Origin of the sequence: Nonomuraea sp. NPDC052129, from assembly GCF_040680095.1 — a bacterium.
Classification (GTDB): domain Bacteria; phylum Actinomycetota; class Actinomycetes; order Streptosporangiales; family Streptosporangiaceae; genus Nonomuraea.
Genome location: NZ_JBFAVX010000021.1, coordinates 114,145 through 198,203, shown reverse-complemented (window position 1 = coordinate 198,203; position 84,059 = coordinate 114,145). Strand labels below are relative to the sequence as shown.

The window sequence follows — 84,059 nt, the reverse complement described above, 5'->3', positions numbered from 1 at the left end:
GCTCCTTCAACATCACCACCGCGACCGGCACCCGCCAAGGCATCAACCACAAACACATCCGCCTGCTCCAAAGAGCCGACGGCTACAGCTACACCGCAAGGCAGGAGACCACCAATGAACGGTGAACCTCAGGGCACACTCAAGCCCTCCAGGGCCTTCCCACTCCCGCTTCCTCCCCGGCGCGAACGCCGGAATATCCACGGGAGGTCCTGATGACCGCCATCACGACGACCCTGCCCGGCCGGGTCGGTCCCGGCGCAACTGTCAGGCAGACCATGACGCTGGCCTGGCGGAGCCTGGTGCAGATCAAGCACAACCCGTGGGAGCTGCTCGACCTCAGCATCCAGCCGATCATGTTCCTGCTGCTGTTCACGTACGTGTTCGGCGGTGCCATCTCCGGCTCGACCGGCGACTACCTGCAGTTCGCCCTGCCGGGCCTGCTGGTCCAGAACGCCCTGTTCTACACGCTGTCCACGGCGATCGGGCTCAACACCGACATCACCAAGGGCGTGTTCGACCGGCTGCGCAGCCTGCCGATCGCGCGCACCGCGCCCCTGTCAGGCCGGATCATCGCCGACACGTTCAAGCAGGTGTGGGCGTTCGCGCTGTTAGTCGGGTTCGGGATGGTGCTCGGGTTCCGGGTGACGACCAGCGTGGCGGGGCTGCTCGGGGCGCTGGTGCTGCTGGTGGTCGTGGCGCTGGCGATGTCGTGGATGTCGGTCTTGATCGGGCTCAAAGCGTCGAGTCCGGAGAAGGTGCAGATGATCTCCTTCTCGACGATGATGCCGCTGACGTTCACGAGCAGCGCGCTGGTACCGGCCGACACGTTCCCCGGCTGGCTGAAGGCCTGGTCCGATGTCAACCCGGTGACCTACCTGGCCGACGCGATCCGCGGCCTGCTGATCGGCGGCGAGATCGCCTGGCCGACGCTGGTCTCGCTGCTGTGGTCGGCGGGGTTCGTGGTCGTGTTCGCACCACTGGCGATCAGGGTCTTCCGTAGCCACGTATGAGGAGCGTCTTCCGCAATCACGCGTGAGACCTGGTCCCGTCCGGGTCCGACCGTCTGTCCGTCCGGGTCCGTGTCCGAGTCGGTCCTGGTCCGTCCGGGTCCGAATCCAGGTCCGTCCGGCCGGATCCATCCGTCCGGGTCCGTGTCCGGGCCCGTTTCCCGCAAGGTCCGCGTCTGTCGCCCGTGTCCGTCCCTGTCCGCCTATGGACGGCGTCCCGCAGAGCGGTGTGGTTTCACTCGGTCCTGTTCGTCCCCGGTAGAGCCCATACAGCGGGATCGTGGATCCGTCGCCCAGTGGGACACCACCCACCGGCGGCCGGCCGAGGCCGGGTCCGCGTACCTGGGCACCTGGTTTTAGTGAGCGCGGTGCCCGGCCGAACGGACTGGACGCGCATCGCGTCCCCCCGCACCCGCCGGGCAGGCCGTCCCCCTCGCCCGTTCGATCGGCCGGTCGGGTGCGGCCATCGTCACGGCGACGAGAACCAGCAGGCCGGGACCCGGTTCCCCGGCGATCCCCACGGTTCCCGGCCTCGCCGGGCCGTCTGCGGGCCGAGGGCGGCGAAGGTCATGGATGTGGCGAAGTTCACTCCTATCTTGCCCGCATTGCACCCGCTTTACGGTCCTTTACCGACCACCGACCCTCGCGAAACGGTCGGCGCACGGCGGATAGCCGCGTAGCATCATGCGGCATGGGGCTGTGTAACACGGCAAGACGCGTGAGACACATCGCTGTCTCTGTGACAGCGGTGGCTGTCGTGCTCGCGTCGTCCGGTTGCGACTTCCTCATCGGAAGGTCCCAGGCCAAGGAGATCGCCGAGATCAACGTCTCGAGCCCGGAGTTGCGCGCGGGCGAACCGCTGCCGCGCGAATTCTCCTGCAAGGGCGCTCAGGGCAGTCCGCCTCTGCGTTGGTCCAGCGAGCCTCTGCCCGACGCCAAGTCGATCGCGATCGTGGTCGACTCTCTCTCACCATCAGAATCCGCCGTCCAGTGGGTGCTCTACAACATCCCCGCGACGACGACCGAGCTGGGGCCGAACGCCGCCGCGAGCCCGCCGGAAGGCGCGAGCCAGGCCAAGGTGACCAGCGGCAAGGCGGGCTACCAGCCCCCCTGCGTGGAGAAGGGCAGCTACCGCTTCAGCGTCTACTCGCTGAACGGCAAGGTCGATGTCCAGGAGGGCGCCCCCCTCTCCGAGATCTTGAGAAAGATCGCGGACCAGACCATTGCCCGCGGCCGGCTCACGGTGGTGAACATCCAGTGAGACAACGCTCACTAAACGTAGTAATAGTTACCAATTCTTCACGTAGGGTGTGACAACGCTCATAGTGGTCCGACACAATCAGATCCAATCGCTAGGTGCTGGTGATCAAAGGGGGAAGGTCGCGTCGATGGCCGCGCGATCTCACCGGTGCCGCAGGGAGGCCATGGCTTTGAGGGTGGTGCAATGATCGCGGTCGTAGTCAGCTTGGTCGCTGTCGTGCTCCTCGTGCTCGTCGTCGTGGCACTGGGCATGCGTTCTATGAACCGTCGGGAGAGCTCTCTGCCTCCCGAGCGGCTGAAGCAGATGGCCGAGAAGGATGAGAGGACTCAGACGCGGTCCACTGACGAGTTCTCCAAGAGCGAACCGCGCATGAACAACTTCAGCCCTGACTTCAGTCCTATCGGCGAGGCCAAGGCCAAACCGGTACGCACCGGCCAGCGCGGCAAGCGCGGTGTGGACGAGTGGGGCAACCCCCACACCGACGTCGAGGACGAGGAGTTCTGGGCCAACATCCGCAGCGACGCGGAAGAGGGCGGCTTCGGCTCCGGCGGCACGGTCGCGGCGCGCAAGGGCGCCTCGCGCCCCGTCGAGCGTCCTTCGGAGCGCTCCTCCGAACGGCCCGCGGAAAAGCCCGCCCAGAGGCCCGCCGCGCGTACCCCCTCCGCCCGAGCCGCCGCCGAGCGGGAGCGGGAGCGCGAGAAGCAGCCCAGCGCCCAGCGCGAGCAGCAGCGGCCCGCCGCCAAGCGGGAGCGGCCCGGCAAGCGCGAGCCCGCCAAGCGCGAGCCCGTCACCGCCGTCGACCCCAACGCGGCCACCGTCCAGGCGCCGCTTCCCGGGCGATCCCAGCGTTCGCGTTCCCAGCGGCCCGCCGCCGCGGCCGCCTCGTCCGGCTCGTCCGGTCTGGCAGACCTCGTGGAGTCGGCGCAGCGTCCGGCCCCGACGGCCGCCGAACTGGCCGACCAGCGCACGGTGACGTTCTCCGCGCCGACGCCGCCCGACGTGATGAGCATCCTCGGCGTGGGCGCGCAGCAGGTGACGCCGCCCCAGCCCGGGGCCGGCAGCGGTTCCTTCCCGGCCGTCGGCAGCGGCACCTCGCTGAGCACGAACAGCCCGGCCACCACCAGCGGCTCGTTCCCCGCCACACCGGCCACCAGCGGTTCCTTCCCCGCCGTCGGCGGCAGCGGCTCGTTCCCCGCCACACCGGCGCCCGCCACCAGCGGTTCGTTCCCCGCCGCGCCGGTCTCTCCGATCGGCGGCGCGCAGGCCGGCGTCCCGTTCACGGTCTACGGCGCCAACACCGACCCGCTGGAAACCACCTGGACCAACCCGCCGATCGTGCCGACGGCGTCGGGCTCGTGGCCCGCGCTGCAGCACCACGACATCCTCGACGACCCCGCTCCCGCCGCGCCGTCGAGCGATTCCTGGCCGGCCTTCGAGCCGCAGCAGCCCGCCGCCGCCCCCCGCTCCTCCTATCCGGCCTCCTATGAGGTACGGGCCGGCTGGGCCGTGGCTGACGACTCCGACCCGCTGACCGGCCCCTCCCCCGCCACCGGCACCCCCACGGCGCCCGCGCGAGCGGTCTCGGCCTACGACGACGTGCTGTCGGCCCCGCCCATGCAGCCGGCGCCGCAGCACTTCGCGTACGAGACGGGTGACATCACCAGCCTCCCGCCCGGCCAGATCGCGCAGACCTTCGCGTACGAGACCGGCGACATCACCAGCATTCCGCCCGGCCAGATGCCGGCGGGCTGGGGCGAGCCGCCGGCGAACAACGCCGCCTGGCCCAACTACGGCGGCACGCCCGAGGCGGGTTCCCGGCAGGGCGGCCGCAACGGCGGCGCCCAGGGCAACAGCGGCGGGCACCGTCGCACCACCCCCGAGCAGGAATTCCCCGACTACTACCGCTGATCGGCGACCACCACGCCGACCGCCGAACGGCGGACGAGTGACGGCGGCCACTCATTAATCTGTAAAGCCGCCGATGACCCCTTAAGCCCCCGGCACGCGGGGCAATAGGGTTCGACGTATGATCGGCACTCTGAGTCGCGTGCTGAGCACGCTCAGGTACGACGTACCTGCCTCGCTCGTGGTCTTCCTCATCGCGGTGCCCCTCTCGCTGGGCATCTCGATGGCCTCGGGTGCCCCCCTGGCCGCCGGGTTGATCGCCGCCATGGTGGGCGGCATCGTGGCGGGCGCGCTCGGCGGCTCCGCCGTACAGGTGAGCGGGCCCGCGGCGGGCCTGTCCCTGGTCGTCGCGGATCTCGTGCAGACGTACGGCTGGCGGGCCACCTGCATGATCACTCTGATCGCGGGGGCGGTGCAGCTGGTGCTCGGGGTCTTCCGGGCGGCCAGAGCGGCGCTGGCGGTCTCGCCGGCGGTCATCCACGGCATGCTCGCGGGCGTCGGCGTGGTCATCGCGCTCTCCCAGCTGCACGTCGTGCTGGGCGGCAGACCGCAGCGCTCGGCGCTGGCCAACATCGTGGAGCTGCCGGCGCAGCTGGCCGATATGCACGGCCACACGGTGGCGGTGGGCCTGCTCACGATCGCCGTGCTGGCGCTGTGGACGCGCCTGCCCAAACGGGTCAAGGCCGTGCCGGCGCCGCTGGTCGCGCTGCTGGTGGCCGGCGTGACCGCGTGGGCGTTCGACTGGGACGTCACCCGCATCGACCTGTCCAACGCCGTCACCTCCTGGGCCTTCCCCGTGCTGCCGTCCGGCGACTGGCACCGGATCGTGGCGGCCGTGCTGCTCGTCGCGCTGCTGGCCGGGGTCGAGTCGCTGCTCTGCTCGGTCGCGGTCGACGGCATGCACGACGGCCCCCGTACCGACCTCGACCAGGAGCTGAGCGGTCAGGGCGTGGCCAACATGGTCTCGGGCGCGCTGGGCGGGCTGCCGGTGGCGGGCGTGATCGTCCGCAGCACCGCGAACGTGCAGGCGGGCGGGCGCAGCCGGTTCTCGGCGATCCTGCACGGGGTGTGGGTGGTGGTGTTCGCTCTCGGGTTCGGCTGGACGATCAAGCTGATCCCGATGGAGGCGCTGGCGGCGCTGCTCGTCTTCATCGGCGTGCAGATGGTCAACCTGGGCCATGTCAGGAAGGTGCACGGCCACGGCGAGGTGCCGGTCTACCTGGTGACGATGGGGGCCGTGCTGGTCCTCGGGCTGGCAGAGGGGGTGCTGGCCGGTCTCGCGCTGGCCGCGCTGCTCGCGCTGCGGCGGCTGACCTGGGTCACCGTCAAGACGCGGCCGGAGCAGGACGGGCGCGTCCACGCGACGATCTCCGGCTCGCTCACTTTCCTGGGCGTGCCCAGGCTCACCCGCGAGCTGCGCGCCATCCCGCCCGGCACGGCCGTGGACCTCGACCTGAACATCGACTTCATGGACAACGCCGCCTTTGAGGCAATCCACTCCTGGCGGCTGAACCACGAGCGGCTGGGCGGCAGCGTCGACATCGACGAGCTGCACGACGAGTGGTACGCGATGGCGGCCAGCGGGACCCGCCTGTCCCGGACCAAGACACCGCTGCGGACGCCGGAGCGGTGGTGGCTGCCGTGGTCGCACCGCCACCACCGCCCCACCCGGCACGGCGGGTCGGCTCCGGGAAGTCCCCGTCCGGCCAGCGTGGAGTGCCAGCTGACGGCGGGCGCGCGGGAGTATCACCGGCGTACGGCTCCGCTGGTGCGGCCCATCTTCACCGAGCTGGCCCGCAAGCAGCAGCCCACGCACCTGTTCATCACCTGCGCCGACTCACGGGTCATCCCCAGTCTGATCACCGCGAGCGGCCCCGGCGACCTGTTCACCGTGCGCAACATCGGCAACCTGGTGCCGCGCAGGGGCGCCGAGCCGCACGACGACTCGGTGGTGGCGGCCATCGAGTACGCGACGCAGGTCCTGGGCGTGCACACGATCACGGTCTGCGGGCATTCGGGCTGCGGGGCGATGTGCGGGCTGCTGAGCGGCGGAGTGAAGGCGGGCAGCCTGCCGGGGATGCGACGCTGGCTGCGGCACGGCTACCACAGCCTGGCCACGTTCATCGAGACCGCGGATGAGCCGCTCGACGGCGGGGCGCTGGACCGGCTGTGCAAGGTCAACGTGCAGCAGCAGCTGGAGAACCTGCGGACCTACCGCAAGGTCGACGAGCAGGTGCGGGCCGGACAGCTGGAGCTGGTGGGCCTGTACTTCGACATCAGCTCCGCCAGGGTGCACATGTTGCCGCCCCTCCCGTCTACGCTCTCCGTGAAGATATGACCGGTTTGTTGGTCGTACGCGAAGAATGTCGGCATGAGAGTACTGGTCATCGGCGGGACGAGATTTCTGGGACGAACCATCGTCGAGGAGGCGCTGGCACGGGGGCATCAGGTCACGACGTTCAACAGGGGGCAGAGCGGGGCGGATCTGCCCGGTGTGGCGGCCATCCGGGGTGACCGCGAAGTGACCGCGGACCTCGAACGGCTGGCCGACGGGCACACCTGGGACTTCGTGGTCGACACGTCCGGCTATGTGCCACGGGTCGTCGGCGAGTCGGCGCGGGCGCTGTCGGGACATGTGGGAACATACGCGTTCATCTCCTCGGTCTCCGCCATCGACGGCTTCCCCGGCAAGCCCGCCACCGAGGGCTCGGGGGTGTGGGACTGCGCGCCGGACGCCGGTCCTGACGACGGTGACTACGGGGTGCTTAAGGGCGGCTGCGAGCGGGCCGTGGAGCAGGGGTTCGACGGCAACGCGCTGATCGTGCAGCCGGGCCTGATCCTCGGCCCGTACGAGAACGTCGGCAGGCTGCCGTGGTGGCTGAACCGGATCTCCCAGGGCGGCCAGGTGCTCGCGCCGGGTGATCCGGGCACGCCGATGCAGCTCGTGGACGCGCGGGACATCGCCGTCTTCACCCTGGACCAGGCGGAGCTCGGTACGGCCGACCGGTTCGCGGTGACCGGGCCCGCGGGCAACACCACGTACGGCGAGTGGCTGGAACTGGGCAAGGAGGCGACAGGGTCGGACGCGGAGTTCGTCTGGGTGGACGACCGGTTCCTCGTCGATCAGGGGGTGGGGACGTTCGTGGAGCTGCCGCTGTGGGGCGGGCCGCCGTCGGACGAGGTCGCCAACTTCTGGAGCGTGCCCACGGCCAAGGCCGAGGCGGCCGGGCTGCGCGTACGGCCGGTGGCGGAGACGGTGCGGGACACGTGGGCGTGGCTGCGTGACGTACCCGAGGCGGAGCGGTCGTACGGGGCCAAGGCGCTGCACGGCATCGCGCCCGAGAAGGAGGCGGCGGTGCTGGCCGCTTGGGCCGCCCGCTCTGCGTAATCGTCCATAGGCCGCGGAGCGCCCGTTCTGCGTAATCGTCCACAGACCGCTGGGCGGCGGCGGGTTAGCGTCTACGGTGTCGCGCTTGGCAGTCCTTGGTCCCCCACCCTGGCCCGGCGCGGCGGCCGGTCCTCAATTCCAGGGGCCGGAGGGGCGGAGGTATCCGCTGTCAGTGGTAGCGGGACAGCCGGGTGGTCACCTCCGCCCCTCACCACGCACGGCGGCTCATACTCAAGTCCTGGTTCGGCCAGGAGCCGAGGGGACGTGGGCCAACAGGGCATCGAGAGCGGCGGGCTCGGCCGCGCCGCCCGCCGCCAGGACGACGCCCTGCCGGTCGGTCAGCACGGCGTACGGCGGCCAGGGGATGCCGTGACGGTCGAACACCCCGGGATCGATGACCAACGGCAACCCGACCCCCTGCGCCGCCAGGTAGTCGCGGACCTGCCCCTCCTCCTCGGCGCTCACCAGGACGACGTCCACCTGCTCCGCCGCGACGAAGGCGGGCAGCATGGCGCTGCAGAGGCCACACGTCGGCGCGATCAGCGCGTAAAGAACGCCGGGCCGTTCAGAGGTGAGGGCCACCGCAGGCGGGGTCACGTCCCAGTGGGTGCCGGTGCGGGGACCGACGCGGCCGCGCTCCACGGCTCCGATCAATCGGGCCGGCGCGAAGGTCAACACGAGGTACGCCGCTCCCACCAGCAGGTGGACGGGGGCGAACGGGGAAGGTCCCGCGACGGTGGCCATGACCGCCAGCACCGCGAGTAGGCCGGTACGCGTCATGGTGGCGGCGCCGACGAGGCCGTGGTCGCCGAAGCAGCCGCAACCGACGCTCAGCCCGCGCCACAGCACGGATGCCATCGCGGCGAGGAAGGCGGCGAACAGTGCCGCCGCGAGCAGCGCGCCCCAGCGCTGGGTGGATGGCGCGGTGAGCAGCCCCGCCGCCGCCAGCTCCGCCATCACCACCGCGACGGCGGCGACGACCGTGAGCCGCTGCGGGATCAGCCGGTAACCCGCGATGTCGGCGGCGAATCCTGACAGGTCACGGGCCTTGCTCACGGCCGCGTACAGCAGGACCGCGGTCAGCGCCGTGTAGGCCGACGACAGAACGATCATGTGGCCGCGTCCCGGTATGCCTGGGCCTGGAGGGTGTACATGTCAGCGTAAAGGCCGCCCTCCTCCATCAGCTCGGCATGCGTGCCCTGCTGGGCCACCCGCCCATGGTCGAGGACGTAGATGCGGTCGGCGTACCGGACGCTGGCCAGCCGGTGCGTGATGAGGACGATGGAGCGGCCGTCGGCGTACTTGCGGATGCGCTCGAACAGGGCGTGTTCTGCGCGGGCGTCCAGCGCGGAGGTGGGCTCGTCGAAGATCACCAGGGCGGCGTCGCGGTAGAAGCCGCGGGCCACGGCGATCCGCTGCCACTGCCCGCCCGACAGGTCGTGGCCGCCTCGGAAGCGCTGGTCGAGCAGCGAGTCGTACCCCTGCGACAGTCCGGCCACGACTTCGTCGGCCCCGGCGGCGGCCGCGGCGGCGGCCAAGCGGCCTTCGTCCAGCGGGCGGCCCATGAGGATGTTCTCGCGGAGGGTCAGCGGCCAGCGGGTGTGGTCCTGGGCGATCACCGAGATGAGCCCGCGCGTGTCGAGGTCGGCCAGGTCGGCGCCGTCCCAGCGGATCGTCCCCGAGTCCGGCCGGTACAGTCCGGCCAGCAGTTTGGCCAGCGTGGTCTTGCCGGAGCCGTTCTCCCCGACCAGCGCGATGACCTCGCCGAACCCCACCTCAACGCTGATCCCGTTGAGCGTGGGACCGCTCGCCCCCGGGTAGCTGAAGGTCACCTGGTCGGCGGCCAGCCGCCCGGACGGTTCCGGCGCCGCCGTACCGGATGGCTGTCGCACGCGCGAGGCGGCCAGCTCGCGGAATGACAGGTAGTCGCCGAAGTAGAGGCCCGCCTCGTACAACCGGTTCATCATCTGCACCAGCGCGGCAAGCGACATCTGGCCGGCGCGGATGGCCAGCACGGCCGCGCCCGCCACCGAGAGCGGGATGACGCCGACGGCCAGCAGCCCGGCGAGCGCGGCGTAGACGGCGACGGTCGCGGCGCCGGTCAGCACGTCGCCTGCGGCTTTGGTGACGGCACGGCGGCGCGCGACGTCGAGTTGCACGTCCTGTTCGAGGTCGGCGACGTTCGCGTACTCGCCGAGCAGGAAGTCGCGCAGCGCGAACGCGCGCACCTCGGCGGCGGGCAGCCGCTCGGCCATCAGGTCCGACAGCATGAACTTGCGCCGCCGCGCGGCCGACAGCCGGTAGTACCCCTGGTACTGCAGGCGCGCCGCCCGCACCGCGGCCCAGCCCGCGGGTACGACCGTGACCAGCAGCAGCGGCGTCAGGAGCGGGTGCATGAGGCCGAGTGCCACGGCCGAGGCCAGCACGCCGACGGCGCCGCCGATCACGGCGATCGTCGCCTCGACCACGCCCGCGGCGTCGGGCACGCCGCTGTCGCGGGCTCTGCGCATCGCGTTGTGGAACTCGTCGTCGTCGAACGCGGTCAGCTCCACCTGGGTGGTCAGCTCGAAGAGCCGCGTCTCGGCCAGCCGTTCGACCTCTACCTTGAGCCGCGCCTGGGCCCAGGTGGCGGCGGTCAGCAGCGCCCCGCGCACCGCGGCGGCGGCCGCGACCAGCGCCAGCGAGGGCAGCGCTGCCCGGACGCGCTCGGGCGTGGGCCCGCCGGCGAACAACGAGGCGAGCACGTCGGACGTCGCGACCAGGCCGTAGACGGTGAAGATGCCGGCCGCCAGGTTCCCGGCCAGCGCGATGATCGTGTCGCGGCGGTGCGCCTCCCATGCCATGCGCAGCGCGGACATCACCAGGTACGGCAGGCGACGAGCGATCTTCGCCATGCTCGCCGTCAGGAGTTCGTCGCCATGGCTCTCCCAGTAGGCGAGCGCCAGCCCCGACCTGTCCGCCGCGACGTCCGGGGTGCGCTTCTTCCAGAACGCTTTCATGCGGGAAGCCAGGGGATCACCCAGCCAATCTAAGTGACCGTTGTGTCGCCGTAAAGCCCTCTTGTAAACGATTCCGCCTCCGCACTGCTGGGCAAGGAATCCTGTTCCGTGATGCCTGGACATATTTGATGAGTTGTGAACATAATGCGTCCGTTTGGCCGCGACAGGCGATTCCCATCGCGGTCAAGGCACGGGTAACGGCACTTATCCAGCGCCGTCCCGAGGCTCAAGCCCCACATCGGCCGCCTACCGGTGGCCAAGGAAGGAGCCCTTATGTCCGTTCTTACACTGGAGCCCCGCGACGCAGGCGTTCTGGAGTACGAGGACCTCGCCGTCGACTTCGAAGGCGAGCTCACCGCGCTGCTCCACGGCCCTCAGGCCTGCGTGAACACCTGCAAGCGTACCGTTTGCTCGACGTTCCCCTGCTGCCCTTCGATCGTGTAATCGAGCGGTAACGCGTTCGGCGTTCCGCGGCGGCGCGCTCCTTGCGCCGTACCGCTGTGGAAAGGCCATCGGTGCACTTCCGGTGGCCTTTCTTCAGGCATCCGGCCGCTCGGTGCAGAAGGGTTTTCTCGTTGACGGTAAATGTGATTGTTTCCCTTACCCATTTTGCTGAGTCGAACACTAGGGAAATCTATGAGGGCGACACCTGGGTCAGCGTCCACGACCCGCGTGCCACCACCCCCAACCAGGGCTGGAAGCTGCACGTGTCCGCCCGTCCCGGCACCCTGGGCGACACGCTCGAACGGGTCCTGCCCGTCCTGGCCGACGTGTCCTGCGACTTCAAGGTCGCCTGCTCGCCCGAGAAGCTCGCGGAGCTCAACTCCGGAGACCTCGACCCGGGCGCGGTCGGCAAGGCCATCACCGTCTACCCGCGGCCCGAAGAGGTCGTCCCTCTCGGTCACCGGCTGGCCGAGGCGCTGGCGGGGCTGGCCGCGCCGCGCATCGTCAGCGATCGCCAGGTGCGCCGCGACGCGCCGGTCTATTACCGGTACGCCCCCTTCGCCCCCCAGTACCGCGTGGACGAGAACGGCGACTTCGAGCTGATCATCGTCAGCCCCGACGGCGAGCACCTGCCGGGCGCGGCGGGACCCGAGTTCTCCTGCCCGCCGTGGGCGACCGACCCGTTCCGGCCGCAGAGCGGCGTCCCCGGCTCACCTCAGGACTCGCCAGAGGGCTCGTCTCGGGAGGGCGCCGCCGGGGCGGACGCCGGTGAAGCGCCCGCCAGGCTCATCGGCAACCGGTACCGCGTCACGTCCGGCGTCGCGCGCGGCCCGCGCGGCAACGTCTACCGGGCCGAGGACGCCGACGGCCGGCCGGTCGTGGTCAAGGAGGCCCGCGCCTACGTGGGCGAGAACGCCGAGGGCTGGGACCTGCGCATGTACCTGCGCAACGACCTTCGCATCCTCAAGGCCCTGGACGGCGTCGCGGGCATCCCCACGCCGATCGACCACTTCCGGCACGGCGAGGACGAGTTCCTCGTCATGACCGACGCCGGCAGCCTGGACCTCAACCGGTTCGTCGGCGAGCGAGGCCGCTTCACCGAGAACGGCGGCGACCGGGACCTCACCGCGCTGGCGGGCCGGCTCCTGGAGGTGCTGGACGCCGTGCACGCACGCGGCGTCGTCGTCAGGGACTTCTCCCCCAAGAACGTGGTGCTCGGCGAGGACGGCCGCTGCACGCTGATCGACTTCGGCAACAGCAGGTACGAGGGGCTGCAACTGCCCGGGTGGAGCCGTGGCTACAGCGTGCCCGGCCAGCAGGCGGACCGCCCCTCTGAGCCCGCCGACGACTACTTCTCGCTCGGGGCGACGCTGTTCTTCTCGGCGACCGGGATGAACCCCATCATGATCGATCCCGACCCGGCCAGGAACGTCGAACGGACGCTGATGTGCCTGGCGCGGATGTTCCCCGGCGTCACGACGGGCGTTGTCGGGCTGCTGCCGCGCCTGCTCAGCCTCGACGCCGAGGAGCGAGTGGCGGCCGCGGCCGACATGAGGACCGGCGTCGGCGCCGGGCGGGCGGGCCGTACACTGTCGCGGTCTGACGGGGTGCGGTTCAGCGGTGCGCTGCTGTCGCAGGTCCTGGATCACACCACCCGCGTGTGCGTACGGTTCGCGGAGGGCCTGATGGACGGCCCGGCCGACGCCCGGACGTCGAGCCCGCCGGTGACGAACGTCTACGGCGGGTCGGCCGGGGTCGGCATGGAGCTGCTGCACCACCCCGAGGCCAAGACCGTCGCCGCCGACCTGGCCCGCTGGACGGCGCGCGTCATGCCGTCGACCGCGCTCCCCCCGGCGCTGTACTTCGGCCGCACGGGAACGGCGCTGTTCCTGGCCGCCGCGCGGCTGACCGCCGTCCCCGAGCTGCCGGACCCCGGCCCGATCGTTCTGGAGGGCGAGCAGCGCGCGGACCAGGCGCACGGCGTCGCCGGCATCGGCGCGGGGCACCTCTCGCTGGCCGCGCTGGAACAGGATCCGCGCCACCTGGAAGTGGCCGCCGAATGCGCCAGGTTACTCGTCTCCGGCGAGGTGACGGACTCCAAGGACGCGGTCGCACCGGCCCAGGCCGGTTCGGGCGTCAACGTGGAGATGGCCTTCGCCCACGGCGCCGCCGGGTGCGCGGAGTTCCTGCTCTCCTACCACGAGGCCACCGGCGACCACGACGCCGGGCAGGCGGCCAGGGAACGCTTCGAGTCGCTGGCCACCGCCACCGAGGCCATGCTCGGCGAGCTCACCGGGCCGGACGCCAAGGCCATGGGCGCGTCCTGGTGCCAGGGCGTCTCCGGCATCCTCGGCCCGCTGGCGCACGCGGCCGGCACGTACGGCGAGGACCGCTACCTCGACCTGGCGGAGCGGGGCGCCCGCGCGAGCCTGGCCATCGCGCCGCAGGCCTGGGTCGTGTCCCAGTGCTGCGGCCTGGCGGGCATCGGCGAGGCGCTGATCGACCTGGCGATGGCCACCGGCGACGACGACTACTGGCGCGGCGCCGAACAGATCGTCGAGCTGATGTTGATGCGCGCCGGCGGCGAGCTCACGGCCCCGGTCTTCACCGGCAATGACCTCGACAAGCCCGGCTACACCTGGGCGACCGGCGCGTCCGGCGTCCTGTCGTTCCTCCGCCGCCTCGACCGCCGCGCCGGCTCCCGGCTGTGGACGGCGAACTGGCGGCTGCCCTAGGCACTTCCCCGGGGTGCTTCGTCACACGACCGTCTTGGTCCGTGTGCGGGGCCGTTGTGGCTGGGGACCTTTTGGAGGAATACCCCCTTCGGGGGGAGACGAAGAAAGCGGTCCGTCATGGCGGAGGTCCCCATCGAGGACACCCGGTGAACGGGCATGGTCAACGCTCCGGCTCAGCGCAGGCGGCGGGCGGCGGCCAGGGCGGCCTCCGTCTGGATGGTGACGATCCGGCCGAGCGGGTCGGGAAGCTGGACCAGCTGGCCCTCGGCCTCCGCGCAGAGGCGCCCCATGCGTTCCTCCAGCGCGGCGCGGACGGCTGTCAGGTCGGCCGGGCGGTTGCCCGCCGCCGCCTCGGCCGCCAGCAGCCGCAGGAACATGGCGCAGGCCCGCAGCGGCAGGCGGCGCACCGTGTCGTGGATGCCGCTCGCCTCGGCCCGCGTGACGGTCCTGGCGGCGCCCTCCCCGTCCACCGCGCCTTCGAGCGAGGAGACCAGCAGGTCGCAGACGGCGAGCGTGTCGTCCACCGCCGCGTGGAACGGGGTGTGCGCGACGCACTGCGGCCGGACGTCCGTACGCGCGCGGGCCAGCGGCTCGATCTCCTCGCGCAGCCGTACCGCGGCCGCCTTGACCAGGTGGCCGAAGGAGAGCCCGGCGTCCGAGGGGTCGTCGCACCCCGGAGTGGTCCACAGGGGTACCTCGGCGATCAGCGTGAACGTGCCGTAGCGGTCGGCGTAGTGCCAGCTCGACGCCCCGTACGTACGAGGCGTGCGCGCGTCGCCGCCCGTCTCCACGAAGTCGATGTGCTCGGCCGCCGGCAGCAGCGTGACGCCGGGCCCCGCCACCTGGTAGCCGACGGTGTCGATGGGCCCCAGGTCCAGCGGGACGCCCTGGCTCGCGGCGATCGAGGCCAGCTCGGCGGCCAGGCCGGGCACGTCACGGGTGATCTGGAAGTACGCCCCGCCGAAGTCGGCGTTGTGCAGCGACAGCATGAACACGGGCCGCAGCTCGTCGATGACCCGCATCAACGCCAGGGTCTCCGGCAGCGGCCGGTCGAACTGCTTGCGCCCGGCATGGATGGGAAAGGTCCATTCGGGCTGGTCGCTCATGGACGGCCGGTAGAAGTGGCGGTGGTAGTGGCTGATCGTGTACGGGCCCGCGTACCAGCCCTCGTTCAGCCGGGCGCCGTCGGGATCCACGCACGCGATGAAGTGCCAGGTGAACCCGCTCCGCTCCGCCGCGTTCTCGCACAGCACGGAGGCCAGGCGGAGCACGGTCAGGAAGCCGGCGGGCTCGTTGGCGTGGGGGCCGCCGAACACCAGGGCGTTCTGGGACCCGTCCCCGATCGAGACCAGTTCCAGCGGCTCGCCCCGCCGGGAGGCGCCGACGAGGCGTCTGCGGCAGGTCGCGGGGAACCGGTCGCACAGCTCCCGCAGTAACGCGGCCATGTCGTCGATGGTCGGGATCACGCGCATGGGGGAAGCCTCCCAAGCGCGCGCCGCCACGTCACGTGGCCGATACAGGACGTTTCGCAACCTCGCCCGCCCCCCGTACGATCCCCGCAGAACGTGGCCTCGCCCGTCAGGCGAGATCCCCGCAGACCTGGCAGGTGTCGAGCCGGGTGACGGGCTGTTCCGCCGTCGCCATCGTCAGGAGGTCGAAGTGGACCACCCGGCCGACGAGGGCAGGCGGCACCATGCCAGTGAGGTAGCGGACCGCCTCGGCGGCGACGAACCCGGCCACGATCGCGCAGAGCGGGCCGAACGCCGGAATGCTCCGCCCCTGGTTCAGTATGGCGGGCAGCTCCCACCCACCGTTACGGACCCGCAGCTCCTCCTCCAGGCAGGCCAGGCAGGCCGAGCTCCCCGGCACGACCAGCGGCCCCGCGATGCCCAGGTGCTGGCTGAACCCGCCCGGCAGGAGCGGCACCCCGGCGGCCACGCAGCCGGCGTTCATCCATTGGCGGATCTGCGGCTGCGGGCTGTCGGCCGTGGCGATGACCAGGTCCGCGTCCGCGACCAGGTCCGCGACGTCCCCGGCGCCGGTCAGCGTGCGGTGGTGTGTCTCCACCTTGACCTCCGGGTTGTGCTCGGCGAGCCTGCGGGCGGCCGTGTACACCTTCGGGCTCCCGACGTCCTCCGCCGAATAGAGGTATTGGCGGTGGAGATTGGACTCGTCGACGTCGTCCTGGTCGACGAGCCGCAGCCGCCCCACCCCGGCGGTCGCCAGTTGCAGGGCGACGAAGCCGCCGATCCCGCCGACGCCGAGGACGGCCACCGTACGCCCGGCGAGGTCCCCGGCCATCTCGGCGGCCCGAGACGCGGGCTGGAACATGGAGAAGAACAGGGCCTGCCGCGACGTGGGAACGTGGCGCGTCAGCAGCTCGACGTCCTGCTCCTCGACCAGGATCCGGGCCGCGAGCAGAGCGGTGATGGCCTGGTCCACCTCGGCCGCCGTGACGCCGCCGATCCCCGCCGTGAGGCTGACCAGTTCCTCGCGGGGCAGGGCGGTGGAGGCGCACCGCCGTACCAGCTCGCGTAGGGCCGGAGAGGCGGACTTGAGCACCTTTCCGGTGCCCGGCAGGTCGCCCAGCCGGACTAGTTCGCGGCGGTCCTCAATGAACAGGGGAAACGCCGGGTTGACCAGAACGCGCGACAATTATCCGCTCCACGTCAGAAATAAGGCGCGGGATCGGCGACCCAGGTGGCCACCAATCCCGCGATGAGTATCAGCTGTTGCTGTTACCGCACGTGAGCTCCACTGCCTCTATCTCGGCAATCGTGATCTCCATGCAGTCCCCCCTCCTGATGATGCTGGGACATTTGGGGCTATAGCGAAGAAATGTCCTCGAGCGAGGAAGGTAGTTTCCCCAACCGCCAGTGTCCACCGCTTTGGGGATAAATGACCCACTTGAGCCAGTTTGTTCAGTAGCCCGTCTCCGAAACGGGCTTTACGGGGAAGCCTTATCAGGCCGGTCAAGGCGCCGCCGGGAGGCAGGATAAGGTCAAGATCTTCGACGGGCGGTCCGGTGGGGAGACTGAGCAGGCGCGGGCTGCTGACCGCCTCCGGCGCTGCGGCTAGAGCTCGCCTCTGAGCGACAGAGCGGCTAGAGCTCGCCGGGGCGGATCCAGCCGCCGGGCACCAGCAGGGCGAGCTGTTCGCGCAGCAGGTCGCGCAGCGGCCCGTCTGGCTGCTCGCCGTAGACTTGGAGCAGCCTGCCCGGCCGTTCCAGGATCTCCTCGGGGTCGTCCTGGCGGCCGGTGTACTCGGCGATCAGCTCCGGCAGGCGGGCGGCGACGTGCTCGTCCAGGCCGAGCCGAGCAGCCGAGCACAGCTCGTACTCCCACGCCACCAGGTAGCGCCAGAGCTTGTCCTCGCCCTCGAAGTAGGCGCGCTCCAGCCGGGAGAAGGCGCCGAGCACCGCGCCGTGGTCGCCGTCGCGGTAGGCGAGCACGATGAGGTGGAACAGCGCCCACTGGTGCCCGCGCCGCAGCAGCTCCGCCCGTTCGAAGGCGGCCCGTGCCTCGGCGTGGGCGCCCAGCAGGTACAGGGTGTAGCCCCGCACATAGTGGGCGTCGGCCGAGCCGGGGGTCTCCTTCAGCAGCCGCTCGCTCTCCCGCAGCAGCCGCCCGAACGTCTCGGGAACCTCCGGCCCGTCCTCCACCGCCTCGATCAGGCTGGCGATCGGGGTGTCAGCGGGCACCGCTCACCATCCTCCGGAGTTGCCGGTGGCTCTGCCGACGGAGTTGGCCCACTCCGTCGATGACAGCCAGCCGCAGGGGTCACTCCGGCTCAAATAATGATCAATCCGAGCAAACCATAAGGATCACTACAAACCCCCGTCAATGATCTCGGCCCAAGTTGTACGAAGCCCCGGCCCAGCAGGCTGATCCGGCGGGAAAGCGGCTTCGAAGGCGTGCGCGTGCTCGGCCGCCCACGAGCGGAACGTGCGCGCCGCGGTCGCGGTCACCTCCTCCACAGTGGCGGTGACCGGCGCCGGGCCGAGCGTCATCTCGGCCTGGGCCCGCAGGATGCCGTCCACGGCCGCGGCCGGCCAGCCACGGGCCAGCATCTGCCGCCGCGCGTCCTCTGGGGAAGTCTCCTCCCAGCGCACCGGATGGCCGATCACCTCGCCGATGACGCGTACCTGCTCGGCCTGGGTCAGGGACTGCGGCCCGGTCAGCTCGTACACGGAGCCGGCATGCCCGTCCTGGGTCAGCGCCCGCACCGCGACCGCGGCGATGTCCCGCTCGTGCACGAGGGACATCGCGGCCTGACCGTACGGCTCCCGCACCACTCCCCCGCCGCGGATCTGCTCGGCCCAGCGCAGAGTGTTGGCCGCGAAGGCATGCGGGCGCAGGATCGTCCATTGCGGCACAGACCGTCCGATCAGCCGCTCGGCCTGCCGTTCATGATCACGCACAGCCGCCGACGACAGGTACACCACCCTGCGGGTCTCGGCCATCAGCTTGAGCACCATCTCCAGCCCCTCGGCCGAGGCGAACGGCCAGACCAGGAACACCGCCTCGACCCCGTCGAAAGCGGCATGCAGAGAATCAGGGACCGACAGGTCACCGCGCACGCCCTCGACCGCCGGTGGCAGATCGACCGGTTCCCGGGTCAGCGCGCGCACCTTTACCCCGGTTTCCAGCAGCTGCGCTATCACCTGACGACCGACCGTGCCGGTCGCCCCGGTGACCAAAATCCGATGCGGCATAACGATGTCTCCCATCAGCGGTTCTGCTGATGGTCAACCGTAGGAGTTGCGGATGAGATGATCCATGCTTAATAGTCCGCAATTCATACGCAATCGTCTTCTTATCGAAAGGATCAGACGACGAGTCGGCCCAGGCTGCGGTCGACGACCGTGATCAGCAGGAACAGCGTCGCGGCGCCGATCATCACCCAGGCCAGCACGTGCATGCCGCCGGTGTCGGCGTGCCGGCCGAAGGCGAACGCGGACGCGGCGGACGCGACCATCGACCCCATGTACGAGAAGGTACGGAGCAGCCCGGACGAGGCGCCCATGCGCTCCGGATCGGCCTGCCGGTACACCGAGTTCTGCAGCCCGAGGTTGTTGAGCCCCTGCGGCACGCCGAACACCAAGGCGACGACGAGCAGCATCCAGACCGGGCTGCTCGCGTTCAGGAACAGCATCAGCACGCACGCGACGATCTGTCCGACCGCGCCGACGACGAGCTTGCCCCATACCCCTTCGCGGCGGCCGGTGAGCGTAGAGACGACGATGGCCAGCAGGAACATCGGCAGCTGTACGAGCCCGGCCTGGGAGGCGGACAGGCCGCGGCCCTCCTCCACCCACTGGGTGAAGCCGAAGAGGAAGGCGTAGGCGACGACGTACGCGACCAGGGCACGCGCGTAGGTGGCGAGCAGGGGGCGGTTGCCGCCGAGCACCCGCAGGTCGATGAACGGCTCGGGGGCGCGCAACTCGCGCCACACGAACGCGGCGGCCGCCGCGGCGGCGATGGCGAGCAAGTACAGCGACCCGAGGCTCAAGTTCATCAGGAACAGCAGCAACGCCATGAGCATTACCGTGAACAGCCCGGCACCGGGGAGATCCAGGCGCGCGGCGATGCCGCCGCGGCTGCTGGGCGGAGTTTTCGGCAGCCGCAGCGCGCCGAGGATCAGCGCACCCGCGGCGAGCGGGATGTTCAGGGCGAAGGTCGCCCGCCAGCCGCCAACGCCGATCAGCAGACCACCGAGCGCGGGACCGATGACCGCGACGGTCTGGGTGGCGACGGCGAGCGTGGTGAGCACCCCGCGGGGATTATCGTTCCCGGTACGGTCGGCCTCGCGGCGCAGCAGCGACATCGCGGCCGGGTATCCGGCGCAGGTGCCGAAGCCGAGCACCACCCGGGCCGCGATGAGGACGCCCAGGTTGGGGGCGTACATCCCGACGACGCCCGCGACGCCGACGAGGGCGGCGCCGATCAGGAAGAGGCGGCGCGACCCGAAGAGGTCGATGAGGCGCCCGACGACCGGCTGCCCGAGCGCAGTGGCGAAATAGAGCGCCGAGACGAGCCAGGCTGTCTCCGAGGGCGGGGCCCCGAGGGCGACGCCGATGGGGACGAGCGCGACGGCGATGATCGTCGAGTTGATCGGATTGAGCACCGACCCAAGGATCATCGGCGGTATCAGGCAACGATCGAACCGCCCACCCGGCTCGCCCCTTGCGCCATCGCCCCTGGCGCTGCCGCCTCTTTCGCTGCCGCCCGTGTGCGGCGTCGCGTCGGCGGCTGCCCGGGGCTTGTCATCGCTCATGATTCGATCAGCTTCTCCAGGACGGCCATCGCTTTCACAACCGTCTGCCGCTCACTCTCGGTGCACCGCTCCTCCAGAACGCGGGCCAGCCAGGCCTGGCGGGCCGCGCGGTCGCCCTCGGCGCGTTCGCGGCCGGGATCGGTGAGGGTGACGAGCTGCTTGCGGCCGTCATTGGGATCGGGGTGGCGCTCCACGAGCCCGAGGCGGGAGAGCGCCGCGACCGTGGTGGCCATGGATTGCGGGCGTACGCCTTCCACGGCCGCGAGATCACTCGCCGAGGCGGGCCCGTTCTTGGACAGCCGGGCAAGGACGGACGCCTGGGAGAGGGTGATGTCCGCGGCATCGTTCACATTCAGGATGCGGCGCCGCAGGCGGCCGATGGTCACCTGGATGGCGCGCGCAGTGCGAACGGCAGAGGCGTCCTCGGTCTTGTCGCCCATTCCTCAACCTTAAGTCGTTCAGTCCAAACTGTACAGTTTAGACTGTCTTTCTCACGGGAGTCCATCCAGCGGTTGAGCAGCCAAAACAGACGGCTCGGCCAACCGGAACCAGACCGATCCGCCGATCTCGTCGCGGTGGAACCCCCATTCCTCGGCCAGCAGGGCCACCAGCCACAGGCCCCGGCCTCCGTCGTCCTCTAGATTCGGGGCGCGTACAGCGGGCGCGGTGGTGGCGGAGCCGGCGTCGGTCACCTCCACCCGCACGGTCGTGCCGGTACGGGTGATCTGGACCGTCACCTGGCCGAGGGCGTGGGCGGAGTCGGAGTGGGTGATGGCGTTGGTGACGACCTCGCTCAGCAACAGGAGCACATCGTCGAGCAACGGGGACGGGACGCCGACGGACAGCAGGGAACCCACCCATTCACGGGCCTCGGGAACGGATATCGCCGTCGCCGGGAATTCCCTGCGCCAAGTGGCGTGCGGCACGTTCGTGAATGGCGCCTTCGGCGAGTCGTCGCAATGGCGGAGCGGCCTTCTCATGCGTTCACCTCCGCCGCGATGATGTCGGCGACGTTGGCCGCGTGAGCCACCACCCATTTGTCACGCCACCACAACCGCGCCCACCATGGCCGCCAGGTGAACACCCAGCCGCAGCGACGGCGGATGGCGCTGATGTGGACCTTGGCGCCGCTCTCCGAAACCATCTCCAGAACCGGCCGGCCGGTCAGGGGAACGCCCAGGGAGACGCGGATGCCCAGACCGTGCAGATCCCAGGCCAGCCGGGCCAGATGGTCGAATCTCTCGTACTGTTCGCGCGCCGTCATTTCTCCCCCGGCCATAGAAAGTCATGGGTAACCTTCTTTATCTGCTGCCAGAAAAGAGAGGCTGTGCTTCAGCGTGCCTTCTTGGCGTCGAGTAGGCGATCGAGTCACCAAGCCAGGACAGCACGCATAATGACAGCCGCTGGTAAGGCGTGGTTTAAATGGTGTAGCCACTCACAGAAAGTTTCCGTTTTTCTCTGATTAGAGGGGAAATGTGATGCACGTTATGCCGTCTCTCGACCCGGGGTCCCCTCGCGTGCGATTCGGCGCCGAGATGCGGCGGCTACGGGAGGCCGCCGAGCTGTCGCAGGCCGCCGTGGCGTCCCGGCTCGGGTGCACGCAGACGCAGGTGAGCAGGCTGGAGAAGGCGACCCGTACACCATCGCGGTCCGACGCCGAACGGCTGGACCAGCTCTTCGGCATGGCCGAGGGCGTCTCCTTCACCCACCTCTACCAGAGGATCACTGCCCAGCCCGGCAGCCCCATCTGGTTCCGGAACTGGGCCGAAGAGATCGAGCCGACGCTTGTGGTGTTGCGCTCGTGGGATCCCTTGCTCATTCCGGGCCTTCTCCAGACCGAGGCATATGCCCGCCACATCTTCAGCATGGAACCCCGAGCCACCCCCGACGGGGTGAAGGAGAGAGTCGAGGCCCGGATGCGACGGCAGCGCATCCTCGACCGAGGCAGACCACCCCTCGTCTCCGTGCTGTTCGACGCGGGCGTGTTGCACCGCCGGGTCGGTGGACCGGAAGTGATGCGCGAACAGCTTGACCGCCTGCTGGAGGTCGCGGCGCATCCATCGGTGTTCATCCAGGTTGTCGACCCGGATTGTCTCCCCGGTCTGGCAGGGCCTTTCATGATCGCGGAACTCCCGAACGGGCAACCCGATGTCATCAGCTCGGACGCACCGGCTCAGGCGCAGATCACCGCCGACCTTGACATTGTGACCTCAATTCGGGAGCGCTATGAGGCCATACGAATATGGGCCTATCCTGAGCGCATATCCCTCAAGATGATCGAGGAAGCGAGACACGCATGGACTTGAGCACCGCCGTGTGGCGGAAGTCGTCGCGCTCTTCAGACAACGGCGGCCAGTGCGTTGAAGTCGCCACGAATCTTCCCGGCGTAGTCGCGGTTCGCGACAGCAAGGTCCCGGAAGGCCCCAAGCTGATCTTCACCCCCGCCGAGTGGAGGACGTTCATCTCCGGCCTCAAGTCCGGCGACTTCCCCCTTCTGCCGTAAAACCATCACCCACGTCACACTCTCCCGTCGCTGGATGAGCGACAGGAACTGATGGCCAGGGGCCTTTAAGATCGCGAGGAAGTGAAACGCAAATGGACCTGAGTGCTGCCGTGTGGCGGAAGTCGTCGCGCTCTTCGGGTAACGGCGGCCAGTGTGTGGAGGTCGCCACAAATCTTCCCGGCGTAGTCGCCGTACGCGACAGCAAGGACCCGGAAGGCCCCAAGCTGATCTTCACCCCCGCCGAGTGGAGGACATTCATCGCCCGCCTCAAGTCCGGCGACTTCCCCCTTTTGCCCTAAAATCATCCACATCACGCTCCCCGTCGCTGGATGACGACAGGCGCTGATGGCCGCCCGCCGTCGAAGAACAAGGACCGGGGAGATGAGACTCACCGCCCGACAGCTCAACCGGGCCACGCTCGCCCGGCAACTGCTGTTACGGCGCGAACCGCTGACCGTGGCCGACGCCGTCCGCCGGCTCGTCGCCCTGCAGGCGCAGGAGGCCCCGTCACCGTATGTCGCCCTGTGGAACCGGCTCACCGACTTCGACGCGAAAGAGCTGGACGTCGCGTTCGCCGACCGCGAGGTGGTCAAGGCCACACTGCTGCGTATCACGTTGCACGCGGTGCACGCCGAGGACTACCCGTACTTCCACACCGCGATGCGGCGCACGGTACGGGCAGCGCGCCTGGGCCACTCCCGCTTCACATCGAGCGGACTGACCATCGCCGACGCCGATGCCCTCCTTCCCCATCTCGCGGAGTTCGTGGCCAGTCCGCGTACCAGCGCCGAGATCGAGGGCTTCCTCAAGGACAGGTACGGGGAGCCCAAGCGGGGTGCGTGGTGGGCGCTGCGGACGTTCGCGCCTCTGCACCATGCGCCGACCGGTGGGCCGTGGTCGTTCGGTGCGCGGTCTTCGTTCCTCGACGCAGGCACCACCTCAGGTCCGGAATCTGAGGACAAGTCCGTACAGCGACTGGTCCTGCGTTACCTACAAGCGTTCGGCCCTGCCACGGTGCCGGACATGGCGCAGTTCACCCTGCTCAAGCGGTCGGTGCTGCGGCCGGCTGTGCGGGCTCTGGCCGGCCAGGTCGAGGAGCTGGAAGGGCCGGATGGAGCGGCACTGTTCGACGTGCCCGGCGCGCCGCTCCCCGCTGAGGACACTGCTGCCCCACCCCGCCTGCTGCCCATGTGGGACAGCGTCCTGCTCGCCTACTCCGACCGCAGCCGCGTCATTCCCCCCGAATACCGCCCGATCGTCATCCGGCGCAACGGCGACGTCCTGCCGACCCTGCTCGTCGACGGCTTCGTCGCCGGCGTGTGGCGCCCGGTCCAGGGCGGCATCGAAGCGACGGCATTCCACCGGCTGGACGAGGAGGTGTGGAAGGGGCTCGCAGCGGAGGCCGAGGCATTGGCGGCCTTCCTGGCGGATCGCGGGACCACCGTCTATCGCCGCTACGGTCACTGGTGGGCCAAGCAGCTGCCCAGCGCCGAAGTCCGTTTACTCACGAGCTAGGCAGTGACGGCACCACACAAAGATCGTTAGCGCCTGTCCCGGTCCACGATGTGCAACGGTACGTCCCGCTCGACCCGCTCCAGCACAGCGGCCGCGTTGCCGCCCTTGGCCGCGGCGTACTCCGCCTCGGTCAGCGCAACGACCTGCAGGAACGTGACACGGCCGTGCGGGGTGTCCAGCACAGCCAACTGCGGGTCGACGGCGAACGCGAGCGCCGCGAGTTCGGTTGGATTGTCCGCCTCCTGGTCCGGCCGGTCGTTGAACGTTCCCCGGGCCACGTGGATCGTGTGGCCGGGCGCGAACGGCCGCTCCGCGAAGACGTACCTGGCCAGTTGCTGCAACAGAACGGCCGGCCACTTCGGCGGCGTTTCGTCCTGTGGGCCGCGGGCCACCCGGATACTGAACTCGATCCCCCAGCCCGACTCCTCCGGGTCGTCGGTCACCTTCTCGTAGAGCTCGGACATCCCGAAGCTCACCAGGTGCCAGTGCGGTCGCGGCTCGTCCCGAGCGTAGATCCGGATCGCGTCCAACGGATCGGGACCGCCGGCCGAGTACGGCACGTCGGGCGCGAAGGTGCCCACCGGTTCGGTGTCGCCGTAGAGATCGTGCAACGCCGTCTCGATCGCCGCCCAGCCGACCGCCTCCAGGTCCGTGGAGAGGGAGATCTGGGTCCCTTCCGGTAGGTCCTTAACCTGCCCGTGGATCTGGCCGGCGACGTTGACGCTGACCACGAAGTCGATGGCGTCGATGTTGTCGACCGCGACCCGACCACCGGCGACCGGCGGGTGCTTGAAGTCGTAAACCTGTTTGGCATCGGGGACGATCCCGGCACGTTCGGCTTCCTGGGCCAGCCCGGCCATCAGATACCGCTCCTGGCCCTCCGGCGTGTCCAGCTCCGCTCGCAGCGCCTCGACGCCGTCCCAGCACCGGGTCAGCGTGCCGTGCACGATGCTGAGGAACCAGCAGCCGTCGTCGGAGCGGAGGAAGACGTCCCCGAACGGGGACGCGAAGAGCGGGACCTTGTCTCCGATATCGGCCCACTGCCACGCTTCCAGGACACGCTCGTACTGCTCCGGCGAAAACGCTCGAATCATATTCACGCGGGGATCCAACCACAGTCTTGTTCGGCGAACACATCGGCGCTTCGGCCTTTTCGGCCCTCTCGCCGGGTATGGGCGGAAACGCCGCGGACGGCGAGCGCGGGCTTATCGGGACGGCGCCATGACGCGCCCGCGGGGTGCGACAGTGCGGCGGCGATAGTAGTGCACCGTCAGCAGGGCGAGCAGAGGACTCCAGACGGCCAGCGGCCAGTACATGGCATGGAAGACCACTGTCTGCCAGCCGTGCGTGACCAATCCGGTCGGGTCACCGTTGAACTTCACCCCGAGACTGATGCTGATCATCGCATAGGGGAAGACCAGCAGCGCGAGCGCGCCAAGGCCGGCGGGGATGACCGCGGCCATGACCGGCACCCGGCGGCCACGCAGGACCGGCACCCAACGCGGCCACACCTCACCCCACTCGCTGACCAGCCCGACGGCGAGAAGGGCCGCCCCTTCGCTCACCACGCTGAGCAGAAGGATGTACCACCACCCGTTCAGCTGTTCCTGCCCAGCAGGCGTCGGGCCGGGCTCCAGCAGCGGCACATCCAAGATGAAGGCGGCGATGCGCCACAGGCTGGAGGGCAGCACGGCCAGCGGGATGGCGTAGGCGGCCAGCACGGCCCAGCGGGGGACGCCCGCCGAGGTCCGGCCATGCAGTCTGCTCCACAGGGTGTCAGCGGTCATGAAGATTCTCCTCAAAGGGTGGTGCCTTTGAGGATCACACCTGTCCCGAGCCTGCTCATCCCCCACACGAGGGAGGCCGGGCGGCGGGCCGTCGGCTAACGTCGGTCCCCGTGAAAGGTCGCTTCCCCCGAGCTGTGCGGGCCGGGATTTACCAGCTGCTGGGGGCCGCGCTGCTGACCCCGATGGCCGTGGCGCTCGGCCTGGTCATCCTGGCGGAGCAGACTCCGGTGCGGGTGTTCGCGTTGTGGGCCGCGTGCCTGCCTGCCTCCATGCTGCTGGCCGCGGTGCCGTTGATGCGGCGCCTTGAGAGGGCTGCGCTGTCGGAACTGCTCGGCGTCGATGTGCCCCAAGGGACCGATCGGCTCTATCTGGCCGCCCTGACAAGCCTGCACCTGTACGGCGGCGCCACCCTTGGTGCGGGGGTGTTGCTGCTGTCTCCTGGGTTGGTCCGGCTGGGCGACGTATCGCGGTGGCGCGCGGCTCCAGGTGAGTTGACCCAGGTGTGCATCCTCGCGGCGGTCACACTGGCCGCGATGGCCGCTCAAGCGGCGCTGCAGAAGGCGCGCGTGCCGGAGGTCGGCGACTCGCTCAGCCATCTGACGAACACCGCCCGAAACGCCCAGCAGGACCTCGACGTGCTGCTGCGCGTACTCGACGACGGCGACCCGGCCGAGACGCCCACACTCGGCTCGCTCCGCGAGCTGATCCGCGGCCTCGACGTGCGCGCGAACGTCGGCCGCCTCGACCGGGTTCCGGCCGCCACCTCGCGCGTGGCCTTCGCCATCGCCAGGGAGGCGCTCACCAACGCCCTGCGTCACGGGCAGGGCCCGATAGTGATCGACGTCGCCACCGGCGACAATTTGATCCTCACCGTGGACAACAAAACGACCGACACCTCCCCGCGGCCCGGCCGGGAAGGGCGCGGTCTCACCGGCATGCGCATGCGGGCTCGTTTGGCCGGCGGCACGTTCGTACACAAGAAGATGGAGGGCACGTGGCGCATCCAGGCGACGCTGCCGCTGTGATCCGCGTCGTCCTGGCCGACGACGAGACGCTGATCCGTTCGGGTTGGTCGACGATGCTCTCCTTCCACGACGACATCGAGGTCGCCGGCGAGGCAGCCGACGGTCGTGCGGCCGTCGAGGCCGGCAGTGGCGCGGACGTCGTGCTGATGGACATCCGCATGCCCCGCCTCGACGGCCTGACCGCCACCCAGGAACTCGCCCGCCAGTCCCCGGCGACGCGGGTCATCGTGGTCACGACGTTCGAGAACGACCAGCTGGTCTGGGGTGCGCTGCGCGCCGGCGCGGCCGGTTATGTACTCAAGCGCGCGCCCGCGGAGGAGTTGGTGGATGCCATCCGGCTCGTGCACTCCCGCGACGCGGTGCTCTTCCCCGACGCGCTGCGCCGCATCGCCTCACCACATGCCGGTAGGTCGAAGCCGCGCGTGCCGGTCGAGCTGACCCCACGCGAGCTGGACGTACTGCGACACATCGCGTACGGACAGAACAACGCGGAGATCGCGGCGACCCTGTACGTCTCCGTAGAGACGGTCAAGACGCACGTCCGCCACGTCCTGGAGAAGCTCGGGGCTCGCGACCGCACCCAGGCGGCGGTTCTGGCCTACGAATTCGGCCTCATCTTCGCCGGCGCCGAGGGGCGCCTCATGTGAGCGGACCCTTGTCTTTGAGAACGTAACCGCCCCGTATCACCGGCGCGTTAGATGCGAAACGTCCCCACGCACGGGTGGGGAAGACGGGGCTCTCCGCGGTGAATTCACCATGGGCATCGACCGTGACCTGGACGTCTTTGCCGGGGGCCGGGAAGTACATCCGCGCCCGGCGCCTGGCCAGCCGCCGCTGCCCTCGGGCGGCCAGTGCGCGGGCAACCCCGCGTTCGCCCCAGCGAGCGCGCCACCGCACCACGGCGCATCACGGCCGCTCTCAAGTCGGTGTTCTGCCCGGCGGCATAAAACCGATGGCGTACGGCGGGTCGAGCATTGCGGCCTTGCCGGCGGTCAGGGTGGCACCCACCTTTGCCTGCTCCATGGTGGGCACGCTCCTTGTCATCTCCTCTCGGTTCTTTGCTCCAGGTCTGCCCGTCGCGTCCGCAGGAAGGTTCGTTCGGTGTCGTTGGTGGCCAGGGCGATGGCCTCGTCGTAGGCGGCGATGGCATCGGCGGTACGGCCGAGGCGGGTGAGCAGGTCCGCGCGGGTGGCGGGCAGCAGGTGGTAGCCCGGCAGGTCCAGCTCGTCGACGGTGGCCAGCGCCGCCGCCGGTCCGTGCACCTCGGCGACGGCGACCGCGCGGTTGAGTGCCACGATCGGGGTCGGGGCGTGCCGCAGCAGCTGGTCGTACAGCGCCAGCACCTGCGCCCAGTCGGTCGCCGGCCCGTCGGTGTGCACGGCGTTGATCGCGGCCTGCAGCTGGTACGGCCCCGGCTGGTTACGGCGCAGGCACCGGCGTACCAGCTCATGTCCTTCGGCGATCAGTTCCCGGTTCCACAGCGACCGGTCCTGCTCGGCGAGCACCACCAGCTCACCCGAGGGCCCCACCCGCGCCGGCCGCCGGGCTTCGATGAGCAGGAGCAGCGCCAGCAGCCCGATCGCCTCCGGCTCATCAGGCATCAGCTCGGCGAGCGCCCTGGCCAGGCGGACCGCTTCCAGGCACAGGTCGGTGCGCAGCAGCGGCCCGGAGGTGGAGGTGTATCCCTCGTTGAAGACCAGGTAGAGCACGGTGAGTACCGAGGTCAGCCGGTCGGGGAGTTCGGCGGCGCCGGGCACCCGGTAGGGGATGCCGGCATCGCGGATCTTCTTCTTCGCGCGGACGATCCGCTGGGAGATGGTCGCCTCCGGCACCAGGTAGGCCCGCGCGATCTCCGTCACCTCCAGCCCGCCGAGCAGGCGCAGGGTGAGCGCGCTCTGCGCGAGCGGCGACAGCGCCGGGTGACAGCAGGTGAAGATCATGCGGAGCTGATCGTCACGCACCGGTCCCGCCTCCTCCGGCTCGTCGGGGTGATGCAGCAGCAGCGCCTGGGCGTGGCGGGCCTCGCGGGTGGATTCCCGGCGCAGGCGGTCGATCGCCCGGTTGCGGGCGGTGGTCACGATCCAGGCGCCGGGATTGGGCGGCGGCTCCTCCCATTTCTGGACGGCCACCGCGAAGGCGTCCTGTACGGCCTCCTCGGCGAGCCCGATGTCACCGAGCAGGCGCGTCAGCGTGGCCACGCACCGGCCGTACTCCGCCCGATAGATGCCGTCCAGATCCATCCCGTGCTCATTCCCCCGACCCGTCGTAGAACGGGCGCACCTCGATCGGGCTCCCGCAGGCCAGCGCGCACTTCTCAGCCCAGGACAGCGCCTGGTCCAGATCGTCGCACTGGATCACCCAGAACCCGCCCAGCTGCTCCTTCGTCTCGGCGAACGGGCCGTCGGTCATCGTGATCGTGCCGTTGCCGGGGCGCACGACCGTGGTGGCGTGCGAGGCCAGCAGGCCGCCGACGAACACCCACGAACCAGCGGCCCGCATCTCGTCGGTGACCTTGCCCGTCCGGGCCATCTGCGCCTGCATCTCCTCCTTGGAAGGCGACGGCGCGCTTTCGTCGAACTGGACGGCCAGCAGGTACTGCTTCATGGTGAACTCCTACGAAAGGTCAGGCCGGCAGGCGGCGAGCGATGGCCGGGACCACGATCGCGGCGGCGACCACGTGCGTCAACATCAGCAGTCCCCTCGTGGCCGCGGACGCGTCCGCGAGCACATCCGGCACCAGTGACAACGCGGTGAGCACGATCGTGGTGCGGACGAACACCGCGTGCGGACGGCGAGCCCAGCGGGCCAGGACCAGGGCCAGCACCAGGCCCACCACGGAGAAGATGGCGGTCAGCACGGCGAACCCGGATACCGGGATCGGCGTGCCACCGACAACGAGGCTGATCCCGGCGAACTCACCCGCCGCGGCGACGGCCGAGGTCGCCACGGCGGCGACCGCCGCTGCGGTCAGACCGCCGGTGATCAGCGGCTTCGTGGGAGCGGTGGTGGTGATGACGGACATTTGACCCTCCGGTGAGTGGCGACCGGCCGTTGCCGGTCTCTCACCTTGGCTACGAACGGGCTCGACGCCATTCGACACCAGTACCGAAAAAATCAGCAGACGTACTCGGCCCAACCGTGTCCGAGGCGAGTAATGCCTACTCCTCACGAGCGATCCGGCGACATCAGCCAATTCACGAGGTCCTTGTGAGCTCATCCTGTACGACCGGCGTCCGCGGCCGGCCCGGCAGGAGCGGGATCAGGACCATGACGATCACGATCATGCCCACGGCGAACCAGTAGACCCCGTGGACACCGCCGATCGGGTCGCCCGAGGTCTGGAAGATGAGCGTGACCAGCGCGACGCCGAGTGCCGCGCCGAGCTGGTTGAGCATGTAGAGCACGGAGCTGCCCTGCGCCACCATGTCCGGCGGCAGCGCCCGGTAGAGCGAGCCCATCGCCGGCGCGCTGAAGCAGCCCATGCCCAGCCCGATCCCGAGTGAGGCCAGCACCGGCAAGATCTCGGGGGTGTCCGCGCCGATCCGGGTGAGCGCCAGCCCGCTCAGGGCCGCCAAGAGGGCGCCGCCGGTGGCCAGCCCGCGGGGGCCGAGCCGGTCCGACAGCCGCCCGGCCACCGGCATGGCGATCGAGCCGCCGAGCCCGACGGGGGCCATCAGCAGCCCGGCGGCCAGCACGCCGTGCCCGTGCGCCTGCTGGTAGTACAGGGGCAGCGCGAACAGGGAGGCGAAGACCGCCATCCCGCCGAGGCCCATGATCGTGACACTCGCCGTGAAGCCCCGGTTGGCGAACAACCTCAGGTCGATCAACGGCGCTGTGGTGCGAAGCGCGTGCACGGCGTACCCGATCAGGACGGCCGCGCCCGCGCCCAGCGGGAGTAGCACCTGCCAGGCGGTGAACGCGCCCTGCTCGGCCACCTGCGACAGAGCCAGCACCACCACCGCGAGGCCGGGTCCGAGCAGCGCCAGCCCCAAGACGTCCAGCCGGGCACCGCCGCTCTCCCCGGGCCTGTCAGCGGGGATGACCCGCAGCGCGAGCACGAGGGCGACCACGCCGACGAGCACGCCGATAAGGAACATCCACCGCCACTCGAAGGCGTCGAGTATCGCGCCGCCCGCGATCGGCCCGAGTACGGGCCCGAGGGACAGCACCACCCCCATCAGCCCCATCACCCGCCCGGCGCGGCCCGGCCCGGCGGCGCGGGCCAGCAGGATCAGTACGAGCGGATCGAGCAGGCCCGCCCCGAACCCCTGCAGCACCCGGAACGCGATCAGGCTGCCGACGTTCCAGGACAGCCCGGCGGCGAGCGAGCCGATCAAGAAGATCAGCAGACCGGCCACCCACAGCCGCTTGCCGCCGAACCGGTCCACGGCCCAGGTGGTGAACGGGATGGTGGCCGTCACGGCCAGCAGGAAGCCGGTGGACGCCCAGCCGATCGTGCTGAGCGAGGTGTCGAAGGCCGCGGCCAGGGTGTCCGTGGCGACGGCCGCCATGGTGCTGTTGAGGATCCCCAGCAGCCCGCCGAGCAGGATCACGGCGATCGTGCCCAGCAGTTGTGGGTCCAGCCGGTCATCGGCCGAAGCATTTGAACTCATTGGTTCAAAGTAGTGACCCCATGCGTACGCATGCAACCCATAGGTCCACGAAGTTGAACTGGCGAGTACAATCGACGGCATGAGCACCACGCGCGGGCGGATCGACAAGCGGCAGGCGATCCTGGAGGGCGCGTTCACGGTGTTCGCCCGGCTGGGCTACGCGCAGGCCGGTGTACAGGACATCGCCGCCGAGGCGGGCGTGGCCAAGCCGACGGTGTACAACCACATGACCGACAAGGCCACCCTGTTCAGGCACGCCCTGGAGGCCGCCGCGCAGACCGTGCTGAGCGAGCGACTGGCCGCCCTCGACCCGCTCGCCGTGCCCGGCGACGACCTGCCCGCCACGCTGGAGGGCGTCGCGTACGAGCTGCTCCGGCTGCACACCGACCAGCGATCATGCTCGCTGAAACGGCTGCTCTACTCGGAGATCACCACGTTCCCCGATGCTCTCGACCTCGTCCTGGACAGTGGCCCGCACCGGCTCAACCAGGCCCTGGCCGACCGGCTGGCCAGGCTCGCGCTCTCCGGACGCCTGCGCACCACCGACCCCGATCTGGCGGCCGAGCAGTTCATGGCCCTGCTGACCGGGCCCCTGGAGGCCCGCACCCGGATGGGGACGCAGCAGATCACCGACTCGGAACTACGGACCATGGCCCGCACCGCCATGGAGACGTTCGTCCGGGCCTGGGGAACACCCTGAGCCGTGACGCCCCTTAACGACGGCCGAGGAGCATGCCGGCCACGCCTGACCTGTTATGCGTGTGGTGGTCGAGCCGCCAGGGCCGCATGCGCAGGGCGCGGGCCTGGATGCCGGCCGGGGCACACCGCCACTGCCCGCCGGTGGGGATGGGTTACCAGGTGACCGGCAGTTCGTAGACGCCGTACACCGCCCCATCGTGCTTGAACGGGATCTGCTCCAGGTCGGCCGCCAAGCGCAGCGTGGGGATGCGCTTGTAGAGGGTGCTGTAGGCGACCTGCAGCTCCATCCGGGCCAGCGGCTGGCCCAGGCACTGGTGGACGCCGAAGCCGAAGGCCACGTGGCGGCGGGCGTCGCGGCGGATGTCCAGTTCGTCGGGGTTGGGGAAGATCTCGGGGTCGCGGTTGCCGATGTCGTTCGGCATGATCAGCCCCTCGCCCGCCCGGATGGTCTGGCCGGAGATCTCGATGTCCTCCAGGGCGACCCGGCGGCGTCCGCTGTGGGTGATGTTGAGGTAGCGCAGCAGCTCTTCCACGGCCCCGGCGACCAGCTCCGGGTCGTCGCCGGCGCGCAGCAGCGCGAGCTGGTCGGGGTTCTGCAGCAGGGCGCACGTGCCGAGCGCGATCATGTTCGCGGTGGTCTCGTGCCCGGCGATGAGCAGGAGAACTCCCATCTGCGCGGCTTCCAGCTGCGACAGCTCACCGGTCTTGACTCGCTCGGCCAGCCGGGACAGCAGGTCGCCGGCGGGGTTGGCGAGTTTCTCGCCCACCAGGGCGTTCAGGTATTCGGCCAGCCGGGCGCTGGCGGCGGCGCGGACCTCGGGGGCGGTGCCCCGGTTGATCATGACCTTGCTGTTGTCCTGGAAGAAGTCATGGTCGGCGTACGGGACGCCGAGCAGCTCGCAGATCACCAGCGACGGGACCGGCAGCGCGAACGCCTCCACCAGATCCACCGGCTTCGGCCCGGCCAGCAGATCGTCGATCAGATCGTCCACGATCTTCTGTACGGCCGGCCGCATCCCCTCCACCCGCCTGACGGTGAACGGAGCCTGCACCATGCGGCGCAGCCGGTGGTGCTCGGGGTCGTCCATCATGATGAAACTGGCGAACGAGCCGGTGAAGGGACCCTGCCTCGGGTAGCCGGGGCGGGAGAACTCGGCGCTGACCCTGGGATCGGCCAGCAGTGCCCGCTGCTCGGCATACGTGGTCACCATCCACGGCGTGCTGCCGTCCCACAGCCGTACCTTGGCCAGCGGGCCCTCCTTCTGCAGAGCGTGCAGGTTCGGCGGCGGGTCGAACGGGCAGCGCGCCGCCCTCGTACCGGGGAATTCCGGGACTTCGGGCTGACTCAAGATCTCGGTCATGACTTACGTCCTTCCGCACAGGGCTGGAGCGAGGCCACGCTGGGCTTCGGTTCCGGTATCGGGTCCACGTTGTTCGACTCACGTGTCACGGGCGCCGTCCATATTGCGACGATCGCGTCGATCAGGCCGGTCGCCGCGCCGTGCCAGCCGACCCGGGGCGTGGTGCGGCCCTCGGCCAGTGCCCGTTCGCGGTCGGCACGTGTGCATCATCAGGGTGCTGGTCATGTGCTTGCGCTCGGCTCGTACTGGGAGCGGCAGGTCCGGAAGGCAACGGTTCAGGCCGTCCAGGATCCGTACGAGCGAGGGAGAGATGCGCGCCTCGTCGATCATGATCTCGTGCAGGGCCGGGCCGGTCATCACTTGGGCGCCGAAGCGGGCGAACCAGGTGGGGTTACCCATGGCGGCCAGGTGCTCGGTGACCGGACGCACCAGGCAGGCCACCCAGTCACGCACGTCGCCATCGCGCCTCACCAGGACTCCTCCCGAACCGGCTCCCCTGCATTGTCAGTAAACTCTCGCCGTCGGATTAAGTCAATTGCTTGATTTAACCTGATGGCGTCAACGATGCCTGCTGACCGGTGGTCAGCGGTGGCCAGCGGTGGCCAGCCTCAGCGCCGAATCGACTGCCCACTGCTCGTGCCGCGGGCTGCGGGTTGGCCTACTGACCGCTGACCAACCGCGGTTGGCCTACAGCCCGCTGCGTACACCGAACATCGCGCGAGCGAACGTCGAACATCACACGTGCGATCGGGTTCAGGAATCGGTCGATGGATGAGCGGCGCTCACCAGCCCTGACTCGTAAGCGCTGATCACCAACTGCGCGCGGTCCCGCGCCCCCAGCTTGCTCAGCAGCCGGCCGATGTACGTCTTGACGGTGCCGGTGCTGCGGTGCAGGTATTCGGAGATGTCGGCGTTGGAGAGCCCACGTGCCACGAGCACCAGAATCTCACGCTCGCGCTCCGTGAGGTCGTCCAGCGAGGTGCCCGGTGCCTGGTGTCCATGGGGAAGGCGAGCGAACTCAGCGATCAGGCGTCGGGTCACCGATGGTGCGAGAAGGGCCTCACCGGCGGCGACCGTGCGGATGCCTGCCAGCAGGACATCGGGAGAGGTGTCTTTGAGGAGGAACCCGGCCGCCCCGGCCCGCAGCGCACCGTAGACGTACTCGTCGAGGTCGAAGGTGGTGAGGATGAGAACGCGTGTCCCGGCTGTCTCGGGAGATCCGGCAATGTACCGGGTCGCCTCGATGCCATCCATTCCGGGCATCCTGATATCCATCAGCACCACATCCGGGCAGAGTCGTCGTGCGCTCTCGACGGCTTCGGCACCGTTGCTCGCCTCGCCCACTGCGGTCAGCCCAGGGGCGGTGTCGATAAGAACCCGGAAGCTGCCTCGAAGCAGCGACTGGTCATCAGCGACGAGTACCCGGATCGGTTCGGGCACGGCCCCCTCCACCCGGATCGGTTCGGTCACGCGGCTCCCTCTTTCCGGCTCGTGGCCGTGTTGTGATCGGGTTCGGGCGGGAGACGAGCTGACACGGCGAAGCCGCCGTCGGGTCGCGGGCCGACCGCCAATGTCCCCCCGTACATCATCACGCGTTCGCGCATCCCCACGAGTCCGTGCCCGCCCTTGAGCTCCGCCCCATCGGACACCACCGCGTTGCCGGCTCCGTCGTCGACCACCTCGATATGCGCGTCTCCTCGTGAGTCGACGGTGATCGTCACCAGGCAGTGGGTTCCGGCGCCGGCGTGCTTGACCGCGTTCGTCAATGCCTCCTGCACGATCCGGTAGATGGCCAGCGCCGGGCCCGCGGGGAGGTGGACGGCCAGCTGAGTGCGGAGTTCGGTACGGACTCCCGCCTGTTCGGCGCGTTGGACGAGGGCCGGCAGGTCATCCAGTCCGGGAAGGGGACCCATCTTCGCCGAGCCGGGCTCGCCCGCGCGTTGACCGGCGGTTTCGCCGCGCAGCACCCCCAGGGCGCGCCGCATCTCAGCGAGTGCCTCCCGGCCGGTCTGCTCGATCGCCTGAACGGCGTCGCGCGTCTCTTGGGGGCGTTCCTCGGCCACATGGTTGGCGACCGCTGCCTTGACCACGATCACGCTGAGACTGTGCGAGACGATGTCGTGCAGCTCCCTGGCGATGCGTAAGCGCTCCTCGCTCAGCGCCTCCTCGGCCAGGCGCCGCTCCTGTCGGGCGGCTCGGACTCTCCGTTGGCGCACGACACGGCCGGCGGCCCACGCTGCGCCGATGACCAGCCAGACGAGCGCCGCGGTGCCGACGGCTTCCAGCCACGGACCGGATGGTGTCATGACCGCCTCACCTGTGATGACCGCGGCTGCCGAGACCACCAGGGTCAGGGCCAGCGCCGCCGAAGCCCGGCGTACCGGCTCGACGAGCGCCACCACGTAGGCGGCCAGGGCCGTGGAAACGTAGGGATCGCGGGTGATGTCGAGGAATGTCGCCGCTGCCGAAGCGCCCAGAACCACGGCCAGGGCAGGCAGAGGCCACAGGCGCCGCACAGCCACCGGCGCTCCCACGCAGACGGCCACCAGCCAGCCAAGCCACCACGGACCGGAGAACTGCGGCAAGCCGTCCGAGTCGTGTTGGCCGGCCAGTGACACGTGCACAGCCACCACGGCGGCGGCCACGCAGACGTCGAGCGCCAGCAGGTGCGCACGTGTCCCCAGGTGAACGCGTGTCCCCAGGTGCCAAGGTGTCCCAAGGTGCCAGCGTGTCCGCAGGTGCTCGCGTGCCCGCAGGCGCCACTGGGCTATGTGCATCGCACGACGATATCGATGCCCGCTCATCCGCCCTCCCCGAAGATCCCCGCTCATACGACCTGCCCCAGATGCTCATTCATCGGGCTTGCCCGAAGCCGCCCCATCATCCGGCCCACCCCAAGACGCCCTTTCATCGGGCCTGCCCGAAGCCGCCCAACCATCCGACCCGCCCCAAGACGCCCCATCATCCGGCCTGTCCGAAGAGGAACATGGCGATGCCCACAACGCCTACCAGGAGGAGCCTTCCGGCCACCGTGGCCGTTCGCGGGACCGGCCCGGTGCGCAATGTGGCCACGCCCAGAGGGACGAGCGCGACGCACAGTCCCGCAGCGGCGGCGATCGACCAAGGAGTCGTTCCCTTCAGCACCCCCAGCGGCATCGCCGATGCCAAGCCGAGAGCCAAAGCACGTAGCGGTCCGAACACCCCCGAGCGGTACGCGCCGATGGCCAGCAGAATCCAACCGCCCATGATGGCGGCGTTCAGTGCGCTGAAGATGTGGAACGCGCCGTAGGTCTCGCTCACCGTTCGCGTCGCTGATGCCGCCCCCTGAATGGTCACCAGCTGGAAGTCCAGATGATCGACACCGGCATGAAACGCTCGGGCGAACAGGCCGAGGACCGTTAAGGTGCCGCCCCATACAGCCAGCTCCCGGAAACCTTCGCCGATCCTGACAGCGAGAAGCACGACTCCCGGCCAGAGCAGCACCCACCCGGCGGCGACAAGGCTGTAGGAGGCCGTCATGAGGTCCGGCTCTTGCTCGTACGCGCTCAGTTGCGCAGGGAAGAAGAAGTCGTAGCGCAGGCGAAGCAGGACCCCAGCGAGCAGTAGCAGGGGGCCGACGATGAGGGAGGCGCCGCCCACCCAGCGTCCCGGCAGGACAGGACTCGAAACGGCGATTGAGGGAGTCGGGAAAGTCATGGGCCAACAATGCTGCAGCCGCATGCGCCGCGTCGTCGGAGCACGGGCCATACTTTCAGGTCAGACTGTGGTCGTACGGGCCTGCCTCGTGTCGGCTTCCAGTCCGGCCTTGAGACCGGGCGCCATGCCGCTCGGTGCTCCCGCGCGTACCTCGGGGCGGCGCCCTTGCCCCGAGGCGCACCGTCCGTCCCGGCCCCGCTCCACGGACGGCTAGCCTGGGGCGGGCGCGCGATCGGTGGGTACGACGTGCCCGCGGCGAGTGAGGGAGACGATGTCGGCGACGCGACTGCTGGTCCTCGGCGTGGTACGGCTGCACGGTCAGGCACACGGCTACCTGGTCGGATCCGAGCTGGATTCGTGGGAGGTCGCACAGTGGGCAGGGCTCAGGTCGGGCTCGATCTACCACGCTCTCCGTCAGCTGGCCAAGGACGGCCTGCTGGACGCCACCGAGGTGCACGAGTGGCCGGGCCGCATCGACTACGCCATCAACGACAAGGGCGAGGCGGAGTTCTTCGGGCTGCTGAGAAGTGCCCTGAGCGTGCCGGACCGACGCCCGGAGCTGCTCGGCGCAGCCCTCGCGCTGCTGCCCGCGCTGCCTGAGAAGGAGGCGCTGGGGCTGCTCAAGGAGCGGTTGCGAGCGCTGGAGGTCGAGCAGGCGCGGATCGTGGCCGCGATGCACGAGCAAGAGCGGCCAACGCACCTGAGGGAGCTGTTCGGCCTGCGCGCGGCGCAGGCGGCGAATGACGCGGCGTGGACCCGTGGCCTGATCGGCAGGTTGGAACGGGGCGACGAACCGGTCTGAGCGACCGGGATTCGAGTTGACGGTGGGGAGGCCGATGAGCCATAGTTCGATACCCAAATTTGGTTAACCAAATTTGGGTATCAGAAGGAGTTCCATGCGCATCGCGGCAGCAGCGTTACTGGCGCTGATCTTGATTCCCGTGACCACGACCACGACCACGGCGGCGGCGAACACCGCCACCACTTGCAGGACCGTCACCGCCAAGGTGGCGATGACCGCCGGTGGCGCCGCCGACCAGCGCGTGGCCGGCACCCTGTGCCTGCCGCGCGGCCGCGCCACCAGCGTTCAGCTGCTCATCCCCGGTGGCTTCTATGGCCGGGCCTACTGGCAGATGCGCGGGGACCGGCAGCGGCCCTCGTTCGTCGAGACGATGACCGCCGCCGGGTACGCCACGCTGGCCATCGACCGCCTCGGGACGGGCGCGAGCTCGTACCCGCCCAGCGCCCGCTTCCGGCAGGACACCCACCAGATCGTCATCCGCCAGCTCATCCGGCAACTGCGCGAGGGTCGCCTCGGCGGGCCGCGCTTCGCCAAGGTCGTTCTGGTCGGCCACTCGCTCGGCTCGACCCTTGCCCGTACCCTGGCCGCCGCGCATCCGGCGGAGGTGGACGGCGTCATCCTGACCGGCGAGTCGAGCGTGCCCAACGAGGCCGCGTTCGAGCAGATGGGGGCGGGGATCTACCGGGCCGCCGATGATCCGCGCTTCGCCGAACGCGGGCTCGACGACGGCTACCTCACCACCCGACCGGGCCTTCGGGCCACCTGGTTCTACCACCGGCCCAACGCCGACCCCCAAGTCATCGCGGCCGACGAGGCCGCCAAGACCACCGACGTCTTCCCGCCCGGCGACTCCTACACCCCGCCCTCGATCAACAAGAGCATCCAGGCGCCCGTACTGATCGTCAACGGTGAGCACGACAAGCTGCTGGCCGGAGCCCGCTCCTCCTCCGCCGCGCTCAGAAGTCAGGAGGCCCCCTTCTACGGCCCGCGCGCGAGGCTGGAGACCATCGTGGTCCCCGGCACCGGGCACGTACTGAACGCGCACCGCACCGCGCCCCACTGGTTCGCGCAGGCCCGCGAGTGGGTCGACCGCCGCGTGGGCGGGGCGGCCCAAGGAGCAACGAACGGAGCGGCTCGATGAGCCACGAACAGGGTGACCCGATGAGCCAGGAGCCGACCGACAGTCCGACCAGGTGGGTGGCCAGGCACGTCAACAGCTACGTCGAGTCCGGCGGCGCCCGAGGCCACCTCTTCCACGGCGCGCCCACCCTGCTGATCACCACCACCGGCCGCCGTTCAGGACTACCGCGCCGCACCGCGCTCATCTACGGCCGCGACGGCGACCGTTACCTCGTGGTCGCCTCCAACGGAGGCGCGGCCGACCATCCGCTCTGGTTCCACAACCTGCTCGCCCAGCCGCGGGTCAGGGTGCAGGTGGGCGCCGACGTGTTCGACGCGGTGGCCCGCCCGGCGACCGCGGACGAGCGGCCCCACCTGTGGGAGACGATGACCGCTATATGGCCGCACTACACGGGCTACCAGCGAAAGGCGCCCAGGGAGATCCCGGTGGTCGTCATCGAGCAGGCGGGCGCGGTCTTTAGCTGAAAAGGCCCTTACAGGTCGCGCGCGGAGAGCTTCAGCGTGCAGGTGTGCTCGAAACGGGCACCCATCCGGGCCCACAACTCGGCCGCGCGGGACAGCGCGTCGAGGTCGGCGTACTGCCGACCGGTCGCCCGCAACACGGTGGCCGCGACCCAGTCGTTTTCCCTGGTGTCCGCGGCGGCCGCGGCCAGGTCGGCTTCCGCACGCGGAAGCTCGGCGGCCACCGCGAGCTCGACAGCCGCAGCGCGGGCGAACGGCAGGTATCGGGCCCGCATCCGGTACTGCCAGGCGTGCTCGGCCAGTTCCGCCGCCCGGTCCAGATCACCTAGATGCAGCGCGATCCTGGCGTCGACGAAGGTGGTCAGCGGGGCCAGCCGAGACTGGAAGGAGCCGTTCTGGTGGGGAGCGGCGCTCCGCGCGGCGCGGTTCCGCCACCGTTCCACGTTGTCCCGGTCTTCGCGCAGGCCGTGGGCGAGGATGACGAACGGCATGGTGACCTGCATCCAGAACATCCGCGGCCGTCCGGCGCGCTGCCAGCCCGCCCACATGGCGTCGGCGAGCCGGATGGCCTCGTCGAGGTCGCCGCTGAGGACGACCATCGGAATGGTCTTGCTGGCGGTCAGATACGCGCTGTCGCCGGACAGGCCGTCGGTACCGATCAGCCGGGCGATGGTACGCGCGGCCGGCAGGTCGCCGGCGGCCACGGCGTCCAGGCAGGCGAGCGCCTGGGCGTCGTCGATCTCGGCGACGTACGCGGGACTGTGCGGATCCAGGCCGGCCAGCAACTCCAGGCGCTCGCTGGTGATCTGATGCGCCTCGCGGCCGCGGCCGTCGTTGGTCGCGACGGTACGCGCCGCGTCCAGGGCGGTGCTGATCAGGATCGGATCGCCGGTGACCCGTGCCGCCTTGACGGCGGCCGCGGCCAGGTCGAAATCGGGCTGAAGCACTTCGGGGCCGTCGGTCCAGGCGGCCGCGCAGGCCAGCCGGGCGGCGACGACCGGATCATCGTGATCGCCGGCCGCGGTCGCCTCCTCCAGGAGTTCGCGGCGCCGCTCGTACGGGATCTGACTGCGGAAGGTGACCGGGAACCGGCCGGCCATCTCGACGGCGCGGGCGAGCGTGACGGCGCGCGCGTTGCCGTCGCCTGCCGCGCGGGCCCGTTCGGCGGCGGCCAGCCACAGGTCGTACGCTCGGCTCGAGTCGTTGATCACCTGCGCGCAGTCGGCCGCGTGGCCGAGATCGTCGATCGCCTCCGGCGGCGTCGGCGCGCAGCCGGCCGCGCGCTCGTACCAGTCGGTGGCCGCGCGCAGGTACCCACGCGCGAAGGTGAGCCGGGCCAGCAGCCGGATGAGCCCATGGGAGTCCGGTGCCGTCGCCAGTGCGGCGCGCAGGTCACCCGCCACCCTGTCGAAGGTGGGATGCCAGTTCTCGCCGAGCCGCGCCGCGAGGCCGGTCGCGGTGTCGATGGCCCAGCTCAGGTACCGCCGCCGCACCAGGTCACGCTCTGGGTCGTCGTCGAGTTGCTCGGCGGCGAACGCGCGGATGGTCTCCAGCAGGTGCCAGTTGCCCTGCCGGTGCCGGATCAGGCTCTTGTCGACGAGCCGGCCGAGCATGTCGGCGGCGTCAGGGGCGGACAAGCCGGCGACAGCGGCGGCGGCCGGCAGGTCGAAGTCGCCGACGAACACGCTCAGCCGCCGGAACACGGCGCGCTCGTCCTCGGCGAGCAGGTCGTAACTCCAGCCGATCACCGCTCGAAGCGACCGATGCCGTACTACCGCCCCGCGACCTCCCGTCAGCAACCGCAGGTAGTCGCCCAGTCCGCTCAGCATCCCGGTGGCACCCAGCGAGGCGCTGCGCGCCGCGGCCAGTTCGATCGCCAGCGGCAGACCGTCCAGCCGGGCGCACAGATCCGTCACCGTCGCCGGGTCTAGTTGGTGGCCGGGGTGTGCCAGCTCGGCGCGGTCCCGGAACAGCTCTTCGGCGTCCGAACCGAGCGCGAGCGGCGCGAGGGGGTGTACCCGCTCGCCGGGGAGCCCTAGCCGCTCCCGGCTGGTCGCCAGGATCGTGGTGGGACAGGCGGCCAGGATCCGCTCGGCGAACTCGGCCACCGCGTCGGGCACATGCTCGCAGTTGTCCAGCACCAGCAGCGACGGGCCGCGCCGCAACCGGGCCACCACGGCCTGCTCCACCGGCTGCTCGGCATGCTCGGACACGCCCAGCACGGCGGCGATCGCCTGCCCGACCAGGCCGTCTCGTACGGGCACCAGATCGACGAACGCCGCACCGTAGCGATATCGCGACGCCGCCTCCTCCGCGACCACCCCGGCGAGCCGAGTCTTGCCCACCCCGCCCGGCCCGGCCAGCGTCACCAGCCGGCCGTCCGCCACGGCCGCCAGCACGGCGCCGACCTCGTCCCGCCGCCCGACGAAACTGGTCCGCGGGCGTGGCAGGCCGGCGATGGTCCCGGGCGGCGTGATCGTCTCATCGGTGGTCGCGGCGCGCGCGGCGAGCGCCTGCCGGTCGGTCACCCCGTACTTGCGCAGCAGCGAGGAGACGTGGCCCTCGACCGTACGGACGGAGATGTGCATGCGGCGGGCGATCTGGGCGTTGGACAGTCCGGCGCCGAGCGCCGTCAGCACCTCGGCCTCCCGCGCCGAGATCTCGGGCCCGCTCACGTGGCCGAGCACGTGGCCTCCAGGTGGTGAGCACGTGGCCGGTACGGATGTCCGCCGACCGCCGCGGGCGCATGCTGGAGTCGAGCCGGGAGGTGAGAGTGACCGACGGCGGTTACGAAGCTATGACCCGAATCCACGACTGACCCGCTCACATAGGGCCGCACTGACCCGATCGGCCGCTCACCAGGCAGCATCCAGCCTCCCCTCGCAGACCACCGAACCAGATCCCCTCGCTGACCGAAGGAACAGGCCGGCGATGGCAGCGTAACCGGACCAGGCGGCTGGTGACGTGTCCTGGCGGCTGACGACTGAGCAGGCACGACCAGACAGGAGAAGTACATGAGCAGAGTGATCGTCGGCGCGACGGTATCCGCGGACGGCTTCATCGCCGATCGGAACGACAGCGTTGGGCCGCTGTTCGATTGGTACTTCAACGGCCCGCAGGAATTGACCGTCGCACCCCACCAGTACCGGCCGAAGGGTGGATACCGGCCAGCTCCCGCCAGCGCCGATCTGCTCCGCGACACCTGGCCGGCCATCGGCGCGGCCATCATCGGACGCCGTCTGTTCGACCTCACCGACGGCTGGGGTGGCCGCCCCGCCGTGGGTGATCACGTCTTCGTCCTCACCCACCGTTCCCCCGGTGACTGGCCGAGCCGCTACCCCGAGGCCCCGTTCCATTTCGTCACCGGCGGCCTGGAAGAGGCCGTGGCTCGCGCCAGGCAGGCGGCCGGCGACCGCACGATCTCCCTCGCCGCAGGCGATCTCGCCGGACAGGCGATCTGCGCCGGGCTGGTGGATCAGGTCGACATGTACGTCGCTCCGGTCCTGCTCGGCGACGGGATCCGGTTCTTCGGAGAACACAAGGTCCCCACCACCATGATGGAGAACCCGCGCATCGTGGCCGGCGACAGAGTCACCCATATCAGTTACGACCTACGCGCATAACGATCACCTTCGGTTCCCCCGCCTCCTCCGCGACCCTGTAGGTCGTTGAGTCAGTGAAGCCGGCCGGTTTCGTGCAGGTGGTCGAAGATGATCTGGTCCACAGGAGCTACCCGATCGCGGGCGGCGTACGTCAGCCAGATGACTTCTTCGATCTCGCTGCTGGGAGTGGGTGTTCCGTGGTGATCGGCGGTGTAGCAGGTCATCTGTACGGCAACGCCGTCGGCGTGGCCGTGTGCCTGCGCCTGGTAGGTGCCCACGTGGGTGGCGGTGGCGGGGATGATGGCGACGGACAGTTCCTCGTCGATCTCGCGAACGAGGGTGTCGAGATCGGTTTCGCCGGGTTCGCGTTTGCCGCCAGGGAGGTAGTAGACGTCCTTGCCGCGTGAGCGAGTGCTGAGGATTCTGCCGTCCCGCAGGTGGATCCAGGCGATCTTGTCGATGGTGGTGGCCATCGTGCGTCCCCCTCGCTGGTTGAGAACGGCCGATCGAGCGGCGGGTTCGTCCGGTCGTTCGATGAGTCTGCCACGACTGGAGACGGCAACGGCCAGACGCGATACCCGATAAGCCGCGACAGTTCACTCGGGCACATTCAACCTGTGCGCAAAAACGGGACTGCTTTCACTCTTTTAAGCGGACATATACCTTTATCTGGGAATCCAAGAGCAGCTGAACTGTTCGCCAGTGAGGCCAGGAGAAGGAAACGTCATGTCCGGTCCGCGCCCGCTGGCCGAGGGCGATCCCCGCCGGATCGGGGATTATCGGCTGACCGGCGTACTGGGCGTCGGTGGCCAGGGGGTAGTTTATCTCGGTCAAGCGTCCTCCGGGCAGTCAGTGGCGGTCAAGACGCTGCATGCCCGTATGACCTCTGACGCAGCTCAGAAACGCTTTCTGCGCGAAACCGAGATGACCCGGCACGTAGCGGCGTTCTGTACGGCGCGTGTCATCGACGCGGGAATCGTCAATGGCCGCCCCTATTTGGTCAGTGAGTACGTTCGTGGGCCGTCCCTAGAGGAACTCGTCGCCCAGGACGGACCGCGCACCGGCGGCGGCCTGGACCGGTTGGCGATCACTACCTTGATCGCGCTGGATGCGATCCACCGGGCCGGCATCGTCCACCGGGACTTCAAGCCGAGCAACGTGATCATGGGGCGGGAAGGGCCGGTGGTCATCGATTTCGGGATCGCCCGCATGCTCGAAGGCTCCTCCACGCAATCCGGTCTGACAGGGACCCCGGCTTATCTGTCGCCCGAACAGCTCAATGGAGACCCGGCCGGCGTGGCGTCGGACGTGTTCGCCTGGGCCGCCACCATCGTGTACGCCGCCACCGGGCATCGAGCCTTCCCCGGCGCGGTCTCGGCCGTGGTGCTCAGCGCGATCATGACCCGCGAACCCGACCTGACGGGCGTCCCCGACCACCTCCTCCCCTTGCTGGCCGCCTCCCTGGCCAAAGATCCCGCCTTACGGCCTGGCGTCAGTGACCTGTTCACCGCTCTCACCCATGAGACTCCCCTTGAGGACCCGCACGCGCCCTTGCCCGATGATCCCGGCCGCCCCGTGGCAGCGCCCACAGCGGGGAAGCCGCCTGTTTCCCGGCAGCCGCCACTACCCGCCCGCTCTTCCGTACGGCGCCACGCCCGACGCCGCCTGGTGACGGTGCTCGCGACGGTCGCTGCCGTCATCATGATCCCCGCCGCCTGCTGGCTGCGGCCCGTCGTGACGGATGCCCTCTCTGGCACCGCCCGCCCAACAGCCTCGAAGGTACGGCCGAACCCTTCCCCCTTCGGCACCTTGATCCGCGAGCCACTCGGAGGCCGCCAGAAGTGGATCCTGTCGGTAGCGGTGGCACAGTTGGACGGCCGCCCGGTCATCGTCTCCGGCGGCTACGACGGCACAGTGCAGATATCGGACCTAGCCACCGGCACCCCCATCGGCGAACCCTTCAAGGGCCATCGAGGATCGGTCTGGTCGGTAGCGACAGGAGAGTTGACCGGTCGCCCGGTAGCGGTCTCCGGCAGTCGCGACGGCACGGTGCGAGTCTGGGATCTGAAATCCGGCGTACCGGTCGGCAATCCCTTCAAAGGCCACCAGAGCTGGGCCCTGGGGCTGGCAGCGGGGCCATTGACCGACGGCCGACCGGTGGTGGTCTCCGGCGGCTACAACGATCAGACCGTACGGGTCTGGGACCTGGCCACCGGCGAACCGATCGGCAAACCCTTCAAAGACCATCGTGGCTTGATCGAGTCGGTGGCGCTCGCTCAATCGGCCGGCTACCCGGTAGCGGTCTCCGCCGGCAACGACGGCAAGGTACGGGTGTGGAGCGTCTCTGATCAGCTGAGCGATCCCACGTCGGACATGGTGTCTGGCGGGGGTTGTGCCCACCGTGGAGGGGTGGCGTGGGCGTGGAGGTGGAATCCCGCGCCCAGGGCTGCTCCGCGTGGCCGGTGGCCGGTGGTGGGTGTGCTGATCGTTGTCACGTCCTGGTTCCGGTGGGCTGCGCGGGGCAGCCGGGCCCGGTCCGTGGGTGCGTGTCCCTCCGGACGCTTGCCCGCCGGACCCTGGGGGCTGGTGGGGGAGGGTGCCCTGCGTCGCCTGGGCGCGGGGCGTGTTGGCCTGTGCCGGGTCGGTCCGGTCTTGGACCGGTCGCTGCGGCTGTTGGTGGTGGCCGGGGCGAGCACGGCGTTGGTTTCGAGTTTGTCCACGATGGTGCGGATGGCCATGGTTGCGCTGGCAGGGTCGATGGCGGTGGTGGCCTGATGGCTCAGGCCGCGGGCGGCGATGCGGCGCCAGGCGCCCATGTCGCGGTCGCCCTGCCAGCCGCAGGATGGGTTGGGGCAGATGGCCCATTTCCAGCCCGCGACCGTGGGGCGGTCGGGTGCCTTGCGGTGGCGCAGCGGTGTGAGGCAGTGGGGGCAGTGCTTGGAGGTGTCGCGGGCTGGGACGCTCACCACGGCGATGCCGGTCTCGGCGGCGAGGTGCCGCATGCGGTCGGTGATCTGCCCGCGCACCTGCTGGGACATGCGCGTGTTGTGCGTGCGGCCCATGCCCTTGGCCTCCATCGACCGCAGGTCTTCCAGGTAGATGACGCTGGCGCCGGCGGCGATGGCCTGGTCCACGGCCCAGCGGGCGGCGGCCCAGGACAGGGCGTCGTTGAGGTTGGAGCGGCGGGCGCTGACGCGCTGGATCTCTTGCGACAGGAGCGTGTGGTTGGCTGCCAGAGCCGGATCGGGGGCGCGGCCGTTCATGAGCCGCTGGTAGTGGTCGTTCTTGGCGTGCAGACGCTCTGACAGACGCCGGAGCCGGTGCTGCTTGGCCGCTACCCCAGCTGCCCGGAACTGTCCCCCGGCCCCGAGAGCGGTGATCTTCCCGTCGCTGTGCAGCCGTACCGCACCCGCGCTCAGCAGCGTGTTAAGCCCCCAGTCCACACCGAGCGCAACGGTGTGTCCGGTGCGCTGGGTCTTGGGGACGGCCACGGTGTAAGCGAGATCGGCTCGTGCCCGGCCGCGGTGGATGCGCACGGCGGGCAGGTGCAGCACCGCATTCGGCGGGATCGTCGGGGGCAGGGTGATGGGGCAGGCGACCCACGTCCAGTCCATGTATGCCTGCGGGTCGGGCCGGGTGGGGAGCTGGAGTCGTAGCAGCGCCCGCGTGGAGTCGTCGGCGCGTTCGATGGTGGCCTGCTGGGCGTCGCATGCCGACAGCAGCAGTATCCGCGCCGCCCGGGGCGGGGGCTCCAGTTCGAACACATCGGCCGGAAGGCGCCCGTGCTCGGTGGTGAAGGCAGCCGCTTGGCGGGTGCGGGATTTGATCACGCTGGATGGCAGGAACTGCCCACCGGGTGCCGCCGCACGGACCTGCTCCCACTCCTTCGCGGTGCGCTTGTTCGGATCGGCGGGCCAGGTGGCCAGTACCGCGGCGGTCAGGTCGGCGCGCCATTTCGCCGACCGCAGCGTCCGCCCGGCCGCCTCTTGAGCTATGCGCACGATACGGTCGTTGACCTTGATGCCCTCGGGCGGGGCAGCCGTCCAGCCGAGGCGTCGCAGGGCCATCCAGGCATTCGACGGCAGTCTGCGGCCCCCGGCGTCCACACCACAGGCCAACCGGTCCACATCGGCGCTGTTCCAGTGTTCGGTGGTCAGCGCGCCGACCATGCCGGATACGAGGTCGACAGCCCATCCGACGCGCTCGGCCAGCACATGGGAGGTCAGGAGTTCGCCGCTCTTCTCATCCACTGCGGTGCGCAGCATGCCTGGTGCACATGCGGTGCGGGAGGTTTCGCCCTCGGCAAGCCGAAGTTTCCGACTCACGCGGCACCATCATCGCCGACGCACTGGCCGGTCTCGGCCAGCAGCCGCTTGCGGGCCTCCGTCGAGCGCATGCCGTAGAGGCGAGCGGCGAAGGTGGTGACCAAGGACACGAAGTCTTCGAGGAGTTCATCGCGGCCACCGAACTTGTTCGGGTGCAGGACTTCGAGCGTGACGCCGTACACGGACAACAGGCGCTTGAGCCATCCCACCCCGAACCGGGCCAGCCGGTCCTCATGCGTCACCCGCACCACCGACACCGAGCCATCGCAAACCATCGCCAACACCCGATTCAGACCCGGCCGGTTCTCCCGCAGACCCGATCCACGGTCCTTGACGACCTTCACGACCTCACCGGTAGACGTGGCCCGCAACTCCTCTTCCTGCGCCGCCAGCGAGAACTCCTGCCCGGACGAGCCGGACACGCGCACATACAGAACCTCTCGCCTTGGACGGGAGGCTGTCGAGCCGCTGCCGCGCTTCAAATTTTCCACATCGAGCGAGGAGAACCGGCGCTCACGACCAACCCAGGAAAACGGGATCTTGCCGTCGATAGCCCACTGGCGAAGCGTCATCGGGTGGATACCCAGACGCTTCGCGGCCTTGGACATGCGCAGCAACTCCATACACACAATATACATACACAACACTAGGGATGACTAAAGAAATTGACGAGCCCGTGCCCGCCGTACCCGTCGCCTGGCCCGTGACCGAAGGTTCCGCTGTGCTACCTCGCTTATTTAGGGTGATGATCTTCAACGAGATCGGAGAGTACATGGACACCCAGGCAGGCAAGCACACGATCGAAGTGCGGTCCGATGTCGTGATCAAGCAATACCGGCGGTTGGACCATGGCCAGCCTGAGCGGGAATGGCGAGCATTGGAACTGCTCAACAAGTACTCCCCTGGGCTTGCGCCAGCGCCCGTGAACGCCGACCTGGAGGCCGACCCGCCAACCGTGGTGATGTCCCGACTTGGCGGCGCCGCCGTAGCGGGACCGATCGAGGGGCACCTGGCGGACGCGCTGGCCGAGGCCGTCACGGAAGTCCAGCAGGCGATCCCCCAGCGTGTGTTGGAGCGGGTTCCCGCTCGGGCCGGGCATCCAGTCGAACTGCTCGATCAAGTTCGATCATGGTGGGTGGCGGCGTCTGATGCGGACCCTGTGGTCAGGGACGCGTTTCGCGAGGCTGGGAACTGGGTGAAGCAGCCCATGTTGGAGGCGCTGTTGGCGCAGCCGGGCACTCCGGTGTTCGGCACCGGCGACGGGAACCTGGCCAACTATCTGTGGGATGGAACCAAGGTCGGTGTCGTGGACTTCGAGTTTTCCGGCCGCAGCGATCGTGCCTTCGAACTCGCCGAGGTCGTCGAGCACATATCGGTGTGGCGCAACGACGACGCCGGTATGACTGCGGTGCTGGAGAGGTTCGGGTTGACGGCTGACGAAGCCGCCAGGCTCATGGAGTGCCGCCGCCTTCTCGCGCTGTATTGGCTGTTGCGGACCCGGGGAGAGACCAAGGCGGCTCAGGCGGAACGGATGCTGGCGTTGCTGTAGAGAGGCGCATCCAGGTCGACCCGCAACAAATGGTCGATGAGGTCTTTGTACGGGTCCAGCCGGATCGACCGCCCGGTGACATTACGGTCGGTTATGGTCCGGCTGGTGGCTGCCTGGCGGGCAGAGTGGACTGCACAACACGTCGACCCAGACGCCGGTGACCGGCGCGACGATCTGCTCGACGGCATCGGCTGTGATCGTGTCGTCCGTGACGTCCGCCCAGATCATGCGCATGGCGGAGGCCAGCGTGACGATACAGGTGCCGCACCGCGCGCAGACACGCACGTCACCGGACATCTCCAGGGGCAGCGGGCCACTCACGAAACTTCCCGCTCCCCGCAGACGAACCAGACGGTCTTGCCCTGCGGAGCGGAATCGACACCCCACCGGTCCGCGTAGGCCGCGACGATCGCCAGCCCGCGACCATGCTCCTCATCGAGACCGACCGGCAGCGGAGTCGGCCACCCAGCGCTGCGATCGGCCACCTCGCCCCGAACGCTCCTCCCGTACCGGCGCAGCGAGAGCGTCATCGGCGATCTCGCGTGCACGACCACGTTGGTCGCCACTTCCGAAACGACCATGGCCACGTCTTCGGCCAGAGCGGACAGGCCCCACCCGGCGAGCGCTTCACGTACGAGTTGGCGCGCCACGCCTACCGCCTCGGGGTCGGCGGGCAGGTCCCAGCGCACCTCGCATGAGTTCTTGTCGTCCCACACGGAGGCCGGGGGCACGAGGCTAGGGTTCTTCACAGGTCAGGGGGCTCCGTATTCCTGATCCAGTCCTCGGGCGGGTGGTTGCGTCACCACGCCCGAGGACGCCGGGGTTGTCTCCGCTCACCGAATACGCGTCGAGCAGGTATGTGCGCATCTATCGGCGGAAATGTGCAGTACGCGAAGACCTGATGCTCGCCGTAGCCGCCCACGCACCGGGCAAGCCGGTCTAGAAACGCCCTGGCGCGACCATCATGTCAACTTTCCGTCTCATATCGGCCACTCTCTGCAACCGGAGCAGCTAGCCTCATGATGCCTTTGAATGCGCTCAACTAGCAATACCTAAATTCGGCAACGCCTATAGATGCGCTATGTACTAATTGCCGCGCTATGTAAAGGAGACCCTGCACGTGGCATATAGCCCCACGGTCAGGCGAAGGCGCCTGTCCAATGCTCTACGCCAGTTCCGCGAGGCCGCGGGCCTCGATTCCAAAGAGGCCGCCCGACGACTCGGGTGGCAGCCCAGCAAAGTAACGAGGATCGAACGGGATGAGTGGCGGCGACCGACTGTCAACGACGTGATGGACCTGCTCGACGTCTATGGCGTGACGGATGAGGCCAGACGGCAGGCCATCATCGCCCTGGCACGAGAGAGCCGTCGACGCGGATGGTGGGAGGAGGAGTTCAAGGACATCCTGGGTGGAGCACTCGTTGGGTTGGAATGGGAGGCGTCAGAAATCCAGACCTTCGAGGCGATACTGATCCCCGGCCTGCTCCAAACCGCCGACTACGCCAAGGCGGTTTTCAAAGGCGGACGTGTGATGGAGAGGGGCGACATCGAACGCCTCACCGAGGCGCGCCTGGCCCGTCAACGGATGCTGGATCGCGAAGACCCACCGGTTCTCTGGGCCGTAATCGACGAGGCCGCACTACGCAAGCAGGTCGGTGGCATCGAGGTGATGCGCGACCAACTCCACCACCTGTGTCGGATGGCCGAACACCGGAACATCGGCATCCAGGTGCTCCAAGACGTGGCTGGCGCGCACACCTCGATGACCGGCGGGTTCACCATCCTCGACTACCAAGCATCTGAGGATCCGAGCATCGTCTATGTCGAGGTCGGCGCGGCCGGTGACCTCTTTCTGGAGAAGCCGGAGGACGTAGCCCACTATCGGAAAAGCTACGGCTACCTTCGCGCGTCCGCACTGAGCGCGGACGCGTCGGCGACGTACATTGAAGATCTGGCCAAACACCTTAAGTAAGGGCGGAAGTAATGAATCCCACCCACTCCGGTCTTATCTGGCGCAAAGCCTCCCGCAGCTCGGCAGAGGGGCAGAACTGCGTCGAGGTCGCGACGCTTTCCGACGGAGGCCGGGCCGTACGCGACTCCAAGAACCCCGGCGGACCCATCCTGACCTTCACCCCGGACGAGTGGGACGCCTTCATCGGAGGCGCCAAGGACGGCGAGTTCGGCTGACGGCCGAACCAGGCGGGGGCTCATGAGAAAGGCGAAGTCGAGGGCGAGGTGAGCCGGCAGCCCGCGATCCTAGGGCCCGCGGGGCCCGCGCCCTTACTCCGATTCAGGCACCGGCCTCGAGCACGGCGAGGTCGCGTACCGCATAACGGTGATGCTCGGCCTCTTCCTTGAGCACCACCTTGAGGCAGCGGCGCACGACGTACTCCCGATCTGGATATGGGTCCGCCGGCTTGCGACCACACACCCGATCGAGCCCGGCCTCGGTGAGCCCGTCGACGACACGCCGCATCGTGGCCATGCGGGCGAGCCGCGGCGCGAGTACCTCGTCGAGCGTCGGCGTGGTTTCGAGGGTGAGCCCGAGCTTCGCCGCCGCGTCGGGCGGCATCCCGCCATGAGGAAGGCCCAACGGGTGGTACGGCGCATCCTCCTCGAGCACGGCATTACCAAGCCAGGCATCGCCGGCCATCAGCAGGTGCCGTTGGGTCTCGACGAACGACCACTCGCCGTTGACCTGCTCGTGCAGCTTGGCCTCGGGTAGGAGCCTGGCGCGGTCGAGCGTCGCCTCCCATTGCGTCTCGATGGCATCCCAAGCAGCCCGATAGTCGACGCAGGACGCGGCGTCACGCGCCAGCACCCGCGTGGGATGCTGCCGGTCGAGCTCGGCCTCGACGTAGGCGGTCACGTCGACGTCGTTGACAACGAGACGCTCGAAGTCGCCACCGAGGTAGACGTCGCCCCCATAGCAGTCCACGATCTTCAGGCCGCTGACCTCGCAATCGCGAATCTCAAGGCCGGCAAGATCGCACAGGTGGATGCGGGCACCACGGAACTGGTCACTCTGGGCGTACTCAGCAGCCATCGAGGCAGTTTCCCGCATCCGTCCCGCCTGCGCCAGTGGGTAGCACAGCGTGAGGGTTCTCGTACGTCGGGGTACGGCGCCGGGCTGTGAGAGGACGCACGCGGGCCAACCGGACGATCAGCTCACGGACACATTCGCTCACTCGCGAACATCCCACATTCACCATCTGTTAAACATCCAACGTTGGACGTAGGATGTCCCATCCATGACTGTCTCCTGTCAGGAAGGGCAAGGACATGCACGATGGTCACCCCCCAAAGGTCCGTACCGGGCGCTCCTGGCGCCGCCGGGCGGGCGCCGTAGTGGTGCTTGCCGGTTTACTCGTCAGCGGGTTGGGCGCGCCGGCGACCGCGGCGCCGGCGGAGACCTTCCAGGCCGGCACAACGAGTGACACCGCACCGTTCGTGGACGAGCAGGTGCTCTACAAGCAGGGCGACTTCGGATATGGCTGCTTCCGGATCCCCGCCGTGGTGCGGGCCACGAACGGCATGGTCTTGGCGTTCGCCGAGGGGCGGGTGAAGGACTGCGGCGACGACGAGGACATCGACCTCGTGTTGCGCCGTTCCGCCGACGGCGGTCGAACCTGGGGACCGCTGCAGGTGATCTCGGAGGGCAACGGCACGACCCACGGCAACCCGGTGCCGATCGTTGACGAGCGTACCGGGCGGGTCGTGCTGGTGAGCACCCACAACGGTGGGGAGCCGTGCCCGAACGGCTGTGACCGCGACCCCTGGGTGCAGTTCAGTGACGACCACGGGGCGACCTGGTCGGCTGCCAGGGAGATGACCGAGGGCAAGCGTCCGGAGTGGAACTTCTGGTACGCCACCGGCCCGATGCACGGCATCCAGCTCAAGCTCGGCCCGCACGCCGGGCGGCTGGTCGTCGGGGCGAGTTTCGAAAGCTGGGACCGGGTCGGCAAGCACGTCTACGGCACGCACCTGCTCTACAGCGATGACAGCGGGGTGACCTGGAACATCGGCGCCGAGACGTCCCGCGACGACGGCACGGTCATCGCCCAGGAAGTCACCGTCATCGAGCTGACCGACGGGCGGATCTACGCCTCGGCCCGCGAGCGCGGCACCGACGAGGGCAGCCGGGCGTACGCGACCAGCAGCGACGGTGGCGAGACGTGGGACGCGCCGTTCCGCACCATGCCGGCGCTGGCGACGACCGACATCCAGGCGTCGCTGCTGCGGTTCAGCGACAAGCGCATCCTCTTCTCCGCGCCGATGCACCCGGGCGCCCGGGAGGCGATGGGGATCCGGTCGTCCTACGACGAGGGGCGCCGCTTCGAGACGTGGGACGAGGGCAAGGTCTTCTACTGGGGGCCGTCGGCGTACTCGGACATGGTGCGCCTGGACGGCGACGAGGCGGCCCTGATGTACGAGGCCGGCAACATCACGCCGTACGAGCAGATCCGGTTCACGCGGTTCAACGAGGCGTACCTGGAGACGCCGAACGGCACCCCGCCCGGCATCCCCGGACCCCCGGCACCCGGCCCGACGACGCCGGACAGTTCGCCGTACCGCAACCAGGCGTATGTCCGCGGTGGTGCGCAGACCACCGATGGGCGGTTCGGCGGCGGGCTGGCCCTGGACCGGGTGGACGACCGGGTGGAGGTGCCGTTCGACGACAGCATCGACCTCGGTGCGAAGGACTTCACGCTGAGCTCCTGGATCCGCTATTCAGAGCAGACCGGCGCGCACACGATCCTCTGGTTCCACCGGGTGAACAGGGGCACCAACCCGCCGGCGCTGTGGCTGCGGGCCGAACCGGCCAGCAACCGCATCCGGGCGGTCCTCTCCGTCGACCGGTTCAACGTGACCGTACAGTCGCCGAGCGCGTACAACGACGGGCAGTGGCACTTCGTGGTGCTCCAGCGGGTACGTGGCGAGCTCCGGCTCCTGGTGGACGGCGTGCAGGTCTCGTCGGCGGCGGCGCCGACCGGTTCGGTGACCCTCGGCAAGGAGTTCGGGCTCGAGGGGATCCACGTCGGACAGCGGCTGGACGGTGTGGACCGCTTCCGCGGGACGCTGGACGAGGTACGCGTCTACCGGCGCGCCCTCGCGAGCACCGAACTGGACCTGATCCGACGATTTAACGTCCCGATCGGCGGTCAGCTTGGGCTGCGGCTGCCGTTCGATCACGTCAGCTGAGAGGACACGAACCGCTCGACGATGGCGCTCGCGGGGTCACGTGGGCGTCATCGCCGTGCCTTGGCGCCGGCCGGGCCGAAGGCGGCGAGGAGCGAGAACGAGCAGCGTCTGTCCGGTTGCCCGTCTGTGTCGTCGGCGTAAAATCTCCTGCCCCACCTGGCCTTCCGAGATCGAGAGGTGGGATGTTTGGACATACGGTCTTCGACGAGCCTGGGGGCAGCATACGTATGCGTGACGGCACGTCGCTTCAGGAGCGCATCGTCGCCATGATCCACGAGCGCGGACTGGCCCCCGGGTCACCGATGCCGACCGAAGTGCAATTGATGGATCTGCTGGGGGCGAGCCGCAACAGCGTCCGCGAGGCCGTGCGGGCCCTGCGGGCGTTGGGCATCGTCGAGATCCGGCACGGTCATGGGACGTTCGTCGGGCACGCGTCGCTCGACGTACTGACACCATCGCTTGCCTTCCGGGTGCGTTCGGGGCCGGGCGGCGGGATCCGCGCGCTGCAGGATCTGGTCGAGGTCCGCGAACTGCTCGAGACCGGGTTGGTCGGCCAGGTGGCCCAGAACACCAGCGCCCCCCGGCTCGCCGCCTTGGACGCCTTGGTCAATGGCATGGATCGGGACCCGGAAGCCGATCGGGCGTTCCACGCGCTGCTGTACGAGTTGTGCGGCAACGAATTGGTGCTGCAGCTGATCGGTCTGTTCTGGGACGTCTACCACGAGGTCGAGCCGACACTCGGCCCACCGGAGGAGCGAAGCGCGGAGATCGTCGTCAACCACCGCCGGATCGTGGCGGCGCTTCGCGCTCGGGACACCGAGGCCGCCCAGGAGGCGATGCGGCTGCACTTCCGCGACGTCAAGGCGCGCATCGCGCGAGCGGAGGCCCGGCCGGCACCCGCGGCCGACCTGACCCGCCCGCCCGCCCATACCCGGTCGCGCCAGGCCGACGGCTGATGTCCATGCCTAGGACGGGCGAACTGGCCGATTACCTGGGCCGGGTTCTGCCGTGATGGGCGGGACCAGGACCGTCCAGTAAGTCTGGTTGCTCAGGCCGAGCACGTCACACTCGCCAGATGCATTGCCGCTCGGCGGCTACTCCGCGTAGGGCTGGTCCTTTCCCTGAGCGCTGTAGCCGAGACTCCAGATGTAGCCGTCCGGGTCCGCGAAGGAGCCGCCGTACCCACCCCAAGGCAGAGCGCCGGCGGGCTTGAGGATCGTGGCGCCGGCCTTCTCGGCCTCCGCCATGATCTCATCGACTCGCGCCTCACTACGGACGACGTAGGTGAGAACCAGCCCGCTGAAGCCGCTGCCTTCCGAGCTCGTGCCCACCTGGTCGGCCAAGCCGTCGCGGCCGTAGAAGCCGACGGGCGAGGCTCCGTCCGATTCGAAGAACACCGAGATGCCGTAGTCGCTCTTGATCTTCCAGCCGAGCCCTTCGGTGTAGAACTGCTTGGCCCGGTCCAGGTCCCGGACGCCGAGGAGGATCGAGCTGACATGCGCTTTCATACCTTGTCTCCTTATGTGCTTCAGGTGTACGTGCCGCCCGAACATCCGAGCCGGGCCCGGATGTCACATCGGCGCGGGTTCGCCGGTCAATTGGTATGACAGGCCCGGACGGAGGAACGTGACGGATGATTGAGCAGGACTGGGTGAGCCAGCGGTTCGCCGAGCACCAGGACCGCTTGCAAGCGATGGCGTACCGGATGCTCGGCTCGCCCAGCGAGGCCGAGGACGCGGTGCAGGAGGCGTGGCTGCGGGTCAGCCGCGCCGACACCGGTCAGGTGGAGAATCCGGCCGGGTGGCTGACCACGGTCGTCGCCCGGGTCTGCCTGAACATGCTCGAGGCACGCCGCTCCCGGCGTGAAGACTCGGCCGGGGCGCTGCCGCCCGAGCCGGACGCGGGTATCCACCCTCCAGACCACGCCGGCCCTGAGGACGAGGCGCTGCTGGCCGATTCGGTCGGGGTCGCGCTGATGGTGGTGCTGGACACGCTGACTCCCGCCGAGCGGCTCGCGTTCGTCTTGCACGACGTCTTCGCCGTGTCATTCGGCGAGATCGGCCCCATCATCGACCGCTCACCGGTGGCGGCCCGGCAACTCGCCAGCCGGGCCCGGCGCCGGGTACAAGGAGCGGCCGGGGCATCCGAGGCCGCGCGATCGGCGAAGCGGGAAATCGTCGAGGCCTTCCTTGCCGCATCCCGGAGCGGGGATTTCGCCGCCCTGCTCGAACTGCTCGATCCGGACGCCGTGATCGGCGAGATCCGCGGCGACCAGGCGGTGGCGGCCTTCTTCGCCGGACGAGCTCAGGCCGCCCGGCTCGCTCTGGTCGACGGGGTACCGGCGGCCGTCTGGTCGCACCTCGGCCGGCCGAAGGCTGTCATCACGTTCACCATCGACGACGAGAAGATCACCCGCATCGATATCGACACTGATCTGGACCGGCTCAGCGACCTCGACATCGTCATTCTTGCCGCCGGCGACAAGGAGCGGCGTTGAGCCGTACGGATCTCAAGCTCTCCTCTTGCACCCTCGCCGTCCACGACCTCAACAAGGCGCTCGGCTTCTACCGCGACGTGCTCGGCTTCGAGGTGCGCGACGACGGATCCGAGGTGATGCGCTGGGTGAGCGTCGGCCCGCCGTCGCAGCCGGACGCGCGGATCATCCTCGAATCCCCTGGTACCGACCCAGGCGTCTCGCCGGCCGACCGGCAGGCGATCGCCGACCTGATGGCCAAGGGCCTGCTGGGCCGTCTCGTCTTCGTCACCGACAACTGCGACGCCACCTTCGAGCGCATCGAGGCCGCGGGCGCCGAAGTGATGCAAGAACCGATCAACCAGCCCGACGGCGTCCGCGACTGTGTCTTCCTCGATCCGTCTGGCAACTTGCTGCGATTCACCCAGCCGCGGCAGATAGTCCATGCGCTCACCTCGCGGCAGGCACACGCCGCGAGGGGCCGCCAGGCGCCCTGAACGCGGACGCGGAAAGGGCGGTCCTGCTCACCTTCACTCTGGTCCACCCGTGTCCGGAAGGTTCGGGGCACCTCACAGCGTCAGAGGTGAGTGCGATGGAAGCGACCGGATCGGCGTTACGACGAATGCGGCTGTCCTTTGGAGCTGGACCACGACCAGCCGCGTTCACGCCCCTCCTAAATGGTGAGTGGTCTACTCAATATGTGCGTGTTTTAGCACTTCAGCGCCCTGTTATTCCCAAGTGGTCTACCGGTCGGATACTGGTAGCAGCCGAACGGGTGAGCAGGGGGCAGGCCATGACATCGATACAAGCCGCCTGGCAGCGCGTGGCGTTGTGTGGGCTGCTGGTCCTGCCGCTGGCCGTGATCATTGTCCTCATGACCCCGGCCTTCTTGGTGCTGCCGTTCTTCGCATGCGGCCGTGAGTTCGCCCTCAAGCTGGTGGACAGACTCACCGCATGGGCGCGTGTCATCGTCCCGAAGGCTGATGCCAAGTAACGCCAGGAATGTGAGACGAGTCGGCCTGTAGGCCGGGTTCTGTCCTTCGTCGGAACGAAGGGGCGACCATCCATCTAGGGCCGCCGTTGCCGGCGGCCTCAAGCGGTCTACCCGCGCGGCTCGGGCGGGCAGCCCTCGAACGTCGCGCGCGGGACGCTCCGGAGAGCGTCCCTTCTTGACCTTGCTCCGGGTGGGGTTTACCTAGCCGCCCACGTCACCGTGGGCGCTGGTGGTCTCTTACACCACCGTTTCACCCTTACCTCCAGAAAAATCCGGAGGCGGTTTGCTTTCTGTGGCACTGTCCCGCGGATCGCCCCGGGTCGGCGTTACCGACCACCCTGCCCTGTGGAGCCCGGACCTTCCTCGGCGAGCCCGCGAAGGGCCCGACGCGGCCGCCCGGCCGACTCGTCTAGCTGGAAGTTTATCAAACCTCAGTAGATCTTCAGTCGGTCGGCAGGCCCGCTCCGGTGGGATGACAGCGCTGGAGGTCAGTGTAGGTGGGAGGTGTCGTTGAAGGACTTCACCACGGACTGGCCGTCTGCGTAGTGCTCGATCAGCGACAGGCAAGCCAGGTCCAGGTGCATGCGATACAGCGCTGCCGGAGGTGCCATCAGTGCGAACCGCAGCAGCGTCTTGATGGGCGTCACGTGCGACACGATGAGGACCGTCCGGCCCTCGTACCGCTCGATCAGGCGCTCCTCCGCTCGCTTGACGCGCTCCGCCACGGCCTCGAAGCTCTCGCCGTCCGGGGGTGCGATGGCCGGGTCGGCGAGCCAGGCGGCCAGTTCGGCGGGCCAGCCGCGCTGGATCTCCGTGAACGTGTGGCCCTCCCAGGCGCCGAAATCGACCTCCCTGAGGTCGTCGTCCGCTTCCACGGTGAGCCCTGTGCGCTGAGCGACCGCCTCCGCGGTCTGCCGGGCGCGCTTGAGGGGAGAACTGACGATCACGTCGAGGTGGTACGGCTCGCGGGACAGTCGCTCGGCTGCGGCCGATGCCTGGGCCAGGCCCTTGGTGGTGAGTTCGGCGTCGCCCAGGCCGGAGAAGCGGCGCTCCACGGACAGTGGGGTCTCGCCGTGGCGCAGCAGGAGTAGGGAGGTCGCCACTCGGGTCGGTGGGGCCCAGCCAGTGCCACGATTGCGCCCCTGAGTGGTGGCCAGGGAGGCAGTAGGGGCTGACAAGTCGGAAATGTCCGCCGCCGACACATCCAGGAGGTCCGTCTGTTGGGCGGATGTGGATGAGGATGTGGATGTGGATGAGGACCGGGATCGGGCCGAAGTTCTGGAGGCGTCCCGGGTTCCGGAGGCGTCCCGGGTTCCTGAACCGCCCAGGTTGCCGGAGTCGGCTCGGGTTCCGGAGTCGGCCGGAGTAGAGGTGGGCGGCGGCGAATCCGTAAGAGCCGCGCCGCCCGCCTTCCAGGTCAGGCCCTTCGCCGCGGCGTCCATCGCCTCGTTGGCCAGGCGGTCCGCGTGCCGGTTCTGGTCGCGCGGGATCCAGGTCCACGCCGTCACCCGCAGCCGTCTGGCCAGTTTGCCGGCTTCCATGGCGAGTGGGCGCAGGCCCTCGTTCTTGATCTTCCAGCGGCCGGCCATCTGCTCGATGACCAGTTTGGAGTCCATGCGTACCGCGACCTGGGCGCCCTCGCCCCCCACCGCGAGCACCGACGTCAGCCCGGCGATCAGCCCCCGGTATTCGGCCACGTTGTTGGTCGTGACGCCGATCGCCTCCGCCGCCTCCGCCAGCACCTGGCGGTCGGTGGCGTCCATGACCACGGCGCCGTAGCCGGCGGGCCCGGGGTTACCGCGCGAGCCGCCGTCCGCTTCGATGATGTAGGAGCTCATAGCCCTGACTCTGGTGTCCGTACGGTGTAGGAGGTCATAGCCCTGACTCTGGAGTACGTACGAGGATGCGGCGGCACTCCTCGCAACGCAGCACCTCGTCGTGCGGCGCGGCCTTGATGCGGTTCATCTCGGCGATCGACAGGGCCACCTTGCAGCCCTGGCACCGGCCGCCCCTGAGCATGGCGGCGCCCACGCCGTACTGATCCTTGAGCTTGGTGTAGAGCGTGAGCAGGTCGGCGGGGATCTCGGCGGCGACGGCGGCGCGGCTGGTCTGGGCCTCGCCCGCCTCCTTGTCGAGGTCGACGAGCAGGGCGTCGCGGCGGTCCTCGGCGGCGGCGCGCGTGGCGGCGATCTCGTCGCGCTGCGCGATCAGGTCGAGGACCTTGCTGTCGGCGGCCTCGCGGCGTTCCATGATCTCCAGCACGACCTCTTCGAGGTCGCCCTGGCGCTTGTGCAGGGAGGCGATCTCGGACTGGAGGCTCGCCAGGTCCTTGGGCGAGCTGACGGCGCCGGAGTCGAGCCGCTTCTGGTCGCGGTCGGCGCGGCTGCGGACGGCGTCGACGTCGTTCTCGGCCTTGGTCTGCTCGCGGGCCAGGTCGCCGGCCTCGGTCTCGGCGCCGATCACGTCGGTGGCGAGCTTGGCGTAGCGCTTCGACTGCTCGTCGATCTCCGCCAGCTCCGGCATCGTACGGCGGCGGTGCGCCAGCCGGTCGACCACGGAGTCAACGTCAGCCAGGTCGAGCAGTCGTTTCTGGGCCTCGGGGGCTGCTTTCATGATCAATATCCTCTTGTCCAAGCATCGGTGACCGTGGCGGAGACACGCGTCTCAACGGTAACGCCACTCGAACCCAGGATGGACGCGGCGCTGTCGAGCCATGGCCACTCGGTGGCCCAGTGCCCGGCGTCGATCAGCGCGGGGCCGCCCTCTTCGACAAATTCGCTGGTGGGGTGGTGTCTCAGGTCCGCGGTGAGGAACACGTCCACTCCCGCGGCGCGGACCGTACTGAGGAGCGAATCGCCCGCTCCCCCGCTGACGGCCACGCGCGTGACACGGCGGGACAGCTCGCCCGCGACGCGGATGCCCTGCGCGGTCTCCGGCAGCCCAGCGACCGCCCGCTCGGCGAACTCCCCCAGCGTCATCGCCGACTCCAGGTCGCCGATGCGGCCGAGCCCGCGCCAGGGATCGTCGGGGAAGGGCCGCAGCGGGACCAGATCGCCGGTCAGGCCGACGGCGCGGGCCAGGGCGTCGGAGACGCCGGGGTTCGCCACGTCGGCGTTGGTGTGGGCGGTGTAGAGGGCGATGTCGTTCTTTATCAGCTTGTGGAGCAGGCGGCCCTTGGGCGTGGTCGCGGCGACGCTCGTGGTGCCGCGCAGGTAGAGGGGATGGTGGGTGACGATCAGGTCGGCGCCCCACTCGACGGCCTCGGCGGCGACGGCCGCGACCGGGTCGACCGCGAACAGCACCCGCCGCACCTCCTGCGCCGGGTCTCCGCAGACCAGGCCCACCGCGTCCCAGGACTCGGCTCGGGCGGGCGGGTAGGCCGCCTCGAGCTCCTTGATCACATCCGCCAGCGTCACTCCAGCCACCAGCGCAGACTACCGGCCGCCCGGCCCCGGTACGTGATCGGCGAGGGGTGTCGCCCGCGCGACGCTCGGCGTAACGTAAGTGGATCCTGACATGTGGAGGCTGGCATGGCGCCGAGGGTCGCGATCATCGGAGCGGGGTTCGGCGGATTGTGCATGGCGATCCAGCTCGAACGGGCCGGGATCGGCTCCTACACGGTCTTCGAGAAGGCGGACGGCCTGGGCGGCACCTGGCGCGACAACAGCTATCCGGGCGCGGGCTGCGACGTCCCGTCGCACCTTTACTCCTACTCTTTCGAGAAATATGCGAGCTGGACCCGCCGCTACCCAGAACAGCCCGAAATTCTCGCCTATCTAGAGCATTGCGCCGATAAATACGGCGTCAGGCGAAAAATCCGCTTCGGCAGCGAGGTCGAAGCCGCCGTCTTCGACGGCTCCCACTGGCAGGTCAGCACAGCCGGCACCACCGAGACCTTCGATGTCGTCGTCATGAGCGTCGGCCAGCTCAACCGCCCCCAGCTCCCCGACATAACCGGAATGTCGGACTTCGAGGGCATGTCCTTCCACTCCGCCCGCTGGAACCACGCTCACGATCTCACCGGCAGGCGGGTCGCGGTGGTCGGCAACGGCTCGTCGGCCGCCCAGCTCATCCCGCGCGTCGCCGCCGAGGCCGAGCACCTGACGGTGTTCCAGCGCACCCCGAACTGGGTGATCCCCAAGCCCGACGCCACCTTCGGCCCCTTGACCAGGCTGGCGTTCCACTTCGTCCCCGGCCTCCAGCGCGCCTACCGCGAGTGGCTCTACCGGTACGCCGAGAACACCCTCTACCCCGCCCTGGCGCAGGGCTGGAGCGTCGGCCTGCTCAAGAAGCGGGCCCTGGACCACCTCCGCGACCAGGTCTCCGACCCGGCGCTGCGCGCCAAGCTCACCCCCGGCTACCCGCCGGGCTGCAAGCGGGTCGTCATCGACAGCTCCTTCTATCCCGCCCTGACCAGGCCGAACGTGGACGTGGCGACGGAGCGGATCGTACGGATCACGCCGAAGGGCATCGAGACCACCGATCGGCCGTACGAGGTGGACACGATCGTATACGCCACCGGATTCAGGAGCACGGAGTTCCTCGCGCCGATGGAGGTCTCGGGGCGGGGCGGCCAGTCGCTGCGGGAGCGGTGGAAGCGCGGGGCGGAGGCGTACCTGGGCATCTCGGTGCCGGACTTCCCGAACCTGTTCCTGTTGTACGGGCCGAACACGAACCTGGGCCACAACTCGATCATCTTCATGCTCGAATGCCAGGTGAACCACATCATGTCCTGCCTCCCGTACCTCTCGGAGCAGGGGCCGATCGAGGTGCGGCCCGAGGCGATGGCGGCCTGGAGCAGGCAACTCGACGCGGCAATGGCGCGGATGGTGTGGGGCAACGGCTGCCAGAGCTGGTACAAGACGGCCGAAGGCCGCGTCACCAACAACTGGCCCGGCCCCACGACGCTCTACCGCCGCTTGACGGCCCGGCCGCCGCACACCGCCTACCGGCCGGCCACCCCCGGAATGGCTGGTCTGACCGGCGGCGGGTAAGTAACCGCAATGACGAGTGCGGAAGCGGCCGCCGCCCGTGAGGCGGCCGAGAAGACCGGTGTGACCATCCGCGAGCTGCGCGAGATCCACGACTTCCAGGAGGTCTACCGGCTGTACGACGACATCTGGCACCCCGACCCGCGCAACGCGCCCGTGCCGGTGGAGCTGATGATCGGCTTCGCCCACACGGGCGGCTACGTGGCCGGGGCGTACGAGGGCGACCGGCTGGTCGGGGCCTCGGTGGGCTTCCTCGCGGCGGACCGGACGCTGCACTCGCACGTGACCGGGGCGGTGATCGGGCGCGGCATCGGCTACGCGCTCAAGCTGCATCAGCGGTCCTGGTGCCTGGAGCGCGGGCTGGAGAAGGTCACCTGGACCTTCGACCCGCTCGTACGCAGGAACGCCCGGTTCAACCTGACCAAGCTGGGCGCCCGGCCGGAGCGGTACTTGGAGGACTTCTACGGCGTCATGGCCGACGCGATCAACGAGGGCGACGCCTCCGACCGGCTGCTCGCGGTCTGGCGGCTGACGGAGTCCCCGCCGCAGCCGTCCGCCGGGCCGTACACGCGGGGGGTGGAAGTGGCCGGGAATCGGCCGGTGATCGGCCTGGCCGACGGGCCGGTGGTGCGGGTGGCGACGCCGTACGACATCGAGACGCTGCGCCGCGAGGACCCGGAGGCGGCCCGCGCCTGGCGGCTGGCGCTGCGGGAAGTGCTCGGCGGGCTGATGGGGTCGGGCGAGCGCGTCACCGGGTTCACCGACGACGGGGAATATGTGGTGGAAATGGGCTGACTGCCTATTCCACTCGGCTTTCGGATCTCTGTAATGTGGCGCTTACGCACGTCGAACAAGGAGATCCGCATGGCGGAATTCACCCCGACTGTTCCTGCGCGAGTCCTACCCCCCGTCGCCGTCCGAGACCTTCCGGACCCTCCCCGATCGAGTTGGCGCATCATCGGCCCCGGCCTGGTCGGCGCGGGGGTCGGGCTGGCGTCCGGCGAGTTCATCCTCTGGCCGTACATCGCCTCCCAGGTCGGTCTGGTCTTCATCTGGGGCGCCGCGATCGGCATCATCACCCAGTGGTTCCTCAACATGGAGATCGAGCGCTACACGCTGGCCACCGGCGAGACCGCGCTGACCGGTTTCAGCAGGATGTGGAAGCACTGGAGCCTCGTCTTCGTCGTGATGACGCTCTGCTCGAACCTGTGGCCCGGCTGGGTGACCACGTCGGCCACGATGATGACCTACCTGACCGGCACGGGCGCCGGCAGCGTGCGCTGGATCGCGATCGGCATGCTGCTGGTGATCGCGCTCGGACTGACGATGGCGCCCGTCATCTACACCATGCTGGAACGGGTGATCTTCGTGAAGATCGCCCTGGTGGCGACGCTCGCCATTGTCGCGATCCTGTTCGCCATCAACGCCGACAGCTGGATCGAGCTGGGCAAGGGCCTGAGCGTCGGGGCGGAGTTCCCGGTGCCGCCGCTGGAGTTCGCGGTGCTGATGGGCGCGATCGCCTACGCGGGCGCGGGCGGCGGCCAGAACCTGTGTCAGAGCAACTGGATCCGCGACAAGGGCTTCGGCATGGGCCTGTACGTGCCGCGCCTGGTCAGCCCGGTCACCGGCCAGGAGGAGGCGGCCGCCTCGACGGGCTTCCAGTTCGCCCCGACCAAGGAGAACCTGGCCCGATGGCAGCAGTGGTGGCGCTTCGCGAACATCGAGCAGGCGGCCACGTTCGCGCTGGTGTCGTTCCTGACGATCGCGCTGATGTCGATGCTCGCCTACTCCACGGTGTTCGGTAAGCCGGGGCTTGCCAACGGCATCGGGTTCCTGCAGGTCGAGGGCGAGGCGCTGAAGGCGTCGGTGGGGCCGTGGTTCGGCGTGCTGTTCTGGGTGATCGGGGCGCTGTCGTTGTTCGCCTCGGCCATGGGCATCGTCGACTACACCTCCCGGCTGGCCTCCGACGCGCTGAAGACCATTTACCTGCGGGACAAGGCCATTTCCGAGAACCGCGTGTACTTCTTCATCGTGTGGGCGATGGCGCTGCTCGGCGTCGTGATCCTGCTGCTCGGGTTCGACCAGCCGCTGATCCTGCTGGTGTTCTCGGCCAGTTTCGCGGCGGTGATGATGTTCGTCTACTCGATCCTGCTGATCGTGCTGAACCGCCGGTCGCTGCCGGAAGCCCTCAAGGTCAGGTCGTACCGGCTGGGCGCGCTCGTCTGGTCGATCGCCTTCTTCGGCACGCTCACCGTGCTGACGGTGACCCAGCAAGCGCAAAAGCTGTTCGGCTGACCCGCATCGCGGAACCAGGCTTTCCGCGATGGCGGGCAGACTGGCAGGCATGCTCGACACCTCGGCCCGCCTGCTCAAGCTGCTGTCCCTGCTCCAGGCGCACAAGGACTGGTCGGGCCCCGAGCTGTCCACGCGGCTCGGGGTCTCCACCAGGACGATCCGCAACGACGTCGAGCGGCTGCGCAGCCTCGGCTACCCCGTGCACGCCACGCCGGGTGTCGCTGGCGGCTACCGGCTCGGCGCCGGGGCCGCGCTGCCGCCGCTGCTGCTCGACGACGAGGAGGCCGTCGCGGTGGCCGTCGGTCTCGGCCGCGCGGCGGGCGGCGGCGTCCAGGGCATCGAGGAGACCTCGGTACGCGCCCTGGCCAAGCTGGAGCAGGTGCTGCCGTCGCGGCTGCGGCGCCGGGTCAACGCCCTGAACACCTACACGGTGCAGGTCCCCGGCGACGCCCCGTCGGTGGCGCCCGAGGTGCTGACCACGATCGCCAACGCCGCCCGCGACCACGAACGGCTCCGCTTCGACTACACCGGCCACGACGGCTCCTCGGCCATGCGCGACGCCGAGCCGCACCGGCTCGTCCACCGGCGCGGCCGGTGGTACCTGGTCGGCTACGACATCGAGCGGCGGGACTGGCGGACGTTCCGGGTGGACCGCCTCCTGCTGCGGACACCGGCCACGGGACCCCGGTTCACGCCTCGCGAGCTGCCCGGCGACGGTGACGTGGCCGCGTGGGTGGAGAAGGGCGTGACCACCGCGATGTGGCGCTATCACGCGACGGTACTGCTGCACAGCCCGGCCGAGGTGATGCGCCGGTCGCCGCTGAAGCTGGACATCGAGCCGGTCGACGAGGCGACCTGCCTGGTCAGGCTGAGCGGCGACGACCTGCCGGGGATGGCCGTGTGGATCGGGTTCATCGGGGTGGACTTCGAGGTGCTCGACCCGCCGGAGCTGGCCGAGCACGTACTGCTCCTGGCGGATCGCTACCAACGCGCCGTACGTCGCTGATGGAGACGGTCAGTCGACGGTAGGAGAACGGTCAGCGCCCGGCGGCAGCCTGGCGGTCATGAAGAACATGACGCAGATCGCGGGCGGCAGGAACGACTTCCAGCTCGTCCGCCACCTGACCCTCCACGGCAGCCAGGTCGAGATCGGCCGGGCGCTCACCGAGGAGGCCCTCAGGCTCGGCTGGGCGCCGACGCCCGCCGACCCCGCCGTCAACCGGGCCCGCCGGACCTGGTTCGAGCGGCACTGGCCCCAGCACCACGCCCGCATGGACGGCGCCGCCGCGGCGCTCGGGCTCGACCCCGACCAGGACGAGCTGGCCCTCGACGGCCTGGGCTACGTGCCCGCGGGCTCGGGCTGCTCAGCGCTGTGGTGCCCGCCGTCCGCCGGCACCGACGGCCACGGCAGAGTGGGCCGCAACTACGACTTCTTCACCACGACCACCAGCGAGATCATGGGCCAGGCCGCCCGGCCCGGCGAGCTGCCGATGTCGTCCAGGCCGTACGTGATCACCACGGTGCCCGACACCGGCCTGGCCTCCACCGTCATCACGATGTCCGAGCTCGACGGCTGCATGGACGGCGTCAACGAGGCCGGTCTGGTCGTCATGCTGCTCATCGCCGACTTCTCCAGCGCCGAGCCGCCGCAGGACGTCTCGCCGCAGGTCGGGGTGGGCAGCGCGCAGTTGCCCCGGTTCCTCGTCGACACCTGCGAGAATGTGGAGCAGGCCAAGCAGGCGCTCCTCGGCGCCAAGCAGTACGACCACGGCGTGCCGCTGCACTACCTCGTCGCCGACGCGCACGGCCGGGCGTTCGTGTGGGAGCGCGGCGCGGACGGCGCGGAGCACATCATCGAGTTCGGCGACGCGCCGCTCTGCGTCACCAACCACCTCCTGCACCGCCACCCCGACCCGATGGACCTGCCCGAGGACACCGAGTCCAGCTTCCAGACGTTCGAGCGGCTGCGCTCGCTGTACGAGCGGAGCAAGGGCGCGCCGATGTCGCCAGAGGATCTGCGCGCGAGCCTGCTGGCCGTGCGGCCGGACCCGGCGCTGCCGTTCCGCACGGTGTGGAGCACGGTCTTCGACCCGGCCGACCGCACCCTGTCGACCCGGTTCTACCTGGGCGACGAGAAGGGGTACACCGACGAGCTGGTCTTCACCGCGAGTCGAGGTACTCCCGCCTGACCTTGGAGCGCGACAGCTTCCCCGTCGGCGTGCGGGGCAGCGCGTCCCGGTATTGGATCACCTTCGGGTGCTTGAACCGGGCGATGCGCGGCTCGCAGTGCCGCAGCAGCTCGGCGGTGAGCTCGGAGTCGCCCGTGGCGCCCGCCACCGGCTGGACGAGGGCGACCACGCTGTGCCCCCACTCCTCGTCGGGCACCCCGATGACGGCCACGTCCGCCACGAGGGGGTGCTCCAGCAGCGCGGCCTCGATCTCGGCTGGGTAGATGTTGACCCCGCCGGAGACGATCAGGTCGGTGCGCCGGTCGCACAGGAACAGGAAGCCGTCCTTGTCGAGGTAGCCGATGTCGCCGGGGGTGTACCACTCACCGCGCATGCTGGCGGCCGTCTTCGCCGGGTCCTTGCGGTATTCGAAGGTGCCCAGGCTGGACTTGACGTAGATCATGCCGGGCTCGCCGGTCGGCAGTTCCTGGCCGGCCTCGTCGAGGATCCTGACCTCGAAGGTGGGCGCCGGCTTGCCCACGGTGCCGGGCCGGGCCAGCCAGTCGTGCGGCTTGACCGAGAAGGCGATCGTCGACTCGGTCGAGCCGTAGTACTCGTAGAGCACCGGCCCCCACCAGTCCATGATCCCCTGCTTGACCGCGACCGGGCAGGCCGCGCCGGTGTGGATGACCTGCCGCAGGCTCGACACGTCGTAGCGCGCTTTGACCTCTTCCGGCAGCCGCAGCATCCGGTGGAACATGGTCGGGACCATCATCGCGTTCGTCACCTGGTGGCGCTCGACCAGCTCCAGGATGTTCTCCGGCTCGAAGCGTGGCGTGATCACCACGGTGTGGCCGAGATGCAGCGCGAACTGCGTGTGGGCGCACGGCGCCGAGTGGTACATCGGCGAGGTGACCAGGTGCACTGCCTCACCGGGCACCAGGTCCACGATCTCGCCGAGGAACCAGACATAGAGCGGGACGACCGCCTCGGGCTCGGCTCCGGACAGCGGCCGCTGCACGCCCTTGGGGAAGCCGGTGGTGCCGGAGGTGTACCACATGACGGCCCCGCCGGCCCGCCCGCCGGGCGCGTCTCCGGGCTGACCCTCGGCCAGCCCGGCCGTGCCGATCTCGCTCCCGGGTACGTGGCCGTCCGCGGTGACCACGATCTTCGCGTCGCAGTCCGCCAGGATGTAGGCCACCTCCGCCTCGGTGAGATGCCAGTTGATCGGCACGTAGTAGAGGCCGATCTGCCCGGTCGCCATGATCATGATCACCGCGTCGAGGCCATTCGGCAGCACGCCGGCCACCACGTCCCGGTCGGTCAGCCCACGGGCGCGCAGGCCGTGCGACACCTGGTTGACCCGGGTGAGCAGCTCGCCGTACGTGGTCCGGGACCCGTCCACGTCGATGACCGCGAGCCGGTCCGGGTCGGCGGCGGCGATCGCGTAGAAGCCGGGCAGTCCACTGATGTCCGTCACAGCTCCAGCAGCTCGGCGAGGCGGGCTCGGTGGATTCGGGGCGGGCCGAGCAGCACTTCGTCGGCCTTGGCCCGCTTGTAGAACAGGTGCGCGTCGTGCTCCCAGGTGTAGCCGATGCCGCCGTACAGCAGCAGGTGGTCACGGGCCACCTCGAAGCAGGCCCGCCCCACGTACGCCTGGGCGAGCGCGGCGGCGGCGGGCAGCTCCTCCGGCGACTCGTCGGCGGCCCAGGCGGCGAAGCGGACGATGGACTCGGCCTGCTCCAGCTTGCAGTGCATGTCGGCGAGCTTGTGCTTGACCCCCTGGTAGGAGCCGATGTAGCGGCCGAAGGCGACCCTGATCTTGGCGTAGGCGACGATGGCGGCCAGCGCGGCGCGCAGCACGCCGAGTTGCTCGGCCGCCAGCGCCACGGCCAGCAGGTCGTCGACGCCGTCCGGCAGCGGGCCGAGCTCACGCCGGGGCACGCCGTCCAGCTCCACGCGGGCCTGGCCGCGGGTCAGGTCGAGCGTCTCCAGGGCGGTCCTGGTGACGCCGGGCGCGGTGAGGTCGACGGCCGTGAGGACCCCGCCGTCGCGCAGCAGGAGGACGTCGGCCTCCATCCCGTTGATCACCCGGTCGAGCGGGCCGGTGGTGAGTGGGCCGATGGCGAGCGTGGCGGTGATCCGGCCTTCGGCGATGGCGGTCAGCAGCTCCTTGTCCGGCACCCGGGTCAGCGCGATCGTGGCGAACGCCGTGGCCAGGAAGGGTCCGGGCAGCAACGCGGCACCCGTCTCCTCCAGCGCCACGGCCAGCTCCGCGAAGCCCGCGCCCGCCCCGCCGTACTCCTCCGGAATGATCAGCCCGGACAGGCCGAGCTCGCCGTTCAGCCGCGCGTACACCTCCCGGTCGTAGCCCTCACGGACCTTGGCCAGCGGCGAGGCCGCGGCCAGGAACGAGCGGACGGCGGCGCGGAGCTCCTGCTGCTCCTGGCTGAGTACGAGCTTCACCCCTGCGTCCCCACCTTCAGGTCCTTGAACGGCACGGTCTTGTCCACCCGCGGCTCGGGCGGCAGGTTCAGCACGCGGTCGCCGATGATGTTGCGCATGATCTCGTTGGTGCCGCCGCCCAGCGACATGCCGGGCGCCATGGAGATCGCCTGCGCCAGCGGGTGGCCACCGACGACCGCCTCGGGCCCGACGAGCCGGGTCGCGAGGTCGGCCTGGTACAGGTACAGCTCGGCCAGCAGCAGCTTGGCGGCGCTGCCGCGGGCACCGGGGAAGATGCCCGCCTTGGTCTCCTGGGAGAGGCGCTGGTTGAACAGGGCGAGCGCCCGCGAGCGGATGTGCAGCTCGACCAGCTCGTCCCTGACCAGCGGGTCGGTGGTGTCGACCACCTGGCGCAGCGCCGCCAGGGAAGTGGGGTCGTCCTTGCCCTGGCCCATGCCGACGCCCGCCGAGATCGACAGCCGCTCGTGCAGGAGCGTCGTGACGGCCACGCTCCAGCCGTCGTTGATCTCGCCGACGCGGTGCGCGTCGGGGATGGGGACGTCGTCGAAGAAGATCTCGTTGAAGTTGGCCCGGCCGGTCATGTCCTTGAGCGGCCGGATCGTGACGCCCGGATGGCGCATGTCGACCACGAACATGGTCAGGCCCTTGTGCTTGGGCACCTCGACGTCGGTGCGGGCCAGCAGCAGCCCCCAGTCGGCGTGGTGGGCGACCGAGGTCCAGACCTTCTGGCCGTTGACGATCCAATCGTCGCCGTCACGTACGGCCCTGGTCTGCAGGCTGGCCACGTCGCTGCCCGCGCCGGGCTCCGAGAAGAGCTGGCACCAGATCTCCTCGCCGCGCAGCAGCGGCCGGACGAAGCGTTCGCGCTGCTCGTCGGTGCCCCGGTCGACCAGCGTCGGGCCCGTCATGCCGAGGCCGATCGAGAAGACGTAGGTGGGCAACGTGAAGTCGCGGGCCGCGGCGGCGAACGCGCGCTCCTCCGCCTGCGTCAGCCCCTGGCCGCCCCAGCGGGCCGGCCAGGTGATGCCGGAGTATCCGGCGTCGTAGAGCCGGGCCATGAAGTCCTTGGCCCTGGCGACCGGGTCGGCCTCCGGGGAGTCACCGGCCGAAGCGTTTTCGAGGAGCCAGGCCCTGGCGGCATGCCGATACTCATCAAGGTTCACATCGTCTCCCTGACATCAGTGCTCACTTACTCTAACCAGCCGAATGCGGCACGCATAGAGCGCCGTTCGGTTGGCGTTTTATCCGGATTTGTCGCCGAATCTCCGTTAATTAGGATGGGGGCTACTAGGTGTGATCGGCTGATCGCCGGGGGGAAAGGCGTGGTCACACGGTTCGGGCGGTCCGTGCGTGCGCGGTTGACGCTGTTCGCGAGCGTCGCCATGGCGCTGCTGTGCGTCGTGGTCAGCGCGCTCGCGCTGCACGCGGTGCACACCACGGTGGTCGGGCGCCGCACCAACGAGGTGCTCACCGCCGCCCTGCGCGTGGTGCACCTGGTCAAGCGGCACGAGCTGCCTCCGGTCATCAGCGGCGAGGTGGACGGGATCCAGGTCGTCGACTCGGCCGGACGCGTGGTGTCCACGACGGCGAACCTGACCGGCCGCCCGCGCATGAGCGAGTGGACACCCGACGCCGACAACGCCAACCGCACCCGGGTCGTGTGCGACCTGCCCGACTTCCCCGGCCGGTGCGAGATCCTGACCGTCCTGCGCGTCTACGAGCGGGGCGGCGACTGGCTGATCTACGCGGCCGGGGCCATGGTGCCGCGGTACGTCCATCCGGCCATGCTGGGGTTCCTGGGCGGCGACTCGCTCGCGCTGGTGGCGCTGACCTGGTTCGGCGTGTCCCGGGTGGTGGCCAGGACCCTCCGGCCGGTCGACCGGCTGGAGTGCGCGGCCGAGCGGCAGCGCAGGTTCGTCGCCGACGTCTCGCACGACCTGCGCAGCCCGATCACCGCCATGCGCGCGGAGGTCGAAGAGGCCATGCTGCATCCCGGCGACGCCGACTGGCAGCGGACCGGGGTGGCGCTGCTGGGCAGCCTGGACCGCCTCCAGGCCATCGTCGGCGACCTGCTGACGCTGGCCCAGCTCGACGCGGGCGCCCCCGCCGTCCGCGAGCCCGTCGACCTGGCCGAGCTGGTCGGCGCCGAGACAGCCGGGCGGCGGTCCAAGCCGATGATCACCACGCTGGAGCCGGGCGTGATCGTCATGGGCGACCCGGTCCGGCTGGCCCGCCTGCTCACCAACCTGCTGGACAACGCGGAGCGCCATGCCGAGTCCCAGGTCGCGGTGACCGTACGGCACGACGATGGGGCGGCCGTGATCGAGGTCGTGGACGACGGCGCGGGCATCGCGCCGGACCAGCGGGAGGTGGTGTTCCAGCGCTTCACCCGGCTGAGTGCCGCGCGCGAGCGCGACGCCTGCGGCACCGGGCTGGGGCTGGCCATCGCCCGCGAGATCGCGCTGGCTCACGGCGGCACCCTGACCCTGGAGGACTCCGACCGCGGCGCCCGTTTCGTGGTGCGGCTCCCTCGGCTCCCCATCGTGGAAGGCTGAGCGGTGTTCGCCAAGTGGTCGGTGCGGCGCCGGATGACGGTGGCCGCCCTGCTGTCGACGCTGGTCGGCTACTTCGTCACCGCGGTGCTCATCACACCGCTCGCGCACAGCGCGCTCACCGGATACCAGATCGAGCACGCGGCCGGCGCCGCTCGCCGGGTCGCGGTCAGCGTCCAGCGGTCCGCGCCGGAGCGGATGAGGCCCGTGGCGAGCACCGAGGACGTCGATCTCCTCCAGGTGATCGACGACCACGGCACGGTACGGCAGGCCAGCCCAAGACTACTGGGTTATCCGCCGCTCATCAGGGACACCTCCACGGGCGACGACAACCGCCTGGACGCCACGGTCTGCACCAACCGGGTGCCGGGCGTGAAATGCCTGATCGTCGTGGGGTACCGGGTGCCGGTCGGGTCGGCGTTCTGGACGGTCTGCGCCTACATCCCGGCCGTCCCCTGGTACATCAGCCCGCTCTATGTGGTGGGCGTGCTGCTCGCCGTGCTGCTGCTCTCCGCGATCTCGGCGTACGTGGCCAGGATGACGGTGGTCAAGGCGCTGCGGCCCGTCACGGACATCAAGACCGAGCTGGCCGAGATCACCGCCACGGACCTGGGCCGCCGGGTGCCGCCCTTGCCGCACCGCGACGAGCTCGACGACCTCGCCCGGACCGTGAACCAGACCCTGGACCGGCTGGAGCACGCGGTCCAGCAGGAGCGCAGGTTCGCCGCCGACGCCTCGCACGACCTGCGTACGCCGCTCACCGCGATGCGCGCCCAGATCGAGGAGGCCATGCTCCATCCGGACGAGGCCGACTGGCCGCGCACCGCCGTGGCCCTGCTGTCGAGCCTCGACCGGCTGCAGGCCATCGTCACCGACCTGCTGACGCTGGCCAAGCTCGACGCGGGCGCGCCCGGTCTGGGCGCCGACGTGAACCTGGCCGAGCTGGTCAAGGAGGAGCTGGCCCGCCGGCCGCCCGGCAAGCGCGTGGAGCTGAAGCTGCGTCCGGTGGTGGTGACCGGTGACCCGCTGCGCCTGACCCGCCTGCTGGCGAACCTGCTCGACAACGCCGAGCGGCACGCCGAGTCCACGATCACCGTGACCGTCGACGAGCGGGACGACTGGGGCGTACTGGAGGTCCTGGACGACGGCGCGGGGATCGCGCCGGACCAGCGCGAGAACGTCTTCCGCCGGTTCACCCGGCTGGACGCCTCACGCAACCGCGACGCGGGGGGCACGGGGCTCGGGCTGCCCATCGCCCGCGAGATCGCCACGGCGCACGGTGGTACTCTCACGGTCGAAGATTCCGACATCGGCGCCCGGTTTGTCCTACAAATCCCCCGGGTTAGTAGTTAAAGTGGCCCGCTGTGACACGGGGTTTCAGCCGATTACGGCGCGAAGATTTACTGAAGACGGCCTGCGAAGTGATCGCCGAGCAGGGGTTCGGGCATACCAGGACGATCGACATAGCCAGAGCCGCCGGCGTGAGCCAGGCCCTGCTGTTCTACCACTTCGAGACCAAGGACGAGCTGTTCGCGCAGGCGTTCGCCTTTGCCGCCCAGATGCATCTCGACACCCTGGACGCCATCGAGCAGTCGCCGGGCACACCGCGCGAGCGGCTGCGCGCGCTGTTGCGCCGCTCCTCCCCCGCGGGCTCCTCCGATGGCTGGCGGCTGTGGATCGACGCCTGGTCGGAGTCCATGCGCAACAAGGAGCTGGAGCAGACCGCGCGACGGCTCGACTTGCGGGGCAGGACCCTGCTGCGCGAGATCATCGAGGCCGGCGTGGCGTCGGGCGACTTCGTCTGCCCCGACCCCGAGGAGTCCACCTGGCGGATCTTCGCGTTGCTCGACGGGCTGGCCATCCAGATCCACGTGCACCCCAAGGTCGTGTCGCGCCGCTGGGCCACCCGGCTCCTCCGCGCGACGGCCGCCGCAGAGGTCGGCCTGAACCCGGACGACCTGTGATCGGCGTCACTCTTCCCCTCTTATTGGATGCTTCGTACAATTACCGGGCGAGGAGAGGAGCAGGCGATGACACGCGCACCGAGCTCTACCACCGCCAGGGAGACCGACGAGCGGGTCGCCGACCGCAGCGCCTACGAGGCGGTCATCCAGCGCCTGTCGAAGGCGTCGGTCGACAAGCACTGGGAGCCGTACAAGGACATCCCCTGGGAGGATCCGGAGTTCCTCGTCGACCAGACCGACCCTCGCTGGGAGCTGCCGCAGGTGGACAAGCTCGGCGCCCACCCGTGGTATCGAAGCCGCTCCCCCGAGACGCGGGCCAGGATCGGGCTGTGGCGGCTGGCCACGGCGATGAAGATCGGGCTGCAGTTCGAGAACCTGCTCAAGCGCGGCCTGCTCAACTACGCCTACCGGCTGCCGAACGGGTCACCCGAATTCCGCTACGTCTACCACGAGACCATCGAAGAGGGACATCACGGGATGATGTTCCAGGAGTTCGTCAACCGGACGAAGCTCCCCGTGCGCGGCATGCCGGGGCCGCTCAGCCTGCTCGCCCAGGTCGCCCCCTGGATCCCGCTGATCTCGACCGAGTTGTTCTTCGTGTTCGTGCTCGGCGGCGAGGACCCGATCGACCACGTCCAGCGCAAGGTGCTCAAGGACGACCGGGTCCACCACCCGCTCGAAGAGACGATCATGCGCATCCACATCGCGGAGGAGGCCAGGCACATCTCCTTCGCCCGGCACTACCTGCGCAACCGGGTGCCGAGGATGCCGCGCTACCGGCGCCTCATGCTGGGTGTCGCCTCGCCGATCATCCTGGGGATCATGGCCAGGATCATGCTGGCGCCACCGGGGCCGATGATCAGACGGTTCGCCATCCCGTGTGACGTGGTGACCGAGGTGTACCTGCGCAACCCGGCGGCCAAGCGGGAGATCCGCGACTCAGTGGGCAAGACCCGCGAGCTGTGCACCGAGATCGGCCTGGTGAACGCTCTCACCCGGCCGATCTGGCAGGTCATGGGGATCTGGGACTGAAGGTTTTTCAGGAACGGCGGGCGACCAGCACCTCGGTGATCGCCCGCTCTTCCCACACGCCCGACGGGTTGGCGGCCAGCAGCACCCGCCGGACCGCGTCGGTGAACTCCGCCACCCTGTCGCCGAGCCTGTCGGGAGTGGTGTACGAGTACGACAACTGCAGCCCGATCACGGCGTCGAGGTCCCAGGTCAGCCGCTTTTCGAACAGGCTCGACTCCAGCCGGTCGAACGGCGAGTCCGCGAGCACGTCGTCATGGTGCTCCCCGCTGGCCTGGAAGGAGTTGGCCGCCGTGAACTCGTTCATCGCGAACTCGGCGCGCACCTCGCGCACGGCCCCCGCCAGCGGGATCGCCACCGTACCGGGGCCGCAGCCGAGGTCGAGCACCCGGCTGCCGGGACCGAACGCCCGTGCCAGGCAGCCGATCGCCTCTTCCCCGTATCCGGGCCGGTACTTCACGTAGAAGGGGGCGGCGCCGCCGAACAGGTTCGTCATGGTGAGACGATATTCGGGTTTCTGTTGGCGTCCACTCTTATTACGAGGGTGATGAGGAGGTCGCGTTGAGCGGCACGGTTCACCGGCTCACCCGGCGACAAGACTTTGCGAGTAGAGACTTGACGAGTTCGGTGCGGCGGCTGGTCGTGATCCTGCTGCTCGCCTTCGCCGGGGTGGGCGTCGCTCTCCCGGCGCGAGCGCACAACGTGCTGGTCGGCAGCGACCCCAAGGACGGCGCGACGCTGAGCGCCGCGCCCGGGCGGATCACGCTCGTGTTCGACCAGGCGGTACGCCAGGGATACGCGCAGGTGGGCGTGACCGGGGCCGACGGCACGGCGTGGGCCGACGGGACGGCCGAGGTCGCCGCCGAGAAGGTGTCGATCAAGGTCAAGCCGCTGCGGACGGCCGGGGCCTACGTGGTGGGCTACCGGATCCTGTCGGCCGACGGACATCCGGTCACCGGCAAGATCAGCTTCACCCTCGCGGCGGGCGCCACGGCCGTACAGGAGGGCGCCGGGACGCAGGACGCCGTCAAGGGCGGCACCGGGGACGCCGGAGCCGAGGCCGCCGAGGCGGCGGCGAACGGCGGAGCGGGGATGGCCGTGGTCTGGATCGTGGGGGCGCTGCTGGTGCTGGCCGCCGGCACGGCCGTGTCCCTGCGCCGCGCCCGCACCCCGGCCCCCGCCGACAGCGAGGCGCGCGATGGTGAGGCGCGCGACACAGAGGGGGCCGGGGCGTGACGATCACCGCTCTCCCTAGGCAGCGGATCGGCGGGCGGTGGGTGGTCGGGGCGTTCGCGGTGTGCGCGATCGTCGCCGCCGTGGCGGCCAGCACGTTCACCGCCCAGGAGGCGGTGCCGGGCATCCCGATGCCGGGGCCGGTCGTGGCGTACGGGCTGCCGATCGTACGGGTGCTGCTCGATCTGGCGGCCGTGGCCGTGGTGGGGCTGAGCCTGGTGCCCAAGCTGCTCGGCTTCGACGCGCCGGACCTGACCGAGCCGGTCCTGCGCAGGACGCGACCGCTCACCGTCACCGCCGCGTGGGCGTGGGCGGTCTGCGCGCTGCTGACGATCGTGTTCCAGACGGCCGAGTTGAACCCGGGCGGCCTGCCCACGGTCGGCATGATCGCCGCCTACGTCGACGGCGTCGGCACCGGGCAGGGGCTGCTGTTCAGCGCCGCGTGCGCGCTGGTGGCCGCGGGCATCGGGCTGATGGCCGTGCGGTTCGGCGAGAAGGTGCCCGCCGAGCTGCGGATCATCGTGGCGTTGTTCGGCCTGCTGCCGATTCCGGTGACCGGTCACGCGGTCAACTCCGTCTGGCACGACCCCATCATGATCGCGATGGAGACGCATGTGATGGGCGCGGCGGCGTGGGCGGGCGGGCTGGTGGCGGTGGCGGTGTTCGTCGCGCCGCGTCCGTCGCTGCTGGCCGCCGCGCTGCCGCGCTTCTCCAGGATGGCGACCGTCTGCCTGCTGCTGGTCGGCCTGTCCGGGCTGATCACCGGGCTCGGCACGATGGCGCTGACGCCCGGCGTTGAGCTGCCGGGCGCCATCGTGACCAGTCACTACGGGGTGCTCGTGGTGGTGAAGCTGACGCTCACCGCGCTGCTGGTACCGCTGGCCGGGCACATCAGGTTCCGGCTGCTGCCGCTGATCCGCCGCGCCGAGCCCACGGCCGTGGTCGGCTGGGTGGCCGCCGAGGTCGCCCTGATGGGGATGGCCTACGGCGTGGCGGTCGCGATCACCCGGGCTTCGATCGGCTGACGCCGCGTCGCGAGCCACTCGCAGACCAGCCAGGCGATCATCAGCCCCGCCCCGGCCCAGACGGCCGACGACGGGACCAGGGGCGGCGCGCCGAGCAGGCCGGTCTGCCCCTTCAGCGAGCCGTACACCGCTCCCATGATCGAGCTCTGCGCGGTGAGCGCACCGTAGACGGCGGCGGTCGCCACGGCCGCCCCGAGCACCGCGCGCACCGGCGCCAGACCCCGCATGGGCAGCCGTACGGCGAACGCGAGATCCACGCAGATACCGGCGATCACCAGGAAGTACGGCAGCGCGGACGGCGGGAAATTGGTGAACGTCAGCAACGGCCAGGCCACCGTCCTGAACGCCAGGTAGGAGCCGGCCACCAGCGTCGCCGCCCCGAACCTGCCGATCATCATCCGGGCCACGACCAGCACGGTCACACCGACGACCACCGCGTACACCGGATAGAGGAAGTCGGGCACAGGAAGGGTGAAGTTGGTCATCATCACCCGGTCGACCGGACGGCCCATCTGGTCGGCGGCGAATCGCAGCAGGATGGGCTCGGCGTAGATGGCGTGGTTGTCCCAGGCGCCGATCGACAGGATGCCGTACTCCTGGTGCTGCTCGGGGAAGTGCACGTTCTCCAGGAAGAACGCGAAGAACGCGCCCAGCATGACCGTGCGCTCCCTGCCGGGCGGCGCGCCCATGAACCAGCCGCGGATCACCCCGGCGATCATGAAGAACGAGCCGCCGTACAGCATGAGGTGGGACGGGCTCCACGAGGTGATGTCCAGGCCGTTGACCCGGTGGTTGATCAGGTCCAGCGGCACCGCGACGAGAAATATGCCGGTGCCCCACTGGATCAGCCGGAGCGCCGCCTTGTCCACGCCGAAGCCGGTGTAGCCGTGGATCACGGTCAGCGCGAGGGCCAGGGCCGTGCCGACGGAGTTGAGCAGGTGGGGCGGCGCCAGGTCGTCGCGCAGCCACTTGAAGTGCCAGGAGACGTCCCAGGTCGCGCCGAGCACCTTGAACGTGAACGCCACCAGCCAGCCGTAGTAGAGAACCCTGAACAGGTCGGGCGGCGTCTCGCGCCCCGCCTGCCCGCGGGTCCAATGCGGCAGGGCCCACTCGGCGGCGGTCTTGATGATTGCGGGAGCCTTCACGGCGGAAATCTTACGATGCCTTCTTCCGGAGCAATACGTGCATGTCCCTCGTGCTGTTGTTCTGCCGTCGAAGGCATCGAGACCGGCGCGCATGGTCAGGCGGAGGTCAACGGCTTTCCTCGGTGGCTCAGCCGTACGGGCAGGTGTTTGAGCCCGTTCTGGAAGTTGGACGTGAGGCGAACGGGCGCCCCCGCGAGCTCGACGTCCCAGGCGAGCAGCTCGGCGAAGACCGCCCGGAACTGCACGCGCGCCAGGTGGGCGCCGAGGCAGAAGTGCGGGCCGAAGCCGAAGCTGACGTGGTCGTTCGGGGTGCGGGCGATGTCGAACCGGTCGGGGTCGGTGAAGACGGACGGGTCACGGTTGGCGGAGGCGTGGTAGACGACGACCTTCTCGCCCGCGCGGATGCTCCGGCCGCCGAGTGTGAGGTCGCGGGTGGCCGTACGGCGGAAGTCCATGACCGGCGGCCAGAACCGCAGCATCTCCTCCACCGCCGAGCCGAGCAGGGCGGGGTCGGCGCGCAGCCGGGCCAGCTGGGCGGGGTGTTCGAGGAGGGTGAGCAGGCCGCCGGGGATGCCGTTACGCAGCGTCTCGTTGCCGGCGACGGCGAACAGGAAGAACATGTTCTCGAACTCCGCCTCGGTCAGGCCGCCGTCCCTCATGGCCGACATGACCGACTCGCCGTGGCTGGTCTTGGCCAGGGCGTGCGCGTACGCGAACATGTCCGCCAATGCCGCCCGGGAGCGAGGGTTCACCCCCGGCCCGAGCCGCGGACGGGAGGCAGTGGCGAGGCGGCCGATCGGGCTGAGCGACTCGGCGTCGGCCGTGGACAGCCCCGCATAGTCGGCGTCCTGGTAGCCGATCACCCGGGACGCCCAGTCGTACAGCAGCCGCCTGTCCTCGTCCGGCACACCCATGACGTGCGCGAGCGTCCAGACGGGCAGGTCGGCGGCGACCTCCACGAAGTCGCACGAGCCCGCGGCGAACAGCGACGCGGCCCGCTCCGCGATCGTCCGCTCCAGCGCCCGCACCGCGCGCGGCGTGAACGCGGCCGCCACGATCCTGCGCAGCCGGGAGTGGTCCGGCGGGTCCGTGTTCAGCATCATCGCCTGCACGAAGGCCAGGTCGGCGGGGGTGTCGGGGTCACGGATCTGCGTGGCGCCCAGGTGCGAGGAGAAGTCGTCGGCCGCGCGCAGCACGTGCTTGACGTCGGCGTGCCGGAACACGCCCCAGTATCCGGGCCCCTCGCGCCACGGGCCGACCGCCGGTTCCGGAATCCGGCAGACGGGGGCTTCCCGCCGCAGCCGATCGTAGAGGTCGTACGGGACGGCGTGCGCGTACGTGGCGGGCAGAAAGACCTCACTCACGGGCGGCTTTTCCACAGGCGGCGTCCGTGGCAGGAAGTTATCCACAGGCTCTCGCCGCGTCTCCTCGCTCATGCCTGCCAGCCTGCATGATGGGCTGGTGACTCCAGAAGACGGTGAGGCCATTCTGCGCGACTACTTCGCGCCCTGGATCCAGCAGCTCGGGCTGCGCGTGCGGGAGCTGGGTGAGCGCCACGCGGTGGTGTGCCTGCCCTGGTCCGACGCGCTGGCCAGAGAGGGCGGCGGCCTATGTGGCCAGGCCATGATGGCCGCCGCCGACACGGCCACGGTCATCGCGATCTCCTCGGCCAGGGGCGGGTTCGTGCCGATGACGACGGTGCAGCAGTCGACGACGTTCCAGCGGCCGGTGACGGGCAAGGACGTGCTCATCGACGTACGCATCTCCAAACTCGGCCGGACGCTGGCCTTCTCCGACGTGACGCTGACGGCCGACGGGGCGGCCGAGCCGGCCGCACGGGCGTCCACGGTCTACGCGATCTTGGGCTGATCCACTGTCTCAGGGGTTTCTCAGGTGCGGAAAGTAGGCTCAACCACATGAAACGTGTGGCCGCGCTGGTCGCGGTGCTCGCCCTCGCGGGGGTGGTGACGTGGCTGGTGTGGCCGTCCGCCTCCGAGGCGAAGGGCCTCGACCAGCGCATCTCCGTCGTCGACGGGCCGGCGGACGACCAGCGGGTCGAGCTCGACGCGACGTTTTTCCCGGCCGCCGGCGGGGGGAAGGCTCCGGTCGTGCTGCTCGCGCACGGGTTCGGCGGCAGCAAGCAGAGCGTGCGTCAGCAGGCTCAGCGGCTGGCGCAGGACGGCTACGCGGTGCTGAGCTGGTCGGCCCGCGGCTTCGGCCGTTCGACCGGCGAGATCGCGCTCAACTCCGCCGACTACGAAGTCAAGGACGTCAAGCAGCTCATCGACTGGCTGGCCAAGCGGCCCGAGGTCCGGCTCGACGCACCCGGCGACCCGCGTGTGGGCATCGCGGGCGGCTCATACGGCGGGGCCATCGCGCTGATGACGGCCGCCTACGACAGCCGCGTGGACGCGATCGTGCCGCAGATCACCTGGGCCGACCTGGCCGACTCGCTGTTCCCCGACGGTGGTGGCCAGGGCCCGGCCAACGGCGTGTTCAAGCGCATGTGGGCGGGCTACTTCTTCGGCCGCGGCGCCCCGGTCCAGGGCGGCGGCGCGGCTCAGGGGCTCGGCGCCGCTCAGGGACTGGGCGCGCTCAGTCAGCAGAGCGTGCCGCTGACGGCCGAGCAGGCCAGGTGCGGCAGGTTCCTGCCCGCGGTCTGCGAGATGTACCAGCAGGTCGCCAAGACCGGGCGGGCCACGCCGGAGGCCATCGAGCTGCTGCGCAAGTCCAGCCCGGTGACGGTGGCCGGCCGCATCAAGGCGCCGACGCTGCTCATCCAGGGGCAGCGCGACTCGCTGTTCCCGCTCGCCCAGGCCGACGCCAACGCCAAGGCGATCGCCGCCGCGGGCACGCCGGTGAGCCTGGCCTGGTTCGACGGCGGCCACGACGGCGGCAACGGCGAGGCCGACTGGCTCTACGACCAGACGGCCGGCTGGTTCGGCCACTACCTCAAGGGTGACGGCTCACCGGTCCCGGAGCGGTTCACCGTGACCCGTGACGGCGGCCGCGACCCCGGCACCCGCCAGCGCATCAGGCTCCACCCCGAGTCCGCCGCCTACCCCGGCCTCGGCGGCACCGCCACCACCGCGGTCACGCTCAAGGGCCCCGAGCAGAACATCGCCAACCCGCCCGGCGGCTCACCCGCCTCCATCTCCACCGTGCCCGGCACCGGCGGCCTGCTCGGCGGGAGCGGCGGCGCGACCAACCTCAGCGTCGGGCTCGACATGCCCGGCCAGGTGGCCGTCTTCGAGTCGGCGCCGCTCACCGCTCCGCTCCAGCTCACCGGCAGCCCGTCGGTCAAGTTGAAGGTCTACGGCAAGGGCCAGGTGACGCTGTTCGCCAAGGTCTATGACGTGGCCGACACCGTACAGCCGCCCAACCTGCCCGCGGGGCTGGTCTCGCCGCTGCGCGTGACGGTTCCGGAAGGCGCCGACAGCGTGGAGACCACGGTCACGCTGCCCGCCGTCGACTACCGCTTCGCGGTGGGGCACCGGCTGCGACTGGCGGTGACGACGACCGACATGGGTTACGCGACACCCGTCGAACCGGCCTCCTACCGGGTCGGCCTGGCGGCGCCCGCCCTCGCCGTACCAACGGTGTCCGCGCTGGCCGCACCCACGACCGGGGTGGCGTGGTGGGTGTGGGCGATGCCGCTCGCCGCCATCGCGCTGGCCGCCCTCATCATGGCCACCGGCCGAACCCCATCCCGCCGCCGGATCTCCACCGTACGAGACTGGCGCCGAACCGCCACCGTCCAGCAGGACGGCAGTTCGTCCGACGTGCTCGGGGAGGACGGCGATCCGTCCGGTGCGGGACCCGTGCCTGGCGAAGAGGTGCCGTTGGAGATCAGGGGGCTCACCAAGGCGTACCGCAATGGTGAGCTGGCTGTGGACGACCTGTCGTTCCGGGTCGAGCGCGGTCAGGTGCTGGGCCTGCTCGGGCCCAACGGCGCGGGCAAGACGACCACGATGCGCATGATGATGGGCCTCATCCAGCCCGACGCCGGTGAGGTCCGCATCTTCGGCGACCGGGTGACACCCGGCGCTCCCGTGCTGTCCAGGCTCGGGTCGTTCGTCGAGGGGCCCGGGTTCCTGCCGCACCTGTCCGGCCGCGACAACATCGAGCTCTACTGGGCCGCCACCGGCCGCCCCACCGCCGACGCCCGGTTCGACGAAGCTCTGGAGATCGCGGATCTGGGCAAGGCGCTGGAGCGGGCCGTACGCACCTACTCGCAGGGCATGCGGCAACGGCTGGCGATCGCCCAGGCCATGCTCGGTCTGCCCGACCTGCTCGTCCTCGACGAACCCACCAACGGCCTCGACCCGCCCCAGATCAGGGAGATGCGCGAGGTGCTCAAGCGCTATGCCCGCGACGGCCGTACGGTGATCGTCTCCAGCCACCTCCTGGCGGAGGTCGAGCAGACGTGCAGCCATGTGGTGGTCATGCACAGAGGCCGTCTGGTGTCGGCGGGTCCGGTGTCGGTGCTGCTCAGTGCCGCCACCTCCACCAACGGACATGGGCCGCGCCTCGAAGACGTGTTCCTCGACCTCATCGGAGAGAAGTCGTGACCCACGGCTCCACAAACGGCTCCACCAACGGGACCGCGACCTTGACCGGGTCAGCGACCGCGACAGGTTCCGCCGGGTCCACGGCCCGCTCGGCGACCGGCTACGCGCCCCGCCGGACGTTGCCGTTGCGGGTCGAGATCGTCAGGCAGTTCAAGCGGCGGCGCACGCTCGTCATGTTCGGGCTGCTGCTCGCGCTGCCGTGGATCCTGGTGATCGCCTTCCAGTTCGGCCCGCAGTCCAGCGGGCAGCAGCAGTCGGCGTTGCGCATCTCCGACCTGGCGACGGCCAGCGGTCTCAACTTCGCGGCGTTCGCCCTGTCGGTGTCGGCCAACTTCCTGCTGGTCGTGGCCGTCGCCCTGTTCTGTGGCGACACCGTGGCGAGCGAGGCCAGCTGGTCGTCGCTGCGTTACCTGCTGGCCGCGCCGGTGCCGCGTGATCGGCTGCTGCGGCAGAAGATCATCGTGGCGCTCGGCTACTCGGCGGCGGCGGTGATCTGCCTGCCCCTGATGGCACTGCTCGCCGGCACACTGGCGTTCGGCTGGCACGACATCCAGGTGCCCGGCACGGGCGAGACGATCCCGGCGCTCGACGTGCTGCCGCGCTTCGGCATCGTGATCGGCTACGCCCTGGTGAGCCAGCTGGTGGTGGCGGCGCTGGCGTTCCTCATCTCCACGATGACCGACTCACCGCTCGGCGCGGTCGGCGGGGCGGTGGGCCTGTGGATCATCAGCACCATCCTGCAGGCCGTGGAGGCGCTGGGGTCGCTGCGGGAGTTTCTGCCGACCTTCTGGAACACGGCCTGGCTGGACGCCATCGCACCGGAGCTCGACTGGAGCGGCATGGCCAAGGGCGCGTCG

Annotated in this window: 78 protein-coding genes, 1 other RNA gene and 1 pseudogene (1 of these 80 running past the window's edge); 41 read left to right on the top strand and 39 right to left on the bottom strand. The window is 69.6% G+C overall.

Features of this window, described 5'->3' with window-relative positions:
* Positions 1–212 precede the first annotated feature (212 nt).
* The 5 genes from AB0L53_RS36860 (at position 213) to AB0L53_RS36840 (ending at position 7,561) form a co-directional block, all read left to right on the top strand.
* Positions 213–1,010, top strand: a complete 798-nt coding sequence (locus tag AB0L53_RS36860) for an ABC transporter permease (protein ID WP_364004235.1) — start codon at positions 213–215, stop codon at positions 1,008–1,010.
* A 736-nt stretch (positions 1,011–1,746) separates the two neighbouring features.
* Entirely contained in the window at positions 1,747–2,268 is a 522-nt protein-coding gene (locus AB0L53_RS36855; RefSeq protein WP_364004233.1) for a YbhB/YbcL family Raf kinase inhibitor-like protein, read from the top strand.
* A gap of 183 nt (positions 2,269–2,451) precedes the next feature.
* Positions 2,452–4,176 (top strand): hypothetical protein, encoded by a 1,725-nt coding sequence (locus AB0L53_RS36850; RefSeq protein WP_364004230.1) that lies wholly within the window; start codon positions 2,452–2,454, stop codon positions 4,174–4,176.
* A gap of 118 nt (positions 4,177–4,294) precedes the next feature.
* Positions 4,295–6,511 (top strand): bifunctional SulP family inorganic anion transporter/carbonic anhydrase, encoded by a 2,217-nt coding sequence (locus tag AB0L53_RS36845; protein WP_364004227.1) that lies wholly within the window; start codon positions 4,295–4,297, stop codon positions 6,509–6,511.
* Positions 6,512–6,544: 33 nt separating this feature from the next.
* Positions 6,545–7,561, top strand: coding sequence for an NAD-dependent epimerase/dehydratase family protein (locus AB0L53_RS36840; protein WP_364004224.1), 1,017 nt, complete (start codon positions 6,545–6,547; stop codon positions 7,559–7,561).
* 231 nt (positions 7,562–7,792) lie between these two features.
* Here the strand turns inward: AB0L53_RS36840 and AB0L53_RS36835 are convergent, their stop codons facing one another.
* Together AB0L53_RS36835 and AB0L53_RS36830 are read right to left on the bottom strand one after the other, a co-directional pair.
* The gene (locus tag AB0L53_RS36835) at positions 7,793–8,674 is read right to left on the bottom strand and encodes a MauE/DoxX family redox-associated membrane protein (protein WP_364004221.1); all 882 of its coding nucleotides are present in this window, start codon (positions 8,672–8,674) and stop codon (positions 7,793–7,795) included.
* Positions 8,671–10,560, bottom strand: coding sequence for an ABC transporter ATP-binding protein (locus tag AB0L53_RS36830; protein WP_364004218.1), 1,890 nt, complete (start codon positions 10,558–10,560; stop codon positions 8,671–8,673). The genes AB0L53_RS36835 and AB0L53_RS36830 overlap by 4 nt, the downstream gene beginning before the upstream one ends.
* A gap of 273 nt (positions 10,561–10,833) precedes the next feature.
* Here AB0L53_RS36830 and AB0L53_RS36825 point away from each other — a divergent pair, with 273 nt between their 5' ends.
* Both AB0L53_RS36825 and lanL read left to right on the top strand, forming a co-directional pair.
* Entirely contained in the window at positions 10,834–11,004 is a 171-nt protein-coding gene (locus AB0L53_RS36825; protein ID WP_225289182.1) for an SflA family class IV lanthipeptide, read from the top strand.
* A gap of 143 nt (positions 11,005–11,147) precedes the next feature.
* Positions 11,148–13,739 carry a class IV lanthionine synthetase LanL gene (lanL, locus tag AB0L53_RS36820; protein ID WP_364004215.1) on the top strand — a complete coding sequence of 864 codons (2,592 nt, stop codon included), beginning with the start codon at positions 11,148–11,150 and terminating at the stop codon, positions 13,737–13,739.
* Positions 13,740–13,912: 173 nt separating this feature from the next.
* Here the strand turns inward: lanL and AB0L53_RS36815 are convergent, their stop codons facing one another.
* From AB0L53_RS36815 to AB0L53_RS36780, 8 genes are all read right to left on the bottom strand, one after another.
* The gene (locus AB0L53_RS36815) at positions 13,913–15,211 is read right to left on the bottom strand and encodes a M14 family zinc carboxypeptidase (RefSeq protein WP_364004212.1); all 1,299 of its coding nucleotides are present in this window, start codon (positions 15,209–15,211) and stop codon (positions 13,913–13,915) included.
* A gap of 106 nt (positions 15,212–15,317) precedes the next feature.
* On the bottom strand, positions 15,318–16,394 hold the full coding sequence (locus AB0L53_RS36810) for a TOMM precursor leader peptide-binding protein (RefSeq protein ID WP_364004210.1): 1,077 nt from the start codon (positions 16,392–16,394) through the stop codon (positions 15,318–15,320).
* 448 nt (positions 16,395–16,842) lie between these two features.
* The gene (locus tag AB0L53_RS36805) at positions 16,843–17,439 is read right to left on the bottom strand and encodes a hypothetical protein (RefSeq protein ID WP_364004207.1); all 597 of its coding nucleotides are present in this window, start codon (positions 17,437–17,439) and stop codon (positions 16,843–16,845) included.
* 126 nt (positions 17,440–17,565) lie between these two features.
* Complete coding sequence (locus AB0L53_RS36800) at positions 17,566–18,453, bottom strand: NAD(P)H-binding protein (protein ID WP_364004205.1); 888 nt, start codon at positions 18,451–18,453, stop codon at positions 17,566–17,568.
* Positions 18,454–18,566: 113 nt separating this feature from the next.
* Positions 18,567–20,015, bottom strand: coding sequence for an MFS transporter (locus AB0L53_RS36795; RefSeq protein ID WP_364004202.1), 1,449 nt, complete (start codon positions 20,013–20,015; stop codon positions 18,567–18,569).
* The gene (locus tag AB0L53_RS36790) at positions 20,012–20,455 is read right to left on the bottom strand and encodes a MarR family transcriptional regulator (RefSeq protein WP_364004199.1); all 444 of its coding nucleotides are present in this window, start codon (positions 20,453–20,455) and stop codon (positions 20,012–20,014) included. The genes AB0L53_RS36795 and AB0L53_RS36790 overlap by 4 nt, the downstream gene beginning before the upstream one ends.
* Before the next feature lie 51 nt (positions 20,456–20,506).
* Positions 20,507–20,995, bottom strand: coding sequence for an ATP-binding protein (locus AB0L53_RS36785; protein WP_364004196.1), 489 nt, complete (start codon positions 20,993–20,995; stop codon positions 20,507–20,509).
* A complete protein-coding gene (locus AB0L53_RS36780) occupies positions 20,992–21,279 on the bottom strand; it encodes a hypothetical protein (RefSeq protein ID WP_364004193.1) in 288 nt (95 codons plus the stop codon). Before AB0L53_RS36780 ends, AB0L53_RS36785 begins: the two co-directional genes overlap by 4 nt.
* Positions 21,280–21,532: 253 nt before the next feature.
* On the opposite strand from AB0L53_RS36780, the gene AB0L53_RS36775 reads away from it, so the two are divergent.
* From AB0L53_RS36775 to AB0L53_RS36760, 4 genes are all read left to right on the top strand, one after another.
* Positions 21,533–22,321 (top strand): helix-turn-helix transcriptional regulator, encoded by a 789-nt coding sequence (locus AB0L53_RS36775; RefSeq protein ID WP_364004190.1) that lies wholly within the window; start codon positions 21,533–21,535, stop codon positions 22,319–22,321.
* Positions 22,312–22,518 (top strand): DUF397 domain-containing protein, encoded by a 207-nt coding sequence (locus AB0L53_RS36770; RefSeq protein WP_364004187.1) that lies wholly within the window; start codon positions 22,312–22,314, stop codon positions 22,516–22,518. Before AB0L53_RS36775 ends, AB0L53_RS36770 begins: the two co-directional genes overlap by 10 nt.
* Positions 22,519–22,610: 92 nt before the next feature.
* Entirely contained in the window at positions 22,611–22,817 is a 207-nt protein-coding gene (locus tag AB0L53_RS36765) for a DUF397 domain-containing protein (protein ID WP_364004184.1), read from the top strand.
* Between the two features lie 82 nt (positions 22,818–22,899).
* A complete protein-coding gene (locus AB0L53_RS36760; RefSeq protein ID WP_364004181.1) occupies positions 22,900–24,033 on the top strand; it encodes a winged helix DNA-binding domain-containing protein in 1,134 nt (377 codons plus the stop codon).
* A gap of 26 nt (positions 24,034–24,059) precedes the next feature.
* Here the strand turns inward: AB0L53_RS36760 and AB0L53_RS36755 are convergent, their stop codons facing one another.
* Together AB0L53_RS36755 and AB0L53_RS36750 are read right to left on the bottom strand one after the other, a co-directional pair.
* Complete coding sequence (locus tag AB0L53_RS36755; RefSeq protein ID WP_364004178.1) at positions 24,060–25,127, bottom strand: suppressor of fused domain protein; 1,068 nt, start codon at positions 25,125–25,127, stop codon at positions 24,060–24,062.
* A 111-nt stretch (positions 25,128–25,238) separates the two neighbouring features.
* Positions 25,239–25,820 carry a hypothetical protein gene (locus AB0L53_RS36750; protein ID WP_364004175.1) on the bottom strand — a complete coding sequence of 194 codons (582 nt, stop codon included), beginning with the start codon at positions 25,818–25,820 and terminating at the stop codon, positions 25,239–25,241.
* Between the two features lie 110 nt (positions 25,821–25,930).
* Here AB0L53_RS36750 and AB0L53_RS36745 point away from each other — a divergent pair, with 110 nt between their 5' ends.
* Both AB0L53_RS36745 and AB0L53_RS36740 read left to right on the top strand, forming a co-directional pair.
* The gene (locus tag AB0L53_RS36745) at positions 25,931–26,845 is read left to right on the top strand and encodes a hypothetical protein (RefSeq protein ID WP_364004172.1); all 915 of its coding nucleotides are present in this window, start codon (positions 25,931–25,933) and stop codon (positions 26,843–26,845) included.
* Positions 26,842–27,492 (top strand): response regulator transcription factor, encoded by a 651-nt coding sequence (locus AB0L53_RS36740; RefSeq protein ID WP_364004169.1) that lies wholly within the window; start codon positions 26,842–26,844, stop codon positions 27,490–27,492. Before AB0L53_RS36745 ends, AB0L53_RS36740 begins: the two co-directional genes overlap by 4 nt.
* A gap of 393 nt (positions 27,493–27,885) precedes the next feature.
* Here AB0L53_RS36740 and AB0L53_RS36735 read toward each other — a convergent pair whose 3' ends face one another.
* The 4 genes from AB0L53_RS36735 to AB0L53_RS36720 form a co-directional block, all read right to left on the bottom strand.
* Complete coding sequence (locus AB0L53_RS36735; protein WP_364004166.1) at positions 27,886–29,085, bottom strand: RNA polymerase sigma factor; 1,200 nt, start codon at positions 29,083–29,085, stop codon at positions 27,886–27,888.
* Positions 29,086–29,092: 7 nt separating this feature from the next.
* A complete protein-coding gene (locus AB0L53_RS36730) occupies positions 29,093–29,449 on the bottom strand; it encodes a YciI family protein (protein ID WP_364004163.1) in 357 nt (118 codons plus the stop codon).
* 19 nt (positions 29,450–29,468) lie between these two features.
* Entirely contained in the window at positions 29,469–29,867 is a 399-nt protein-coding gene (locus tag AB0L53_RS36725) for a DUF6069 family protein (RefSeq protein WP_364004160.1), read from the bottom strand.
* Between the two features lie 172 nt (positions 29,868–30,039).
* Positions 30,040–31,458 (bottom strand): DHA2 family efflux MFS transporter permease subunit, encoded by a 1,419-nt coding sequence (locus tag AB0L53_RS36720; RefSeq protein ID WP_364004157.1) that lies wholly within the window; start codon positions 31,456–31,458, stop codon positions 30,040–30,042.
* A 79-nt stretch (positions 31,459–31,537) separates the two neighbouring features.
* Between AB0L53_RS36720 and AB0L53_RS36715 the strand changes: the two genes are divergently transcribed.
* Entirely contained in the window at positions 31,538–32,158 is a 621-nt protein-coding gene (locus tag AB0L53_RS36715) for a TetR/AcrR family transcriptional regulator (RefSeq protein ID WP_364004154.1), read from the top strand.
* 151 nt (positions 32,159–32,309) lie between these two features.
* Here the strand turns inward: AB0L53_RS36715 and AB0L53_RS36710 are convergent, their stop codons facing one another.
* From AB0L53_RS36710 to AB0L53_RS36690, 5 genes are all read right to left on the bottom strand, one after another.
* A complete protein-coding gene (locus AB0L53_RS36710; protein ID WP_364004151.1) occupies positions 32,310–33,518 on the bottom strand; it encodes a cytochrome P450 in 1,209 nt (402 codons plus the stop codon).
* Between the two features lie 78 nt (positions 33,519–33,596).
* The gene (locus tag AB0L53_RS36705) at positions 33,597–33,989 is read right to left on the bottom strand and encodes a hypothetical protein (RefSeq protein WP_364004148.1); all 393 of its coding nucleotides are present in this window, start codon (positions 33,987–33,989) and stop codon (positions 33,597–33,599) included.
* A gap of 282 nt (positions 33,990–34,271) precedes the next feature.
* Positions 34,272–34,970, bottom strand: coding sequence for a response regulator transcription factor (locus AB0L53_RS36700; RefSeq protein ID WP_364004145.1), 699 nt, complete (start codon positions 34,968–34,970; stop codon positions 34,272–34,274).
* Positions 34,971–34,984: 14 nt separating this feature from the next.
* Positions 34,985–36,295, bottom strand: a complete 1,311-nt coding sequence (locus tag AB0L53_RS36695) for a sensor histidine kinase (protein WP_364004142.1) — start codon at positions 36,293–36,295, stop codon at positions 34,985–34,987.
* Between the two features lie 184 nt (positions 36,296–36,479).
* Positions 36,480–37,214, bottom strand: coding sequence for a hypothetical protein (locus tag AB0L53_RS36690; protein ID WP_364004139.1), 735 nt, complete (start codon positions 37,212–37,214; stop codon positions 36,480–36,482).
* 271 nt (positions 37,215–37,485) lie between these two features.
* Here AB0L53_RS36690 and AB0L53_RS36685 point away from each other — a divergent pair, with 271 nt between their 5' ends.
* The 3 genes from AB0L53_RS36685 (at position 37,486) to AB0L53_RS36675 (ending at position 39,621) form a co-directional block, all read left to right on the top strand.
* Positions 37,486–38,016 (top strand): PadR family transcriptional regulator, encoded by a 531-nt coding sequence (locus tag AB0L53_RS36685; protein WP_364004136.1) that lies wholly within the window; start codon positions 37,486–37,488, stop codon positions 38,014–38,016.
* Positions 38,017–38,110: 94 nt separating this feature from the next.
* The gene (locus AB0L53_RS36680) at positions 38,111–39,157 is read left to right on the top strand and encodes an alpha/beta fold hydrolase (RefSeq protein WP_364004133.1); all 1,047 of its coding nucleotides are present in this window, start codon (positions 38,111–38,113) and stop codon (positions 39,155–39,157) included.
* Positions 39,154–39,621 (top strand): nitroreductase family deazaflavin-dependent oxidoreductase, encoded by a 468-nt coding sequence (locus AB0L53_RS36675; RefSeq protein ID WP_364004130.1) that lies wholly within the window; start codon positions 39,154–39,156, stop codon positions 39,619–39,621. The genes AB0L53_RS36680 and AB0L53_RS36675 overlap by 4 nt, the downstream gene beginning before the upstream one ends.
* Positions 39,622–39,629: 8 nt before the next feature.
* On the opposite strand, the gene AB0L53_RS36670 is transcribed toward AB0L53_RS36675, so the two are convergent.
* Positions 39,630–42,305, bottom strand: a complete 2,676-nt coding sequence (locus AB0L53_RS36670) for a LuxR C-terminal-related transcriptional regulator (RefSeq protein ID WP_364004127.1) — start codon at positions 42,303–42,305, stop codon at positions 39,630–39,632.
* Positions 42,306–42,632: 327 nt separating this feature from the next.
* On the opposite strand from AB0L53_RS36670, the gene AB0L53_RS36665 reads away from it, so the two are divergent.
* Positions 42,633–43,241: a dihydrofolate reductase family protein gene (locus AB0L53_RS36665; RefSeq protein ID WP_364004124.1), complete on the top strand. Its 609-nt coding sequence runs from the start codon at positions 42,633–42,635 to the stop codon at positions 43,239–43,241.
* 50 nt (positions 43,242–43,291) lie between these two features.
* Here AB0L53_RS36665 and AB0L53_RS36660 read toward each other — a convergent pair whose 3' ends face one another.
* Positions 43,292–43,693 (bottom strand): NUDIX domain-containing protein, encoded by a 402-nt coding sequence (locus AB0L53_RS36660; protein WP_364004121.1) that lies wholly within the window; start codon positions 43,691–43,693, stop codon positions 43,292–43,294.
* A gap of 253 nt (positions 43,694–43,946) precedes the next feature.
* Here AB0L53_RS36660 and AB0L53_RS36655 point away from each other — a divergent pair.
* Positions 43,947–45,272: pseudogene (locus AB0L53_RS36655) on the top strand (serine/threonine-protein kinase); the annotation flags it as partial.
* 296 nt (positions 45,273–45,568) lie between these two features.
* Here AB0L53_RS36655 and AB0L53_RS36650 read toward each other — a convergent pair.
* A complete protein-coding gene (locus AB0L53_RS36650) occupies positions 45,569–47,485 on the bottom strand; it encodes a transposase (RefSeq protein ID WP_364004119.1) in 1,917 nt (638 codons plus the stop codon).
* A gap of 56 nt (positions 47,486–47,541) precedes the next feature.
* Positions 47,542–48,168, bottom strand: coding sequence for an IS607 family transposase (locus AB0L53_RS36645; protein WP_364004116.1), 627 nt, complete (start codon positions 48,166–48,168; stop codon positions 47,542–47,544).
* Positions 48,169–48,290: 122 nt separating this feature from the next.
* Between AB0L53_RS36645 and AB0L53_RS36640 the strand changes: the two genes are divergently transcribed.
* Positions 48,291–49,094 (top strand): aminoglycoside phosphotransferase family protein, encoded by an 804-nt coding sequence (locus AB0L53_RS36640; protein ID WP_364004113.1) that lies wholly within the window; start codon positions 48,291–48,293, stop codon positions 49,092–49,094.
* An 81-nt stretch (positions 49,095–49,175) separates the two neighbouring features.
* Here the strand turns inward: AB0L53_RS36640 and AB0L53_RS36635 are convergent, their stop codons facing one another.
* Both AB0L53_RS36635 and AB0L53_RS36630 read right to left on the bottom strand, forming a co-directional pair.
* Positions 49,176–49,415, bottom strand: coding sequence for a hypothetical protein (locus AB0L53_RS36635; protein WP_364004110.1), 240 nt, complete (start codon positions 49,413–49,415; stop codon positions 49,176–49,178).
* Positions 49,412–49,843: an ATP-binding protein gene (locus AB0L53_RS36630; RefSeq protein WP_364004107.1), complete on the bottom strand. Its 432-nt coding sequence runs from the start codon at positions 49,841–49,843 to the stop codon at positions 49,412–49,414. Before AB0L53_RS36630 ends, AB0L53_RS36635 begins: the two co-directional genes overlap by 4 nt.
* Positions 49,844–50,214: 371 nt before the next feature.
* Here AB0L53_RS36630 and AB0L53_RS36625 point away from each other — a divergent pair, with 371 nt between their 5' ends.
* Both AB0L53_RS36625 and AB0L53_RS36620 read left to right on the top strand, forming a co-directional pair.
* Positions 50,215–51,066 carry a helix-turn-helix transcriptional regulator gene (locus AB0L53_RS36625; RefSeq protein ID WP_364004104.1) on the top strand — a complete coding sequence of 284 codons (852 nt, stop codon included), beginning with the start codon at positions 50,215–50,217 and terminating at the stop codon, positions 51,064–51,066.
* 11 nt (positions 51,067–51,077) lie between these two features.
* The gene (locus AB0L53_RS36620) at positions 51,078–51,281 is read left to right on the top strand and encodes a DUF397 domain-containing protein (RefSeq protein ID WP_364004102.1); all 204 of its coding nucleotides are present in this window, start codon (positions 51,078–51,080) and stop codon (positions 51,279–51,281) included.
* A gap of 103 nt (positions 51,282–51,384) precedes the next feature.
* Here AB0L53_RS36620 and AB0L53_RS36615 read toward each other — a convergent pair whose 3' ends face one another.
* Positions 51,385–52,140, bottom strand: a complete 756-nt coding sequence (locus AB0L53_RS36615; RefSeq protein ID WP_364004099.1) for a DinB family protein — start codon at positions 52,138–52,140, stop codon at positions 51,385–51,387.
* 236 nt (positions 52,141–52,376) lie between these two features.
* On the opposite strand from AB0L53_RS36615, the gene AB0L53_RS36610 reads away from it, so the two are divergent.
* Positions 52,377–54,296: a sialidase family protein gene (locus AB0L53_RS36610; RefSeq protein WP_364004096.1), complete on the top strand. Its 1,920-nt coding sequence runs from the start codon at positions 52,377–52,379 to the stop codon at positions 54,294–54,296.
* Positions 54,297–54,523: 227 nt separating this feature from the next.
* A complete protein-coding gene (locus AB0L53_RS36605; RefSeq protein WP_364004093.1) occupies positions 54,524–55,252 on the top strand; it encodes a FadR/GntR family transcriptional regulator in 729 nt (242 codons plus the stop codon).
* Positions 55,253–55,390: 138 nt separating this feature from the next.
* Here AB0L53_RS36605 and AB0L53_RS36600 read toward each other — a convergent pair whose 3' ends face one another.
* Positions 55,391–55,804: a VOC family protein gene (locus tag AB0L53_RS36600; RefSeq protein ID WP_364004090.1), complete on the bottom strand. Its 414-nt coding sequence runs from the start codon at positions 55,802–55,804 to the stop codon at positions 55,391–55,393.
* A gap of 125 nt (positions 55,805–55,929) precedes the next feature.
* Here AB0L53_RS36600 and AB0L53_RS36595 point away from each other — a divergent pair, with 125 nt between their 5' ends.
* The 3 genes from AB0L53_RS36595 (at position 55,930) to AB0L53_RS36585 (ending at position 57,763) form a co-directional block, all read left to right on the top strand.
* On the top strand, positions 55,930–56,793 hold the full coding sequence (locus tag AB0L53_RS36595) for a sigma-70 family RNA polymerase sigma factor (protein WP_364004087.1): 864 nt from the start codon (positions 55,930–55,932) through the stop codon (positions 56,791–56,793).
* Positions 56,790–57,266 (top strand): VOC family protein, encoded by a 477-nt coding sequence (locus tag AB0L53_RS36590; protein WP_364004084.1) that lies wholly within the window; start codon positions 56,790–56,792, stop codon positions 57,264–57,266. Before AB0L53_RS36595 ends, AB0L53_RS36590 begins: the two co-directional genes overlap by 4 nt.
* A gap of 296 nt (positions 57,267–57,562) precedes the next feature.
* Complete coding sequence (locus AB0L53_RS36585; protein ID WP_364004081.1) at positions 57,563–57,763, top strand: hypothetical protein; 201 nt, start codon at positions 57,563–57,565, stop codon at positions 57,761–57,763.
* Between the two features lie 12 nt (positions 57,764–57,775).
* On the opposite strand, the gene rnpB is transcribed toward AB0L53_RS36585, so the two are convergent.
* The 4 genes from rnpB to AB0L53_RS36565 all read right to left on the bottom strand — a co-directional run bounded on the left by rnpB (position 57,776) and on the right by AB0L53_RS36565 (position 61,179).
* Positions 57,776–58,171: RNase P RNA component class A (gene rnpB, locus AB0L53_RS36580), an RNA gene on the bottom strand.
* A gap of 80 nt (positions 58,172–58,251) precedes the next feature.
* The gene (locus AB0L53_RS36575) at positions 58,252–59,601 is read right to left on the bottom strand and encodes a bifunctional RNase H/acid phosphatase (protein ID WP_364004078.1); all 1,350 of its coding nucleotides are present in this window, start codon (positions 59,599–59,601) and stop codon (positions 58,252–58,254) included.
* Between the two features lie 34 nt (positions 59,602–59,635).
* On the bottom strand, positions 59,636–60,376 hold the full coding sequence (locus AB0L53_RS36570; protein ID WP_364004075.1) for a C4-type zinc ribbon domain-containing protein: 741 nt from the start codon (positions 60,374–60,376) through the stop codon (positions 59,636–59,638).
* A 2-nt stretch (positions 60,377–60,378) separates the two neighbouring features.
* The gene (locus tag AB0L53_RS36565) at positions 60,379–61,179 is read right to left on the bottom strand and encodes a Nif3-like dinuclear metal center hexameric protein (protein WP_364004242.1); all 801 of its coding nucleotides are present in this window, start codon (positions 61,177–61,179) and stop codon (positions 60,379–60,381) included.
* Positions 61,180–61,293: 114 nt separating this feature from the next.
* On the opposite strand from AB0L53_RS36565, the gene AB0L53_RS36560 reads away from it, so the two are divergent.
* The 5 genes from AB0L53_RS36560 to AB0L53_RS36540 all read left to right on the top strand — a co-directional run bounded on the left by AB0L53_RS36560 (position 61,294) and on the right by AB0L53_RS36540 (position 67,238).
* On the top strand, positions 61,294–62,757 hold the full coding sequence (locus AB0L53_RS36560; RefSeq protein ID WP_364004072.1) for an NAD(P)/FAD-dependent oxidoreductase: 1,464 nt from the start codon (positions 61,294–61,296) through the stop codon (positions 62,755–62,757).
* Between the two features lie 9 nt (positions 62,758–62,766).
* A complete protein-coding gene (locus AB0L53_RS36555) occupies positions 62,767–63,549 on the top strand; it encodes a GNAT family N-acetyltransferase (protein ID WP_364004069.1) in 783 nt (260 codons plus the stop codon).
* Between the two features lie 69 nt (positions 63,550–63,618).
* Positions 63,619–65,049: an Nramp family divalent metal transporter gene (locus tag AB0L53_RS36550; RefSeq protein ID WP_364004066.1), complete on the top strand. Its 1,431-nt coding sequence runs from the start codon at positions 63,619–63,621 to the stop codon at positions 65,047–65,049.
* Between the two features lie 49 nt (positions 65,050–65,098).
* On the top strand, positions 65,099–66,055 hold the full coding sequence (locus tag AB0L53_RS36545; protein ID WP_364004239.1) for a YafY family protein: 957 nt from the start codon (positions 65,099–65,101) through the stop codon (positions 66,053–66,055).
* 58 nt (positions 66,056–66,113) lie between these two features.
* The gene (locus tag AB0L53_RS36540; RefSeq protein WP_364004063.1) at positions 66,114–67,238 is read left to right on the top strand and encodes a C45 family peptidase; all 1,125 of its coding nucleotides are present in this window, start codon (positions 66,114–66,116) and stop codon (positions 67,236–67,238) included.
* Here the strand turns inward: AB0L53_RS36540 and AB0L53_RS36535 are convergent.
* The 3 genes from AB0L53_RS36535 to AB0L53_RS36525 are packed head-to-tail and all read right to left on the bottom strand — an operon-like array spanning position 67,210 to position 70,846.
* Positions 67,210–68,697, bottom strand: a complete 1,488-nt coding sequence (locus AB0L53_RS36535; protein WP_364004061.1) for an AMP-binding protein — start codon at positions 68,695–68,697, stop codon at positions 67,210–67,212. The two genes, AB0L53_RS36540 and AB0L53_RS36535, sit on opposite strands and share 29 nt — an antisense overlap.
* A complete protein-coding gene (locus tag AB0L53_RS36530; protein WP_364004059.1) occupies positions 68,694–69,683 on the bottom strand; it encodes an acyl-CoA dehydrogenase family protein in 990 nt (329 codons plus the stop codon). Before AB0L53_RS36530 ends, AB0L53_RS36535 begins: the two co-directional genes overlap by 4 nt.
* Complete coding sequence (locus AB0L53_RS36525) at positions 69,680–70,846, bottom strand: acyl-CoA dehydrogenase family protein (RefSeq protein WP_364004051.1); 1,167 nt, start codon at positions 70,844–70,846, stop codon at positions 69,680–69,682. Before AB0L53_RS36525 ends, AB0L53_RS36530 begins: the two co-directional genes overlap by 4 nt.
* Before the next feature lie 159 nt (positions 70,847–71,005).
* Here AB0L53_RS36525 and AB0L53_RS36520 point away from each other — a divergent pair, with 159 nt between their 5' ends.
* The 4 genes from AB0L53_RS36520 to AB0L53_RS36505 all read left to right on the top strand — a co-directional run bounded on the left by AB0L53_RS36520 (position 71,006) and on the right by AB0L53_RS36505 (position 75,231).
* Entirely contained in the window at positions 71,006–72,238 is a 1,233-nt protein-coding gene (locus AB0L53_RS36520) for a HAMP domain-containing sensor histidine kinase (RefSeq protein ID WP_364004048.1), read from the top strand.
* 3 nt (positions 72,239–72,241) lie between these two features.
* Complete coding sequence (locus AB0L53_RS36515) at positions 72,242–73,588, top strand: HAMP domain-containing sensor histidine kinase (protein ID WP_364004045.1); 1,347 nt, start codon at positions 72,242–72,244, stop codon at positions 73,586–73,588.
* An 11-nt stretch (positions 73,589–73,599) separates the two neighbouring features.
* The gene (locus AB0L53_RS36510; RefSeq protein ID WP_364004042.1) at positions 73,600–74,199 is read left to right on the top strand and encodes a TetR/AcrR family transcriptional regulator; all 600 of its coding nucleotides are present in this window, start codon (positions 73,600–73,602) and stop codon (positions 74,197–74,199) included.
* Positions 74,200–74,265: 66 nt separating this feature from the next.
* Entirely contained in the window at positions 74,266–75,231 is a 966-nt protein-coding gene (locus AB0L53_RS36505) for a diiron oxygenase (protein ID WP_364004039.1), read from the top strand.
* A gap of 7 nt (positions 75,232–75,238) precedes the next feature.
* Here the strand turns inward: AB0L53_RS36505 and AB0L53_RS36500 are convergent, their stop codons facing one another.
* Positions 75,239–75,724, bottom strand: a complete 486-nt coding sequence (locus tag AB0L53_RS36500; protein WP_364004036.1) for a hypothetical protein — start codon at positions 75,722–75,724, stop codon at positions 75,239–75,241.
* Between the two features lie 119 nt (positions 75,725–75,843).
* Here AB0L53_RS36500 and AB0L53_RS36495 point away from each other — a divergent pair, with 119 nt between their 5' ends.
* Both AB0L53_RS36495 and AB0L53_RS36490 read left to right on the top strand, forming a co-directional pair.
* Positions 75,844–76,464: a copper resistance CopC family protein gene (locus AB0L53_RS36495; protein ID WP_364004033.1), complete on the top strand. Its 621-nt coding sequence runs from the start codon at positions 75,844–75,846 to the stop codon at positions 76,462–76,464.
* Entirely contained in the window at positions 76,461–77,486 is a 1,026-nt protein-coding gene (locus AB0L53_RS36490; RefSeq protein WP_364004030.1) for a CopD family protein, read from the top strand. Before AB0L53_RS36495 ends, AB0L53_RS36490 begins: the two co-directional genes overlap by 4 nt.
* Here the strand turns inward: AB0L53_RS36490 and AB0L53_RS36485 are convergent.
* Both AB0L53_RS36485 and AB0L53_RS36480 read right to left on the bottom strand, forming a co-directional pair.
* A complete protein-coding gene (locus tag AB0L53_RS36485; RefSeq protein WP_364004027.1) occupies positions 77,444–78,631 on the bottom strand; it encodes a hypothetical protein in 1,188 nt (395 codons plus the stop codon). The two genes, AB0L53_RS36490 and AB0L53_RS36485, sit on opposite strands and share 43 nt — an antisense overlap.
* A 95-nt stretch (positions 78,632–78,726) precedes the next feature.
* A complete protein-coding gene (locus AB0L53_RS36480; RefSeq protein ID WP_364004024.1) occupies positions 78,727–79,995 on the bottom strand; it encodes a cytochrome P450 in 1,269 nt (422 codons plus the stop codon).
* Between the two features lie 97 nt (positions 79,996–80,092).
* On the opposite strand from AB0L53_RS36480, the gene AB0L53_RS36475 reads away from it, so the two are divergent.
* The 3 genes in view from AB0L53_RS36475 to AB0L53_RS36465 are tightly spaced (at most 47 nt apart) and all read left to right on the top strand, a layout consistent with a single transcriptional unit that may run on beyond the window.
* Positions 80,093–80,500, top strand: a complete 408-nt coding sequence (locus tag AB0L53_RS36475) for a PaaI family thioesterase (RefSeq protein ID WP_225289115.1) — start codon at positions 80,093–80,095, stop codon at positions 80,498–80,500.
* Between the two features lie 47 nt (positions 80,501–80,547).
* Positions 80,548–83,202: a CocE/NonD family hydrolase gene (locus AB0L53_RS36470; protein ID WP_364004020.1), complete on the top strand. Its 2,655-nt coding sequence runs from the start codon at positions 80,548–80,550 to the stop codon at positions 83,200–83,202.
* Positions 83,199–84,059 carry the 5' portion of an ABC transporter permease subunit gene (locus AB0L53_RS36465; RefSeq protein WP_364004017.1) on the top strand. Its footprint extends 75 nt past the window's final position, so 861 of the gene's 936 nt are visible here — the first part of the coding sequence; its start codon is at positions 83,199–83,201; its stop codon lies beyond the right edge, outside the window. Before AB0L53_RS36470 ends, AB0L53_RS36465 begins: the two co-directional genes overlap by 4 nt.

Excerpts from the sequence above, each read along its gene's own strand:
- AB0L53_RS36545 (WP_364004239.1), top strand. The coding sequence starts at position 65,099 with ATGCTCGACACCTCGGCCCGCCTGCTCAAGCTGCTGTCCCTGCTCCAG.
- AB0L53_RS36695 (WP_364004142.1), bottom strand. The coding sequence starts at position 36,295 with ATGCACATAGCCCAGTGGCGCCTGCGGGCACGCGAGCACCTGCGGACA.
- AB0L53_RS36715 (WP_364004154.1), top strand. The coding sequence starts at position 31,538 with ATGAGCACCACGCGCGGGCGGATCGACAAGCGGCAGGCGATCCTGGAG.
- AB0L53_RS36660 (WP_364004121.1), bottom strand. The coding sequence starts at position 43,693 with ATGGCCACCACCATCGACAAGATCGCCTGGATCCACCTGCGGGACGGC.
- AB0L53_RS36765 (WP_364004184.1), top strand. The coding sequence starts at position 22,611 with ATGGACCTGAGTGCTGCCGTGTGGCGGAAGTCGTCGCGCTCTTCGGGT.
- AB0L53_RS36840 (WP_364004224.1), top strand. The coding sequence starts at position 6,545 with ATGAGAGTACTGGTCATCGGCGGGACGAGATTTCTGGGACGAACCATC.
- AB0L53_RS36645 (WP_364004116.1), bottom strand. The coding sequence starts at position 48,168 with ATGGAGTTGCTGCGCATGTCCAAGGCCGCGAAGCGTCTGGGTATCCAC.
- AB0L53_RS36595 (WP_364004087.1), top strand. The coding sequence starts at position 55,930 with ATGATTGAGCAGGACTGGGTGAGCCAGCGGTTCGCCGAGCACCAGGAC.
- AB0L53_RS36725 (WP_364004160.1), bottom strand. The coding sequence starts at position 29,867 with ATGTCCGTCATCACCACCACCGCTCCCACGAAGCCGCTGATCACCGGC.
- AB0L53_RS36675 (WP_364004130.1), top strand. The coding sequence starts at position 39,154 with ATGAGCCACGAACAGGGTGACCCGATGAGCCAGGAGCCGACCGACAGT.
- AB0L53_RS36750 (WP_364004175.1), bottom strand. The coding sequence starts at position 25,820 with ATGACCGCTGACACCCTGTGGAGCAGACTGCATGGCCGGACCTCGGCG.
- AB0L53_RS36690 (WP_364004139.1), bottom strand. The coding sequence starts at position 37,214 with ATGACTTTCCCGACTCCCTCAATCGCCGTTTCGAGTCCTGTCCTGCCG.
- AB0L53_RS36720 (WP_364004157.1), bottom strand. The coding sequence starts at position 31,458 with ATGAGTTCAAATGCTTCGGCCGATGACCGGCTGGACCCACAACTGCTG.
- AB0L53_RS36790 (WP_364004199.1), bottom strand. The coding sequence starts at position 20,455 with ATGGGCGACAAGACCGAGGACGCCTCTGCCGTTCGCACTGCGCGCGCC.
- AB0L53_RS36615 (WP_364004099.1), bottom strand. The coding sequence starts at position 52,140 with ATGGCTGCTGAGTACGCCCAGAGTGACCAGTTCCGTGGTGCCCGCATC.
- AB0L53_RS36665 (WP_364004124.1), top strand. The coding sequence starts at position 42,633 with ATGAGCAGAGTGATCGTCGGCGCGACGGTATCCGCGGACGGCTTCATC.
- AB0L53_RS36620 (WP_364004102.1), top strand. The coding sequence starts at position 51,078 with ATGAATCCCACCCACTCCGGTCTTATCTGGCGCAAAGCCTCCCGCAGC.
- AB0L53_RS36550 (WP_364004066.1), top strand. The coding sequence starts at position 63,619 with ATGGCGGAATTCACCCCGACTGTTCCTGCGCGAGTCCTACCCCCCGTC.
- AB0L53_RS36785 (WP_364004196.1), bottom strand. The coding sequence starts at position 20,995 with ATGAGAAGGCCGCTCCGCCATTGCGACGACTCGCCGAAGGCGCCATTC.
- AB0L53_RS36500 (WP_364004036.1), bottom strand. The coding sequence starts at position 75,724 with ATGACGAACCTGTTCGGCGGCGCCGCCCCCTTCTACGTGAAGTACCGG.
- AB0L53_RS36710 (WP_364004151.1), bottom strand. The coding sequence starts at position 33,518 with ATGACCGAGATCTTGAGTCAGCCCGAAGTCCCGGAATTCCCCGGTACG.
- AB0L53_RS36795 (WP_364004202.1), bottom strand. The coding sequence starts at position 20,015 with ATGAGCGATGACAAGCCCCGGGCAGCCGCCGACGCGACGCCGCACACG.
- AB0L53_RS36605 (WP_364004093.1), top strand. The coding sequence starts at position 54,524 with ATGCGTGACGGCACGTCGCTTCAGGAGCGCATCGTCGCCATGATCCAC.
- AB0L53_RS36845 (WP_364004227.1), top strand. The coding sequence starts at position 4,295 with ATGATCGGCACTCTGAGTCGCGTGCTGAGCACGCTCAGGTACGACGTA.
- AB0L53_RS36850 (WP_364004230.1), top strand. The coding sequence starts at position 2,452 with ATGATCGCGGTCGTAGTCAGCTTGGTCGCTGTCGTGCTCCTCGTGCTC.
- AB0L53_RS36610 (WP_364004096.1), top strand. The coding sequence starts at position 52,377 with ATGCACGATGGTCACCCCCCAAAGGTCCGTACCGGGCGCTCCTGGCGC.
- AB0L53_RS36600 (WP_364004090.1), bottom strand. The coding sequence starts at position 55,804 with ATGAAAGCGCATGTCAGCTCGATCCTCCTCGGCGTCCGGGACCTGGAC.
- AB0L53_RS36685 (WP_364004136.1), top strand. The coding sequence starts at position 37,486 with ATGTCGGCGACGCGACTGCTGGTCCTCGGCGTGGTACGGCTGCACGGT.
- AB0L53_RS36650 (WP_364004119.1), bottom strand. The coding sequence starts at position 47,485 with ATGCTGCGCACCGCAGTGGATGAGAAGAGCGGCGAACTCCTGACCTCC.
- AB0L53_RS36470 (WP_364004020.1), top strand. The coding sequence starts at position 80,548 with ATGAAACGTGTGGCCGCGCTGGTCGCGGTGCTCGCCCTCGCGGGGGTG.
- AB0L53_RS36755 (WP_364004178.1), bottom strand. The coding sequence starts at position 25,127 with ATGATTCGAGCGTTTTCGCCGGAGCAGTACGAGCGTGTCCTGGAAGCG.
- AB0L53_RS36815 (WP_364004212.1), bottom strand. The coding sequence starts at position 15,211 with ATGCGCGTGATCCCGACCATCGACGACATGGCCGCGTTACTGCGGGAG.
- AB0L53_RS36835 (WP_364004221.1), bottom strand. The coding sequence starts at position 8,674 with ATGATCGTTCTGTCGTCGGCCTACACGGCGCTGACCGCGGTCCTGCTG.
- AB0L53_RS36585 (WP_364004081.1), top strand. The coding sequence starts at position 57,563 with ATGACATCGATACAAGCCGCCTGGCAGCGCGTGGCGTTGTGTGGGCTG.
- AB0L53_RS36770 (WP_364004187.1), top strand. The coding sequence starts at position 22,312 with ATGGACTTGAGCACCGCCGTGTGGCGGAAGTCGTCGCGCTCTTCAGAC.
- AB0L53_RS36680 (WP_364004133.1), top strand. The coding sequence starts at position 38,111 with ATGCGCATCGCGGCAGCAGCGTTACTGGCGCTGATCTTGATTCCCGTG.
- AB0L53_RS36800 (WP_364004205.1), bottom strand. The coding sequence starts at position 18,453 with ATGCCGCATCGGATTTTGGTCACCGGGGCGACCGGCACGGTCGGTCGT.
- AB0L53_RS36575 (WP_364004078.1), bottom strand. The coding sequence starts at position 59,601 with ATGAGCTCCTACATCATCGAAGCGGACGGCGGCTCGCGCGGTAACCCC.
- AB0L53_RS36860 (WP_364004235.1), top strand. The coding sequence starts at position 213 with ATGACCGCCATCACGACGACCCTGCCCGGCCGGGTCGGTCCCGGCGCA.
- AB0L53_RS36505 (WP_364004039.1), top strand. The coding sequence starts at position 74,266 with ATGACACGCGCACCGAGCTCTACCACCGCCAGGGAGACCGACGAGCGG.
- AB0L53_RS36780 (WP_364004193.1), bottom strand. The coding sequence starts at position 21,279 with ATGACGGCGCGCGAACAGTACGAGAGATTCGACCATCTGGCCCGGCTG.
- AB0L53_RS36825 (WP_225289182.1), top strand. The coding sequence starts at position 10,834 with ATGTCCGTTCTTACACTGGAGCCCCGCGACGCAGGCGTTCTGGAGTAC.
- AB0L53_RS36760 (WP_364004181.1), top strand. The coding sequence starts at position 22,900 with ATGAGACTCACCGCCCGACAGCTCAACCGGGCCACGCTCGCCCGGCAA.
- AB0L53_RS36555 (WP_364004069.1), top strand. The coding sequence starts at position 62,767 with ATGACGAGTGCGGAAGCGGCCGCCGCCCGTGAGGCGGCCGAGAAGACC.
- AB0L53_RS36730 (WP_364004163.1), bottom strand. The coding sequence starts at position 29,449 with ATGAAGCAGTACCTGCTGGCCGTCCAGTTCGACGAAAGCGCGCCGTCG.
- AB0L53_RS36560 (WP_364004072.1), top strand. The coding sequence starts at position 61,294 with ATGGCGCCGAGGGTCGCGATCATCGGAGCGGGGTTCGGCGGATTGTGC.
- AB0L53_RS36830 (WP_364004218.1), bottom strand. The coding sequence starts at position 10,560 with ATGAAAGCGTTCTGGAAGAAGCGCACCCCGGACGTCGCGGCGGACAGG.
- AB0L53_RS36570 (WP_364004075.1), bottom strand. The coding sequence starts at position 60,376 with ATGAAAGCAGCCCCCGAGGCCCAGAAACGACTGCTCGACCTGGCTGAC.
- AB0L53_RS36735 (WP_364004166.1), bottom strand. The coding sequence starts at position 29,085 with ATGGATCTGGACGGCATCTATCGGGCGGAGTACGGCCGGTGCGTGGCC.
- AB0L53_RS36540 (WP_364004063.1), top strand. The coding sequence starts at position 66,114 with ATGAAGAACATGACGCAGATCGCGGGCGGCAGGAACGACTTCCAGCTC.
- AB0L53_RS36640 (WP_364004113.1), top strand. The coding sequence starts at position 48,291 with ATGATCTTCAACGAGATCGGAGAGTACATGGACACCCAGGCAGGCAAG.